This is a genomic window from Rhodoferax sp. WC2427, assembly GCF_040822085.1.
Taxonomy (GTDB): domain Bacteria; phylum Pseudomonadota; class Gammaproteobacteria; order Burkholderiales; family Burkholderiaceae_C; genus Rhodoferax_B.
On the sequence record NZ_CP162006.1, the window covers coordinates 1685518 to 1800860 of the forward strand.

Annotated in this window: 84 protein-coding genes, 1 tRNA gene and 1 riboswitch (2 of these 86 only partly in view); of the genes, 48 read left to right on the forward strand and 37 right to left on the reverse strand. The window is 64.4% G+C overall.

Translation table 11 applies throughout. The features are described 5' to 3' along the window. Window positions 1-389: the 5' portion of a sugar ABC transporter substrate-binding protein gene (locus tag AB3G31_RS08085; RefSeq protein WP_367849677.1), read on the reverse strand. Its footprint begins 610 nt before the window's first position; the window shows 389 of its 999 coding nt (coding positions 1-389); its start codon is at window positions 387-389; its stop codon lies beyond the left edge, outside the window. A 238-nt stretch (window positions 390-627) separates the two neighbouring features. Between AB3G31_RS08085 and pncB the strand changes: the two genes are divergently transcribed. The 4 genes from pncB to AB3G31_RS08105 are packed head-to-tail and all read left to right on the forward strand — an operon-like array spanning window position 628 to window position 5468. Further along, window positions 628-1824, forward strand: a complete 1197-nt coding sequence (pncB, locus tag AB3G31_RS08090) for a nicotinate phosphoribosyltransferase (RefSeq protein WP_367849678.1) — start codon at window positions 628-630, stop codon at window positions 1822-1824. Continuing rightward, entirely contained in the window at window positions 1821-3158 is a 1338-nt protein-coding gene (locus AB3G31_RS08095; RefSeq protein ID WP_367849679.1) for a sodium:proton antiporter, read from the forward strand. Before pncB ends, AB3G31_RS08095 begins: the two co-directional genes overlap by 4 nt. Further along, the gene (locus AB3G31_RS08100; protein WP_367849680.1) at window positions 3159-4145 is read left to right on the forward strand and encodes a 2-hydroxyacid dehydrogenase; all 987 of its coding nucleotides are present in this window, start codon (window positions 3159-3161) and stop codon (window positions 4143-4145) included. It abuts the gene before it with no gap. A 9-nt stretch (window positions 4146-4154) separates the two neighbouring features. Further along, the gene (locus AB3G31_RS08105) at window positions 4155-5468 is read left to right on the forward strand and encodes a DNA recombination protein RmuC (protein ID WP_367849681.1); all 1314 of its coding nucleotides are present in this window, start codon (window positions 4155-4157) and stop codon (window positions 5466-5468) included. 43 nt (window positions 5469-5511) lie between these two features. Here the strand turns inward: AB3G31_RS08105 and AB3G31_RS08110 are convergent, their stop codons facing one another. Continuing rightward, window positions 5512-6258 carry a potassium channel family protein gene (locus AB3G31_RS08110; RefSeq protein ID WP_367849682.1) on the reverse strand — a complete coding sequence of 249 codons (747 nt, stop codon included), beginning with the start codon at window positions 6256-6258 and terminating at the stop codon, window positions 5512-5514. Between the two features lie 273 nt (window positions 6259-6531). Continuing rightward, window positions 6532-7359: a hypothetical protein gene (locus AB3G31_RS08115; RefSeq protein WP_367849683.1), complete on the reverse strand. Its 828-nt coding sequence runs from the start codon at window positions 7357-7359 to the stop codon at window positions 6532-6534. Between the two features lie 1015 nt (window positions 7360-8374). Here AB3G31_RS08115 and AB3G31_RS08120 point away from each other — a divergent pair. Beyond that, window positions 8375-9550, forward strand: a complete 1176-nt coding sequence (locus AB3G31_RS08120) for an MFS transporter (RefSeq protein ID WP_367849684.1) — start codon at window positions 8375-8377, stop codon at window positions 9548-9550. Here the strand turns inward: AB3G31_RS08120 and AB3G31_RS08125 are convergent. Then, entirely contained in the window at window positions 9525-10388 is an 864-nt protein-coding gene (locus AB3G31_RS08125) for a TIGR00730 family Rossman fold protein (RefSeq protein ID WP_367849685.1), read from the reverse strand. The two genes, AB3G31_RS08120 and AB3G31_RS08125, sit on opposite strands and share 26 nt — an antisense overlap. 129 nt (window positions 10389-10517) lie before the next feature. Continuing rightward, window positions 10518-10835: a BON domain-containing protein gene (locus AB3G31_RS08130; RefSeq protein WP_367849686.1), complete on the reverse strand. Its 318-nt coding sequence runs from the start codon at window positions 10833-10835 to the stop codon at window positions 10518-10520. A gap of 233 nt (window positions 10836-11068) precedes the next feature. Between AB3G31_RS08130 and AB3G31_RS08135 the strand changes: the two genes are divergently transcribed. Both AB3G31_RS08135 and AB3G31_RS08140 read left to right on the forward strand, forming a co-directional pair. Beyond that, window positions 11069-12409, forward strand: coding sequence for a dicarboxylate/amino acid:cation symporter (locus AB3G31_RS08135; protein ID WP_367849687.1), 1341 nt, complete (start codon window positions 11069-11071; stop codon window positions 12407-12409). A gap of 347 nt (window positions 12410-12756) precedes the next feature. Next, the gene (locus AB3G31_RS08140; protein ID WP_367849688.1) at window positions 12757-15180 is read left to right on the forward strand and encodes a penicillin acylase family protein; all 2424 of its coding nucleotides are present in this window, start codon (window positions 12757-12759) and stop codon (window positions 15178-15180) included. Between the two features lie 40 nt (window positions 15181-15220). Here AB3G31_RS08140 and AB3G31_RS08145 read toward each other — a convergent pair whose 3' ends face one another. Beyond that, window positions 15221-16273, reverse strand: a complete 1053-nt coding sequence (locus tag AB3G31_RS08145; protein ID WP_367849689.1) for a quinone-dependent dihydroorotate dehydrogenase — start codon at window positions 16271-16273, stop codon at window positions 15221-15223. A gap of 49 nt (window positions 16274-16322) precedes the next feature. Here AB3G31_RS08145 and rpiA point away from each other — a divergent pair, with 49 nt between their 5' ends. Further along, the gene (gene rpiA / locus AB3G31_RS08150; protein WP_367849690.1) at window positions 16323-17015 is read left to right on the forward strand and encodes a ribose-5-phosphate isomerase RpiA; all 693 of its coding nucleotides are present in this window, start codon (window positions 16323-16325) and stop codon (window positions 17013-17015) included. Window positions 17016-17077: 62 nt separating this feature from the next. On the opposite strand, the gene AB3G31_RS08155 is transcribed toward rpiA, so the two are convergent. The 5 genes from AB3G31_RS08155 to AB3G31_RS08175 all read right to left on the reverse strand — a co-directional run bounded on the left by AB3G31_RS08155 (window position 17078) and on the right by AB3G31_RS08175 (window position 23906). Continuing rightward, window positions 17078-17704 (reverse strand): glutaredoxin domain-containing protein, encoded by a 627-nt coding sequence (locus AB3G31_RS08155; protein WP_367849691.1) that lies wholly within the window; start codon window positions 17702-17704, stop codon window positions 17078-17080. Between the two features lie 14 nt (window positions 17705-17718). Next, the gene (locus AB3G31_RS08160) at window positions 17719-19755 is read right to left on the reverse strand and encodes a M3 family metallopeptidase (RefSeq protein ID WP_367849692.1); all 2037 of its coding nucleotides are present in this window, start codon (window positions 19753-19755) and stop codon (window positions 17719-17721) included. Between the two features lie 30 nt (window positions 19756-19785). After that, a complete protein-coding gene (folD, locus tag AB3G31_RS08165) occupies window positions 19786-20640 on the reverse strand; it encodes a bifunctional methylenetetrahydrofolate dehydrogenase/methenyltetrahydrofolate cyclohydrolase FolD (RefSeq protein ID WP_367849693.1) in 855 nt (284 codons plus the stop codon). Window positions 20641-20714: 74 nt separating this feature from the next. Then, a complete protein-coding gene (locus AB3G31_RS08170) occupies window positions 20715-21341 on the reverse strand; it encodes a response regulator transcription factor (RefSeq protein ID WP_295950912.1) in 627 nt (208 codons plus the stop codon). A 15-nt stretch (window positions 21342-21356) separates the two neighbouring features. Further along, entirely contained in the window at window positions 21357-23906 is a 2550-nt protein-coding gene (locus tag AB3G31_RS08175; protein ID WP_367849694.1) for a PAS domain S-box protein, read from the reverse strand. A 208-nt stretch (window positions 23907-24114) separates the two neighbouring features. Between AB3G31_RS08175 and aceE the strand changes: the two genes are divergently transcribed. The 7 genes from aceE (at window position 24115) to AB3G31_RS08210 (ending at window position 36619) form a co-directional block, all read left to right on the forward strand. Continuing rightward, window positions 24115-26820 carry a pyruvate dehydrogenase (acetyl-transferring), homodimeric type gene (gene aceE, locus AB3G31_RS08180; RefSeq protein ID WP_367849695.1) on the forward strand — a complete coding sequence of 902 codons (2706 nt, stop codon included), beginning with the start codon at window positions 24115-24117 and terminating at the stop codon, window positions 26818-26820. Between the two features lie 61 nt (window positions 26821-26881). After that, window positions 26882-28561 (forward strand): dihydrolipoyllysine-residue acetyltransferase, encoded by a 1680-nt coding sequence (gene aceF, locus AB3G31_RS08185; RefSeq protein ID WP_367849696.1) that lies wholly within the window; start codon window positions 26882-26884, stop codon window positions 28559-28561. Beyond that, window positions 28561-29145, forward strand: a complete 585-nt coding sequence (locus tag AB3G31_RS08190; RefSeq protein ID WP_367849697.1) for an MFS transporter — start codon at window positions 28561-28563, stop codon at window positions 29143-29145. The genes aceF and AB3G31_RS08190 overlap by 1 nt, the downstream gene beginning before the upstream one ends. Window positions 29146-29160: 15 nt before the next feature. Next, window positions 29161-31005, forward strand: a complete 1845-nt coding sequence (gene lpdA, locus AB3G31_RS08195) for a dihydrolipoyl dehydrogenase (RefSeq protein WP_367849698.1) — start codon at window positions 29161-29163, stop codon at window positions 31003-31005. 136 nt (window positions 31006-31141) lie between these two features. Beyond that, window positions 31142-32200 (forward strand): 16S rRNA (cytosine(1402)-N(4))-methyltransferase RsmH, encoded by a 1059-nt coding sequence (gene rsmH / locus AB3G31_RS08200; protein ID WP_367849699.1) that lies wholly within the window; start codon window positions 31142-31144, stop codon window positions 32198-32200. A 113-nt stretch (window positions 32201-32313) separates the two neighbouring features. Next, window positions 32314-35388, forward strand: a complete 3075-nt coding sequence (locus AB3G31_RS08205; protein ID WP_367849700.1) for an EAL domain-containing protein — start codon at window positions 32314-32316, stop codon at window positions 35386-35388. A gap of 295 nt (window positions 35389-35683) precedes the next feature. Next, window positions 35684-36619: a class I SAM-dependent methyltransferase gene (locus AB3G31_RS08210; protein ID WP_367849701.1), complete on the forward strand. Its 936-nt coding sequence runs from the start codon at window positions 35684-35686 to the stop codon at window positions 36617-36619. A 53-nt stretch (window positions 36620-36672) separates the two neighbouring features. Here the strand turns inward: AB3G31_RS08210 and AB3G31_RS08215 are convergent, their stop codons facing one another. Then, window positions 36673-37593, reverse strand: coding sequence for a Tim44 domain-containing protein (locus AB3G31_RS08215; RefSeq protein ID WP_367849702.1), 921 nt, complete (start codon window positions 37591-37593; stop codon window positions 36673-36675). A 130-nt stretch (window positions 37594-37723) separates the two neighbouring features. On the opposite strand from AB3G31_RS08215, the gene AB3G31_RS08220 reads away from it, so the two are divergent. Beyond that, complete coding sequence (locus AB3G31_RS08220) at window positions 37724-38638, forward strand: helix-turn-helix transcriptional regulator (RefSeq protein WP_367849703.1); 915 nt, start codon at window positions 37724-37726, stop codon at window positions 38636-38638. Here AB3G31_RS08220 and AB3G31_RS08225 read toward each other — a convergent pair whose 3' ends face one another. Further along, entirely contained in the window at window positions 38639-39415 is a 777-nt protein-coding gene (locus AB3G31_RS08225; protein WP_367849704.1) for a transporter substrate-binding domain-containing protein, read from the reverse strand. 290 nt (window positions 39416-39705) lie between these two features. On the opposite strand from AB3G31_RS08225, the gene AB3G31_RS08230 reads away from it, so the two are divergent. The 8 genes from AB3G31_RS08230 (at window position 39706) to AB3G31_RS08265 (ending at window position 49360) form a co-directional block, all read left to right on the forward strand. Further along, window positions 39706-40713 carry a DUF1611 domain-containing protein gene (locus AB3G31_RS08230; protein ID WP_367849705.1) on the forward strand — a complete coding sequence of 336 codons (1008 nt, stop codon included), beginning with the start codon at window positions 39706-39708 and terminating at the stop codon, window positions 40711-40713. Next, entirely contained in the window at window positions 40710-41693 is a 984-nt protein-coding gene (dgcA, locus tag AB3G31_RS08235; RefSeq protein ID WP_367849706.1) for an N-acetyl-D-Glu racemase DgcA, read from the forward strand. The genes AB3G31_RS08230 and dgcA overlap by 4 nt, the downstream gene beginning before the upstream one ends. A gap of 117 nt (window positions 41694-41810) precedes the next feature. Continuing rightward, window positions 41811-44771 (forward strand): EAL domain-containing protein, encoded by a 2961-nt coding sequence (locus tag AB3G31_RS08240; RefSeq protein ID WP_367849707.1) that lies wholly within the window; start codon window positions 41811-41813, stop codon window positions 44769-44771. Between the two features lie 202 nt (window positions 44772-44973). Then, the gene (locus AB3G31_RS08245; protein WP_367849708.1) at window positions 44974-45528 is read left to right on the forward strand and encodes a DUF3455 domain-containing protein; all 555 of its coding nucleotides are present in this window, start codon (window positions 44974-44976) and stop codon (window positions 45526-45528) included. A gap of 37 nt (window positions 45529-45565) precedes the next feature. Further along, window positions 45566-46144, forward strand: a complete 579-nt coding sequence (locus AB3G31_RS08250) for a sigma-70 family RNA polymerase sigma factor (protein WP_367849709.1) — start codon at window positions 45566-45568, stop codon at window positions 46142-46144. Then, entirely contained in the window at window positions 46141-46863 is a 723-nt protein-coding gene (locus tag AB3G31_RS08255; RefSeq protein ID WP_367849710.1) for an anti-sigma factor, read from the forward strand. The genes AB3G31_RS08250 and AB3G31_RS08255 overlap by 4 nt, the downstream gene beginning before the upstream one ends. 17 nt (window positions 46864-46880) lie before the next feature. After that, a riboswitch (glycine riboswitch) is annotated at window positions 46881-46986 on the forward strand. Between the two features lie 169 nt (window positions 46987-47155). Beyond that, window positions 47156-48391, forward strand: a complete 1236-nt coding sequence (locus tag AB3G31_RS08260) for a D-amino acid dehydrogenase (RefSeq protein ID WP_367849711.1) — start codon at window positions 47156-47158, stop codon at window positions 48389-48391. 162 nt (window positions 48392-48553) lie between these two features. Beyond that, window positions 48554-49360 (forward strand): substrate-binding periplasmic protein, encoded by an 807-nt coding sequence (locus AB3G31_RS08265; protein WP_367849712.1) that lies wholly within the window; start codon window positions 48554-48556, stop codon window positions 49358-49360. Window positions 49361-49434: 74 nt separating this feature from the next. On the opposite strand, the gene AB3G31_RS08270 is transcribed toward AB3G31_RS08265, so the two are convergent. Then, window positions 49435-52161: a DEAD/DEAH box helicase gene (locus AB3G31_RS08270; protein ID WP_367849713.1), complete on the reverse strand. Its 2727-nt coding sequence runs from the start codon at window positions 52159-52161 to the stop codon at window positions 49435-49437. A 222-nt stretch (window positions 52162-52383) separates the two neighbouring features. On the opposite strand from AB3G31_RS08270, the gene AB3G31_RS08275 reads away from it, so the two are divergent. The 3 genes from AB3G31_RS08275 to AB3G31_RS08285 are packed head-to-tail and all read left to right on the forward strand — an operon-like array spanning window position 52384 to window position 56337. After that, a complete protein-coding gene (locus tag AB3G31_RS08275) occupies window positions 52384-53877 on the forward strand; it encodes an efflux transporter outer membrane subunit (protein WP_367849714.1) in 1494 nt (497 codons plus the stop codon). Window positions 53878-53930: 53 nt separating this feature from the next. After that, the gene (locus AB3G31_RS08280; protein WP_367849715.1) at window positions 53931-55820 is read left to right on the forward strand and encodes a tetratricopeptide repeat protein; all 1890 of its coding nucleotides are present in this window, start codon (window positions 53931-53933) and stop codon (window positions 55818-55820) included. A 22-nt stretch (window positions 55821-55842) separates the two neighbouring features. After that, window positions 55843-56337 (forward strand): class I SAM-dependent methyltransferase, encoded by a 495-nt coding sequence (locus AB3G31_RS08285; RefSeq protein WP_367849716.1) that lies wholly within the window; start codon window positions 55843-55845, stop codon window positions 56335-56337. A gap of 16 nt (window positions 56338-56353) precedes the next feature. Here AB3G31_RS08285 and AB3G31_RS08290 read toward each other — a convergent pair whose 3' ends face one another. From AB3G31_RS08290 to AB3G31_RS08315, 6 genes are all read right to left on the reverse strand, one after another. Beyond that, window positions 56354-57562, reverse strand: coding sequence for a hypothetical protein (locus tag AB3G31_RS08290; RefSeq protein WP_367849717.1), 1209 nt, complete (start codon window positions 57560-57562; stop codon window positions 56354-56356). A gap of 7 nt (window positions 57563-57569) precedes the next feature. Continuing rightward, window positions 57570-58352, reverse strand: coding sequence for a DUF5672 family protein (locus tag AB3G31_RS08295; RefSeq protein ID WP_367849718.1), 783 nt, complete (start codon window positions 58350-58352; stop codon window positions 57570-57572). A 199-nt stretch (window positions 58353-58551) separates the two neighbouring features. Further along, window positions 58552-66858: a heme utilization protein gene (locus AB3G31_RS08300; RefSeq protein WP_367849719.1), complete on the reverse strand. Its 8307-nt coding sequence runs from the start codon at window positions 66856-66858 to the stop codon at window positions 58552-58554. 435 nt (window positions 66859-67293) lie between these two features. After that, window positions 67294-69204: a tetratricopeptide repeat protein gene (locus AB3G31_RS08305; RefSeq protein WP_367849720.1), complete on the reverse strand. Its 1911-nt coding sequence runs from the start codon at window positions 69202-69204 to the stop codon at window positions 67294-67296. Window positions 69205-69367: 163 nt separating this feature from the next. Continuing rightward, a complete protein-coding gene (locus AB3G31_RS08310; protein WP_367849721.1) occupies window positions 69368-70741 on the reverse strand; it encodes an HlyD family type I secretion periplasmic adaptor subunit in 1374 nt (457 codons plus the stop codon). Continuing rightward, window positions 70738-72882: a peptidase domain-containing ABC transporter gene (locus AB3G31_RS08315; protein WP_367849722.1), complete on the reverse strand. Its 2145-nt coding sequence runs from the start codon at window positions 72880-72882 to the stop codon at window positions 70738-70740. Before AB3G31_RS08315 ends, AB3G31_RS08310 begins: the two co-directional genes overlap by 4 nt. 309 nt (window positions 72883-73191) lie before the next feature. On the opposite strand from AB3G31_RS08315, the gene AB3G31_RS08320 reads away from it, so the two are divergent. Continuing rightward, window positions 73192-73656, forward strand: coding sequence for a hypothetical protein (locus AB3G31_RS08320; RefSeq protein ID WP_367849723.1), 465 nt, complete (start codon window positions 73192-73194; stop codon window positions 73654-73656). 31 nt (window positions 73657-73687) lie between these two features. On the opposite strand, the gene AB3G31_RS08325 is transcribed toward AB3G31_RS08320, so the two are convergent. Then, window positions 73688-73763: transfer RNA gene (locus AB3G31_RS08325), tRNA-Lys, on the reverse strand. Between the two features lie 353 nt (window positions 73764-74116). On the opposite strand from AB3G31_RS08325, the gene AB3G31_RS08330 reads away from it, so the two are divergent. From AB3G31_RS08330 to AB3G31_RS08350, 5 genes are all read left to right on the forward strand, one after another. Continuing rightward, a complete protein-coding gene (locus AB3G31_RS08330) occupies window positions 74117-75016 on the forward strand; it encodes a PfkB family carbohydrate kinase (protein ID WP_367849724.1) in 900 nt (299 codons plus the stop codon). Beyond that, window positions 75013-75459 carry a dihydroneopterin triphosphate diphosphatase gene (gene nudB, locus AB3G31_RS08335; protein WP_367849725.1) on the forward strand — a complete coding sequence of 149 codons (447 nt, stop codon included), beginning with the start codon at window positions 75013-75015 and terminating at the stop codon, window positions 75457-75459. The genes AB3G31_RS08330 and nudB overlap by 4 nt, the downstream gene beginning before the upstream one ends. Continuing rightward, the gene (locus AB3G31_RS08340; RefSeq protein ID WP_367849726.1) at window positions 75456-76184 is read left to right on the forward strand and encodes an endonuclease/exonuclease/phosphatase family protein; all 729 of its coding nucleotides are present in this window, start codon (window positions 75456-75458) and stop codon (window positions 76182-76184) included. Before nudB ends, AB3G31_RS08340 begins: the two co-directional genes overlap by 4 nt. A 5-nt stretch (window positions 76185-76189) precedes the next feature. Further along, window positions 76190-77416: a cardiolipin synthase ClsB gene (clsB, locus tag AB3G31_RS08345; protein ID WP_367849727.1), complete on the forward strand. Its 1227-nt coding sequence runs from the start codon at window positions 76190-76192 to the stop codon at window positions 77414-77416. Between the two features lie 197 nt (window positions 77417-77613). After that, on the forward strand, window positions 77614-79206 hold the full coding sequence (locus AB3G31_RS08350; protein WP_367849728.1) for an alkaline phosphatase: 1593 nt from the start codon (window positions 77614-77616) through the stop codon (window positions 79204-79206). Here AB3G31_RS08350 and AB3G31_RS08355 read toward each other — a convergent pair. The 4 genes from AB3G31_RS08355 to xdhA form a co-directional block, all read right to left on the reverse strand. Next, window positions 79203-80093 carry a DMT family transporter gene (locus AB3G31_RS08355; protein ID WP_367849729.1) on the reverse strand — a complete coding sequence of 297 codons (891 nt, stop codon included), beginning with the start codon at window positions 80091-80093 and terminating at the stop codon, window positions 79203-79205. The two genes, AB3G31_RS08350 and AB3G31_RS08355, sit on opposite strands and share 4 nt — an antisense overlap. A 54-nt stretch (window positions 80094-80147) precedes the next feature. Beyond that, a complete protein-coding gene (locus AB3G31_RS08360; RefSeq protein ID WP_367849730.1) occupies window positions 80148-80798 on the reverse strand; it encodes an AraC family transcriptional regulator in 651 nt (216 codons plus the stop codon). A gap of 323 nt (window positions 80799-81121) precedes the next feature. Next, window positions 81122-83446, reverse strand: coding sequence for a xanthine dehydrogenase molybdopterin binding subunit (gene xdhB / locus AB3G31_RS08365; RefSeq protein ID WP_367849731.1), 2325 nt, complete (start codon window positions 83444-83446; stop codon window positions 81122-81124). Next, window positions 83443-84903 (reverse strand): xanthine dehydrogenase small subunit, encoded by a 1461-nt coding sequence (gene xdhA, locus AB3G31_RS08370; RefSeq protein ID WP_367849732.1) that lies wholly within the window; start codon window positions 84901-84903, stop codon window positions 83443-83445. Before xdhA ends, xdhB begins: the two co-directional genes overlap by 4 nt. Before the next feature lie 343 nt (window positions 84904-85246). On the opposite strand from xdhA, the gene AB3G31_RS08375 reads away from it, so the two are divergent. From AB3G31_RS08375 to acpA, 7 genes are all read left to right on the forward strand, one after another. Next, entirely contained in the window at window positions 85247-86791 is a 1545-nt protein-coding gene (locus AB3G31_RS08375) for an ABC transporter ATP-binding protein (RefSeq protein WP_367849734.1), read from the forward strand. Further along, on the forward strand, window positions 86778-87953 hold the full coding sequence (locus tag AB3G31_RS08380; RefSeq protein WP_367849735.1) for an ABC transporter permease: 1176 nt from the start codon (window positions 86778-86780) through the stop codon (window positions 87951-87953). The genes AB3G31_RS08375 and AB3G31_RS08380 overlap by 14 nt, the downstream gene beginning before the upstream one ends. After that, the gene (locus AB3G31_RS08385) at window positions 87954-88874 is read left to right on the forward strand and encodes an ABC transporter permease (protein ID WP_367849736.1); all 921 of its coding nucleotides are present in this window, start codon (window positions 87954-87956) and stop codon (window positions 88872-88874) included. A 58-nt stretch (window positions 88875-88932) separates the two neighbouring features. After that, window positions 88933-90096 (forward strand): BMP family ABC transporter substrate-binding protein, encoded by a 1164-nt coding sequence (locus tag AB3G31_RS08390; protein ID WP_367849737.1) that lies wholly within the window; start codon window positions 88933-88935, stop codon window positions 90094-90096. Between the two features lie 105 nt (window positions 90097-90201). Next, window positions 90202-91179, forward strand: a complete 978-nt coding sequence (locus AB3G31_RS08395) for a Rieske 2Fe-2S domain-containing protein (RefSeq protein ID WP_367849738.1) — start codon at window positions 90202-90204, stop codon at window positions 91177-91179. 74 nt (window positions 91180-91253) lie between these two features. Beyond that, window positions 91254-92240: an adenosine deaminase gene (locus AB3G31_RS08400; protein WP_367850312.1), complete on the forward strand. Its 987-nt coding sequence runs from the start codon at window positions 91254-91256 to the stop codon at window positions 92238-92240. Window positions 92241-92414: 174 nt separating this feature from the next. Next, the gene (acpA, locus tag AB3G31_RS08405; RefSeq protein WP_367849739.1) at window positions 92415-94151 is read left to right on the forward strand and encodes an acid phosphatase; all 1737 of its coding nucleotides are present in this window, start codon (window positions 92415-92417) and stop codon (window positions 94149-94151) included. Window positions 94152-94213: 62 nt separating this feature from the next. On the opposite strand, the gene AB3G31_RS08410 is transcribed toward acpA, so the two are convergent. From AB3G31_RS08410 to AB3G31_RS08430, 5 genes are read right to left on the reverse strand one after another with little or no spacing between them, the layout of a single operon-like run. Beyond that, window positions 94214-94855, reverse strand: coding sequence for a MurR/RpiR family transcriptional regulator (locus AB3G31_RS08410; RefSeq protein WP_367849740.1), 642 nt, complete (start codon window positions 94853-94855; stop codon window positions 94214-94216). Window positions 94856-94860: 5 nt separating this feature from the next. Then, window positions 94861-95871 (reverse strand): inositol 2-dehydrogenase, encoded by a 1011-nt coding sequence (gene iolG, locus AB3G31_RS08415; protein WP_367849741.1) that lies wholly within the window; start codon window positions 95869-95871, stop codon window positions 94861-94863. Window positions 95872-95920: 49 nt separating this feature from the next. Next, window positions 95921-96709: a TIM barrel protein gene (locus AB3G31_RS08420; RefSeq protein ID WP_367849742.1), complete on the reverse strand. Its 789-nt coding sequence runs from the start codon at window positions 96707-96709 to the stop codon at window positions 95921-95923. Window positions 96710-96714: 5 nt separating this feature from the next. Further along, on the reverse strand, window positions 96715-97026 hold the full coding sequence (locus AB3G31_RS08425) for a MocE family 2Fe-2S type ferredoxin (protein WP_367849743.1): 312 nt from the start codon (window positions 97024-97026) through the stop codon (window positions 96715-96717). 21 nt (window positions 97027-97047) lie between these two features. After that, entirely contained in the window at window positions 97048-98064 is a 1017-nt protein-coding gene (locus AB3G31_RS08430) for a sterol desaturase family protein (RefSeq protein WP_367849744.1), read from the reverse strand. 253 nt (window positions 98065-98317) lie between these two features. On the opposite strand from AB3G31_RS08430, the gene AB3G31_RS08435 reads away from it, so the two are divergent. The 4 genes from AB3G31_RS08435 (at window position 98318) to AB3G31_RS08450 (ending at window position 102529) form a co-directional block, all read left to right on the forward strand. Continuing rightward, window positions 98318-99334: a LacI family DNA-binding transcriptional regulator gene (locus tag AB3G31_RS08435; RefSeq protein ID WP_367849745.1), complete on the forward strand. Its 1017-nt coding sequence runs from the start codon at window positions 98318-98320 to the stop codon at window positions 99332-99334. Window positions 99335-99601: 267 nt separating this feature from the next. After that, window positions 99602-100582, forward strand: coding sequence for a sugar ABC transporter substrate-binding protein (locus AB3G31_RS08440; protein ID WP_367849746.1), 981 nt, complete (start codon window positions 99602-99604; stop codon window positions 100580-100582). 70 nt (window positions 100583-100652) lie between these two features. Next, window positions 100653-101732, forward strand: a complete 1080-nt coding sequence (locus AB3G31_RS08445) for an ABC transporter permease (RefSeq protein WP_367849747.1) — start codon at window positions 100653-100655, stop codon at window positions 101730-101732. After that, on the forward strand, window positions 101729-102529 hold the full coding sequence (locus AB3G31_RS08450) for an ATP-binding cassette domain-containing protein (protein ID WP_367849748.1): 801 nt from the start codon (window positions 101729-101731) through the stop codon (window positions 102527-102529). Before AB3G31_RS08445 ends, AB3G31_RS08450 begins: the two co-directional genes overlap by 4 nt. A gap of 84 nt (window positions 102530-102613) precedes the next feature. Here AB3G31_RS08450 and AB3G31_RS08455 read toward each other — a convergent pair whose 3' ends face one another. The 6 genes from AB3G31_RS08455 to AB3G31_RS08480 are packed head-to-tail and all read right to left on the reverse strand — an operon-like array spanning window position 102614 to window position 110765. Then, window positions 102614-103513, reverse strand: a complete 900-nt coding sequence (locus tag AB3G31_RS08455) for a hydroxymethylglutaryl-CoA lyase (RefSeq protein ID WP_367849749.1) — start codon at window positions 103511-103513, stop codon at window positions 102614-102616. Further along, the gene (locus AB3G31_RS08460) at window positions 103510-105498 is read right to left on the reverse strand and encodes an acetyl-CoA carboxylase biotin carboxylase subunit (RefSeq protein ID WP_367849750.1); all 1989 of its coding nucleotides are present in this window, start codon (window positions 105496-105498) and stop codon (window positions 103510-103512) included. Before AB3G31_RS08460 ends, AB3G31_RS08455 begins: the two co-directional genes overlap by 4 nt. Window positions 105499-105507: 9 nt before the next feature. Beyond that, on the reverse strand, window positions 105508-106290 hold the full coding sequence (locus tag AB3G31_RS08465) for an enoyl-CoA hydratase/isomerase family protein (protein WP_367849751.1): 783 nt from the start codon (window positions 106288-106290) through the stop codon (window positions 105508-105510). Window positions 106291-106297: 7 nt separating this feature from the next. After that, entirely contained in the window at window positions 106298-107905 is a 1608-nt protein-coding gene (locus AB3G31_RS08470; RefSeq protein WP_367849752.1) for a carboxyl transferase domain-containing protein, read from the reverse strand. Next, a complete protein-coding gene (locus AB3G31_RS08475) occupies window positions 107902-109566 on the reverse strand; it encodes an AMP-binding protein (protein ID WP_367849753.1) in 1665 nt (554 codons plus the stop codon). Before AB3G31_RS08475 ends, AB3G31_RS08470 begins: the two co-directional genes overlap by 4 nt. Before the next feature lie 11 nt (window positions 109567-109577). Then, window positions 109578-110765, reverse strand: coding sequence for an isovaleryl-CoA dehydrogenase (locus AB3G31_RS08480; protein WP_367849754.1), 1188 nt, complete (start codon window positions 110763-110765; stop codon window positions 109578-109580). A 101-nt stretch (window positions 110766-110866) separates the two neighbouring features. Here AB3G31_RS08480 and AB3G31_RS08485 point away from each other — a divergent pair, with 101 nt between their 5' ends. Further along, on the forward strand, window positions 110867-111889 hold the full coding sequence (locus tag AB3G31_RS08485; RefSeq protein ID WP_367849755.1) for an AraC family transcriptional regulator: 1023 nt from the start codon (window positions 110867-110869) through the stop codon (window positions 111887-111889). Window positions 111890-111892: 3 nt separating this feature from the next. Here the strand turns inward: AB3G31_RS08485 and AB3G31_RS08490 are convergent, their stop codons facing one another. Beyond that, entirely contained in the window at window positions 111893-112654 is a 762-nt protein-coding gene (locus AB3G31_RS08490) for a tetratricopeptide repeat protein (protein ID WP_367849756.1), read from the reverse strand. Between the two features lie 51 nt (window positions 112655-112705). Here AB3G31_RS08490 and guaD point away from each other — a divergent pair, with 51 nt between their 5' ends. From guaD to AB3G31_RS08505, 3 genes are all read left to right on the forward strand, one after another. Next, window positions 112706-113989 (forward strand): guanine deaminase, encoded by a 1284-nt coding sequence (gene guaD / locus AB3G31_RS08495; protein ID WP_367849757.1) that lies wholly within the window; start codon window positions 112706-112708, stop codon window positions 113987-113989. A 98-nt stretch (window positions 113990-114087) separates the two neighbouring features. After that, window positions 114088-114654: a dCTP deaminase gene (dcd, locus tag AB3G31_RS08500; protein ID WP_367849758.1), complete on the forward strand. Its 567-nt coding sequence runs from the start codon at window positions 114088-114090 to the stop codon at window positions 114652-114654. Between the two features lie 66 nt (window positions 114655-114720). Further along, window positions 114721-115343, forward strand: partial view of a class II glutamine amidotransferase gene (locus AB3G31_RS08505; protein WP_367849759.1) — the 5' portion only. The gene runs 259 nt beyond the window's last position; 623 of the gene's 882 nt are visible here — the first part of the coding sequence; the start codon lies at window positions 114721-114723; the stop codon falls past the right edge of the window.

The following is a 115343-nucleotide window of genomic DNA, read 5'->3' on the forward strand; positions in this document are numbered from 1 at the left end:
TCGGTGGCAAACAGGGCGTCGGTGCCTTCCACGGGGTCGGTCGGGCTGTCCAGGGCGATGAACATCACGCCTTGGGCCTGGGCCTTCTTGATGGCGGGGATGATGGCCTTGGAGTCATTGGGGGTGATCATGATGGTCTTGGCGCCCGCTGCAATCATGTTTTCAATAGCGGTGATCTGGCCGGCGTTGTCGCCGTCTTGCTTGCCAGCGGCGCTGAGCAGCTTGGCACCGAGTTTCTTGGCTTCGGCTTGCGCACCTTCCTTCATCTTCACGAAAAATGGGTTCGTTTCGGTCTTGGTGATCAGGCCGATCACGGGTTCTGCAGCACACGCCGTGGTGGCGGCAAAAGCCAGAGCGGACAGCACCAGGGTGGCGGTAGATTTTTTCATGTTGTCTCCTAGAGAGGGGTGAACGCAAGGGTTCGGTTGGGGAACAGGGTCCAGCGGGAGTGTGAGGTTTTTCACGCTGGTGCTGAACTATAAAACGATGGGACTAACTAAATCAAGTTGCTTTAGTTATCGGAAACCCTAGGTTTTTGAACTAATTGGTGGCGCCCGACCCATCCCCTACACTTTGCGCGGTTCGGCATTTATTCTTGTACGTAGTTGCCCTGTAGGGCCCACTTTTATGATCATCACCAGCCTGCTCGACACCGACCTCTACAAGTTCACGATGATGCAGGTGGTGTTACACCATTTCCCTGCGTCGCAGGTGCAGTACCGCTTCAAATGCCGCAACCCCGGCGTGCAGTTGGCACCGTTCGTGGCCGAGATCCAGGACGAGATACGCGGGCTGTGCCGCCTGGGTTTCAGCGAGGCCGAGCTGGGTTATCTGCGCTCCATGCGCTTCATCAAGAGTGATTTTGTGGACTTTCTGGGGCTGTTTCGGCTCAACGAGAAGTACATCACCGTGACCCCGCTGCCCAATGGCGAGATCGACATCTCCATCCAGGGCCCGTGGCTGCACGTGATCCTGTTCGAGATCCCGGTGCTGGCCATCGTCAACGAGGTGTACTTTCGCCACGCCAGCACCATGCCCAGCTTCACCCAGGCCCGCCAGCGGCTGCAGGACAAGATCGTGCAACTGCGCGGCGACGGCCTGGCCGAGCTCAAGATTGCCGACTACGGCACCCGCCGCCGCTATAGCAAGGCCTGGCACGAAGAGGTGTTGCGCACCCTGGTGGCGCAGCTAGGGTCTGGCTCCCAGGGGCAGTTTGCGGGCACCAGCAATGTCCTGTTTGCCATGCAACTGGGCCTGACCCCGCTGGGCACCATGGCCCACGAGTACCTGCAGGCCTGCCAGGCGCTGGGGCCGCGCCTGCGCGACAGCCAGGTGTTCGGTTTCGAGATGTGGGCCAAGGAGTACCGCGGCGATTTGGGCATCGCGCTGAGCGACGTGTACGGCATGGATGCCTTCTTGCGCGACTTCGACATGTACTTCTGCAAGCTCTTCGACGGCGCGCGCCACGACAGCGGCGACCCGTTCCAGTGGGGCGAACGCCTGCTGGCGCATTACAAGAAGAACCGTGTCGACCCGCTGACCAAGGTGCTGATCTTCAGCGATGGCCTCACCGTGCCGCGCACCATTGCGCTGTACCAGCAGTTCCGGGGCCGCTGCCTGCTGGCCTTTGGCATTGGCACCAACCTGACCAACGACATGGGCGACCCGCCGCTGCACGTGCCATTGCAGATCGTCATCAAGATGATCCGCTGCAACGGCCAGCCCGTGGCCAAGCTGTCGGATTCACCGGGCAAGAACATGTGCGAGGACGAGAAGTACGTGGGCTACCTGCGCCAGGTGTTCGAGATCGAGACCGCCCCATGAGCGGCGCTGGCATGTCCGCGGTCTGGGGCATCCCGTTCGCGGGCATTTTGCTGTCGATTGCGCTGTGCCCGCTATGGGCACCGGGCTTTTGGCACCACCATTTCGGCAAAGTGTCGGCAGCGTGGTCGCTGGCTTTTTTGCTGCCATTGGCTTGGGTGTTCGGGTGGGATGCTGCGGCCCATAGCCTGGTGCATGCGCTGCTGGCCGAATACCTGCCGTTCATCATTTTGCTGACCGCGCTCTACACCGTGGCCGGCGGCATTTTTATCCGCGGCAACCTGCACGGCAGCCCGCGCCTGAACGTGGCGCTGCTGGCCATTGGTGCGGCACTGGCCAGCGTGATGGGCACCACCGGCGCCTCTATGCTGATGCTGCGCCCGCTGCTGCGCGCCAACGACAACCGCATCCACAAGGTGCACGTGGTGGTGTTCTTCATCTTCATCGTCTCCAACGCCGGGGGGGCGCTGACCCCGCTGGGCGATCCGCCGCTGTTTTTGGGATTTTTGCAGGGCGTGGACTTCTTCTGGACCGTAGGCCACCTGTGGCAGCCCACGCTGTTTTTGGTCGGCGTGCTGCTGGCGTTGTGCTTCGCCATCGACCGCTACTACTACGCCAAAGAGGGCGTGCTGCCGGTGGACCCCACGCCCGACACCCCACGCATCGGCTTTGACGGCGGCGTGAACTTTGCGCTGCTGGGCGCGGTGGTGGGGCTGGTGCTGCTCAGCGGCTTCTGGAAGTCGCCCGTGGTGTTCCACGTGGCCGGGGCCGAGGTGGGCTTGCCGGGGCTGGTGCGCGACGCGGGCCTGGTGCTGGTGACCCTGCTGTCGCTGCGCTGGACCCCGGCCCAGGTGCATGCCGACAACCAATTCAGCTGGGGCCCGATGCTGGAAGTGGCCAAGCTGTTTGCAGGCATCTTCCTGACCATCATCCCGGTGATCGCCTTGCTGCGCGAGGGCCTGCACGGCCCGTTTGGCGCGGTGGTGGCCGCCGTCACCCGGCCCAATGGCACGCCCGACCCGGCCATGTACTTCTGGGCCAGCGGCTTGCTCAGCTCGTTTCTGGACAACGCGCCCACCTACCTGGTGTTTTTCAACACCGCCGGTGGCGACGCGCCTACGCTGATGACCACGCTGGCCCCCACGCTCATGGCGGTGTCTGCCGGTTCGGTCTTCATGGGGGCCAACAGCTACATCGGCAACGCGCCCAATATGATGGTCAAAGCCATTGCCGAGCAGCGCGGTGTGGCCATGCCCAGCTTTTTTGGCTACATGGCCTGGTCGTGTGCCATTCTGGTCCCCCTGTTTTTCGTGATCACCCTCATTTGGTTCAAATAAATGCCCAAACCCGCCATCCTGGTCGCCCGCAAAATCTTCCCCGCCACCCTTGCCGCGCTGGAGCAGCATTTCGAGGTGGAGTCCAACCAGGAAGATGCCTCCTGGAGCAAGGCCGAGCTGATTGCCCGGCTGCAGGGCAAGGTGGGGGCCTTCACCACCGGCAGCGAGCGCATCGACGCCGAGCTGCTGGCCGCCTGCCCTTTATTGCGCATCTGCGCCAACATGGCCGTGGGCTACAACAACTTTGACATCGACGCGATGAGCGCCGCGGGCGTGCTGGCCACCAACGCCCCCGACGTGCTCACCGAGACCACCGCCGACTTCGGCTTCGCCCTGCTGATGGCCACCGCCCGCCGCATCAGCGAGAGCGAGCATTTTCTGCGCGCCGGGCTGTGGAAGAAGTGGAGCTACGACATGTTTGCCGGGGCCGAGATCCACGGCAGCACCCTGGGCATCATTGGCATGGGCCGCATTGGCCAGGGCATTGCCAAGCGCGGGGCCCATGGCTTTGGCATGAAGGTGGTCTACCACAACCGCAGCCAGCTCGATGCCGCCACCGAGGCCGACTGCAAGGCCCGTTTTGTCTCCAAAGAAGAGCTGCTGAAGACCGCCGACCACGTGGTGCTGGTGGTGCCGTATTCCGCCGCCTCGCACCACACCATCGGCGCGGCCGAGCTGGCGTTAATAAAGCCCACCGCCACCCTGGTCAACATCGCGCGCGGCGGCATCGTGGACGACGCGGCCCTGGCCGTGGCCCTGCGTGAGGGCCGCATTGCCGCCGCCGGGCTGGACGTGTTCGAGGGCGAGCCCAGCGTGCACCCCGACCTGCTGACTGTGCCCAACGTGGTGCTGACCCCGCACATCGCCAGCGCCACCGTGGCCACCCGCATGGCCATGGCCCAGCTGGCCGCCGACAACCTGGTCGGATTTCTTATACAAAACAAGCCTCTCACGCCCATCAATGCGGCGCAAGTAGCTAGAAAATAGATAGCATTAATGAGTTTGATTGAATGGGGGCTGCTGGCGCTGGCCGTACTGAACTTTGCGCTCTTGCTGGCCCTGCTGCTGCGCAAGCCGCCCGAGGCGGATAACGCTGCCCTGGACCGGCTGGAGCGGGGGTTGCGTGAATCGTCGCGGGCCGACCGCCAAGAGCTGGGCACCAGCTTCGCCAACTTCCAGCGCACCCTGGTGCAGCAAAGTGCCGAGGCCACGCGCACCCAAAACACCCAGATCGACGCGCTGGCCCAGCAGCTTGCCTTGCTGCAACGCTCGGTCAGCGACACCCTGAGCACCCAACTCCTGGCCCTGGGCGAGTCCAACGCAAGGCGCATGGGCGAGGTGCGCGCCACGCTGGAGGCCCAGCTGCAGCAGCTGCAGCAAAGCAACGCCGCCAAGCTGGATGAAATGCGCCAGACCGTGGATGAAAAGCTGCAGACCACGCTGGAAACCCGCCTGGGCGAAAGCTTCAAGCAGGTGGCCGACCGGCTGGAGCAGGTGCACAAAGGCCTGGGCGAAATGCAGTCGCTGGCGCAGGGCGTGGGCGACCTGCAGCGCGTGCTGACCAACGTCAAAACCCGCGGCATGTTTGGCGAAGTGCAGCTAGAGAATTTGCTGGAACAGGTGCTGACGCCTGAGCAGTACGGCAAGCAGATCGAGACCAAGCCGCGCAGCAACCAGCGCGTGGACTTCGCGGTGCGTTTCCCCGGCCGCAGTGCCGACGGCGCGCCCGTCTGGCTGCCCATCGACGCCAAGTTCCCCCGCGACGACTACGAGCGCCTGCTCGATGCCCACGAGCGGGCCGACGTCGTCGCCGCCGAGGCATCCGCCAAAGCCCTGGAAGCCCGCATCCGCGCCGAGGCCAAGTCCATCGCCGAGAGCTACCTGGCCCCGCCCCACACCACCGATTTCGCCATCCTGTTTTTGCCCATCGAGAGCCTTTACGCCGAGGTGCTGCGCCGCCCCGGCCTGATGGACAGCCTGCAGCGCGACTACCGCGTCACCCTGGCAGGCCCCACCACCTTGCTGGCCATGCTCAACAGCCTGCACATGGGTTTCCGCACCCTGGCGCTGGAGCAGCAGGCCAGTGAAGTGTGGAAGGTGCTGGGCGCGGTGAAAACCGAGTTCGAACGCTACGGCGAATGGGTCGCCCGCATCCGCGAGCAAGTGCAGAAGGCCTCGGATACGCTGGATAAGGCCGATACCCGCACCCGGCAGATGCGGCGGGCGCTGAAGGTGGTGGAGGCGTTGCCGGATGCGGAGGCGCAGGCGCTGTTGCCTGTGGGGGGAGATTTGGAGGAGGGGAATGTGTAACGGTTGAGATGAGCAGCCGGTCGCGGTCCGCTCGATGAAAGGGTTAGGGCGCACTCCGCGGACTGCCCAGCAAACTGACAAGGTAACCTACCAACAAGACACTGAAGATCAACTGAGTTAAAACGAACACTCGAACCATTCGACTGTTGGGAACGATGTCGCCGAAGGTTGTCGTAGTGGAGACTCCAACACTAAAGTACAAGAAGTCGATCCACTGAAGTCTGGCTGTACGCTTTGAATACCAATCCTCAAGGCGATTGAAAGCCTTTCCGCGAAGGTCTGCCAATCTTCCCATGAGGGAGATCTGTTCCTTGCGTAGAGTGGCTAGCTTTGTCTCAGTTGCATCGAACTTTGCTGTTGTGTTCGGATCGGCCAATTCCCGTAGATGGTGAAGCACATAGTCGCCGGTGTCAGCTTGACGGACAGCCAATACATATTGAGCCTTTGCCACGTCAACTTTTGCGTTGGCAGCCGCGATTGCCGCGGCTGGTGAAGGTGATTTTTGTGCGGCGCTTGCTAGCGCATCGGCCACGGTTGTCGCACGTTCAACTGCTGCGGACTCAACAGCAACTGCCTTTTGCTTGTATTGTTCGACGTTTGACCAAAGCTTGGCGGAGTGCTCTTCATACACTGCCTTCGCCGCTAGCTCAATCGTTTTTTGTTCTCGTTCCAGTGCGCGTAACTGGTTCTGGGCCGCAGATGCCTCACGATCAATCTCGTCGACACTCTTGGAGAACTCGTCTAGTTCAATGGCTGATGTTGCAGACGAAGCTGCGGTGGAGTCCCACATAGCGCCAGGGCTTGGTGACCATAATTTGGCCAGGAGTTGGTCGTAGGGCGTTAGATTAAATTCCCTGTTCAAGATAAAGCTGTCAGGTCGAGTTACCCACGCCCCCCAGTACATAAGGGAAAACATCAGGACCGACAGCATCCAAACGACGGCAGTAGCGGCTTTACGGTTGCATAGAAGGTGACGGACTGGTGGCATTGGGTATGTAACGTTTGAGATGAGCGGCGTGACCTGGCTTGCCGGGGCACGTCGTCTCGATTGAAGGGTTGGATTTCACGCGCTGGCTTTCGGCAGGATGGAGACGCGCACTTCAATGCCGTGGTCTCCAGTATTGAGGTCGGATTCGATGCCTGCCGGATTGGCGACTCTGCCCTCCGGGTCATAGACGAAGCACACCAGGCGACGGCATTGCGGATGCTTCTTGTACTTTGCGATATCGATGATGAGTTGCTCGCCAACACTCTTCGCGTTAAGCCCTGACCGCGTTTTCTTGATTTCGATGACGGTGTCAATTTCGGGGAGTAGAAAGTCTGTGCGTGATGCACTTCCAGCGTAGCTTGGTACCCACTCTTCAGGTCTTACATCATTGAAGTGAAGCCGCAGAAGAGCATGCATCAAGTCTTGAACGTCATATTCGTCATTTACGTCAAGAGTAGGCCGCTCGGCATGACGACTACGTAGCTGTACAGCTACGGCATGAAAGCGAAGAACCAATTCATCGAGCGCATCGAGAAGCCTGCGTTGATCAGTGCCTGATTCAATCGAGCCCGTTGCTACCGTGAAGAGCGTTGGGTTTCGCTCAATTCGTGTGATCACTGCGCAAACGACACCTCGAATCTCTTCCACACTTGCGTATGAGGACGAGTTGTAGAAATTGCTAATTCCGTCGTTGTACGAGTTTGTAACCAAGCGAATGTGCTGTGCCGACCCAGGAACGTGATCACGTAGTAAGTCGACGAGTTCAGTTGTGATGGTTCGAAGTCGATAGTTGTCTTGGCTGTCGATTGATATGCGCTCTCGAGTTCGCGTAAAGCGACCAAGAATGGTCGCAAGTTCAACTTTGTATTTCTGTAACGCTTCGAGGACTTCGGCAGCTTGCATATGAAATCTAACGAGATGTGTGCCGTAAAACCTGAGGTTTAAATCGGCGACTGAGGTTTAAATCATCCATCGAAATCTCCTGGGATTGGTTTGCAAACTGGGTTTTCATGAGTTGAGTCAGTTTTTATACAGGTATAAAAATTTCGATAAACCCAGCATCTTCGATGTGTCGTCCACTATAGCCCGCCGAAGTCTTGCGGCACCCTTTGATCGGGTATTTGTCCTTCAAAAGAAGGGGCGTGAAATGTTCTTTTTTTCGTAGCTTTTTGTGCTGGCGGAATAAGCGTCGGAGCCGGTTTTCTCTTAAAAATTTTGATGTAGGTTTGTGGTGAATACAGCTCGGGGTGGGGGTACTCGCGCCCTAGGCGCGATGCCTGGCGTAGCCGGGCCGATCCCGCGCCCCGGGGTCCCCCTCTGCAATGCGCCGAGGAGCACAGCTTTGGGCGGATCAGGGCTGGCGTCTGTTTGAGCGCCAGCGAGTTTAGCCAGACCCCGCACAAAGCGCGCACCGCAGGTTCCCCGACGCGATAGCGGCGGGGCGCTGGCAGTGGGGGCGCCTTTCTTTTGGTGACTTTTCTTTTGCGCAAAAGAAAAGTTACTGCGCCGCCGGGCGCATCACCCGGCCGGGGATGCTGGCAGGCACCCAGAAAACGTCGGCATCAACCCGCCAATAGGGGTCGGAGCCCAAATGCGGGCCACGCCGTGCTCCAGCCGCAAGCAACCCCCGCGCAATTGGGATCCGACCCCTATTGGCTACTGCCCGTGCAATTGATGGAGTTTGCTTCCCAATTGATAGTAAAAAACAGGAGCACGTTGCGCCCATTCCATCAGCGCTAGAGGCCATTTTGGCATCTGAAAATGGGCTTAAATCCTAGAAATAGCGACCTAACCAGGCGGCCCCTATCCACCCACAGCGCTTGGGTTCGCAGAGCGGGTAAGCTCGGGAGCATTTGCCCGCACCATGGCTACGAACGCGGGCTTTCCCTGGCGCTTCTTTCCCTCTCGCAACACCTCTATGACCCCCGCATTGGCCCGCCTCATCGCCGCCCAGATCTGCCTGCACGCCTGCATGACCGGCATCCGCCTGGCGGCGCCGTTGCTGGCCTTGCGTGAAGGCTTCAGCGGGCTGGCGGTGGGTTTTTTGCTGGCCTTGTTTGCGCTGACCCAGGTGTTTCTGGCCCTGCCCGCCGGGCGCTATGCCGACCGCCACGGTCTGCGCAAGCCAGTCACCGGCAGCGTGGTGATGGCAGTGCTGGGGGCCGGCCTGGCGGCGGTGTGGCCTGTTTACCCGGTGCTGTGCCTCAGCGCGCTGCTGACCGGCGGGGCCACCGGCATTGCGGTGATTGCGCTGCAGCGCCACGTGGGCCGCGCAGCCGAAGGTGCGACGCAGCTGAAAACCGTGTTCAGCTGGCTGGCGCTGGGGCCTGCGCTGTCGAATTTCATCGGCCCGTTTGCGGCCGGGCTGCTGATTGACCACGCGGGCCGGGTGCCCGCCGACCTCACGGGTTTCCAGGCGGCGTTTGCGCTGATGGCGCTGTTGCCCCTGGCCACCTGGGCGCTGGTGCAGGGCGTGCAGGAGCTGCCCGCCATCCACGCGCCCACCGGGGCCGCCAAGCCGCGCGTACTCGACCTATTGCAAGACCCGATGCTGCGCCGCCTGCTGCTGGTGAACTGGTTTTTGTCGTCCTGCTGGGACGTGCACACCTTTGTGGTGCCCATCCTGGGCCACGAGCGCGGCCTGAGCGCGTCCACCATCGGCACCATCCTGGGCGGCTTTGCCATCGCGGCGGCGGTGGTGCGCATGGCCATGCCCCTGGTGGCGGCGCGGCTGCGCGAGTGGGCGGTGATGGTGGGTGCCATGTGGATGACGGCGGCGCTGTTTGCGCTTTACCCGCTGCTGCCCAGCGCGGCGGCCATGGGCGTGTGTTCGGTGTTTCTGGGCCTGGCGCTGGGGTCGGTGCAGCCCATGATCATGAGCACCTTGCACCAGATCACCCCCGAGCACCGCCACGGCGAAGCCCTGGGCCTGCGGCTGATGAGCATCAACGCGTCGAGCGTGGTGATGCCGCTGCTGTTTGGCGTGGCCACCGCCTATGTGGGCGTGGCCGGGCTGTTCTGGGTGGTGGGGGCGGTGGTGGGCGGTGGCTCGCGCACCGCCTGGGGGCTTAAATCTTATAAAACGCCTGGATAGCGGCCCAGGCAGCCTCGGGGGTGTCGACGAAGGTGAACAGCTCCACATCATTGGGGGAGATGGCGCCCTCTTCGATCAGCAGATCGAGGTTGAACAGCTTTTTCCAGTAGTCGACACCAAACAGGATGATGGGCACGGCCTTGGCTTTGCCGGTTTGCACCAGGGTCACCACTTCGAACAGTTCGTCCAGCGTGCCAAAGCCGCCGGGGAAGGCCACCAGGGCTTTGGCGCGCATCATGAAATGCATTTTGCGCAGCGCAAAGTAGTGGAACTTGAAGTTCAGGCTGGGCGACACATAGCGGTTGCCACCTTGCTCGTGGGGCAGGGCGATGCTCAGGCCCACGGTCAGGGCGCCTGCCTCAAAGGCGCCACGGTTGGCCGCCTCCATGATGCCGGGGCCGCCGCCGGTGCAGATATAGAGGCGGTCGGCGGCGGGAAGCTGGGCGCTGTGGGTGGCTACCAGCCCGGCGAACAGGCGGGCCTGGTCGTAGTAGTGGGCGTTGCGCATGCGGCGCTGGGCGACCTTCAGGGCCTCGGCATCGCCGTTGGCCTGGGCGGCCACCAGTGCGGGCAGGGCATCTTCGGGGGCCGGGAAGCGGGCGCTGCCAAACACCACCACCGTGCTCTCAATGCCCTGGGCTTGCTGGGCCAGGTCGGGTTTGAGCATCTCCAACTGGAAGCGGATGCCGCGGGTTTCGCGGCGCAGCAGAAATTCGGGGTCGGCGAAGGCCAGGCGGTAGGCGTCGGTGTCGAGCTTTTGGCCGTTGTTGGCGTGGGCTTGCAGCTCGGCCCAGGCGAGGGCGACGCTGCGGTCGTTCAGTGCATCGGTATTTTCCATACGCGGATTGTGGTCCTAAAACATGGCACTTTTGTGTGGCAAAGCGGTAAATTGCAGCCCGGGCGGGCCAAAAAAAAGCAGCTTGCGGCGTGTACCGCAAGCTGCCTGGCCGGGAGGTGAGGCGGCTTTTTACGGGCGAACCACCAGGTCGTTGCGCACCGCGGCCACGCCCTTGACGTTACGGGTGATGGATTCGGCTTGGGCCTTTTCGGCGGCCGACTTGGCAAAACCCGACAGAATGACCGTGCCCTTCAAGGTTTGCACGCTGATGGCTCCGGCGTCTACGGTCTTGTCGGACACAAAACGGGCCTTGACCGAGGAGGTGATGGCCGCGTCGTCCACGTAGGCACCCACGGTTTCCTGCTTGCGCACCACGGCACAACCGGTGGCAGCCAAGATGGTGGTACCTGCAATGGCAGCAAAAGCGATAGCACGGATGAATTGCATGGAGGGGCCTCGGAAAAGTTGTGGAGAGACAGCTAAAACGCCGCCCATCGGGTGTGGGCCGACAGCCGGGACAATGGATTTGTTACAAATTGCGCATGGCTCTGGGCTGTGCCTGTGGTGCACCAGGTTTCAACCGTAGTTCCCACAATGGTGTAACGGATTTTTGGGCATAAATTGCCTAGTGTTCTGCTGCCTATGTGGGTAGCGATTTACTCAACCAGAAAGGTATGCCCATGCAAGCTGCTACTTCGACGGCCAAAAAGCCGTTTTACAAATCTCTCTACGTGCAGGTGCTGTTCGCGGTGGCCATGGGCGTGGCGCTGGGGCATTTCCAACCCGAACTGGGCGCGCAGATGAAGCCGCTGGGCGATGGCTTCATCAAGCTGATCAAGATGCTGATCGCCCCGATCATTTTCTGTACCGTGGTGGTGGGTATCGCCGGTATGGAAGACATGAAAAAGGTGGGTAAAACCGGGGGCCTGGCGCTGCTGTACTTTGAAATCATGAGCACGCTGGCGCTGATTGTCGGCCTGGTCATGGTCAACCTGATCCAGCCTGGCTCGGGCATGCACATCGATGCCTCCACGCTGGACACCAAGGGCATTGCGGCCTACACCGGCCCCGGCAAGATGGCGACCACCACCGACTTTTTGCTCAATGTGATCCCCTCCACCGTGGTGGATGCGTTTGCCAAGGGCGAAATCCTGCAGGTGCTGCTGTTTGCGGTGATGTTCGGCTTTGCGCTGCACAAGTTTGGTGGCCGTGGCACCCAGGTGTTTGACTTCATCGAGAAGTTCTCGCACGTGATGTTCGACATCGTGGGCATGGTCATGAAGGTGGCTCCGATCGGTGCTTTCGGTGCCATGGCCTTCACCATCGGCAAGTACGGTGTGGACTCGCTGGTGTCGCTGGGCAAGCTGATGGGCACCTTCTACGGCACCTGCCTGATCTTCGTGTTTGTGATCCTGGGCATCGTGGCGCGGCTGCATGGTTTCAGCATCGTCAAGTTCGTCAAGTACATCAAGGAAGAACTGCTGATCGTGCTGGGCACCTCGTCCAGCGAATCGGTGCTGCCCCGCATGATGGAGAAGATGGAAAACGCCGGTGCCAAGAAGTCTGTGGTGGGCCTGGTCATCCCGACCGGCTATTCGTTCAACCTGGACGGCACCTCTATCTACCTGACCATGGCAGCGGTGTTCATTGCCCAGGCCACCGACACCCCGATGACCATCGGCCAGCAAATCACCTTGCTGCTGGTGTTGCTACTGACCTCCAAGGGCGCGGCCGGTGTGACGGGCAGCGGCTTCATCGTGCTGGCCGCCACCCTGTCTGCGGTAGGCCATGTGCCGGTGGCCGGTTTGGCGCTGATCCTGGGCATCGACCGCTTCATGTCCGAAGCCCGCGCCCTGACCAACCTGGTGGGCAATGGTGTGGCGACCCTGGTGGTCGCCAAATGGACCGGCGATCTGGACATGAAACGCCTGGATGCCGCCATGAACAACGAGACCTGGGAAGAGGCCAACACCCCCGAGGTGATTCTGGACCAAACCACCTCGCGCATGGCTGTAAAGTAAGGAAGAAAATGGCCTTTTGTGCCGATTCTTATTGCACAAGCAGCTACTAAATAGATAGTGAATCAAAGCGCCACCGCAGGCCTGCCTGCGGTGGCGCTTTTTTATTGGCGGGATCTTTTTTCAATGGATTCGTGCGGTCGGATTTGGCGCTGTTTTGGTGTGTTGTTGTGCTTACCATTTTTAATACCAATGCACCATGAAAGTGCGCAAATTCATCCACAAAAATAGGTACATTTGCGGGGGCCCAAGGCGGCGTTACAGGGCTTGCAAAGTACTATGGAATAAGTCCGTTATACGAAACAATCTGTACGTTCTATCGGTCTTAAATCCAAAATCAGGGAATGAGCATGCAACTAACGACATCCATGCGCGGCATTTATGCGGCGCGAATTGGGCTGATAACAGCCGCCGCTGCGGTACTGCTCACGGGCTGCTTGCCCACCGACTATGCGGCCTCGATCCGCACCACGTCCTATGGCGTGCCGCATATCGTGGCCGACACCTTCACGGGGGCCGGCTACGGGTACGGCTATGCCTTTGCCCAGGATAATTTTTGCCTGTTTGCCGAAGAACTGGTCACCCTGCACGGCGAGCGGGCCAAATACTTTGGCGCTGCCGGTGGCTACCTGGGCCAGTTGGGCACCGTGTTTGGCAATGTCGACTCCGACTTCTTCTACAAGCTGGTGCTGAGTTCCGACCAGGCGGCCCGTTTCAAGGCGGGCTCCAGCCGCGCCACCCGCGAGCTGGCCGACGGCTTTGCCACCGGCTACAACCGCTACCTGTCCGATACCGGCCTGGCCAAGCTGCCCGTGGCCTGCCGCGGCAAAGCCTGGGTCAAGCCCATGACCGAAGAAGATGCCTTCTTGCGCTTCTCGCAGGCCGCCATGACCGGCAGTTCGCTGGGCTTCATCGGTGCCATCGGCAGTGCCGTGGCACCCGCCGCCGCCGTGGCCAAGGCGGCTACCACCACCACCATGGCCAAAGCCAAGGTGCCGGCTGCGCCGTTCGAGTATGCCCAGTCGCCTGTGCTGATGGCCTTCCAGAGCCTGCGCGACCACACCATTGGCTCCAACGGCCTGGGCCTGGGCCGCAACGCCACCCAGAGCGGCAAGGGCCTGTTGATGGGCAACCCGCACTTTCCGTGGTGGGGCGCCCTGCGCTTGAACCAGGTGCACATCACGGTCGCCAAAGAAAACTACGACGTGATGGGTGCCACCCTGCTGGGCGTGCCGCTGCCCCTGATCGGATTCAACGACAAGGTCGCCTGGACGCATACCTTCTCCACCGATAACCGCTTCACCGTGCGCTACCTGGCCATCGACCCCAGCAACCCCACGCGCTACCTGAAGGACGGCAAATCCATTGCCATGAAGGCCGTGCCACTGACCGTGTCGGCTCTGGGGGCCGATGGCAACCAGGTGCAAATCAAGCGCACCCTGTACACCACCGAGTACGGCCCCATGCTGAAGGACACCAGCTTTGCCTGGACCACCGGCAGCGGCTATGCGCTGCAGGACGCCAATGCCACCAACTACCAGCTCATCGACCAGGTCATCTTGAACGGCAAGTCCACCAGCGTGGACAGCCTGCGCCTGGCACTGGCCACCTATAACGCCATGCCGTGGGTCAACACCATAGCCGCCGACCAGGCAGGCGATGCCTTGTATGCCAACTACTCGGTGGCAGCCAATGTGCCGGACGCACAACTGGCGGCCTGTGTGCCCCCGCCGTTCCAGCCTTTGATGGCCAGCACCGGAGTGGTGGTCATGGCGGGTACCACGGCAGCCTGTGACTGGTCGGGCAGCATCCCCGCGGCCGGACGTCCCTGGGTCAAGCGCGCAGATTACGCGATGAACTCCAACGACAGCCACTGGTGGCCCAGCCTGAACACCTACCTGAGCGGCTTCGCCAAGATCATCGCCACCGGCCCCAATGCCGAGGCGACCGCGCAAAACAACCGTACCCGCACCGGCCACGCCATGGTGCGCGACCGCCTGGCGGGTACCGACGGCCAGGGCGGCTACCGTTTCACCCTGGCCAACCTGCAACAGCTGTATTTGAAGAGCCGCTTCTTCAAGGCCGAGAAATGGCTGCCAGGTTTTGTATCGGGTTGCCTGGCCAGCCCGGGTGCCACCCCGGCGGCGCTGGACGCCTGCGCTGTGCTGCAAGCCTGGAGCACTGCCCACACCCCCTCCAGCCAGGGCGTGGTGCTGTTTGACGAGCTCTACGCTGCCCTGGGCGAATTGAACGACGCATCATGGTGGAGTGTGCCGTTCAATCCGGCCGACCCGCAGGAAACCCCGCGCGGTACCGCTAACCAGGCTGCAGCCATGGCGCAGCTGGAGACCTTGGTGGCCAGCTCGCAGTTCAATGACCCCCTCAAGCGCCGTGCCCGGACCCAGGACGTGCAGTTGCTGCAGCGCGCCGAGGGTGTGCTGGCAGTGCCGGGTGGCCGCTCGACCTACAACAACTGGGCGGGCGTGCGCACCCAGGTGGCACCCGGCCAGTTCATCTACACCGCCGACCCCGCCACCAACGCCGGTGCCTTCGGCAACAGCTACATCCAGTTTGTGACCTGGGACAGCGCCGGGCCGGTGGCCGAAGGCATCTTGACCTACAGCCAGTCGTCCGACCCGACCAGCAGCCACTTCAGCGACCAGACCCGCAAGTACGCAGCGGGCGAGTGGGTCAAACTGCCCTACACCGACAAGCAGATCAAGGCCGATCCCAACTACAGCGAACGCGTGCTGTACGAAACGCCCCTACCCTGAAACAGTAGCAGTAAAGCTATACGGAATAAGCGCTAGCCGCTTATTTCGCCAGGTTCTTGAGGGCCAGGGCTGACTGGTGCACCAGAGCTGGGCCCTGGTAGATCAGCCCGGTGTAGATCTGCACCACGTCGGCGCCAGCCTCGATCTTGGCGACCGCGTCGGCGGCGCTCAGGATGCCGCCTACGCCGATGATGGGGTAGGCCGGTCCCAGGGCGCTGCGCAGTTGGCGCACCACCCGGTTGCTCCCCTCGCGTACCGGCGCGCCACTCAGGCCGCCAGCCTCTTCACCATGGGCCATGCCCTGGACTGCATCGCGCGCCAGGGTGGTGTTGGTGGCAATGACCCCGTCCATGCCGTGGCGCAGCAGGGTGGCGGCGATCACCGCAACCTGGGCTTCGTCCAGATCCGGCGCAATCTTCACAAAAATCGGCACCCGCTTGCCGTGCTGCGCGGCCAGCGCGGCGCGGCGCTCGGCCACGGCCCCCAGCAGGCCGTCCAGCGCCTCGTCGCTCTGCAGGGCGCGCAGGTTCTTGGTGTTGGGGCTGGAGATGTTGACGGTGACGTAGTCCGCGTGCGGGTACACCCCGTCCAGCGCCAGCAGGTAGTCGTCGGTGGCGCGTTCAATCGGGGTGGCGGCGTTCTTGCCGATGTTCAGGCCCAGCAGCATCGGCTGGCCGCCCTTGCGGCGGAACTGTGCCTGCTGCACATTGGCCACAAAAGCCGCCAAACCACCGTTGTTGAAACCCAGCCGGTTGATCAGCGCCTGCGCCGCAGGCAGGCGGAACATGCGGGGTTGGGGGTTGCCGGGCTGGGCCAGCGGCGTGACCGTGCCCACCTCCACAAAGCCGAAGCCCATGGCGCCCAGGCCGTCGATGCAGCGGGCGTTCTTGTCCAGCCCCGCCGCCAGGCCCACGCGGTTGGGAAACTGCAGGCCCGCCAGGGTGACGGGGTCGCTAACCCGGGTTTGGCGGTACAGGCATTCCAGTGGCGTGCCCTGGGTGCGGGCAATGGCGTTCAAGGTCAGGTCGTGGGCGGCCTCGGGGTCCATGCCAAACAAAAAGGGGCGGGCCAGGGCGTAGGGGATCAGGGGCATTGGATAATTCCGGGGTTCTGCTTTTAGTTACAACCCCGGATTTTCCCAGATGACAAACCTCATTCCTGCTTTGACCCAAGACGAACTCAAAACCCTGGTCGGCCATGCCGCGCTGCGCTACGTGGTGCCCGGCGAAATTGTGGGCGTGGGCACCGGCTCCACCGTCAACAAGTTCATCGACGCACTGGCCACCATCAAGGACCAGGTCAAGGGCGCGGTGTCCAGCTCCGAGGCCAGCACGGCGCGGCTGCTGGCACTGGGCATTGCGGTGTTCGATGCCAACGACGTGGGCGAGCTGGCGGTGTACATCGACGGCGCGGACGAGATCGACCACCGGGGCCATATGGTCAAGGGGGGCGGCGCGGCACTGACCCGCGAGAAGATCGTGGCTGCCCAGTCGCGCCAGTTTGTCTGCATTGCCGACGAGAGCAAGCTGGTACAGGCGCTGGGCCAGTTTCCGCTGCCCGTGGAGGTGATTCCCATGGCTACGAACCGCGTGGCCCGCCAGTTCACTGCCATGGGCGGCACCGCCACCCTGCGCATGAAAGATGGCCAGCCCCTGGTGACCGACAACGGCCAGCACATCCTGGACGTGACCGGCCTGCAGATCACCGACCCGCTGGCCTTCGAGTCACAGGTCAACCAGTGGCCGGGTGTGGTGTGCGTGGGGGTGTTTGCGCACCAGAAGGCCAGCGTCTGCCTGCTCGGTACGGCCCAGGGCGTGAAGACGCTGGAGTTTTAAGGAAAAAAGGCCGCCCACGCCGATGGAATGGGCGTGAGTAGCTACTAAATAGCTAGCAAGCCTTAAAACTGGATGCCACGCGGGTTGTTGCTGGTGTCGATGGGCTGCTCTTGCGCCGGAGCAGCCACCGGTGCGGCGGGTGCCACGGCCGGTGTGGCCGCTTTGCTGGCGACCAAGGGGCGCGGTGCGGACGGCTTGTAGCTGGCAGGCAGCACCGAGGTCTTGGGGTAGGCCGCCGCATCCAGGTACTGGGTCCATTCCACGTCCGAAAACCCCTTGAGCTGCTGGCCGCCGATGGTGCCAAAGGGCAGGGTGGTGTCGCCGCTGATGCGTTTCAGGGCTTCGCCGTCTTCGTTGGTGTTGACGGTGCGCTCGGTGAAAGGCACGCCGCGCGAGGTCAGCAGGTTGCGCGCGCTGGCGCAGGGGCTGCAACTGGCGCTGGTGTACAGCGTGACCGGGTAGCGCTGCACCACTTCCTTGAGCTCGAACGGTAGCGACGCGTTCACCGCACTGCCGCCAGTGGGGGCCGCCGTGGTCACCCGGGCCTTGCTGGTGGTCGGGGGCGGCTGGTCGGAGAACGACACCTTGCCGTCCGGGCCGACGATGCGGTACACCGTTTGCGCGTGCGTGCTAGCGGCCAGGGCGATGGCGGCACAGGCCAGGGCGGTGGTGAACAGGGGTGTACGCATCGGGTCTCCTTTTTTCAAGCCTCGGCCATGCCTTGGTGGCGCAGCAGTGCGTCCAGTGTAGGTTCGCGGCCCCGGAAGGCCTTGAACGATTCCATCGCCGGGCGGCTGCCACCGGCTTCCAGAATCGTTTCGCGGTACTTGCGGCCTGTCTCGATGCTGGGCAGGCCGTCGGCCCCGGCGGTTTCTTCGAACGCGGCGTAGGCGTCGGCGCTCAGTACCTCGGCCCATTTGTAGCTGTAGTACCCGGCAGCGTAACCCCCGGCGAAGATGTGGCTGAAGGTGTGCACGGTGCGGCTGAAGGCCGGGGCCTGCAGTACCGCCACCTCGTCGCGCACCTGGCGCAGCAGGGGCATGAAGTCCTGGGCCGGGTCGTGTTCGGTGTGCAGCAGCATGTCGAACAGCGAGAACTCGATCTGGCGCAGGGTTTGCAGGCCGCTCTGGAAGTTCTTGGCCTCGGTCATTTTGTCGAACAGGGCGCGGGGCAGGGCCTCACCGGTCACCACGTGGGCGGTCATGTGCTTGAGCACATCCCACTCCCAGCAGAAGTTTTCCATGAACTGGCTGGGCAGCTCCACTGCGTCCCATTCCACGCCGCTGATGCCGGACACGTCACGCTCGTTCACCTGCGTGAGCATGTGGTGCAGGCCGTGGCCGAATTCGTGGAACAGGGTGGTCACGTCGTCGTGGGTAAGCAGCGGTGGTTGACCGTCCACGCCTTCGGCAAAGTTGCACACCAGGTGGGCGACCGGGGATTGCAGTTGGCCAGTATCAGGGCGCAGCCAGCGGGCGCGCACGTCGTCCATCCAGGCGCCACCGCGCTTGCCGGTGCGGGCGGGCTGGTCCAGGTAGAACTGGCCAACCAGTTGCCCGTTGCGTTCAATGCGGTAGAACTCCACCGAGGGGTGCCACACGGGCGCGCTGTCCTTGCGGATGGCCACCTCGAACAGGGTTTCGATGATCTTGAACAGGCCACCCAGCACCTTGGGGGCAGTGAAGTATTGCTTGACCTCTTGCTCGCTGAAGGCATAGCGCGCTTCCTTGAGCTTTTCGCCGATGAAGGACCAGTCCCAGGGCTGCGGGTCGGCCAGGGCCAGGTGCTCGGCCGCAAAGGCGCGCAGGTCGGCCACGTCTTTCAGGGCGTAGGGTTTGGCACGCACTGCCAGGTCGCGCAGGAAGCGGGTTACTTCGAGTGGCGACTTGGCCATCTTGGGCACCACGGATACCTCGCCAAAGTTGGCGTAACCCAGCAGCTGGGCTTCTTCCAGCCGCAGCGCCAGGATCTCGGCAATGATGGCCGAGTTGTCGAAGCGGGTGGCATCGCCCTCGGCCTGGTCGGAGGCGCGGGTCACGTAGGCACGGTACAGGCGCTCGCGCAGCGCGCTGCTGGTGGCGAACTGCATTACCGGCAGGTAGCAGGGCATCTTCAAAGTGAGCTTGTAGCCTTCTTTGCCTTCGGCCTTGGCCGCGGCCAGTGCGGTTTGCTGCACATCGGCGGGCACACCATCGAGCTCGTCCGCCGTGGCGTAGTAGGCAAAGGCATCGGTGGCATCCAGCGCGTTTTCGCTGAACTTCTGGCTGATCTCGGCCTGGCGCTCCTGGATGCGGGCGAATCGCTCTTTGGCGGCCCCCACCAGGTCGGCACCGCTGAGCACAAAGTTGCGCATGGCGTTGTGGTGGGCCTGGAGCTGCTCGGGGTTCAGGCTGGCGGTGTCCACGGCCTTGTACTTGGCGTACAGGCGCTCGTCGGCACCCAGGCGGGTCCAGAATTCGGTAACGCGGGGCAGGGCCTCGTTGTAGGCGGCGCGCAGGGCCGGGGTGTCGGCCACGCTGTTGAGGTGGCTTACCGCACCCCAGGCGCGACCCAACTGCTCGGCACTGACGTCCAGGGCTTTGGAGATGGCCGACCACTGCGCCGGGAAGTCGGGCTGGGTCACTGTTTCCAGCGCGGCATTGGCCTGGGCCAGCAGGGTGTCCATCGCGGGGCCTACGTGTTCCGGTTGGATCTGGTCAAACAGTGGCAGATCAGAAAAGTCGAGCAGTGGATTGGTCATGGTGAAGATATGGCGTTGGGCTCGTTGGATTCAAGGTGCAGCAGAACGTTCCGCCGCTTCCAGCGTATTGACCAGCAGCATGGTGATGGTCATGGGGCCTACCCCGCCGGGCACCGGGGTGATGAAGCTGGCCACCTCTTTGATGCCGTCAAAGTCTACGTCGCCGCACAGCTTGCCGTCAGGGGTGCGGTTCATGCCCACGTCGAGCACCACGGCACCGGGCTTGACCATGTCGGCGGTGAGCACGTTGCGCTTGCCCACGGCGGCGACGATCACGTCGGCCTGCAGGGTCATGGCTTTGAGATTGGCGGTGGCGCTGTGGCACACCGTGACGGTGGCGTTCTTTTGCAGCAGCAGCAAGGCCATGGGTTTGCCCACGATATTGCTGCGGCCAATCACCACGGCGTGCTTGCCGCGCAGGTCGTAGCCGATGCTCTCCAGCATCTTCATGCAGCCGTAGGGCGTGCAGGGCAGGAAGGCCGAGTTGCCGGTCATCAGGGCACCGGCGCTGGCGATGTGGAAGCCGTCCACGTCTTTCAGCGGGGCGATGGCCTCGATGACTTTTTGGGCGTCGATGTGCGCGGGCAGCGGCAGTTGCACCAGGATGCCGTGGATGGCCGGGTCGGAGTTGAGGAATTTGATGCGCTTGAGCAGCTCGGCTTCCGACAGGTCGGCCGGGTACTGCTCCAGTACCGAGTGCAGCCCCGCGTCGGCGCAGGCCTTGACCTTGTTGCGCACGTAGACCTGGCTGGCCGGGTTTTCACCCACCAGGATCACGGCCAGGCCAGGGGTGATGCCGTGGGCCTTCAGGTTGGCGGCGCGTGCAGCGACATCCAGGCGCAGGGTGCGGGAGAGGGCGATGCCATCGATCAGTTCAGCAGTCATGGGTTCAAAGTATCAAGTAAAAACGCCCGCTGATGCTTATCAAACGGGCGTAAGGAGCTATAAATTCAGTAGCGTCAGGTTTTTGGGGCAATCTGTCCCAGGGCAATCTTGAGCAGGTCGGCCACGGTGTTGGCGTTGAGCTTTTCCATGATGTTGGCGCGGTGCGCTTCTACCGTTTTGATGCTGATGCCCAGGTCGTCGGCGATTTGCTTGTTCAGGCGGCCGGCGACGATGCGCTCCAGCACCTGGCTTTCGCGCGAGGTCAACTTGGACAGCAGCGCGCCGCGGCTGGCGGCTTGCTGGTGGTCGGTGAAGGCTTCTTTGGCGTGCTCCAGCATGCGTTCGACCAGGCCTACCAGTTCGTCTTCCTTGAACGGCTTCTGGATGAAATCCATGGCGCCTTTTTTCATGGTGTCCACCGCCATGGGCACGTCGCCGTGGCCGGTGATGAAGACGATGGGCAGGGGCGACTTGCGTTCGATCAGGCGGTCTTGCAGCTCCAGGCCGGTCATCCCACCCATGCGGATATCGACAATCAGGCAGGCCACTTCGCGGGCATCGAAGCGGCTCAAAAAGGACTCGGCCGAATCGAAGCAGCGAACCCGGTAGTCCTTGCCTTCGAGCAGCCATTGCAGCGAATCGCGGACGGCTTCGTCGTCATCGACCACGTACACAGTACCTTTTTTGGGGATCAAACTCATGCAGTCACTCCGGGGTTAACGTAAAAGTTCGGGGGTGTTTGCTGGGCCGCTCTGCGCGGTAGCAGATTGCGCCAGCGGTATCCAGAATGAGAAACGGCACCCTGTGCCCTCGTTTCCATTGTAGAGGTTCTCGGCCTGCATCCGGCCCAGGTGGGACTCGACGATGGTGCGGCACAAATTGAGGCCAATGCCCATGCCTTCTGCCTTGGTGGAGAAGAAGGCTTCGAACAGCCGTTCCTTGACTTCGGGGGCCAGGCCGTTGCCGGTGTCGGCGACCGAAAACTCGATCCCGGCCTTGTCGTTCACCACCTTGGGCACCACCCGCAGCTCGATGTTGCGGTTGGCCGTGGGGCGCTGCGCCAGGTCGATGGCTTCGGCGGCGTTGCGCAGCAGATTCACCAGCACCTGCTCAATCAGGATCGGGTCCACCTGCAACTGGGGCAGGCGAGCGGCCACGTAATGGCTCAGGCGCACGTTGCGTCGGCGCAGCTCGATACCGGCCAGCTCCATGGCCTCGAACACCATGTGTTCCACGTCGGACAGGCTGCGGTTGGGCTCGCTGCGTTTCACAAACGACTGGATGCGCTGGATGATCTGGCCCGCGCGTTGGGCCTGGCGGGCGGTCTTGTCCAGCGCGGCCAGCAGGTCTTCCTGGGCAATGCCCGGGCCTTTGATGCGCGACACCATGCCGTTGCAGTAGTTGCTGATGGCGGCCAGCGGCTGGTTCAGTTCGTGGGCCACGCTGGAGGCCATTTCGCCCATGGTGATCAGGCGGCTGGAGCTTTGGGCGCGCTCGGCCTGGGCGGCAGACTGCTCTTCGGCGCGGCGGCGCGGCGTGATGTCGGTGGCAATCACCATCTGCACCAGGCGGGCATCGACCCAGCTCAGGTAGCGGGTGCGCACCTCCAGCCACTTGCCCAGCTCGGGCACAAACACTTCGGTGCTTTCAGACTGGGTGTCGGTCAGGCTGTCGGTGGGCAGGCCGACAAACGCGTCCACGTCGTCGTCCATGGCTTCGTCGCTGGCCACAATGCTGGGCACGCCCGCTTCGGCCACCAGTTTTTCATGGCCATCGGTCTGCACGCCAAACCAGAGCCGGTACAGCTTGTTGGCAAACAGCAGTTCGTGGCTGTTGATGGGGGCCACGGAAACCGAGGCATCCAGTGCTTCCAACACCTTGGTGAAGCGCTCATACGAGGCCGACAACTGCTCGCGCACCCGGTTGGGCTCGGTGATGTCGGTCATCGAGGTCATCCAGCCGGTTTGCTTGCCCACTGCGTCGATCAGCGGCGAGACATACATGCGCCCGTCAAAGACACTGCCGTCGCGGCGCTTGACCCGTACCTGGAAGCCGCCGGGCGGCGTGCGGCCATTGAGCTCGTCTTCCAGCCGCGCCACCAGAAAGTCGCGGTCTTCCTCGGGCCAGTGCACAAACGGCGCGGTGTGGCCCACCAGGGCGGATTCGCTCCAACCGGTCATGCGGCAAAACGCGGTGTTCACGTAGGTGATGCGGCCCTGCATGTCCAGGGCGCGCATGCCGGTGAGCATGGAGCTTTCCATGGCGCGGCGGAAGTTGGTTTCGGACACCAGGGCTTGCTGGGCCTGCAGGCGGCGGCGGGTGTGCTTCCAGTTGCCGATCAACATCCAGGCGGTCAGCACGCTCAGGGCCCCTACCAGCCAGAAGAGGCCGCTGCCAATCACACCTTGCGAGGTGCGGTAGGCCTGGGCCCGCAGCACCAGGCCATTGCCCACGGGCGACACGGGCACTTCATAAGGCTCGGACTGGCTGGACCAGGGCAGTAACCGTGCGCCCACCATGTGGATGGGCGCGGCATTGCCCGCCAGCACCTGGCCGTTGCCGCCGAGCAGCGCCACCGCGTATTTGGCCAGCACCTCGGCGGGTACTCCGTAGCGCAGCAGGCTCTCATTAGAGTATTCGGCCAGCAACACGCCAGCGAAGTGGCCCCGGTCGGACAGCGGGATGTGCAGTTGCAACAGCGGCACGCCGTCTTGCGTGCCTGCTGGCTGGGCGTACACCGGTTGCTGCAGGTCGCGCGCCAGGCTGAAGGTGCTTTCGGTGTCGCCGCCGGGCCGCAGCAGGGTGTCTGCCGCACGCACCTGGGGCGTGGGCAGGCTGGGCGCGGCGTAGCTGGCCTTGATGCGGCGGCGCTCGTCGATCCAGCTGACGGACTGCAAGTCAGGGTGCTGCGCCACCAGCGATTCCGCGCGGCTGATGAATTCCTCGGTGTCCACCTCTTCGTTGGAGATGTCGCGGCCAATGCGCATCAACTGCTCCTGGCGCTCCAGCAGGCGCAGGCGAATTTGCTGTTGTGTGTATTCCACATCGCGTTTGACGGCCTCTTGTTCGCGGTCGATTTCCTCCAACCGCAAATACATGAAGGACGAGCCGATGGCGGCCAGAAACATCAGCACCGCAATCAGCGGCGCCAACATGGCAAAACGGTCTTGCCGGTGCGGCGTTTGGCGACCCCACCAGCGCTTCCACCAGCGTGCGGGTGCCAGTGCTGCGGGCATTTGAGAGGGTGAGGGGGAGCGCTGTGGCATGGGTGAAGTGTAGGTGACAGCGCTCTTAGACCCCAAAGCCCAAAAAAACTATGCGTGTTTTTACGCAGTTTTAAGCGCTTTTAAACCACATTGTGAAACGTGAATCCATATATTGAAAATTACAAACTTTTGTGCAAAAATAGACTTGCCGCCTTAAAAAGCCGTGCCAAACCCGCAAAATACCGTTACCCAACCTAGGAGACAAAGCATGTCAGCTGTACCCGAAAGCCTGTCAGGAACTGCGCAAACCGATGCAGACAGCCAGGAAACCCGTGAGTGGATGGACGCGCTGTCCGCCGTCATCGAGAGTGAAGGCCCAGAGCGTGCCCACTTTCTTTTAGAGCAGTTGCTGGAACATGCGCGACAAAAAAGCATTGACATGCCTTTCTCGGCCAACACCGGCTACGTCAACACCATTGAAGCCAACCAGGAAGTGCGTTGCCCCGGCAACATCGAGATCGAAGAGCGCCTGCGCGCCTACATGCGCTGGAACGCCATGGCCATGGTCGTCAAGGCGAACCGCCACCACCCCGTAGACGGTGGTGACCTGGGTGGCCACATCGGTTCGTTCGCTTCGCTGGCCCATATGTTTGGTGCCGGCTTTAACCATTTCTGGCATGCCGAGAACGAAAGCCATGGTGGCGACTGCCTCTACATCCAGGGCCACGTGTCGCCCGGCGTGTACGCCCGCGCCTACCTGGAAGGCCGCCTGACCGAAGAGCAGTTGCTCAACTTCCGCCAAGAGGTGGACGGAAAGGGCTTGTCGAGCTACCCGCATCCCAAGCTGATGCCCAATTTCTGGCAGTTCCCCACCGTCTCCATGGGCCTGGGCCCGCTGATGGCCATCTACCAGGCCCGCTTCTTGAAATACCTGCACGCCCGCGGCATTGCCGATACCTCCAACCGCAAGGTCTGGGTGTTCTGCGGCGACGGCGAAATGGACGAAGTCGAATCCCTGGGCGCTATCGGCCTGGCCGCGCGTGAAAAGCTCGACAACCTGATCTTCGTGGTCAACTGCAACCTGCAGCGCCTGGACGGCCCGGTGCGCGGCAATGGCAAGATCATCCAGGAGCTCGAAGGCGAGTTCCGTGGCTCCGGCTGGAACGTCATCAAGCTGCTGTGGGGCAGCGAGTGGGACCCTCTGCTGGCCCGGGACAAGGACGGCGCGCTCAAGAAGCTGATGATGGACACCCTGGACGGCGACTACCAGGCCTTCAAGGCCAACGACGGTGCCTACGTGCGCAAGCATTTCTTCGGCCGCGACCCGCGCACCCTGGAAATGGTCGCCCACATGACCGACGACGAAATCTGGTCCCTCAAGCGGGGCGGCCACGACCCCAAGAAGGTCTACGCGGCCTACCACCAGGCCGTCAACCACAAGGACGAGCCCACCGTACTGCTGATCAAGACCGTCAAGGGCTTTGGCATGGGCAAGAGCGGCGAAGGCAAAAACAACGTCCACCAGACCAAGAAGCTCACCGACGAAGACATCAAGATCTTCCGCGACCGCTTCAATATCCCGATCCCTGACAGCCAGCTGGCCGAGATCCCGTTCTTCAAGCCGGCCGACGACACGCCCGAAATGCAGTACCTGCACGAGCGCCGCAAGGCCCTGGGCGGCTACCTGCCACACCGCCGCGTCAAGGCCGATGAGCAGTTCACCGTGCCGTCGCTGGAAACCTTCAAGACCGTGATGGAACCCACTCCCGAAGGCCGTGAGATCTCCACCACCCAAGCCTACGTGCGCTTTTTGACCACGCTCTTGCGCGACCAGGCCCTGGGCCCCCGCGTGGTGCCCATCCTGGTGGACGAAGCCCGTACCTTCGGTATGGAAGGCCTGTTCCGCCAGATCGGTATCTACAACCCCGCGGGCCAGAACTACACCCCGGTCGACAAAGACCAGGTGATGTACTACCGCGAAGACAAGGCCGGTCAGATCCTGCAAGAAGGTATCAACGAAGCCGGTGGCATGGCCAGCTGGATCGCTGCGGCCACCAGCTACAGCACCAGCAACCGCATCATGGTGCCGTTCTACGTGTACTACTCGATGTTTGGCTTCCAGCGCATCGGCGACCTGGCCTGGGCTGCTGGCGACATGCAAGCCCGCGGCTTCCTGCTGGGCGGCACCTCGGGCCGTACCACGCTCAACGGCGAAGGCCTGCAGCACGAAGATGGCCACAGCCACATTCTGGCCAATACCATCCCCAACTGCGTCAGCTACGACCCCACGTTTGCCCACGAAGTCGGCGTCATCCTGCACCATGGCTTGAAGCGCATGGTGGAAAAGCAGGACAACGTCTACTACTACCTGACCCTGCTGAACGAAAACTACCCCATGCCCGGCCTCACCGCGGGCACCGAGGAACAGATCATCAAGGGCATGTACATGTGCCAGCCTGCCGCCAACGGCAAGGGCACCGTGCAACTGTTGGGCTCCGGCACCATCCTGCGCGAGTCCCTGGCTGCACAAGAGCTGCTGGCTGCCGACTGGGGCATTGCCGCCAACGTCTGGAGCTGCCCGAGCTTCAACGAGTTGACCCGCGACGGCCAGGACGCCGAGCGTTTCAACCTGCTGCACCCGCTGGAAACGCCGCGTAGCTGCTTTGTGGCCGACCAACTGGCGGGTTCCACCGGCCCGGTCATCGCGTCCACCGACTACATGAAGGCCTACGCCGAGCAGATCCGCCCGTTCATCCCCAAGGGCCGCACCTACAAAGTGCTGGGCACCGACGGTTTTGGCCGCAGCGACTTCCGCAGCAAGCTGCGCGAGCACTTCGAGATCAACCGCCACTACATCGTGGTCGCCACCCTCAAGGCGCTGAGCGAAGACGGCACCGTGCCAGCGGCCAAGGTGGCCGAAGCGATTGCCAAGTACGGCATCCAGGCCGACAAGGTCAATCCGCTGTACGCATAACAAAACCCCACCTTGCAGGACCACCACGGGTGGTCCTGCGCGCAACTTTGGAGACACAAACATGGCATTGATTGAAATTCATGTCCCCGACATTGGGGACTTTGACGAGGTGACCGTCATTGAGCTGATGGTCAAACCTGGCGATACCGTCAAGGCCGACCAGTCGCTGATCACCGTTGAATCCGACAAAGCCTCGATGGAAATCCCGTCCAGCAGCGCGGGTGTGGTCAAAGAGATCAAGGTTGCCCTGGGCGACAAGGTCAAGCAGGGTTCGCTGGTGGTGATGCTGGAAGTCGCCGGTGACGCTGCCCCCGCCCCCGCTGAGGCGCCAAAAGCGGCTCCAGCGCCCGCCGCACCAGCACAAGCAGCTACAACTCCTGTAGCGGCAGCACCGGCCGCCGCACCGGCTGCCACCGGCCCGGTCGAGATCTTCATCCCCGATATTGGCGACTTCAAGGACGTGACCGTCATCGAAGTCATGGTCAAGGTCGGCGACACCATCAAGCAAGAGCAGTCGCTGATCACCGTCGAGTCCGACAAAGCCTCGATGGAAATCCCTTCCTCTACGGCCGGCGTGCTCAAGGAGCTCAAGGTCAAGATGGGCGACAAGGTCAACATCGGCGACCTGCTGGCGATTCTGGAAGGCGCGGCGGCCCCCGCTGCAGCCGCGGCTGCACCGGCTGCCGCTCCCGCTGCTCCAGCCGCAACTGCTGCCGTCGCTGCCAGCCCTGCACCTGCCGCCGCGGCGCCCGCTGCCGCTGCACCCGCCGCCCACAACCCCACCGTGGCCCCCACCGGCGCGCTGCCCCACGCTTCGCCCTCGGTACGCAAGTTCGCCCGCGAACTCGGCGTGCCGCTGGCAGAAGTCAAGGGTACGGGCCGCAAGGGCCGCATCACCGACTCCGACGTGCAAAGCTTCACCGCTTCGGTCATGTCCGGCGCGGTCAAGACGGCGGCCATGGCGGCAAGCCAAGCCAAGTCTGCCCCCGCAGGCGACGGCGGCGCTGGCCTGGGCTTGCTGGCCTGGCCCAAGGTCGACTTTGCCAAGTTCGGCCCGGTCGAGCGCAAGGACATGTCGCGCATCAAGAAGATCAGCGGCGCCAACCTGCACCGCAACTGGGTCATCATTCCGCACGTCACCAACCACGACGACTGCGACATTACCGAGCTGGAAGCCTTCCGCGTGCAGATGAACAAGGAAAACGAGAAGGCGGGCATCAAGCTCACCATGCTCGCGTTCATGATCAAAGCCAGCGTGGCCGCGCTCAAGAAGTTCCCCGAGTTCAACAGCTCGCTGGACGGCGACCAACTGGTGATGAAGCAGTACTTCAACATCGGCTTTGCGGCCGACACGCCCAACGGCCTGGTGGTTCCGGTTATCAAGGATGCCGACAAAAAGGGTGTGGTCCAGATTTCGCAAGAAATGGGCGACCTGGCCAAGAAGGCCCGCGACGGCAAGCTCGGCCCCGCCGACATGAGCGGCGCCTGCTTCACCATTTCCAGCCTGGGTGGCATTGGCGGGCGCTACTTCACGCCCATCATCAACGCCCCCGAGGTCGCCATCATGGGCGTGTGCAAGAGCGCGATCGAACCCAAGTGGGACGGCAAGGCGTTTGTGCCCAAGCTGATGCTGCCGTTGTCGCTGAGCTGGGATCACCGCGTGATTGACGGCGCGGCTGCTGCCCGCTTCAACGCGTATTTTGGCCAGGTCCTCACCGACTTCCGCCGGGTCTTGTTGTAATGACAACAGTCGTCGTGGTCAAAAAGGCGGGTCAGGTGGCGATTGCTGCCGACACGCTGGTGACCTTCGGCGACACCCGCCTGGGCCAACGTTTCGAAGACAACAGCAAAATCTTCAAGATCGACACCCCGGTGGGCCCCAGCTTTGTCGGCATGGCGGGCACCGTGGCGCACTTCCCCGCGCTGCGCCTGGCCATGGCCGGGCTGCCGCCCGAGCAGCTTTTGCTGGGCAGCAAAGACGAGGTGTTCACCACCTTCACCAAGCTGCACCCGGTGCTGAAAGAAGCCTTCTTTCTGCAAACCAAAGAAGACGACAACGACCCCTACGAGTCCAGCCAGTTCAGCGTGGTGGTGGCCAACGCCACCGGCATCTACGGCCTGTACAGCTACCGCGAAGTGTTCGAGTTCAAGGAATTCTGGGGCATTGGCTCTGGCCGCAGCTTCGCGCTGGGTGCCCTGCACGCCAGCTGGGGCAGTGCCAAGTCGGCCCGCGATCTGGCCGTGCTGGGCGTGCAAGCCGCCTGTGAATTCGACAAGAACTCTGCCGGACCCGTTGAGGTTTTTACCGTCAAATTGAAAAAATAAGTGGAGATCAAACAAATGGCATCCCTGGAAATCAAAGTCCCCGACATCGGCGATTTCGACGAAGTCACCGTCATCGAGCTGATGGTCAAAGTGGGCGACACCGTCAAACCCGACCAGTCCCTGATCACCGTGGAAAGCGACAAAGCCTCCATGGAAATCCCGTCCAGCGATGGCGGCGTGGTCACCGCGCTGAACGTCAAGCTGGGCGACAAGGTCAAGATGGGTTCCGTCGTTCTGACGCTGGAAGTCGCGGGTGCTGCAGCAGCCCCAGCTTCTGAACCAAAACCGGCCCCAGCGCCCGCCGCATCGGCGCAAGCAGCTCCTAATGTTGTAGCGCAGGCGCCCGCGCCTGTGGCCTCCAGCTTCGCCGGTACGGCCGACCTGGAATGCGACGTGCTGGTCCTTGGCGGTGGCCCTGGTGGCTATTCGGCTGCCTTCCGCGCAGCCGATCTGGGCCTCAAAGTCGTCATCGTTGAGCGCTACGCCACCCTGGGCGGCGTGTGCCTGAACGTGGGTTGCATCCCCTCCAAAGCCCTGCTGCACGTGGCCGCGGTGATGGACGAAGTCAGCCACCTGGGTGCGCTAGGTATCGAATTCGGCAAGCCCGAAGTCAGCATCGACAAGCTGCGCGGGCACAAGGAAAAGGTCATCGCCAAGCTGACCGGTGGCCTGGCCGCCATGGCCAAGATGCGCAAGGTCACCACCGTGCGCGGCGTGGGCTCGTTCGTCGGTGCCAACCACCTGCAGGTAGAAGAAACCACCGGCGCCCAAGGCCAGGAAAAGACCGGCAAAACCCAGACCATCGCGTTCAAGCGCGCCATCATTGCCGCAGGCAGCCAGGCCGTGCGCCTGCCCTTCATGCCCAACGACTCCCGCGTGGTGGACAGCACCGGCGCGCTGGCGCTGAAGGAAGTGCCCAAGCGCATGCTGATCCTGGGCGGCGGCATCATCGGTTTGGAGATGGGCACCGTCTACAGCACCCTGGGCGCACGCCTGGACGTGGTGGAAATGCTCGACGGCCTGATGCAGGGCGCCGACCGCGACCTGGTCAAGATCTGGCAAAAGATGAACGCGCCACGCTTTGACAACATCATGATCAAGACCAAGACCGTCTCCGCACGCGCCTTGCCCGAAGGCATCGAGGTTACCTTTGCAGCCGCAGAAGAGGGCGGCACCGCCCCCGCGCCCCAGGTCTACGACCTGGTGCTGCAAGCCGTGGGCCGCACCCCCAACGGCAAGAAGATCGCCGCTGACAAAGCCGGTGTGGCTGTGACCGACCGCGGCTTCATCAACGTCGACATCCAGATGCGTACCAACGTGCCGCACATCTTCGCCATCGGCGACATCGTCGGCCAGCCCATGCTGGCCCACAAGGCGGTGCACGAAGCGCACGTGGCCGCCGAAGTGATTGCCGGTGAACTGCAAGGCAACAAAGAGCTGGCCGCCGCCGCCTTCAACGCCCGCGTCATCCCCAGCGTGGCCTACACCGACCCCGAAGTCGCCTGGGTCGGCCTCACCGAAGACCAGGCCAAGGCCCAAGGCATCAAGGTCAAGAAGGGCCTGTTCCCCTGGACCGCCTCCGGCCGCGCCATCGCCAACGGCCGCGACGAAGGTGTCACCAAGCTCCTGTTCGACGACAGCCCGGAAGCCCACGGCCACGGCAAGATCCTCGGCGGCGGCATGGTCGGCACGCATGCAGGCGACATGATCGGCGAGATCGCGCTGGCGATCGAGATGGGCGCGGATGTGGTCGACATCGGCAAAACCATCCACCCGCATCCCACGCTGGGCGAAAGCATCGGCATGGCCGCGGAAGTGGCGCACGGCAGCTGCACGGACTTGCCGCCTGCGAAGAAGTAAGTTGTCGAATTGCTACTGATTCAGTAGCTGGCCGCGCTGGTTCCGAAAGGGCTGCGCGGCTTTTTTTATCTTCGACTTGAATAACGATCTGACCGCCTTCTGCCACCGCCCCAAGCCATGGGCCGCATAATGGCCGATGACAGACCCCACCCCTCCCCACAAGCGCCGCGTACGTTACGCGGGCACCCATCCCCGCCAGTTTGAAGAAAAGTACAAAGAGCTGGACCCCACGCGCCATGCGGCGGAGGTGGACAAGGTCATGCTGCGCGGGCAAACGCCTGCGGGCATGCACCGCTCTATTTGTGTGGATGAAATCCTCGCCATCCTCAAGCCCACGCCGGGCGAAACCGGCGTCGACCTGACCCTGGGTTTTGGCGGCCACACATTGGCCATGCTGCCGCTGGTGCAGCCGGGCGGGCGCATGTTTGGCATGGATGTGGACCCGATCGAGCTGCCCCGCACCACCGCGCGGCTGCGCGCCCTGGGCTTTGGCGATGAGGCACTGGTGGTGCACCGTGCCAACTTCAGCGAACTGGCCACCTTGCTGCCCCAGGCGGGCGGTGGCTTCGACTTTGCGCTGGCCGATCTGGGCGTGTCGTCCATGCAAATCGACAACCCGGCGCGGGGCTTCAGCTTCCGGGCCGATGGGCCGCTGGATTTGCGGCTGGACCCGACCAGCGGCCAGTCGGCCAGCGAACTGCTGCTGTGCGTGACGCGGCACCGGCTGCGCGACCTGCTCACCGACAACTCCGACGAGCCTTTCGCCCTGCCATTGGCCGCGGCCTTGCAAGGCCAGTACCTGGAAACCACGGTGCAGCTCGCCGACCTGGTGCGCTCCACCATGGAGCTGGCGTACAAGCGCAGCATGCCCGCGGAAGAGCGCCTGGCCGAAACCAAGAAGGTGCTGCAGCGCACCTTCCAGGCGCTGCGCATCGAGGTGAACGACGAGTTTGGCGTGCTCGACACGATGCTGCTGAACCTGCCTGCGTGCCTGAAGCCGGGTGGGCGCGTGGCCATTCTGAGCTTCCATTCCGGGGAAGACCGGCGCGTGAAAAAGTGCTTTCAAACCGGCGAGCGCAACGGCACCTTCAGCAGCGTGGCCCCGGACCCGATCCGCGCCTCGTATGACGAGCAACGCAGCAACCCGCGCTCCACGTCCGCCAAATTGCGCTGGGCGGTGCGGGCGTTGCATTAAACCGGGGCGAAAAGACGCAGTTTTATGTTCCAGATAGCGCGCAATACCGCGCCCGGTGCCCAGATGGTTGCCGAATTGGTGTACAAGGTCAGTAGCTTGTTTGTGTGAACAAAATGAATCTAGACAGTCCTCGCAACCGTTTCATTGCCACCGCCACCGCCGCCTATCTGGTTTTTGCACTCGTCTGGATTTTCCTGTCCGATCGGCTGCTGGGCGCTTTCACCGACATCTCGTCGATGATTTGGTTGTCCACCGCCAAGGGCCTGTTCTTCGTGGTCAGTACGGCGGGCATGTTTTTTGTCGCGCTGCAGGCGGTCCCGTCGGCAGAAAGCTCGGGCAAGACCAGTCTGGTCGGCAGCCTGGACCAGGGCTTGAGCGTATTCCAAGCCCCGCGCTGGATGGTGTACCTCTTCGCGCTGTTGGTGACTGTGCTCATGGTGGGGGTGCGGGTCGGCATGGCGCATGGCCCGCTGGACAGGCCGATGCTGATCTTGTTCATGATGCCGATCATTCTGAGCGCGCTCATGGGGGGCCTGGGGCCAGGCCTGCTGTCGACCCTGGTGGCGGCCTTCGGCGCATTTTGGGCGATTACGGCGTCTGGCATCTGGGTGTCCACCCAGGACCAGGTCCAGTTCGCCGCACTGGTGGTGAATGGTGTTGCGGTGAGCGTGCTCAGTGCGGTACTGCGGCATGCACTGCGCCGTGCCGACAGCCAGCGCCGCCTGCTCGACAGTGTGGTCTCCGGCACCTCGGATGCCGTGTTTGTGAAAGACCGCGCGGGCCGCTACCTGCTGGGCAACCAGGCCACTGCGCAATTTATCGGAAAACCGCTGTCCGAGATTCTGGGCAAGGACGACACCACGCTATTTGACAGCGCGTCGGCTGCGCAAGTCATGGCCACGGACCAGGCGATCATGGAGGCCAACAAGACACAAACCCATGAAGAATCCGTCAAGACGCTGGATGGGCAGGAAATGGTGTTCCTGGTCACCAAGGGCCCGGTGCGGGATGCCGACGGCAAAGTGTCTGGCATTTTTGGCGTTTCGCGCGACATGACGGAGCGTCTGAAGGCCAAAAAGCTGCTGCGTGCCCGCGAGCGGCAACTGGCGCGGGTGGTGGAAGGCTCCGACCAGGGGTTTTGGGACTGGAACCTGCAAACCAATGTCTTCCAGGTCAGTCCACGCTGGGAAACCATGTTGGGCTACGCGCCCGGCGAGGTGGACGTTCGCGTGGAGCGTTGGGGTGACCTGGTGCCGCCGGACGACCTGGCCGCCGCCATGCTGTCGATCCAGCGGCACTTGGCGGGCGAGACCAGTAACCACGAAATGGATGTGCGGTACCGGGCCAAAAATGGCGAATTGCGCTGGATCCACACCCGTGGACGGATTGTCGAATGGGATGGCGACGGCAAGCCCCTGGTCATGGCCGGGTCGCACACCGACGTCACCCAGCAGAAGGATTTTGAGCTGGCCCAGCGGGCGGCAAGTACCGTCTTTGAAAGCAGCTACGAAGGCTTGATGATGGTGCGGGCGGATGGTCTGATCACCAAGGTCAACCCGGCCTTTGTGCGGATCACCGGGTATGCCGCAGAAGAGGTGATCGGCAAGTCGCCCCGCATCCTGGCGTCTGGTCGGCAAGGGGTTGATTTTTACCGGGCCATGTGGGCGGCCATTGCCACACAAGACTATTGGCAGGGCGAAATATGGAACCGCCGCAAGGGCGGCGAGGTGTATGCCGAACTGTTGGCGATATCGGTGGTGCGCGATAGCGCCGGTGCGGTGGAGCACTATGTCGGCGTGTTTTCGGACATCAGCCGGCTCAAGTCGCACGAGGCCGAACTGGACCGCATTGCGCACTACGACCCGCTGACCGGTGTGCCGAACCGACGTTTGTTGGCCGACCGTTTGGCGCAGGCCATTGCCCGTACCTCCCGCAGCGAACTGTCGCTGGCCGTCTGCTACCTCGACCTGGACAGCTTCAAACAGGTCAATGACCGTTACGGCCACTCTGGCGGAGACCAACTGCTGGTGGGCGTGACAGAACATCTGAAAAAGATACTGCGTGCGGAAGACACCTTGGCGCGCCTGGGGGGCGATGAGTTTGTGCTGCTGCTGGCCGATATCGCTTCACCCGAAGAGTGTTCCATTGTTCTCGAGCGGGTATTGGCCGCAGTACGGACCCCGGTGCAGATCGATGGCCAGGCCGTGAGTGTGTCTGCCAGTATTGGCGTAAGTCTGTACCCGCAAGACCGCTCCGATGCCGACACCGTGCTGCGCCATGCCGACCAGGCCATGTATTTGGCCAAAAATGCCGGCAGGAACGGCTTTCATCTGTTTGACCCGGAGAGCGACCGCAAGGCCCAGCAACACCGGGTGTATGTGGACAGGGTCCGGTTGGCACTCAAGCAGGACGAGCTGGTGCTTTTCTACCAGCCCAAGGTGGACCTGCGCGATGGGCGCCTGATTGGCGTAGAGGCGCTGGTGCGCTGGCAACACCCGGAGCAGGGCTTGCTGCCACCTTCTGCCTTTTTGCCCCACATCCAGGGGAGCAACCTGGATGCGGTGTTGGGCGACTGGGTCATCCGGACTGCACTGGCCCAGGCGGCACGGTGGTGGGATGAAGGTCTGCAACTGGAGATGGGGGTCAATATCTCTGCGTCCCACCTGGTGCAGCCCGACTTTGGCGAAAAGCTGGCGGCCGCCCTGGCGGCGCAGCCACGACTGCCGCCCGGGACACTGGAGCTCGAGGTTTTGGAAACGGCGGCTTTCGAAGACATCAATGCGGCGGGTGCCATCTTGCGCCAATGCCAGACGCTGGGCGTGCGCGTCGCACTGGACGACTTTGGCACAGGCTATTCGTCGCTCACCTATCTGCGCAAGCTGCCGGTCGATACGCTGAAAATCGACCAGAGTTTTGTGCGCGACATGCTGACGGATGCCGATGACCGCGGCATTGTGGAGAGTGTCATTCGCCTGGCCAGTGCCTTCAACCGTGCAGTGATTGCGGAAGGGGTGGAGACCCTGGAAATTGGCGCGGCACTGCTGGGCATGGGCTGCCACCAGGTACAAGGCTACGGGGTGGCCCGGCCCATGCCGGCTTCGGCACTGGCCGACTGGGTGCGGCAGTGGCACCAAGAGGGCCGCTGGCGTGGTTTAGCCCCTTTCGACGCCCACAGCTATGCGATCTGAGGGCGCTTAGCGCGCGCCGAGCGCAGAAAGGGCTGTGCTACCGATGTCCGCTGCACGGGAGCCCCGTGCCAATCCAAACGGCACCCACAGCCCGCAGAATGGGCGTAGGCAGCTATTTTGTGGATAGCGTTTGAAAGGGTGGCTCGGTCCCATGGCCGTCAGCGGTGGCCATAGCCAGCCGGTGGGCACAGCGGCTTGACTTACAATTCAAGTGCTACAAATTCAATAGCTTGTCACGCCCATTCCTTGGGCGGTGGATGCCTATTTCGTTCATAACTATCCAAATACGCCCCTGATGCAAGCCCTACTCGATGCCATCGCCACGATGGATCTGCCCACCGATGCGCAGCGTATTTTCCATGGACGGGGCGGGCTGCATCCGGGCTGCGAACACTGGGCGCTGGATGCGTTCCCACCGGTGTGGGTGTTGACCAGTTTCCTGCCTGCAACCGACGAGGAACTGGCCGCCATCGGCGCAGCCCTGGCCGCGCGCTGGCAGCAGCTGGCGCCAGACCAGCCGCTGAACTGGGTCTACCAGTGCCGCTTCGATGGCCGCACCGAGACCCGGCTGGTGGCCGGTGCCGTGCCCGACCCGCATGTGGTCACAGAGCAGGGCGCGCGCTACAAGCTGCACGTGCTCAAGGGGCAGAACCACGGCCTGTTTCTGGACATGGCCGAAGGGCGGCGCTGGGTGCGCCAGCATGTGGAGTCGTTGGCCCAGGTGCCGGGCCGTGCCGAGTTCCGGGTGCTGAACCTGTTTGCCTACACCTGCGCGTTCTCGGTGGTGGCCTTGCAGGCCGGGGCCAAGCAGGTGGTCAATGTGGACATGGGCCAGGGGGCCATCACCACAGGCCAGCAAAACCACCGGCTCAATGGCCTTGTCACAGGTGCCAGTTTTCTGCCGCATGACATCTTTACCACCTGGGGCAAGATCAATCGCAGCGGCCCGTACGACCTGGTCATCGTCGACCCGCCCAGCTTCCAGCGGGGCAGCTTTGTGGCCACCAAGGACTACGCCCGCCTGATGCGCCGCCTGCCCGATCTGCTGATGCACGGTGGCCATGTGCTGCTGTGCCTGAATGCGCCCGAGCTGGGCACGGCGTTTTTGCAAGACCAGATGCGCGAACTGGCCCCCGGGCTGGTGTTTGTGGAGCGGCTGGCGAATCCGCCGTCGTTTGCCGATGTATCGGATGAGCGGTCGCTGAAAGTATTGGTGTACCGCGGCCCATAAAAAAAGCCCCGGCACCGAAGTGCCGAGGCTTTTGCGTCTACGGCAAGCGCAGATTACATCTGCTGGATACCCGACAGCACCCAACCACCCGCGCCTTGCAGCGGCTTGGTCAAATGCCACACCTCGTCAAACGGCTCCGACGGTGCCGTGGCTTCCTCGCGGATCAGCCCGGTAAAGCGCACGCTCACCACGTAGTGGCCGTTCTCTTCTGCCACTTCCAGCACGTCGCCGTCGATGTTGACTACATCGGTCTGCTGCGCAGCGGTACCGCGGTCGCTCAGGTCCATCTTCAGCTGGGCAAACATTTCCGGCGTGGTGAACTGGCGGATGTCGTCCAGGTTACCGGCATCGTTGGCCGCTTGCAGGCGGATGAAGTTGACCTTGGCGTTGCGCACAAAACCGGCCACATCGAAGTCAGCAGGGATGGCCGAGCGCACCGGAACGCTGCCACCGATGCCGGAGCCAATGCCCGAGCCGATGTGGGAGCCGGTCGCGCTGCCGGGCATTTCCACCTTGTAGGCAGGCGCAGCAGGCGAGATGCTGGTGGGTGCACCCGCTCCGGCGTACTGCATGCCACCCACCGCGCCCGCCTTGGCCGCGGCGCGTTTGCGCAGGAAGAAGCCCACCGCCACCATGATGCCCGCGGCCAGCAGGCCCATCATCAGCATGGAGGCGAGTTCGCCACCGAAGCCAAAGTGCGATGCCAGTGCGGCCAGGCCCAGGCCGGCGGCGAGTCCGGCCAGCGGGCCCATCCATGAACGCTTGGGCGCTGCAGCGGCGGGTGCGGCAGCCGCAGCCGGGTTGGCCGCAGCTGCTTGTGTGGGAGCTGCTGTCGGTGCCTTGTTCGGTGTGGTGTCGCGCTGCATGCCCAGGGATTTGCCTGCGCCCATGCGTTTTGCGGCTTCTGCGTCCATGGATACCGTGGACATGCCCAGGGCCATGACCACAGCCAGCAGGGAAAGTAATTTTTTCATGGTGTTCTCCAGCGAAAACGAGTTGATGTGCCCGCGATACTAGGGGCATCAACCATCCTGAAAAAGCAGCTAAATAGAGATATTCATTTCTGAAAAACCAGAGGTTTTGGGGTCTGCGACACTACAGACCATGGACAATGCCCACGCCACCCGCCTTTGTTTGCCACTGGATACCGACCTGGTCGCTGCGCTGGCCACCATGGTGGGGGCCATTGGCAGCCCCGACTGGTTCGATACCGTGCTCAATGTGCTGGGCACGGTGTGCGCCGTGGATTCGGGCGGCGCCATGCTGTTCCACCGCCACCAGCAGCCGCGCCGCATTCTGCACCGCTTCAACCCGCAGGAGCGCAGCCTGCCGGAAGATGCCTTTTTGTCCGGCCCGTACGTGCTGGACCCGAACTACCAGCTGTTTTTACAGGGCTGCCCCAGCGGCGTGTACTGGCTGCGCGACATCGCGCCGGATGATTTTTACGATTCCGAGTACTACCGGGTGTTTTATTCGCAGATCGGCCTGTCGGACTCGGTGGACCTGCTGTGGCGCATCAACGACGACACGGCTCTCAACATTTTCATCGAGCGCAGCATCCGCCACACCCCGTTCCAGGCGACCGACCTGCTGGCGATCCGCACGCTGGCCCCCATCGTCATTGCCGCCACCGCCAAGCACCACGCCCTGACAGCCGCTGCCGCCGAGCGCCACAGCGACCGGCTGACCCACCGCAAGGTGCAGAGCACGGTGGAAAACTTCGCCAGCTCGTTGCTCACCCAGCGCGAGCGCCAGGTGCTGTTCTACATGATCAGCGGCTATTCGTCGGCGCTGACGGCCCAGCGGCTCAAAACCACCGAGGGCACCATCAAGATCCACCGCAAGAACATCCACCGCAAGCTCGATATTGGCTCGCAGGCGGAGCTGTTCTCGCTGTTCATCCAGTGCATCCCGTTTGCCGAACCCGACGGGGCGGTAGACCCGCTGGCGGTCTACCAGAGCGCGCCTGCCGCCAGCCGTTGCAAGACGCTGCTGGAGGCCGGGCCCAGTACCGGCTGATTACTTGCCGTACACGTCGAAATCGAAGTATTTGTCGGCGATCTTTTTGTAAGTGCCGTTGGCGTGCACGGTTTTCAGCGCGGCGTTGAAATCGGCCTTGAGCTGGGTGTCTTTTTTGCGCATGGCCACCCCGGTGCCGTAGCCCAGCACCGCCGGGTCTTTCAGTTCATAGGTGGCAAACTCAAACGGCTTGCCCTCGGGCTTGGCCAGAAAGCCCATCTTCATCTCTACCAGGTTGCCGATGATGGCATCCAGCCGGCCCGAGGCAATGTCCAGGTACGAGTCCTGGGTGGACTCGTAGCGCTGCACGGTGGCCCCGGCCTTGGCGTAGTATTTTTCTGCGTAGTCGGCCTCGGTGGAGCCCTTGAGCACGCCGACCTTTTTGCCTTTGAGGGCGGCGGGCGAGCCGTCCAGGCCACTGCCGTGCTTGATGATCACGCGGTAGGGGATGTCGGTGATCTTGTCGCTGAAGGCCACGGTCTTGCGGCGGTCATCGGTCACCGTCATGCCCGACATGATCATCTCGAACTTGCGGGCCTGCAGCGACGGCACCAGCGCGTCCCACGGCGACTCCACAAACACGCAGCGGCGCTTCATTTCGGCGCAAATGGCATGGCCCAGGTCGATCTCGAAGCCCACCAGCTTGCCGTCCGGGGCTTTGTACTCGAAGGGCTCGTAGGTGGCATCGGTGCCGATGCGCAGGTCTTTGGTGTCTGCCGCGTGGGCCGACAGACCCAGCGCAAGGCAGACCAGAGAGAGAAGATGGTTCAGTTTCATCGGAGATTCCTGGAAGTGTGAACGCCATATCGGCGCAGATCGGTCGTGGGATGCAGGGAACGCGGCGCAAGAATACGGTGATTTTTTGGGCGGTGAACGGCCTCTACCCCCAAAGGGATAGCCCTATTTTTACGGGCTTGTCCGCAGGATCCGACGGCCTATCCCTGTGGGTGTAGGGCCCGCGCCGGGCCTGGTTTTGCCGGGCCAAACGGGCTTACGCTCCGGCTCGCCAAAGCCTTTGGCACGCGACCGGCTATGCGATGACAGGCCACTTGAACCGAATCAAAACCATGCACCAACTCCGTAAACCCTATTTGTTGTTTCTGGGCGATGTCACGCTGAAGTCCGATGCCAAAACCGCCTTTGGCCTGCGCGACTGGTGTGCCGATGCTGTGCTGGGCGAATGGAGCCTGCCCAGCGCCACCGTCAGCCTGGGCCTGCCCCGTCTGTCGCCGCAGCAGGCGGCGCAGCAGGGCGCGGGCTCGCTGGTGGTGGGCGTGGCCGCCGTGGGCGGGGCCCTGCCCGAACACTGGCTGGCCGAGCTGGAAGCCGCGCTGGACGCAGGCCTGGACATCGTCAGCGGCCAGCACTCGCGCCTTACCGCGTTCCCGCGCCTGGTGCAGGCGGCCCAGCGCAGCGGCGCGCGCCTGATCGACGTGCGGCATTCCGACCAGAGCTTTCCGGCGGGCACGGGCCGCAAGCGCAGCGGCCAGCGGGTGCTGACCGTGGGCACCGACTGCGCGCTGGGCAAGAAATACACCGCCCTGGCCCTGGCCCAGGCGTTGCAGCGCCGGGGCGTGGACGCCACCTTCCGCGCCACCGGCCAGACCGGCGTGATGATCGCGGGCGAGGGCGTGGCCATCGATGCAGTGATCTCCGACTTTGTGGCCGGCGCCGCCGAGCAACTCTCGCCCGACAACGCGCCCCAGCACTGGGATGTGATCGAAGGGCAGGGCGCATTGTTCCACCCGGCCTACGCGGGGGTGACGCTGGGCCTGCTGCACGGCTCGCAGCCCGATGCGCTGGTGCTGTGCCACGACCCGGCACGCGACTGCATCGAGGGCTACCCCGGCTTCCCCATTCCCGACCTGCAGGTCGCCATCGACCGCTATGTCGAGGCGGGCCGCTTAACCAACCCGGCGGTGCGTTGCGTGGGCATCAGTATCAACTCGTCCAGCCTGTCGGATGCCGCCTGGGATGCCTACGCCCACCGGGTTGCCCGGGAGCTCCAATTGCCGGTAGTGGACCCGATGCGCGGCGGCGTGGAGGCCCTCGCCACGGCGCTGTTGGCGGCATGATCCGCTGCCACACCCGCATCGAACAGTGGGCGATGCGCGAACCCTTCGAGATTGCCCGCGAGGTCATCACCGACCAGCCGGTGCTGCTGCTGACCCTGACCGACGGCGCAGGCCACACCGGCCAGGCCGAAGCCGCCGGGGTGGACTACGACGGCGAAACCCCCGCCAGCATGGCCGCACAGATCGCCGCCGTGCTGCCGCAGCTGCACGATGGCCTGACTGGCGCCGAGCTGCTGCAGATGCTGCCCGCAGGCGGTGCCCGCAATGCGCTGGACTGCGCACTGTGGGACCTGCGGGCCAAGCAGACCGGCGTGCCGGTCTGGCAGGCCGCCGGGCTGGCGCAGTGGCAGCCGGTCACCACCGCCTACACCATCGGCCTGGGCGACGAGGCCACCACCCGGCGCAAGGCCCGCGCGGCCCGGCACTATCCGCTGCTCAAGCTCAAGGTGGATGCGCAGCGGCACCTGGACGTGGTGCGCATGGTGCGCGAAGAGCACCCGGCGGCCCGCATCGTGGTGGATGCCAACCAGGCCTGGTCGCCCGGGCTGCTGCGCGCGCTGTTGCCGCAACTGGCCCAGGCCGGGGTCGAGCTGGTCGAGCAGCCGCTGGCGCGCGGCCAGGATGCCGCGTTGGACGGCCTGCAGTCGCCCATTCCTTTGGCAGCAGACGAGTCCTGCACCGACCGGGCCTCGCTGGTGGCCTTGGTGGGGCGCTACCAGTTCGCCAACATCAAGCTCGATAAATGCGGCGGGCTGACCGAGGCCCTGGCCCTGGCCGCCGAGGCCACCCGCCACGGCCTGGGCCTGATGGTGGGCAATATGTGCGGCACCTCGCTGGCCATGGCCCCGGCCTTTGTGCTGGCGCAGGGCTGCACCTATGTGGATCTGGACGGCCCCTTGCTGCAGCAGCACGACCGGGCGGCGGCCATGCAGTACGACCACGGTGTCATCCAGCCGCCGCGACCGGCTTTGTGGGGCTGAAGCGCTCCCTTTTTGGGGTGTTGCAGGGGGTGGGGGATGGTTTTATGTCGTGTGTACGCGGTTGTACGCACGGCGGTTTTTGACGGTAGTATCACCACACTACCGACCCTATCCATCTTGAACCAACGCCCTGATCCATTCCCCACGCCCACGCAGCAGGGTTGGACCCAGGCCCCGGAGCGTGGCGATGCCACCAACCCCTGGAAGCTCGCCTTGGAGGGCTCTGGCGTCGGCGTGTGGGACTGGGATCTGCGCACCAATACCCAAACCTATTCCCGGCACTGGGGCGACATGCTGGGTTTCGGCAGCGATGAGGTCAAGCCCGCCTTTGCAGACTTCGCCAGCCGCTTGCACCCTGACGACTTGGCCCCCATGCAGGCGGCGGTAGCGGCCTACCTGGACGGCTCGGCACCGGGTTACAGCATGGATTTGCGCATGCGCCACAAGGACGGGCACTGGGTCTGGATTGCGTCGGGCGGCATGGTGGTCAGCCGCTCGGCCGACGGCACCCCTCTGCGGATGATCGGTACCCACACGGACATCAGCGCGCGCAAGCAGTCCGAGGCCGAGTTGCAGGCATCGCACGCCCAGTTGCTGGAGCAAACACGCCTGCTGCAGACCACCATGGCCAGTATCAGCCAAGGTATTTTTGTGTTCAATGCCGGGATGCATTTGATCTCGTTCAACCGGCGTGTGTGCGAGTTACTGGACCTGCCCGAAAGTTTTCTGGCTGCCCACCCGACACTGGAGCAGATCAGCCGTTTTCAGCTTGAACGGGGCGACTTCGGCCCCCAGGCCGAGTGGGTGGACGTGGCCGCCCGCCACTACGTGCTGGCGGGCGGCCATGCCGAGGTGCCTGCCCACTTTCTGCGCGTTACCTTGGCCGGTCACACGTTGGAGGTCAAAACCCAGACGCTACCCGATGGCGGCATGGTGCGCACGTTTGCCGATGTGTCCGATTACGTGCAGGTGCAGGCGGCACGCAAGCGGCTGGACCAGTTGCTGGCCACCACCCAGGCGCTGGCCCAGGTGGGCGGATGGGAGGTAGACGGTGTGCGCGACCGGGTCTACTGGACCGAAGGGGTCTACCGCATCTTCCAGACCACGCCCGATGAATACACCCCGACCACCGCCTTGGAGACGCTGCGGCGGGTGCTTACACCGTCCGCCATGGCCAAGATACGCGCCTCATACCGCGAGTCGGAAAGGCTCTCCAGCACCCATGATTTCGAGGTGGAAGCCATCACCTTTCGGGGCGAGTCCATCTGGGTGCACGCCATGGGCACCTCCACCTGGGACCGCGGGCGGCTGCTGTCGCGCACTTCGGTGCTGCAAAACATCACCGAGCGCAAACAGGCCCAGATGGCGCTGCAAGAAACCGAAAACCGCTGGCGGCTGGCGCTGGAGAGCACCGGCGACGGCGTGTGGGACTGGCACATCCAGACCGGGGTGGAGCACCTGTCCAAGCGCCTGGTCGAAATGTACGGCTTTGCCGAAGGCGAAATCCCCGACCTGCCGACCGAACTGGACCAGCGCACCCACCCCGACGACCTGGCGCAGATGGACCGCGACCGCGATGCCCACTTTGCGGGCCTGACCCCCAGTTATTCCAACGAGCACCGGGTGCGCTGCAAAGACGGCCGCTGGAAGTGGGTGCTGAGCCGGGGCATGGTGATCAGCCGCGATGCGCAGGGGCAGCCCTTGCGGATGATCGGCACGCACACCGACATCACCGACCGCAAGGCCGCCGAGGTGCTGATCCGCCAGCAGGCATTTTTTGACACGCTCACGGGCCTGCCCAACCGGCGCATGCTGCGCGACCGGCTGGAGCAGGAGATCAAGCGCTGCAAACGCGATGGGCAGCAGCTCGCCATTTTGTTCATCGACCTCGACCACTTCAAGGAAGTCAACGACACCCTGGGCCACGGCAACGGCGATTTGCTGCTGATAGAGGCGGCCCGGCGCATCCAGGCCTGTGTGCGCGAGGCCGATACCGTGGCCCGCATGGGAGGCGACGAGTTCACTGTGGTGCTGACCGAAGTGACCGATGTCCTCCGCCTGGAGCCCACCCTGCAAAAGATCCTGCGGGCGGTGGAGCAGGTGTTTCAGCTGGGCAACGAACAGGTGTTCGTGTCCGCCAGCATCGGCATCACCCTGTACCCGCTGGATGCCCGGGACATCGAAGACCTGTTCAAGAACGCCGACCAGGCGCTGTATGTGGCCAAGGGCGCGGGACGCAACCGCTTCAGCTTTTTCACCCCGGCCCTGCAGGAAGCCGCGCAAACCCGGGTGCGTCTGGCCAACGATCTGCGCTCCGGCCTGCAGGAGCAGCAGTTCCGGCTGGTCTACCAGCCGATTGTTGAACTCGCCACCGGGGCCGTGCACAAGGCCGAGGCGCTGATCCGCTGGCAGCACCCGACGCGCGGGCTGATCAGCCCGGCCCAGTTCATCCCGATTGCCGAATCCAGCGGGCTGATCGTGGAGATCGGTGAATGGGTATTCCAGCAAGCGGCGCTGCAGGTGCAGGCCTGGCGCAAGCATTTGTGCCCCGGCTTCCAGATCAGCGTCAACAAGTCCCCGGTGCAGTTTCACCACGAAGGCGAGGGCAAGCAGCCTTGGGCCGAGCAGCTCCAGGCCCTGGGCCTGCCTGGCTCCAGCATGGTGGTGGAGATCACCGAAGGCCTGTTGCTCGACACCAGCAGCCGGGTGAGCGACCACCTGCTGGAACTGGCCGATGCGGGCATCCAGGTGTCGCTGGACGACTTTGGTACCGGCTATTCGGCGCTGTCGTACCTGCAGCGCTTTGATATTGACTTCATCAAGATCGACCAGTCGTTTGTGCGCCACCTGGTGCCCGACTCCACCGACCTGGCCCTGTGCAAGGCCATGGTGGTGATGGCCCACGCCCTGGGCATGAAGGTGGTGGCCGAAGGGGTGGAGACCGCCCAGCAGCGCGATCTGCTGGCCGCCATGGGCTGCGACTACGGCCAGGGCTACCTATTCTCGCGCCCGGTGCCGGCGGCCGACTTTGAGGCCCTCTGGGCCGCCCGTCCGCCACCGGCATGGCTGGCGGCTTGATTTTTATTTTTTAAGAAGAATCAAGGCCCTGTGCTGATGGAATGGGCGTGAGTAGCTACTTTTTCTGTAGCAAATCCTGGGTGGGCTAAAAAATAGTGTCCATCCGCTGCATCCAAAACCGGGTCTGGCGTGTAGTACCTGTAGCAGCGCACAAAAGCTGCCTGTTGTCCCTATCCGCCAAACCATTTTTTGGAGCACTTCCATGCCGATCAAATCCCTCTCCCTGCTGGCTGCCGTCTCTGCCGCCGCCTTGCTCAGCGCCTGCGGCTCCATGGCCCCCACAAAACCCATGTTCAGCCAGGACAGCCTGCCCGAGGCCGTCAAGGTGCCGATGGGCAACCAGGTCGCCATGGAAACCGTGGGCGTGGGCGAGATCACCTACGAATGCCGTGACAAGGCCAACGCCCCCGGTATGACCGAGTGGGTGTTCGTGGGCCCCAACGCCGCCCTGAACGACCGCAGCGGCAAGCAAGTGGGCAAGTACTACGGCCCGCCCGCCACCTGGGAAGCGATGGACGGCTCCAAAATCACCGCCACCCAGCTCGCCGTGGCCCCCGCAGGCGCAGGCAACATTCCCTACCAGCTGGTCAAGGCCAACCCTGCCATGGGCATGGGCGCGATGGCGGGCGTGACCCACATCCAGCGCGTGGCCACCCGCGGCGGCGTGGCCCCGGCCACGCTGTGCAGCCCGGCCAGCAAGGGTGCCAAGGAAGTGGTCAAGTACCAGGCCGACTACATCTTCTGGAAAGCGGCCTAAGTTTGGCGACTACCATCGAAGGACCTCAATCCCTTCGATGGAACCGCCCTTGACGACAGCCCCTGATGATTTCGACTACGAGCGCGCCCTGCAAGGCTGCGCCCGTGGCGAGCGCCAAGCCCTGCAAGACATCTACCGGCAAGACAGCCGCCACCTGCTGGGCGTGGCCCTGCGCATCGTGCGCCAGCGCCAGCAGGCCGAGGACGTGGTGCACGATGCCTTCATGGCCATCTGGACCCAGGCCGCCAGCTTCGATGCCCGGCGCGGGTCGGGGCGGGGCTGGATCTACAGCGTGGTGCGCAACCTGGCCCTCAACGCGGTGCGCAACGGCGCGCGCGAGGTATCTGTGGACGAAGAAACCGCCGAGGCCCTGGATGCCCAGCATTCGCTGGAAGCCCATGCGCAGATCGCCGATGCGTTTGACCTGCGCGTCAGCCTGGGCAAGCTCAACGACTGCCTGGCCCGGCTCGAGCCCGCCCGGCGCAACTGCATCCTGTACGCCTATGTGGACGGCTGCTCGCACGGCGAAATTGCCGAGCGCACCCAAACCCCCCTGGGCACCGTCAAGGCCTGGATCAAACGCAGCATGGGCAGCCTGCGGGAGTGCATGGCATGAACCCGCAACAAGACAATCTTTCGCCGGACGAGTTGGCCGCCGAGTACGTGCTGGGCACGCTCTCGGCCACCCGCCGCCGCATGGTGGAGCAGCGCCTGCCCACCGACGCCGCCCTGCAGGCCGCCGTGCAGCGCTGGCAAGAACAGTTGCTGCCGCTGGCAGCCCTGGCCGAGCCGGTGGAGCCGTCTGCCGAACTATGGCAGCGGATCGACCGCAGCGTGGCCCACGCCGTGGCCCCGCGCCGTACGGCCATCGCCCCAGCCCCCCCGCCGTGGTGGGACCGCCTGGGCCTGTGGCGCGGCTTGGCCGGTGCCGGTTTTGCCACCGCCGCCATCCTGGCTTCGGTGCTGGTGACCCGCCAGGGCGTACTACCCGCCGGGCCGCAGTACATGGTGGTGCTGGTCGCGCCGCAAGACAAGGCACCGGGTTGGGTCATCCAGGCCAGCGACACCCGGCAACTCAGCCTCACGGCGCTGGGCCCGGTGGCCGTGCCCGCCGAGAAATCCCTGCAGTTCTGGACCAAGGGCGAGGGCTGGAGCGGCCCGGTGTCTCTGGGCCTGGTCAAGCCGGGGCAGACCATCACCATCCCGCTGGACAAGCTGCCACCGCTGCAGCCCAACCAGTTGTTTGAGCTGACCCTGGAGCCGGTGAACGGCTCGCCCCTCAATAAACCCACCGGCCCGATCCAGTTCATTGGCCGTGCGGTGAAGGTGCTTTAGTTCCAATGCGATAATCCGCAGAGATACCGGGAGAGACTGCTCCCCTTGCATTCGTGCAGGAAATCAGCGCCGAAGGAGCAACCGCCCCCGGAAACTTTCAGGCAAAAGGACCGGTATCTACACCACACACATCTGAAGAGCGGTCGGGTTTCGTCACCCGGCTCACCGCAGGAGCAAGCGGCTGGCAGTTCCATAGAACGACCAGCCGCGAATCTCTCAGGTCCAAAACAGAGGGGGCGATGGCTGCGCACGCGTGCGGCTATCCCCCTGTTGACGTTTTGGAAATCTCATCATGAAAAAGTTCGCAGCGAACATGGCCGTCATTGGCGGCGGTATCACGGGCGTTACCACAGCCTACGCCTTGGCCAAACGCGGTTACACCGTCACCTTGTTCGAAAAACACCGCTACGCGGCCATGGAAACCTCGTTTGCCAACGGCGGGCAGTTTTCGGTGTCCAACGCCGAGGTGTGGAACCACTGGTCCACCGTGCTCAAGGGCGTGAAGTGGATGTTGCGCAGCGATGCGCCGCTGCTGGTCAACCCCAAGCCCAGCTGGCACAAGATGGCCTGGTTTGCCGAGTTCATCGCCGCCATCCCGCAGTACGAAAAAAACACCATCGAAACCACCCGCCTGGCGATGGCCGCGCGCCAGCACCTGGATGCCTGGGCGGCCGAAGAAGGCCTGGACTTTGACCACAAGCGCGAAGGCATCCTGCACATTTACCGCGACAAGGGCAACTTCGAGCACGCGGGCAAGGTCTCCAAGCTGCTGGCCCAGGGCGGGCTGGAGCGCCGCGCTGTCACCCCGCAAGAGATGCGCGCGATTGAGCCCACGCTGGCGGGCGACTACTACGGCGGCTACTTCACCGAGAGCGACACCACCGGCGACATCCACAAGTTCAGCACCGGCATCGCCGCCGCGGCCGAGCGCCTGGGCGTGCACACCCGCTACGGCCATGCCATCCAGACGGTTAAAAGCGACGGCAAATCCGTGACCATCACCGCGCACGACGGTGCAGACACCCACACCAGCGTGTTCGACGGCGTGGTGGTTTGCGCGGGCACGGCCAGCCGCGACATTGCCGCCCAGCTGGGGGATCGGGTCAACATCTACCCGGTCAAGGGCTATTCCATCACCGTCAACCTGGACGACGCGCACAGCCAGGCCTCGGCGCCCATGGTCAGCCTGCTGGACGACGAAACCAAGCTGGTCAGCAGCCGCCTGGGGCTGGGGCGCTTTCGGGTGGCGGGCACGGCCGAGTTCAACGGCTACAACCGCGACATCCGGGCCGACCGCATCCGCCCGCTGGTGGAATGGGTGCAGCAGTGCTTCCCCGGCGTGCGCACCGAAAGCGTGGTGCCCTGGGCCGGACTGCGCCCCATGATGCCCAACCTGATGCCGCGCGTGGGCCCCGGCAAGCGGCCCGGCGTGTTCTACAACACCGGCCACGGGCATTTGGGCTTGACCTTGTCTGCTGTCACCGCCGACATGGTGGCGGCGATGGTGGGCGGGGCCATGCCGCATTGAGCGTCCAGCCTGGGCCCTGCTGGGGGTTTTGGCATTTTTTTGGGTCTTAAGCAGCACCCAGATGGCCCGGAGCGGATACAGTCGGTTACACGGCGGGCCTGCGCGATGCAGCCGCCACTGTTTTGTCCGTTGGTCCATGTGCGGCGGGCTGAAAGGACGTTCATGCGTATCCCTGCTCCCTGGGGTTTTTTGTTACGCCAGCTGCTGCCTGCCGCCATCCTGGCGTGCCTGGCTCCCACGGCGTGGGCGGCCGATGGCTGCAAGCAATTGGTGGCCACCGGCAACCCCGAATACCCCCCGTACCTGTGGCGCGATGGGGCCGACGGCAGCCGCCTGGTGGGGGCCAATGCCGATCTGGTGCAAATGGTGGCCCAAGAGATCGGCATCCCCATCGAGGTGCGCTACGTGGGTTCCTGGGCCCGGGTGCAGGAAGAGGCCCGGCTGGGCCGCATCGACCTGATCGCCGGGGCGTTTTTCACGGTGGACCGGTTGGACTACATGGACTACGTGTACCCGGCGTTTCGCGACACCCGCTCGGTGGTCTGGGGGCGGCAGGTGGCTCCGCTGAAGTACCGGCAGTGGTCGGACCTGAAGAGCCTGTCGGGCATGACGGTGATCAACAACAGCTTTGGCGAGGATTTCGACCGCTACGCCAAAAAGAACCTCAAGATCAACACCGTGCCCAGCCTGGAGCAGGCCTTCAAGATCCTGCAACTGGGCCGGGTGGACTACCTGGTGTACGAGGAAGACCCGGGCCTGGCCTACATCGCCAAATTCGCCATGGCCGGGTTGGTGTCCGCGAGCGTGCCGGTGAGCAACGAAAGCCTGTACCTGACGCTCTCGCACAAGTCCCCCTGCAACACCACCGAAGTGCGCGCCGCCCTGGCCAAGGCCATGTACAGCCTGGCCAGGCAGGGCGTGATGAAGAAGATGGTCGATTCCAACATCCAACTCTGGCGCACCAAGTAAACCAGAATTTATAAAAAATATGGCTCCCGTGCTGATGGATAGGGCGAGAGTAGCTACTTTTTTGATAGCATTGCTTACATCCGGCTGCCGGTGCGCCCCCAGCGCCGGGCGGCTTCCTCGGGGGATGGGGCGGTGGTCGGGCTGCCCAACGGGGCCAGCAGCGCATCCAGGTCGGCCGCGTCAAACTTCAGCCCGCCCGCCGCATCAACGCCCAGCACGCTGTTGGCCAGCGCCAGTTTGCGGGCCTGCAGCTCCAGCATGCGCTCTTCGATGCTGCCTTCCACCACCAGCTTGTAGACGAACACGGGCTGGTCCTGGCCGATGCGGTGGGCGCGGGCGGTGGCCTGCTCTTCCACGGCGGGGTTCCACCAGGGGTCCATATGGATGACGGTGTCGGCGGCGGTAAGGTTCAGGCCCACGCCCCCGGCTTTCAAACTCAGCAGCAGCACGGGCACCTCTTGCGCCTGGAAGCGCTGCACCACGCTGCCGCGCTCTTTGGGCGGGGTCTTGCCGGTGAGGCTCAGAAACGGCAGTTCCAATATCTCCAACTGCTCGGCCACCAGCGCCAGCAGCTCGGTGAACTGCGAAAACACCAGCACCCGCCGCCCCTCGGCCACCATCTCGGGCAGCATGTCGGCCAGCAGCGCCAGCTTGGCACGCTCCATGGTTTTGGCGGGCTTCTTTCCCTTGAGAAGATGCGGGTCGCAGCAGACCTGGCGCAGCTTGAGCAAGGCATCGAGGATGGTGACCTGCGCGCCGTTGAAGCTTTGGCGCTCCAGCACGCGGCGCACCTGCAGATCGGCGGCGGCGCGCACGCCTTCGTACAGTTCGCGCTGTTGGCCTTGCAGCTGTACGCGTTGGATGACTTCGGTGCGCGGGGGCAGTTCGCTGGCCACGTCTTGCTTGCGGCGGCGCAGGATGAAGGGGCGCACCCGCTGGGCCAGCAGGGCGGCACGCAGGGTTTCGCCGTTTTCTTCGATGGGCTTGCGCCAGCGGGCAGCAAACTGGCGCGCATCGCCCAGAAAGCCGGGCATCAGCCAGTCGAACTGCGCCCACAGCTCGCCCAGGTGGTTCTCCAGCGGCGTGCCGGTCAGGCACAGGCTGTGGCGGGTTTGCAGGCGGCGCAGGGCGCGGGCGCTGCGGCTGCCTGCGTTTTTGACCATCTGGGCCTCGTCCAGAACCACCAGGTGGAAGTGCTGCGCCGCCAGCGCATCCATGTCGCGCCACAGCAGCGGGTAGGTGGTCAGCACCAGGTCGTGCGCCGCCATCTGGCCAAACAAGGTCGCGCGGTCCGGGCCCTGCAGCGTCAGCAGGCGCAGGCCGGGGGCCATGCGGCGGGCTTCGGCCTGCCAGTTGAAGATCAGCGAGGTGGGCAGCACCACCAGCGCGGGCAGGTCCAGCCGACCGGCCTGCTTTTCCACCAGCACATGGGCCAGTGCCTGCGCGGTTTTGCCCAGGCCCATGTCGTCGGCCAGAATGCCGCCCAGGCTGTGGGCGCACAGGTACTGCAGCCAGGCCAGGCCCTCCAACTGGTAGGGGCGCAACTGCACCTGCAGGCCGTCGGGTGCGGCTACCGGCCGGGGCGCGCCCAGGGCTTTGAGGCGCTTGGCCAGGCTGGCCAATCCCAGGTCGCCTTCGAGCTGCCAGGCGTTCTGCGGGCCCACGCGGTGCGCGTCCAGCAGCCCGGCGCGCAGGGCTTCCAGCCGCCGTGCCTCCCACGCGCCCAGGCGCAGCAGGCCGTTGTTTTGGTGGCGTAGCGGGTCGGTGAGCAGATCGACCATCGCGCCGACGATGGCCTTCAGCGGGGCCGCCGGTGCGTCGATGCGGCGGCCACCGGGTGCGCGCAGGCTGATCACCGCATGGTCGTCGATGGCGGCAATCTGGTCGGCATGCAGCCAGCGGCTGTCGCGCTGCAGCAGGTTGGCCAGCATGGGGGCCAGGTCCAGGGTTTCGCCGTCGATCTCGATGCCTAAGCTCAGCAGCCACGCGCCTTCGCGCTCGGGCAGGCGCAGCTTTTGTACGCCGCGCGCGGGGGGTACCAGCGGCTCGGCCAGTTCCTTGGACGCGATCTCGCCAGTGTCGGGGTGGACCACCAGCTTCCAGCGCTGCACCGGCACACTTTCATGCGCAAAGCCGGGTTGCACGGCCACCGCCCAGCCTTTTGCCTGCAGGCGCGGCACCTGGTCGGCCCAGAAGTCGCCAAAGAAGGCCTCTTGCGCCAGCGTCCACACGGGGCCCAGGTCGGGCCGGTCATCTCGGCTACGCCACTGGAAGCTGTGCGCGGCCACCGGCACCAGGCCCATCTCCCACACCAAATCGATGGCATCGGCCTCGGCCGCCAGGTCGCGCTGTATCTGCACCACCGGGCCGCCGGTGTCGAACAGCTCCTGCACCGCGGCGGGGCGGTTGTTCAGGATGGAGGTGGGGGCGGGCGTGCTCCAGCGATGGCCGCCGTCGGTGCGATAGGTCCAGTCGATGCGCGTCAGCGTTACGCTGTCGCCGCGCGGCCCCAGCTTGCCCTGGGGTTTGAGCCCCAGCAGCCCGTCGCCCCGGCCCAGGGTGAGCAAGGTGATGCGCGGGCGGAAGTGGGCGGGGAGGGTGCCGGGGTCGGTTTCTGGCGCTGCGGGTGCCGCCTCGGGTGGCCTATCTTGCCGCAGCAATGCCATCACCCGCGCGGCATCGGCATCTGCCAGGGTGGGCAGGCCCTTGAGAGTCGCCGCGTCGGCCTGGTTGCGCAGCGCATCGACCCAGGCGGCGACGGCGCGGCTAGTGGACGGCGTGGACGTATTCGAGCGGGGCATGGTGGGATTGTGCTGCCTGGCCGCAGGGCGTTTCTCAAGGCTGCGACGGGCGGGGTTACCGGCCAATCAGCGTACGCTGTCTATAGCGACAAATGAACCGCCGAAGTCGGTGCCAATTCGGACTTTCGACCAAATAGGTGCGGTCGATAATGTGAGCGTTGTCCAGAGACTATCGCGCCACAAGCGCTCTCGCAACCACAAGATTTCCCCCGCGCCGACCCTATGACCGTTCCCATCCGCAACGCCGTCCGATGGACCGCCACCCAGCCGACGCGGCCCAGCCGCTGGCGTGGTGTCTCGGCGACGCTGTTGATCCCCGTGCTGGCGCTGTTCGGTTGCGCGCAGAACACGCAATTCAATCGCCCCACGTTGCCGGTGCCCGCGGCCTGGCCTGGCGCGGTGGTTACGGCAGCAGCCTCGAACGGCATGGCGCCAGCCGAGCCGCGTGAAGCCGTTAAAACCCACTGGCGCTATTTCTTCAACGACCCCCGATTACAGGCACTGATCGCCACTGCACTGGTGCAGAACCGCGACCTGCGCGTGGCGGCCGCCCGCGTCGAGGAGGCGCGCGCCCAATGGGGCATCGTCAAGGCCGACCAGCTGCCCACGGTGAACCTGCTGGGCCAGGCCAGCTTCACCCGCGCACAGGACGACCTGAACACCAGCGCCAGCAACCAGCGCTTCGATCTGACCTTGTCCGCCGTGTCTTACGAGGTTGACTTCTGGGGCCGGCTGGCCGGTCTGTCGGATGCGGCCCGGCGCAGCTATTTGGCCACCGAGGAAGCGCGCCGCGCCGTGCACCTGTCGCTGGTGGCCGACGTGGCCACGGCCTACTACACCCAATTGCAGATGGTCGACCTGACCCGGCTAGCCCGAGCTACGGTGGCCTCGCGCGAGGAAACGCTGGCCCTCGTGACCCAGGGCCGGAACATCGGCGCCGCCTACGACTTTGAACTCGAACAGGCGCAAGGCTTGCTCGAAGGCTCGCGCGCCAACCTGGCTGCTCTTGACCACCAGCGGACCGTGGCGACCAACCTGCTTAACTACCTGGTGGGCGGCGACACGACCGAACTGCCAGTCGGCAAGCCTCTAGACCAGCAAGGCCTGGACACGGCGCTGGTGCCCGGCCTGCCCGGCGAGGTGCTCTTGCAGCGGCCCGACGTGATGGCCGCCGAGCAGCGTCTGCTCGCGGCCCATACCAACATCGACGCGGCCCGCGCCGCCTTCCTGCCCAAAATATTGCTGACCGCTGGCCTGGGTGCCGCCAGCTCCGGCCTGAGCAGCCTCTTCAAGGCGGGCGCCTGGGCTTTCCAGCCAGTCATCTCGCTGCCGCTGTTCGATGCCGGCCGCACCGAGGGCAACCTGGACGTGGCCAAGGCGCGCAAGGTAGTGGCCGTCGCAGATTACGAGAAGACCATCCAGCTGGCATTCCGCGAGGTGGCCGATCAATTGTCCGCACGCTCCTCGCTGGCTTCGCAGATGCGCTCGTCCACCGCCAACCTGAAGGCGCAGCAGCGTCGACTGCTGATTTCGCGCGCCCGCTACGATGGTGGCATGACCGGCTACCTGGAGGTGCTGGAAAGCGAACGCGAGTTGGTGGCCGCCCAGCAGATCGACGCCCAGGTGCGCCGCGCCCAGCTCGAATCGGCGGCGCTGCTGTACAAAGCGCTGGGCGGCGGCACGCAAGGCAACGAGACGACACTCTCGGCTCGCTGAACGCAAGCTCCAACTCGCCAAGCCTGCCCACATCTCCGGAATCACCCTAATCCATGTCCGTCACCGACACCCTCATCCGCGCCATCGGCCTGCAGAACGAGCGCCAGCCCGAGGCCGCCTCGGAGCTGTTCAATGAAGTTCTGGCGGTCGATGAGCACAACGCCGCCGCGCTGTATTCGCTGGCGGTGATCGTGATGCAGGCCGGCGACGCGGCGGGCGCGCTGGCACTGTCGGCGCGTGGCCTGCAACACAACCCGCAGTTCGCTCCGCTGCATTACGTACACGGAGCAGTGCTGCAAGCGCTGGACCGCAGAGACGAGGCACTGCAAAGCTTCGATGCGGCGCTGGCCCTGCAGCCCGACTATGTGGAGGCGCTGTTGAACAGCGGCGTGCTGCTGCGCAACATGTTCCGCCACCAGGAGGCGCTTGAGCGCTTCAACCGTGTGGTCACCATCGATCCTAACCATGTCACGGCGTTGGGTAACTTCGGCATTTTGCTGACTGAATTCAAGCAGAGCGAACAAGCTATCAAGGCCTTCGAGCGGCTGTTGGCCTTGGCGCCTGGCTACGACTATGCACCCGGCTTGCTGTTTTACGAACGCATGCATATCTGCGACTGGCGCGGCTTCGACGAGCTGACCCAGCGCCTGGTCGAGGGCGTGCGAGCCGGCCAGCGGGCCTGCAAGTCGCTGGCCTTCATGTCGGCATCGGACCAAGCCGCCGACCACCTCCTGGCCGCCAAGACCTTCGCCGCCCATTACTGCCCGCCGAAGCCGGTGGCGTTTTGGCGTGGCGAGCGCTACCGGCACAGCAAGATCCGCCTGGCCTATGTGTCGCCCGACTTCCGCGAACACCCGGTCGGCCACCTGATGGCAGGCGTGTTCGAGCAGCACGACAAGGGTCGCTTCGAGACCATCGCCATCTCGCTGGGCATCGACGACCAGAGTCGACTGAGGGCGCGCATGGTAGGCGCCTTCGACCACTTCATCGACGCACGTGGCATGGGCTCCGAAGAGGTGGCGCGCAAGATGCGCGAGATGGAAGTTGATATCGCCGTGGACTTGGGCGGGTACACGAGCGACACCCGTACCGATATCTTCGCCTACCGGCCTGCGCCGGTGCAGGTCAATTACCTTGGTTACCCGGGCACCATGGGCACGCCGTTCCACGACTACATCATTGCCGACCGATACACCATTCCGCCTGAGCATCAGACCCTGTACACCGAGCGCGTGGTCTACCTGCCCGACACCTACCTGCCCACTGACAACAGCGTGCAGATCGCCGACAACACACCGTCCCGGGCGGAGTGCGGCCTGCCCGAAGCCGGCTTCGTGTTCTGCTCGTTCAGTCATGACTACAAAATCTCGCCGCCGGTGTTCGGCGTGTGGATGCATCTGCTGGCCCAGGTGCCGGGCAGCGTGCTGTGGTTGGTGTCGCGTGGCGAAGTGGCCCAGCGCAACCTGCGCGCGGCGGCCGAAGCCCGCGGCATCGACCCTGCGCGCCTAGTGTTCGCGGGCCGCGTGCCGCGGGTAGAGGACCACCTTGCCCGCTATCGCCAAGCCGACCTGTTCCTCGACACGCATCCCTACAACGCGCACACCACCGCGGCCGATGCGCTGATGGCCGGCCTGCCGGTTGTTACCTGCATGGGCGGCTCGTTTCCCTCGCGGGTGGCGGGCAGCCTGCTGCATGCTCTGGGGGTGCCCGAACTGGTGACGCAGTCGCTTGAAGGCTACGAAGCACTGGCCCTGGGCCTGGCGCGCGACCCTCAGGGCCTGGCCGCGCTGAAAGCCAAAATTGCGGCTAATCAGAACACCCATTCGCTGTTTGATACGGCCCGCTTCTGCATTAACCTCGAAGCAGTCTACATCGCCATGTGGCGCACCCAGGAGCTGGGCAACGTGGCCGATGCCCTTGCACCAGCCCGCAACACCAATTGACCCCCTGAATGGAGAAAACGCCTTGACTAAAACCCTCGACCTCGGTTGTGGCCCCAACCCCAACAACCCGTTCCACGCCGAGGAAATATTCGGCGTCGACATCCGCGCGGACATCGGCGTAAACATTGCTGGCGCCGACCTGGCCATCGAACCTATACCGTACGCGGACGACATGTTTGAATACGTCACGGCCTTCCAGTTCATCGAGCATGTGCCGCGGGTGATTTACGCGCCGAGCCACCGCAACCCGTTCGTGTTGCTAATGAACGAAATCTACCGTGTACTGAAGGTGGGCGGCGTGTTCCTGTCGGTCACGCCGGCGTACCCGCACACGGCGGCATTCCAGGACCCGACGCACGTGAACATCATCACCGAGGAAACCTTCACCTGCTACTTCGATGACACCAACCGCTGGGCCAAGATCTACGGCTTTAACGGCCATTTCAAGATCTTGCGCCAGGAATGGATGGGCGCCAACCTGGTGACGCAAATGCAGAAGGTGCTGCCGACCGCCTGAAGGCATTCAGGTCGTCTTAAAAGGCGTCGATAGCCTTGGCGATGGTCTGTCCCAGCAACCCGTAGCCCGAGTTGGCCAAAATGTCGCGTTGCACGTGTTCGATCAAAGCGGCGCGTTCGTGGGCATGGGCCGGGTTCGAGAAATAGCTGGTCCGGTCAGCCAATTCGGCCAGCGTGCGAAATGAGATTTCCGCATGGGCTGAGGTCAGCGCTGCCAGGCCCTCCCGGGCATCGGTCAGGCACAGCCCACCGGCCATGAACACATCGTGCACCCGGTTCACCACCGCATGGTCGAACTGCAACGACGAGATGTTGATGTTCACCCGGCGGCGATGGAAGACCCGCTGCAACGCCGCAGGGTCGTAGACCGCCGGGTGGTAAGAAACACCGTGCCGGACAACCTGTAGGCTGCGGTTTACCTTGTGCAGGTAGGCGGGGTCGCCGCCAAAAATTTCCAGCGGCGCGATGCCACATTCCTCGAACACCCAGCCGCGAAAAGGCAGCGTCTGACCGGTGATCTCATTGCGCAGCCACTGCGCCTGCGCCACCCGCAGCAGAGTCTGGTCCGAAGCGTGGCCAATGCCGTCGATGGCCTGATCGGCATAGGCTTTGACTAACGGCTCCAGCGGGCTGGCGAAGTCGGCCCGCCGGGCTGCTATCACATCGTCGACCAGCTTCAGGAAACGCGGCGACGAACCGTCCGGCGGATACAGGCCGCTGGGCACGACATGGCCGACGAAGCTGGTTCCAAAATCGAAGCCATAGAGTTCGGGCGGAACGGGATAGGTGTCGCTGGCGTGCGAGACCAGTTGGACATTGGCAATGCCCACAGCGTGCAGGTCAGCCACGTTGTCTGCCTCGATGCAAAGGTGGGCTGACCGCTCTGCCACCCGCAGCCAGGCGTGCAATTTGGCCACGCCGTCCAGGAGGCTCATCCCACCGAGGATGGCGTCCTGGTGAAGAAAAATCAGCTGGCCAGGAAAGTGCTCGAAGAAAAAGGTGCCGCTGCCTGGTTGCCTGGACTGGATCACCTGGCTGGAAGCATTTGACACGTACACCGCGCCGTTCTGACCCTTCAGAAAATCGGCGAAGCTGTCGCTGTTGAAGCCGTCCGGTTTGATGATCATTACGTTGAAACCCAGGCGCTGCAGTTCGGCACCCAGAGCGTGAGCGATGCGCCGGTAGATCGGCGTGTGCGACTCTTCGATGTAGACGGTCCGGGCCATCGTGGTCTCAGGCCAAGGCCGACAAATGTGGCAATGCGGCGGCGCCCTGTGGCCCGAGCAAAGACAGCCAGAAGGCCGGGTCGTACTTCCACCAGGCGTGCCCGCCCATCGGGGGCGACTGCGGGTTGAGGCCGAGGTAGCGCTCGGCCTGTAGCTCCAGCGCAAAGGTGGCGGCGGTCAGCTCGTTGGGCAACACGAAGTCGAGAGACAACGAACCCATCACACCAAAGAACAGGTCTTCGCTCGAGCCGGCCTGCTCGAACACCGTCACCGCTTCGGGAAACTCATGCAGTAGCGCAACGCTTTTGCGGATGCGCCGCAGGCTCAGCCCGCCGTTGCCGACATGGGCTTGCACCTTGCGCCCACGCGGCCCATCGAACTTGCCCAGGTTGACGAACAGTTCGAACGCGTCGGGCCATGGCGCGCCAACGTAGTCATAAGGCCGCCCGCACCACAGGTCGAGATCGTCGCGCAGCAAGATAGCGTCGGTCTGCAGGATCAGCATGAATTCGAACTCGGCGAAACCCTGGTAGAAAGCCGGTGACAACAGCAATCGGCTGTAGCCCTGAACCGTGGCGAAGCTGGCATCGTCATAACGGCGTAGCGTGATGTCGGGGAACTCGGCAGCATAACGGGTGAAGTCGAGCGATGCGGGGCCGACGAAGAATACCTGCCGGCCCGGTGCCAGCTGCGCCAGCGAATGCCGCAGCGAGAAGCTTTCGAGCGCGCTGAGTCTGGCCTTGTAGGTAGGCACTACTATGGCGACGGATGCGGCGGTAGAAATAGTCATGGCACTGAAACGGCGGTTTTGCTGGGCATGGCATATGTTGCCTGATTCGGCTTGACAACGGTTCGCTAAAAGCCGGGCCCAGTCGCCTCGTTTCCGCCGTTCGGACCGTGGTTGAAGCCGAACCGAAGGCCGAAAGTAGTTGTGGCGGCCAGGGCCCCTTCTGGAGTCCGGGCCGTCACAGCCGACGTCCTCTTGTACTCTAGCCTTTGCCGTTGCCTGCCGCCAGGATACCTTGGTGGATTGGGTCCTGGCCCGGCAGGCTCAGGGATTTGCCCAGCGTTGCCGCCGACATCGTGGCATGGCTTACCGTCGACTGTCCGTTCGCGTCGAACTGCTTCATGGCGTCGACCATGCCGCCGATGGCCAGGGCCGCCGGGCCTTGCATAGCGCCGGCGATGCGGCTCGTGTCCAGCCCGCCGGTGCCCGTCGGGGTTTCGCCCGAGCCCGCCGCTCCGCCAAAGCTGCTGATGGCCTGCGCCAGGCTGCTGACCCGGCTGCGCAGATTGTCGGCGGGCGCCGGTGCGTCGACGGTCGGCTTGGCCACATCCACCGGTGCCAGCCAGCCGGTCGCCGCCAGTGCCGGGGTCGGCGCAGTGGTGGCGACGCTGGCGGCGGCCGTGGCCTCGGCCACCGAGACGGTTTGGGACTTGTCGGCCACAAACCAGACGTCGGCCGCCTGGTGCGAAACGCCGTCGGTGGTTTCGTAGGAAGAGGTCAGGCCGACCAGGTTGCCGTTGTCCTTGCTCAGGTCCTTCAAGGTCGACAGGCTCAGACTGGCGATGTTCAGCGAGGCCAGGGTCTTCAACTCGTCGGCCTGGCTCACGCCGTCCGAGTTGCTGTCGACCCAGACCCGCAGGTCGGAGAAGGCCGCGTCGGACGCGTTGACCACACCGTTGCCGTCTAGGTCGAGCTCGCGCAGCGCGGCGTAGCCGTCGGTCGCTTTCGCACCTGAGGCCATCGTGGTCGACGAGCCGAACAGCTCGGAACCGTCGTTGATCTGGCCGTCATGGTTGCGGTCGAGCACCAGCAAACCGTCGCCGCCGCTGACCCAGCCGGTGTTGACCGCATGCCCTTCGGCGAACAGGTCGAACTTCACGCCGTTCTGGATACTTTGCGTGTTGATGCCGTTGCCGTCCAGGTCCAGGATGATTGGCGTGCCGAGCTTGAGGAACGGTGCCTGCGTGGTGGTGAAAGCCTGTGTCTGCGTGGTGGTGAAGGCCTCGAACTGGATCGCGGTCAGGGCCGTAAGCTGCGACGTGGTCAGGGCCACGATGGCGCTGGTGGTCAGGGCGCGCAACTGCGTGCTTTGCAGCACCTGCACGTCGACCGTCTCGAAGGCTGCGACCTGGGTGGTCGTCAGTACGGCGATATCGGTAGTGGTCAGCACCCGCACCTGGCTGGTCGAAAGCGCGGCGATCTGGCTGGTGTTAAAGGCCTGCACCTGCGCCGTGGTCAGCGCGGCGATGCCGGCCGTGGTCAGGGCCTGCACTTGCGCCGTGGTCAATGCGGCCACGTCGGCCGTGGTTAGAGCCACCACCTGGGTGGTCCTGAGCGCGGCCACGTCGGTGGTCTCGATCGCTGCGACCTGGGTGGTGGTCAGCGCTGCGACTTGCACTGTCGTCAGAGCCTGCACCTGGCTGGTGGTAAAGGCGAGCACCTGGCTGGTGGTCAATGCCTGCACCTGCGTAGTGTTCAGCGTAGCCACGCCAGCCGTGGTCAGTGCCTGCACCTGGGCGGTGGAGAGCACCGCCACATCGGCGGTGTTCAGCGCGCCGACCTGGGTGGTCTTGAGCGCGGCGATGTCGGTTGTCTCGATGGCGGCGACCTGGGTCGTCGTTAGTGCGGCGATGGCGGCGGTGCTCAGCACCTCGACCTGGCTGGTTTTCAAAGCTACGATCTGCGCGGTGGTCAGCACCTGCACCTGAGCCGTGGTCAGCGCAGCGACACCACCAGTGGTCAGGGCCTGTACCTGGGCCGTGGTCAGGACTGCTACGTCTGTGGTCTCCAGTGCCTGGACCTGGGTGGTCTTGAGTGCGGCCACGTCGATAGTCTCGATGGCTGCGACCTGAGTGGTCGTTAGCGCGGCTATGGCGGCGGTGCTCAGCGAGGCAATGCCCGCCGTGGTGAAGCCGGCGATCTGCGCGGTGGTCAGCGCCTGCGTCTGGGCTGTGTTGAGCACGGCAACCTGGGTGGTTCGCAGCGCGGCGATATCCACGACTTCGATGGCGGCCACCTGGGTCGTAGTCAGGGCCGCGACCGCGGAGGCGCTCAGCACCTCGATCTGGGTGCTCTTCAGGGCCACGATTTGGGCTGTCGTCAGCGCCTGGGCCTGGGCCGTGTTCAGCGCCGCGATGCCAGCGGTGGTCAGGGCCTGGACTTGGGCGGTGTTCAGCACCGCCACGTCGGCGGTGTTCAGTGCCACTACCTGGGTGGTGCGTAGCGCGGCGATGTCGCTGGTTTCGATGGCGGCGACTTGCGTCGTGGTCAGCGCGGCGACCGCTGCCGTGGTCAGCGCCTGCACCTGGTCGGTCTTCAGCGCCACGATCTGGGCCGTGTTCAGGGCCTGGGCCTGGCTGGTGGTCAGTACAACAACGTTGGCGGTGGTCAACGCGGCGACCTGGGCGGTGGTGAGCACCGCCACGTCGGCGGTGTTCAGCGCGACGATTTGTGAGGTGCGCAGAGCCCCGATGTCGGTAGTCTCGATCGCCGCCACCTGGGTGGTGGTCATGGCGGCGATACCGGCCGTCGTCAGAGCGGCGATGCCGGCCGTGGTCAGGGCGACCACCTGCGCGGTGGTCAGCGACACCACCTGGGCCGTGGTCAGCACGCCGACCTGGCTGGTGGTCAGCGCGGCGATGTCGCTGGTCTCGATGGCCGCGACCTGGGCGGTGGTCAGCGCGGCGATGCCAGCGGTGGTCAGGGCCTGGATCTGGGTGGTCTTCAGCGCAGCGATCTGGCCTGTGGTCAGCGCCTGGGCTTGCGCAGTCGTGAGTGCGGCGATGCTGGCGGTGGTCAACGCGTCAACCTGGGCGGTGGTCAACGCGGCGATATCGGCCGTGTTCAAGGCCACCACTTGTGTCGTCCTCAATGCAGCGATGTCGGTAGCCTCGATGGCGGCTACCTGGGTGGTGGTCAGCGCGGCCACCGAGGCCGTGGTCAGCGCCTGCACCTGGTTGGTCGTGAGGCCGACGATCTGCGCCGTGGTCAGCGCCTGCACCTGCGCGGTGGTCAGAGCGGCGACGCCGGCGGTGGTGATAGCCCCGACCTGCGCGGTGGTCAGCACGGCCAGGTCGGTGGTTTCAAACGCCGCCACCTGGGTGGTGCGCAAAGCGCCGATGTCGACGGTCTCGATGGCTGTGACCTGCACGCTGGTCAGCGCCGCGATGCCGGCCGTTGTCAGCGAAGCGATGCCGTTCGTGGTCAGGGCCACGATCTGGGCAGTGGTCAGCGACGCCACCTGGGACGTGGTCAGCGCGGCGATCTGCGTGGTTCTGAGGGCAGCGATGTCGCTGGTTTCGATGGCGGCGACCTGCGCCGTGTTCAGCGCCGCCACGGCAGAGGTCGACAGCACTTCGACCTGGCTGGTCTTCAGCGCCACGATCTGCGCGGTTGTCAGCGCCTGGGCTTGGGCCGTGGTCAGCGCGGCGATGCCAGCGGTGGTCAGTGCCTGGACCTGGGCGGTGTTCAGTACGGCCACGTCGGCGGTGTTCAGTGCGCCGATCTGCGTAGTCCTGAGGGCCACGATGTCGCTGGTCTCGATGGCGGCGACCTGTGTCGTGGTCAACGCGGCGATAGCGGCGGTGGTCAGTACTTCGATTTGCGCGCTCTTCAGGGCCACGATCTGGGCCGTCGTCAGCGCCTGGGCCTGGGCTGTGTTCAGTGCGGCGATGCCGGCCGTGGTCAGGGCCTGGACCTGCGCGGTGTTCAGTACGGCCACGTCGGCGGTGTTCAGCGCGCCGACCTGGGTGGTCTTCAGCGCTGCGACGTCGTTGGTCTCGATGGCGGCCACCTGCGTGGTCGATAAGGCGGCGATTCCGGCCGTGGTTAGCGACGATATTCCGGCCGTGGTCAGCGCCACCACTTGCGCCGTGGTCAGGGCGGCGACCTGGGCGGTGGTCAATACAGCCACCTGGTTGGTCTCGAGCGCGGCGATGTCGCTGGTCTCGATAGCCGCAACCTGGGCGGTCGTCAAAGCGGCCACGGCGGCCGTGGTCAGGGCTTCTATCTGGCTGGTCTTAAGCGCCACAATCTGTGCGGTGGTCAGCGCCTGTGCCTGGGTGGTGTTTAGAGCACCGACACCGGCGGTGGTCAAGGCGGCGACCTGGGCCGTCGTCAACACCGCGATATCGGCTGTATTCAGGGCACCAACCTGGGTGGTCTTCAATGCAGCGATGTCGGTGGTCTCGATGGCGGCGACCTGGGCGGTGGTCAAGGCGGCAATACCGGCCGTGGTCAACGCGGCGATGCCAGCCGTGGTCAGCGCCACGACCTGGGCCGTGGTCAGCGCCTGAACCTGGGTTGTCGTTAGCGAGCTGATCTGGGCGGTGGTCAGCGCAGCCACGTCGGTGGTCTCGATGGCGGCGACCTGGGCCGTGGACAAGACCGTCATCTCGCTGGTTGTCAGCGCCTGGATCTGGTTGGTCTTCAGCGCCACGATCTGGTCGGTGCCCAGCGCGCGCACCTGTGCCGTCGTCAGCGCTGCAATGCCGGCGGTGGTTAGCGCCTGTACCTGTGTGCTGGTCAGTGCGGCCACATCCGTTGTGTTCAGCGCGGCGACCTGGGTGGTCTTCAGCGCGGCGATGTCGGTGGTCTCGATGGCCACGACCTGGGCCGTTGTCAGCGCGGCGATGGCAGCGGTGGACAAAGCCTGCACCTGGTCGGTCTTCAGCGCCACGATCTGCGCGGTGGTCAGCGCCTGGGCCTGGGCCGTGGTCAGCGTAGCCACGCCGGAGGTGGTCAGTGCCTGTACCTGTGTGCTGGTCAGCACGGCGACGTCGGCGGTGTTCAGTGCGGCGACCTGGGTGGTCTTGAGGGCCGCGATATCGACTGCCTCGATGGCTGCGATTTGGGTGGTGGTAAGCGCGCCGATGGCGGTGGTCGACAGCACTTCGATTTGGTTCGTCTTCAGCGCGACGATCTGGGAGGTGGTCAGCGCCTGAGCCTGTGTGGTCGTCAGCGAGGCCACGCCCGCCGTGGTCAGCGCCTGCAACTGGGCCGTCGTCAGCGCTGCGACATCGGCGGTGTTCAGCGCGGCGACCTGTGTGGTCTTGAGGGCCGCGATGTCGCTGGTCTCAATGGCGGCGACCTGGGTGGTCGTCAACGCGGCAATGCTGGCAGTGGTCAGCGCGGCGATGCCAGCGGTGGTCAGTGCAACGATCTGGGCGGTGGTCAGCGCCTGGGTCTGCGCGGTGTTCAGCACGCCCACCTGGGCCGTCGTCAACACGGCGATGTCGCTGGTCTCGATGGCCGCGACCTGGGTCGTTTTCAGGGCGCCGATGCCGGCCGTGGTCAGAGCCTGGAACTGGTTGGTCTTGAGGGCAACGATCTGCGTCGTGGTTATTGCTTCAACCTGCGCGGTTGTGAGCGCGGCCACGCTGGCCGTCGTCAGCGCGGTCACTTGCGCGGTGTTCAGTACGGCAATGTCGGCGGTGTTCAGCGCGCGGACCTGGGTGGTCTCCAGCGCGGCGATGTCGCTGGTCTCGATGGCGGCGACTTGCGTCGTGGTCAACGCGGCGATAGCGGCGGTGGTCAGCACCTCGATCTGGGTGCTCTTCAGGGCCACGATCTGGGCTGTCGTCAGCGCCTGGGCCTGGGCCGTGTTCAGCGCGGCGATGCCGGCCGTGGTCAGGGCCTGGACCTGCGCGGTGTTCAGTACGGCCACGTCGGCGGTGTTCAGCGCGCCGACCTGGGTGGTCTTCAGCGCTGCGACGTCGTTGGTCTCGATGGCGGCCACCTGGGTGGTGGTCATGGCGGCGATTCCGGCCGTCGTCAGAGCGGCGATGCCGGCCGTGGTCAGGGCGACCACCTGCGCGGTGGTCAGCGACACCACCTGGGCCGTGGTCAGCACGCCGACCTGGCTGGTGGTCAGCGCGGCGATGTCGCTGGTCTCGATGGCCGCGACCTGGGCGGTGGTCAGCGCGGCGATGCCAGCGGTGGTCAGGGCCTGGATCTGGGTGGTCTTCAGCGCAGCGATCTGGCCTGTGGTCAGCGCCTGGGCTTGCGCAGTCGTGAGTGCGGCGATGCTGGCGGTGGTCAACGCGTCAACCTGGGCGGTGGTCAACGCGGCGATATCGGCCGTGTTCAAGGCCACCACTTGTGTCGTCCTCAATGCAGCGATGTCGGTAGCCTCGATGGCGGCTACCTGGGTGGTGGTCAGCGCGGCCACCGAGGCCGTGGTCAGCGCCTGCACCTGGTTGGTCGTGAGGCCGACGATCTGCGCCGTGGTCAGCGCCTGCACCTGCGCGGTGGTCAGAGCGGCGACGCCGGCGGTGGTGATAGCCCCGACCTGCGCGGTGGTCAGCACGGCCAGGTCGGTGGTTTCAAACGCCGCCACCTGGGTGGTGCGCAAAGCGCCGATGTCGACGGTCTCGATGGCTGTGACCTGCACGCTGGTCAGCGCCGCGATGCCGGCGGTCGTCAACGCGGCGATGCCAGCGGTGGTCAGCCCGGCGACCTGGGCCGTGGTCAGGGCCTGGACCTGAGCGGTGTTCAGGGCGCCGACTTGGCTGGTCTTCAGGGCGGCGACATCGAGGGTCTCGATGGCCAGGACCTGGGTGGTGGTGAGCGCGCTAACGGCGGCGGTTGACAGCACCTCGACCTGGCTGGTCTTCAGCGCCACGATCTGGGCAGTGGTCAACGCTTGGGCCTGGGCGGTGGTCAAGGCGGCTACACCAGCGGTGGTGACGGCCTGCACCTGGGCGGTTGTCAGGGCGGCTACGCCGGCGGTGGTCAGGGCCGCGACCTGGGTGGTCTTCAACGCGGCGATGTCGCTGGTTTCGATGGCGGCGACCTGCGTCGTCGTCAAGGCGGCGATCGCATTGGTGGTAAGCGCAACGACCTGGTCGGTCTTTAGAGCAACGATCTGCGCCGTTGTCAGGGCCTGGGTCTGGGCGGTGTTCAGAGTAGCTACGCTACCGGTCGTCAGCGCCTGCACCTGGGCGGTGGTAAGCACAGCGACATCGGCGGTGTTCAGTACGGCGACCTGGGTTGTCTTCAGCGCGGCGATGTCGGTAGTCTCGATGGCGGCGACCTGGGCGGTGCTCAGCGCGGCGATGCCGGCCGTGGTGACCGCGGCGATACCGGCCGTGGTCAGCGCCACCACTTGCGCGGTGGTCAGCGACTGCACCTGGGAGGTGGTCAGCGCACCAACCTGGGTGGTCGTGAGTGCCGCGACATCGCGGGTCTCAATGGCCGCCACTTGGGCGGTGGTCAGCGCAGCCACGCCGGCGGTGGTGATGGCCTGGATTTGGCTGGTCAGCAATGCGCCGATCTGCGTAGTCGTCAGCGCCTGGGCCTGCGCGGTGGTCAGTGCTGCTACGCTGGCGGTGGTCAGCGCTCCGACCTGGGTGGTCGTCAACACGGCCACGTTGCTGGTGTTCAGCGCGGTGACCTGGCTGGTCCTGAGCGCGGCGATGTCGGTGGTTTCGATCGCGGCCACCTGGGCCGTGGTCAGGGCAGAGATGGCCGATGTCGTCAGCGACTGAACCTGACCGGTGGTGAGCGCGACAACCTGGGCGGTGGTCAGCGCTTGGGCCTGTGCCGTGCTCAGCGTGGCTACGCTGGCGGTGGTGAGTGCGGCCACCTGGGCCGTGCTCAGCACCGCCACGTCGGCCGTGTTCAGCACCGCCACCTGGGTGGTCTTGAGCGCGGATATGTCGACCGCTTCAATGGCAGCCACCTGGGTGGTGGTCAGCGCCGCGATGCTGGTGGTGGTCAATGAGGAAATACCGGACGTCGTCAAACCGACGATCTGCGCGGTGGTCAGCGCTTGGGCCTGTGCGGTGTTCAGCACGGCGACCTGGCTGGTGGTCAGCGCGGCCACGTCGGTGGTCTCGATGGCGGCCACCTGGGTGGTGGTCAGCGCGGCCACGCTGGCCGTGGTCAGCGCCTGGATCTGGCTGGTGCGCAAGGCCACGATCTGGCTGGTGTTCAACGCCTGCGCCTGGGCCGTGGTGAGCGCGGCGACTTCAGCCGTGGTCAGGGCGGAGACTTGCGACGTGGTCAGGGCGCCGATCTGCGCCGTGGTCAGTACCGCGGTCTGCGATGTCTTGAGCGCGGCGATGTCGTCGGTCGCGAAAGCGGCGACCTGCGTCGTCGTTAATGCGGCGATACCAGCGGTGGTAAATGCTGAGACTTGGTTCGTCTTGAACGCTGGAATCTGTGTGGTGGTTAAAGCCTGGATCTGCGCGGTGGTGAGGGACGCGATGTCATCGGTCGTGAATGCCTGGATCTGTGTGGTCGTCAGCGCCGCGATGACGTCTGTTGAAAAGCCGCTTACGTTACTCATGACGATCCCCTAAAGCTGACTCAATTGTAACAATTGTAAATAAATGGAACTGTATCAGACAATTTGACGTTTTCGGGCGGGCGCCGTTGGTGGGGGCTCCGGCCAGCAGCGCCGAAATTTTGTGTGTCATTGGTTGAACCTTTGTCTTGGCGCCTCCAGATCGGATCCCGCCCTACCTACTTTGACGGCAGAAAAATTGATAACTTGAATGCAAATTTCAAAAAATCTAACAAAAAAAATCAATTTGCAGTTTAATTTTTTCAATTTAGTGACAGGTCAAGCTTTAAATGCTCGAAAAACAATGGAATTGCAGCTTTTTCGATTTATTTTCAGAAATATGCTTTGTAGGCAATTACAAACTCGTTGTAAGTGATAGCCCGAAGGCAATAAAAAACCATTTTGTGTACAAATATTTAGCAGTAGAGATCGCTTCAGTTACAAAAGGTTTGAGCTGGTGCGGACCTGCTTCCATGCGGTCGCCCGGCGCGTTGCTTCTAGCAGCTGCGGTGGCGTGAGGCGCGCGGTTGATCGCTCACAGTTGGCGAGCGCAGCGTTGTCACCAGCCTGACTTGCCAGCACGAACCAGGTATGTGCCTCAATGGCATCGGCTGCCACACCTTCACCGGTGGCGTACATCAGCCCAAGCCTGGCCTGCGCCGCCGGAATACCCTGCGCAGCCGCCTTCAGAAGCCAGCCGAACGCCGTCTCAAGGCTGCGCTTTGTGCCCTGGCCAGTGGCATGGGCCACCGCCAGGTTGTACTGGGCCTCGGGGTCGCCATGCTCCGCAGCCTGCAACCAGCAGGCCAGCGCCCGTTCCGGGTTTTGGGAGCGGGCATACAACACGCCCAGTGTTGCCTGGGCTGGGACGAAGTCGAGATCGGCCGCCTTTTGGCACCACACGAAGGCCTGCCGCAGATCCTGCTTCAGTCCCTCGCCGCCGCTGGCATACATAGAACCCAGATTCCACAAGGCCTTGGCATCACCTTGTTGGGCGGCTTTCGAAAACCACACCAGTGCCTGCTGAAAGTCTTTGGGCAATCCGACACCGCTCAGGTACGCCGCACCCAGCGCCGACTGTGCCGGAGCATAGGCCTGGTCAGCCGCGCGGCGGTGCCAGTCGAATGCCGCAACGAGGTCGCGCCCGACACCCTTGCCCAAGGCGTACTGTTGGCCGAGCATGTACTGGCCTTCGGCCATGCCTAAGCCGGCGGCGCGCCGGAAGCATTCGACCGACATTACCTCCAGCCCGTTACTGAACAGATGGCCCAACGTAAGCAGCGCCCGGGCATCATTTTGCGCGGCTGCCCGCATGTACCAGGACATGCCTAGGAAATAGTCTGAGTGCTCCGCGCCTCCCGGCTGGGCTGACGAATACAGCCGGCCCAATGCGAACTGCGCGGCGCTGTCACCGTGCTCGGCGGCTTTACGGTACCAGTGCAAAGCTTCGTCTCGCTGACCAGCCTGTTCCAGCAGTTTGGCCAGCGCAGCCTGGGAGGGCGCATGATCCTGGCCCGCGGCGAGCGCATACCATTCTCGCGCCCGTTCCGGATCGCATCGCACGCCCAAGCCGAGTTCGTGGATCAATCCCAGGTGGTAGCGCCCGTCGGCCTCAAAGGGGTCGGCCACATTCAGCCAGCGCTCCTGGCCGTGATTGATGCCAGGGGCACCTGCGGGCTTACGGCCACGGCCTCGACTCTTCAAGCGGTTATCGTTGGCTTCCAGCATGGTAAGCGCCACATGGGCTGCCGGAAAATTCTGTTCCGCGGCACGTCCGTACCAGAATGCCGCCTTGTCCAGATCCCGCCCGATACCTCGGCCTTCCGCGTACAGTCCGCCCAGCGCATACTCGGCACCGGCCAGACCCTGGTCCGCCGCCTGGCGGTACCAGTGCTGCGCCTGCGAATATTGTTGCAGAACGCCGACGCCCGCAGCAAATGCTTCGCCTAACGCTAGTTGTGCCTGCGCCACGCCAAACTCGGCGGCCTTGGCAAAACATTGCGTAGACAGCACGTCGTGATGCGCGGCATGCAACCTGCCGAGCCGCCAGATAGCTTTCGAATGACCCTGGTCCGCTGCCTTCTGGAACCAGTGGAATGCCTGGAAATCGTCTTTCTCAACTGCGGAGCCGGCGGCGTAGCGTGTTCCCATTAAGTATTGGGCGGTGGCTAGCCCACGCTCGGCCGCCTTCCTGATCCACTGCAGCGCCTGCTCGATGTCCTGCTCCACGCCCACGCCGTTGGCGTACATCAGACCAAGCTCGTACTGTGACTCGATGATGCCGATGCGAGCCTCTTTGAGGGTCTCTTTGAAGCTACGCCTATCGCGTGCGCTACTCGATGTGGTCATTGCGGCGTTCTTAGCGTTGGGTTCTTCAGGATGTATTCAAGCGTGGAGGCGAGTAGATTTCGTAGGGAGCGGGCCGAGATCCCATCGAGAAACGGGGCTGTACCCCAGTACGGTGACGACCGCAGATACGAGATTGGTCCGCACAGTAGAAATACTATTGCCCTCAGGGTTCGCGAATGGCTTCGTTCATGCCCTTCGTTAGCGGCCAGGCCAAATAGGAGATGACCGAGCGCTCGCCGACCACGATCTCGGCGGCCATCGTCATGCCGGGCAAGAGTCGCGCGCTTTCCTTCATATTCTTCAGCGGTGTCGGCTCTAGCCTGATGCGGCTCACATAAAAAGCGTCGGCGCCCGATTTCACGGCCGCATCCCGGCGGAACGCATCCTCGCTGATGGTGCGTACGTGCGCCGACAGCGTGCCGTGGCGCTGGAACGGATAGGCGTCGAGCTTCACATGCACCGGGTCCCCGACCTTGATGTAACCCACATCGGCGGACTCGATCTGTACCTCGGCCTCGAGCACCACGTTGAGCGGCACCAGAGTAAAAAAAGTCTCAGCCTCCCGGACGATGGAGCCCGGCGATAGCTTGGCGATCTCCAACACCACTGCGTCCACCGGCGCTGACAAGGTGACCAGTTTCTGCCGGCGATCGGCCTTTTGCAGTTGTTCCTTCAGCGAGTCGCGCTCGCGCGAAACCTGCAGCATATCCTCCATGGTCTTCTGCCGCCAGCCCTTCTCGAAGGCCATTTTTTCGGCCTCGAAAGATGCTAGTTCGCGCCGTAGCTCCTGTTCGTGGTTCACTACCTGCTCCAAGTCCCGCTGGACTTCCTTGGTGCGCTGCTGCGCCTCCAGCAACTGCAGCGGTGCGCCGAACTTCTGGGCCACCATCTTTTCCTGCATGGCCTCTATTTCCTTCAATGAGCGCAGTCGCGAATCCACGAACTGTTGGTCGCGCCGGTTGGTCGACAGCGCAGCCCGCAGCTTGGCGACGTTTTCGGTCAGTTTCAATTGCTGCGCGCGGTAGTTGGCCTTGCGCTCGTTGAGCAGGCTAGCCTGCAGGAGGCCATCCACATCGGTGGCGACTTTTTGCTGGCTGTTGTCACCGGCCAGTTCTAGTGCCAGGCCGTCGATCTGGGTCTCCAGGCTGGCTAGACGCTGGCGCAACTGCGACTCGTCGGCTTGGACGAAGGTTGCGTCCAGCGAGGCCAGACGCTCGCCCCGCTTTACGATCTGGCCGATGCGCACGTCCACGCTCTGCACCACCGCTGTCTCCAGCGGCTGAACTACCACGTTGGGCAAAGGATTCACTAATCGACCCTGGGCGATGACCACTTGGTCAACCTTTGACACGCTGGCCCAAACAACGAAGGCGATGAATCCAAGAACCAGCACGTGCAGTGTGACCTGGGCGAACTTCGGCACCGGGCTGCGCTCGATCTCATCGGCATCTGGCAGGTATTCGACGATGGTGCGGCCGGGCGGGGAGACTCCCTTTCCCCAAGGCAGCCATCGTTTAGAACCCTTGGTCGGCTTCATAGGTGGCTTGTTTGCTGATTCCATAATTGTTGGTAGGTTTCGCAACGCGTGAGCAGTTCGGAATGGGTTCCGCTGTCGACCAGCCGACCCTGCTGCATTACCAGGATGGCATTGGCGTTAACCAGGGTCGAAAGGCGATGCGAGATCATCACCACCGTGCGGCCAACGGCGATCCGCGACAGGTTGCGAATGAAGATGGCCTCGCTCTCGGGGTCGAGCGCGCTGGCGGCCTCGTCCAGCACCAGGATGCGCGGCTTGGTCAGCAGCGAACGCGAGATCGACAGGCGCTGCTTCTGCCCGCCTGAAAGGTTGGATGCATTTTCCTCCAACATGGTGTTGTAGCCCTGCGGGAGGCGTTCGATGAATTCGGCCGCGCCGGCAGCCTCGGCCGCCGCGACGATCTCCTCGAAATTGGCCTCGGGTCGGGCTGCCGAAATGTTCTCTCGAACCGTTCCTCGAAATAAGAAGTTCTCTTGCAGCACCACGCCGATCTGCCGGCGTAGGTGGGCCAGCTCGATCTCGCGTGCATCGGTGCGGTCAAAGCGAACGATGCCCTCCTGGACGCCGTACAAACCCTGGATCAGCTTGGTCAGCGTGGTTTTGCCCGAGCCGCTACGGCCGACGATGCCTACCACGGTGCCCGCCTTGATGGTGAAGCTGGCGCGGTCCAACGCGGCATTGCTGGAGCCCGGATATCGGAAGGTTACCTCATCGAACGATATCTCGCCGGCAAGCTCAGGCCGCAGACCACCCGCGCCGACGCGGCCTTCGGAGGGCCGGTTCATTACCTCGCCGAGCATACGCACTGAAAGGGCCGTTTCCTGGTACTCGTTTACCAAGCCGACGATGGCAATCAGCGGCGCCACCACCCGCCCCGAAAGCATCTGGAATCCGATCAGCGCACCCACGGTCAAGGTCTGGTCAAACACGTCCTGCGCACCGACGACGATGATGACCACCGGCAGCAGCTTGCCAAGAAGGTCCGTGATGGCACCGCCTGTGATCGCGATCTTGCCTACCCTGAAGTGCATGTTGATGGACTGGGCTGAGCGCTGGTCCCACAGGCGGCGCTGCGCTGGCTCGATGGCCAGGGCCTTAACCGTGCGCATGCCGTGGATGGTCTCGACCATCATCGACTGGCGCTCGCCTTCGGCGTTGTACAGGTCACGCAGTCGGCGGTTGAAACTCGGCACCATGGCCGCCACCACACCACAGATCAGACAGGTGAACGCCAGAGTGATCAGTGCCAGCTTGGCCGAGTAAGCGAACAGGATCGGCAGAAACAGGAACAGCGAGGTCGCATCGAGCACAGAGAAAAACATGCGCCCTGTCAGGAAGGCGCGGATCTTCTCAACCTGCTGCATGTGGCGGGTGATGACACCGGCGGTAGTGGTCTCGAAATAGTCAATGGGCAATGACAGCAGGTGTGCAAATGTTCGTCGGGTCAACCGCATGTCAATCTTGTTACTGGCCGACAGCGTGAGTATCTGCCGCAGGAAGCCGAACAGTGCGTCGAGCACCAGCGCCATCACGATGCCGACACCCAGTACCCATAAAGTGGAAATGCTCTGGTGCACCAGCACCTTGTCGATCACCAACTGGAAAAAAATCGGTGAGGCCAGCGCCAGCACGTGCATAGCCAGCGCGGCGATGGCAATATCGCGAAGTGCCGCCTTCTGCTTCATTATTTCGGGGATGAACCAGCGAAAGCCAAATTTCCGGTCTGGTTCGGGCAGGTTGTTCTGTCGTTTCAGTAAGTAGACATCGCCCTTCCACATCAGACAGAACTTTTCTTGTTCGATTTGCAGCACGTCGGTGGGCCGGTCGGCAAGCGGATTCAGGATGGCCACCTGGCTGATGCCGTTCATGTGTGCGCTGACCACGATGACCGAGGTGTTGTCGGCCAGCCGCGCGATCAGCGGAAAAACCCCACCTTGGGCCTGCAGGTTGACCCATGAAAGTTTGTCGGCCTTGGCCTTAAGGCCAATGTCAGACGCGATGCGCAGCACCGTCGCTGGCGGCGGCTCAACAGCTGCCAACGCATAGTCCTCTATCAGTCGCTCAGGATTGATCGGCAGGCCATGATGCTGGGCTATCGCGGCTAAACATTGAATGGTGGAATGCGGGAATCGATCTGTCATGGTCAATTCCAAATGGAATAGCCTGCATTTCATCATGTGAGCGACGGCCTGATCGGTTGATGAAGACCGGATTACCGAGTCACTTCTCGGGCGATTTTCGCCAAGGGCCCTAAGGTGCAGCGCTTCGAGCGCGGTTTGCAAGGAATGCTTTGCAGATCCATCGAGATACGTAATATTGTCTAAGCGTGCGACCGCACCTTGCACCAGATGGGCGCTGCGGAGATGTACAGGGCGGACCCGAGTCCAGTCGATGGTGGAGCAGACCGGGTCGTCGAGACCGAAAGGTGGACCACCACGGTATCTCGAACAATGCAGGCCCGTACCCGTGACTGGGAAACCGAACGGCGTGCGAACGGGGCGGCTGGGTATTTCCGCACGCTATCGCTACCCGCATTCAAGGCATCGGCCGAACGCGACCAGGAAATCCTTGGCATCGCGCCTTTGCCAGGCACTGCCGTCACCGATTTCAACCGGCGACTCGCTGTTCTGCTGGCTGCCGACCCGCCAGACTTGGAGAGCGATGACCGCAAGTGGGTCTGCCTGGACGTTGCTCTCACCTTGTTCGCCGAGTTGGTCAAAGGTGCCGACACTCTTGGCGTGGTGCCGCTAGACAGATCGATTACATACGAAAGGTCAAGGGAGGGCGGTTTCGTTCAGGTCGGCCTTCGGGCCGCTGCGACAGAGCGGTGGAGTGCAGACGGGACCTTTGCGCTGTATTTGGGTAAGTTGCCTCCACGCTGCCACAAACAAAAAAGCCTGCTACGAATTAAGTAGCAGGCTTCTGTGTGCCCATAAGGCTTAAAAGTGGTGGGTCCTGACAGATTCGAACTGTCGACCTACGGATTAAGAGTCCGCTGCTCTACCAACTGAGCTAAGAACCCACTTTTAAACTGGTGCCGGTTCAGTAGATAAATCCACTGTGGCAAGCCCGCTATTATGCACTAAATCACGGCGTTTTAAGAGGCTCGATCTGGCTTTGGCGAATAAGTGGATAGAAATTTGGTTGCTACTCTCATTTTTATAGCTTGTTATGCTTTTGGAATAAGCGCTGGAGGCCATTTTCATTAAAATTTCTCTCAACCAAGGAAAGTCTGGCGCTTTGGGCCTGGGCGGTGCTTGCGCCACAATGCGTTGACAGTGTGGGCCCAGCGTGGGCGCACGGGGTCGTGGACCACAGAGGGGCGCTATGGGTGAGATTTGGGGAGTGCACAGTCGCGCGGATGCGCCGGGATGGGTGCCGCGGATCAGTACGGTCGGGCATGCGGCGCTGGACCATTGTTTTGACATTGCGGCGTTTCCGCACCAGCCGACTAAAACCCCGGCCCAGCAGTACCGCATGGTGTCGGGTGGCATGGCGGCCAATGCCGCCATTGCGGCGACCCGGTTGGGCGCGCGCGTGGGGCTGTTCGGGGCGGTGGGCGATGACGAGGCCGGGCAGTTTCTGGCGCGGCGGGTGCAGGGCCTGGGCGTGGACTGTGCCGGCTTGCAGCGGGTGCCGGGGGCGACCTCGTCGATCTCGGCGGTGGTGATCGATGCGCACGGCGAGCGGCAGATCTTCAACTGCCGGGGCGATGCGCTGCGCAAGGCGCTGCCCATGGACGTGTCGGGCCTGCAGGGGTCGGACGTGGTGATGGTCGACCCGCGCTGGATGGCCGGTGCCCTGGCGGCCCTGCACTGGACGCGCGCCGCGGGAGTGCTGAGCGTGCTCGACGGCGACCTGTCGCCCCAGGAAGATTTGCAAACCCTCAGCGCGCTGGCCGACTGGTCGGTATTTTCCGAGTCGGGCCTGGCGGCGTTCGCTCCGGGCGTGCCGATTGTGTCGGCACTGCAAGCCGGGCTGGATGCCGGAACCCAGGTGGCGGTGGTCACCCTGGGCCCGCGCGGCGTGCGCTGGATGCGGCGCGGTGGCCCACTGCACAGCATTGATGCCTTTGCGGTGAAGGCGGTGGACACCAATGGTGCGGGCGATGTCTTCCACGCGGCACTGGCCGTGGCCTTGGCGCAAGGGCAGGGCGACCGCGACGCGATCCGCTTTGCCGCCGCTGCCGCGGCACTGAAATGCCTGCGCACCGGCGGCGTGGGCAACGGGCCTGACCGCCAGGAGCTGGACCAGTTTCTGGCCGCAAACAGTTGAGCCAGTTCAAAATCCCCGAGTCGGTGCTGGTGGTGATTCACACCGCCGCGCTGGACGTGCTGCTGATCCGCCGCGCCGATGCCGAAGACTTTTGGCAGTCCGTCACCGGCAGCAAGGACACGCCCGACGAGGATTTGCGCGACACCGCCGTGCGCGAGGTGGCCGAAGAAACCGGCATCCAGTCCCTGCCCGGCCAGTTGCGCGACTGGCACCTGGACAATATCTACACCATCTACCCCCAGTGGCTGCACCGCTACGCACCCGGCGTGCGGCACAACCGTGAGCACTTGTTCAGCCTGCAGGTGCCCGACGGCACGCCGGTGGTGCTAAGCCCACGCGAGCATACGGCCTACCAATGGTTGCCGTACCATGCGGCTGCACGTGCCTGTTTTTCACCCTCTAACGCCGAGGCCATTCTGATGCTTCCTCGCTTTTGCCCATGACAATCCTTCGGGTGGCCACCTACAACATCCACAAAGGCGTGCAGGGCCTGGGGCCGACCCGGCGGCTGGAGATCCACAACCTGGGCCACGCCGTGGAGCAGCTGGATGCCGACATCATTTGTCTGCAAGAGGTGCGCAAGCTCAACCGCAGCGAACAAAAATACTTTACCCACTGGCCCGATCTGCCGCAGGCCGACTACCTGGCGCCCGAGGGCTTTGAAGCGGTGTACCAGACCAATGCCGTCACCCGCCACGGCGAGCATGGCAACGCCTTGCTGTCGCGCTGGCCGGTGGTGTGGCACAAGCACGAGGACATGTCGGACCACCGCTTCGAGCAGCGTGGCCTGCTGCACGTGCATGTGGAGGCGCACGGCGTGCCCATCCATGTGATCGTGGTGCACCTGGGGCTGATTCCGGCCAGCCGGGCACGCCAGGTGCAGCAGCTTGCCGCCTACATCGCCCGCGACGTGCCGCCCGATGCGCCCTTGATCGTGGCAGGCGACTTCAACGACTGGGGCAGCCAGATGCGCCATGCGTTGAACCGCATCCACATGTACGCGTTCGACAAGCCCGGCGTGCGCACCTACCCCTCGCGCCTGCCGCTGGCGCAGCTGGACTACGTGTACGCCCGGGGCATGAAACCGGTGGGGCTCGAGGTGCCACGCGGGCGCATCTGGTGGCGCATGTCGGACCACCTGCCGCTGCTGGCAGAGTTCGACATTTGAGCCGCATGCCGCGCCCCCGTCCACGCCTGCGCAGTGGCCATGGCATCGATCTGCTCGAAGGCAGCCGCGCCTTTTTCCCGGCCGTGGTGTCGGCCATGGACGCGGCCCAGCATGCGGTGCGGCTGGAAACCTATATTTTTGACTGCACCGGCGCCGGTGCCGACGTGGCCGAAGCGCTGCTGCGTGCCGCCCGGCGCGGCGTGCAGACCTGCGTGGTGGTGGACGGCCTGGGCACCGGCACGCTGCCCGAGGAATGGCGCAATCGCTTTGCCGCCGCCGGCGTGCAATGGCGGGTGTACTCGCCAGTGAGCCTATGGGCCCTGCTGCTGCCCACGCGCTGGCGGCGGCTGCACCGCAAGCTGTGTGTGGTCGATAGTGGGTGGGATGGCGCGGTGGCCTTCTGCGGGGGCATCAACATCCTGGACGACTTCCACGACCCCAACTTCGGTGCCCTGGACGCGCCGCGCTTTGACTTTGCAGTGCGCATCACCGGCCCCATCGTGGCCCATATCGACACCACCATGCAGGTGCTGTGGCGGCGGCTGCAGGCCGTGCGAGACCTGCGCCAGCACAAGCTGCAAGAGGCGGTGCAAGTGCTGTTGTCGGCCAGACCGCGCAGCGGTCCTGCTCCGGAAACCATCGCTGGTGATGCCCCATCCACCAGCGCCGCACTGGTTTTACGTGACAATTTGCGCAGCCGGACCCGGATCGAGCATGCCTACCTGCGGGCCATCGCCGGGGCCCGGCACGAGATCATCATTGCCAATGCCTACTTCGTGCCCGGCTTTCGCCTGCGCCAGGCCCTGGTGGCCGCAGCCGAGCGTGGCGTGCGGGTGCAGTTGCTGCTGCAGGGCAAGTACGAATACTTCATGCAGTTCTACGCCGCGCGGCCGGTGTACGGCGTGCTGCTGGGCGCGGGCGTGGAGATCCACGAATACGCGCCCAGCTTTCTGCATGCCAAGGTGGCGGTGGTGGACGGCCACTGGGCCACCGTGGGCTCAAGCAACCTCGACCCGCTGAGCCTGCTGCTGGCCCGCGAAGCCAATGTGGTGGTGGAAGATACGGCCTTTACCGCCGCACTGCGCGAACGCCTGCTGCAGGCCATGGCAGAAGGAGGCCAGATGATGGACCCCGCCACCTACGCCAGCCGCCCGCTGCGCCAGCGCGCCCTGGAATACCTGGCCATGCTGGTGATGCGCCTGGCCCTGCTGGTGACGGGCAAGCGGTACTGAGGGCTGCCGGGGTTGCCCCCTGGCAGCGCGATCACAGGGGAATCGAGTGCTACTTTTTTTGTAGCTGCTCGTGCTCTTGCCATCAGCGCAAGAGGCCAATTTCATTGGTAAATGCAGGCCCTGCGTCATACCGATGACATGTTGGGTTTCCAGAATGTGGCCCAGCCCTTCTTTGATCCACTACCTAAAGACCTGCCATGGACCGCCGCACATTTCTGAACGCCACCACCGCCCTCACGGGCGCCACCGTGGTGGCCCCGCTGAGCAGCTTTGCCCAGTCCGCCCCCGCCACCATCACCCGCGACAACATGCGCCCGCAAATGGCGCAGGGCGTGCAAAGTGGTGACCCCCGGGCGGATGCCGCCATGGTCTGGACCCGCAGTGACCGCCCGGCCCGCATGTGGGTCGATTGGTCGACCACCGCCAGCCTGGCCAACCCCACCCGGGTGCGCGGCCCCTACCTGATGGAGGGCAGCGACTTCACCGGCCGCCTGGACCTGGCCGGCCTGCCCGCCGGGCAAGAGATCTTTTACCGCGTGGTGCTGCAAGACCTGCACAACGAGCGCGTGCTGTCCGAGCCGGTGCGCGGCCACCTGCGCCTGCCTGCCGCAGCGGGCAGTAAAGCGGTGCGCGACGTGCGTTTCACCTGGAGCGGCGACACCGCGGGCCAGGGCTTTGGCATCAACGAGGCCTGGGGCGGCATGTCGATCTACGAGCAGATGCGCAAGGTCAACCCCGACTTCTTTTTGCACAGCGGCGACACCATCTACGCCGACGGCCCCATCAGCGCCCAGGTCAAACTGCCCGACGGCACGCTGTGGAACAACATCGTCACCGAAGAGGTCAGCAAGGTGGCTGAGACCCTGAACGACTACCGGGGCCGCCACCGCTACAACCTGCTGGATGCCAACATCCGCCGCATGGCCGCCGACGTGCCGCAAATCTGGCAATGGGACGACCACGAAGTCACCAACAACTGGTCGGACGCCAAAGACCTGCGCGGCGACGCCCGCTATACCCAGAAAAACATCCCCCTGCTCACCGCCTACGGTGCCCAGGCGTTCCACGAATACGCGCCCCTGCGCCGCACCGCCGATGTGGAGAGCCAGCGCGTCTACCGCTACCTGCCCCAGGGCCCGCTGCTGGACATGTTTGTGGTCGACATGCGCAGCTACCGCGGCCCCAACAGCGCCAACCTGCAAACCGCCGAGACCGCCGACAGCGCCTTCATGGGCCGCCCGCAGGTGGACTGGCTGCTGGACGGCCTGAAACAATCCAAAGCCGTGTGGAAAGTGATTGCCGCCGACATGCCCATCAGCCTGCATGTACCCGACGGCAAGGACGCCGAAGGCCGCGACAAATGGGAAGCCATTGCCAACGGTGACGACGGCCAGCCCCTGGGCCGCGAGATCGAAATCGCCCGCCTGCTGCGCGAGATCAAGCGCGCCGGCATCCAGAACGTGGTGTGGCTCACCGCCGACGTGCACTACACCGCCGCCCACTACTTCGACCCCAACAAGGCCCAGTTCAGCGACTTCGCGCCGTTCTGGGAATTCGTCTCGGGTCCGCTGAACGCAGGCAGCTTCGGCCCCTGCAAGGTGGACGGTACCTTTGGCATGCAGGTGGCCTACCAGAAGGCCCCGCCAGAGCAGAACACCGCCCCCAGCGGCGGCTTCCAGTTCTTTGGCCAGGTGGACATCGACGCCAAAACCCGCGCCATGACGGTCACTTTGAAAGACCTGACCGGGGCCTCGCTGTACGCCAAGGTGCTGGAGCCGCAGCCAGCCTAACGTTGCCGTACCTCGGCAGCCATGACGACTGCCAGTCCGGCCAGCACACCGCCCAGGCCGATCCATGCGCCCGGCGTGGTCTGCTCGTGCAGCACGGCCACCGCCAGGCCAAAGGCCACCAGCGGCTCGCCCAGGGCCAGCGTCACCGCGGTGGCGCTGGACACCCAGCGCAGCGCGAAGCTGAACAGCAAATACGCCATCCCGGTGGCCACCACGCCCAGATAGCCCACCACCAGCACGTCGGTGGCCGTGGCGCTGAACGGCCCGGACACCGCCAGCGCCACCGGCACCGCCACCAGCGCCGCCGCGCCAAACACGCACAGCGTCACCGTGGCGGGGGGGGCGGCGCGCACCAGCCCCTGGTTCAGCACCGCGTAGGCCGCGTAGCTCAAACCGGCAGCCAGGCACAGCAGCGTGCCGTGCAGGCTCACCGCATGGTCGGCCCCGCCGCCCAGCACCATCAGCGTGCCCCCGGCCACCGCCAGCAGCGTGCCCAGCCACCAGGCCGGGCGCGGGATGTGCCGGGTCCACAGCCATTGCAGCACGCCCGCCCAGACCGGCCCGCTGCCCAGCGCCACCGCCGTGCCGATCGCCACGCCATTGGCCCGGACCCCGGCAAAAAACGCCAGGTTGTAGCCCGCCACGCACAGGCCCGCCAGCAGCACCCGGCCCCAAGGCAGCGCCCGCAGATCGCCCGCCCAGCGGCTGCGCGGCACGGACAGAAGCCCGTAGACCGCAAAGAACCCCGAGGCCACCACCAGCCGCAGCGCGCCGATCCAGTAGGCCGATAAATGGGGGGGTGCCAGGCTTTGCGCGGTGCCGGTGGTGCCCCAGAGCACGGCGGCGGCCAGCACCATCAGGCTGCCGAGTAGGGTTTTGTTGTGCATGCCGCCATGGTGGGGCAGGGCGGCTGGGCAAATGTAGAGAAACTCTTGAGGTGGTCAGCGACGCAGCGCACGGGCGCCCACGCCATGGTCGCGCTTGAGGGCATAGGCCAGGGCGCTGGCGCTGCGGTAGCCCACCTGCAGCGCGGCGGTGTCCAGTGGCATGCCGCCCTGCACCAGGGCCATCGCCCGCTGCAGCCGCCGGGTACGCAGATAGCTTTGCGGCGGGCTGCCGGTCAGCTCCAGCAGGCGGGCGTGGAAGCGCTGCGGGCTCAGATGGAACAGCGCGGCCATGCGGGCCGTCGTCCAGGGTGCGTGCAGTTCGGCATCCAGGGCGGCATCCAGGGCGGCCAGCGTGATACCGCGGCGCTGCAAAACCTGCGGCGCCTGCAGCAGGTCGGCCAGCGCCAGGTCCGGGCGCAGTGGCGGCACGGCAAAGCGCTTGACCCGTTCCAGGCCGGGTTGCGCGGGCAGGTCCAGCACCCACATGCGGGTGTGGGCCGCGGCCTCAAAACCGTGCACCATCCCGGCCGGCACGATCACCCCGCAGGCTGTGTCCGCAAAACAGGCCCGCCCACCAATCTCCAGCTCCATGCGGCCCTGCAGGGCAAACATGATCTGCACATGGTCGTGCGCATGGGCCTGGTGCTCGCCGCTGTAGCGGCGCACATCCCAGTGGGGAGCAGGGGCGCTGGGCAAGGTTTGCATCACATTTAGGAGCTGCTTGTGCTGATGGAATGGGCGTTAGAACGTGTTCAAGGTCTTTTTAGGGCCGCGCAGGTGCCTGTTCGGGATGCGCAGTTAGGCGCAAAACCCAAGCCAAGGCTTCTGCCTTGGCTGGTTTTGTAACGACACTGAGCGCCCGAAAAGGCACCTGCCCTTCGGGTTGGGGTGAAATCGGGCGATTTGTTTGCCAGAGCCCTTGCATGGGCGGGGAGCCCATGCTGCGGTCTCCGACAACCAACTCATCCCGATTGCACCCCAACGCGGCCCTAAAAAGACCTTGAACACGTTCTTACTGGCCATTTTGGCTATAACTTTGCCTGCAGCGCCCACAGCACATTTTCTGCCGTGGCCGGAGCCGCCAGCTGCACCACGGCGCCGTCACCACGTGCCGAGGCAATCGCCTCTTTCAGCGCCTCGAACACGCTGATGGCCAGCATGAAGGGCGGCTCGCCCACGGCTTTGCTGCCGCCTACGTTGTCCTCGCGGTTGGGCTGCTCCCACAGGTCGACCTTGAAGTGGGCCGGGATGTCGCCGGTGGCGGGGATTTTGTAGGTGCTGGGGGCGTGGGTGCTCAAGTAGCCCTTGGCGTTCCACACCAGCTGCTCGGTGGTCAGCCAGCCCATGCCCTGGATGAAACCGCCTTCGACCTGGCCGATGTCGATGGCGGGGTTGATGCTGGTGCCTGCGTCATACAGGATGTCGATTTTCAGCACGCGGCTCTCACCCGTGAGGGTGTCGATGGCCACCTCGGTGCAGGCCGCGCCGTAGGCGAAGTAGTAGAACGGGCGGCCGGTCAGCGTGGCCTTGTCGTAATGGATCTTGGGCGTGCGGTAGAAGCCGTCGCTCCACAGCTGGATGCGGTTGGCATAGGCCTGCTGCACCAGGCTGGCAAACGGGCGGCTGGTGGTGGGGGTGATGACCTGGCCGCCCTTGAACTGCACGGCCCCGGCACCGCAATGGTCCAGCCCGGCGGCAAACGCGGCCAGGTTGTCGCGCACGTTGCGGGCGGCGTACTGGGCGGCGCGGCCATTGAGGTCGGTGCCGCTGCTGGCGGCGGTGGCCGAGGCGTTGGGCACCTTGCTGGTGTCGGCCGCGGTGGCCAGCACGCTGGCGAAGGGCACGCCCAGCTCGTCGGCCACGATCTGCGCCACCTTGGTGTTCAGGCCCTGGCCCATCTCGGTGCCGCCGTGGTTCACCTGCACGCTGCCGTCGGTGTAGACATGCACCAGCGCACCGGCCTGGTTGAACAGCGTGGCGGTGAACGAGATGCCGAACTTCACCGGCGTGATGCTGATGCCGCGCTGGATCACCGGGTTGGCCGCATTCCACGCCGCAATCGCCTGCCTGCGCTCTTGGTAGGCCGAAGTCTGCTCTATTTCTGAGAGCATCGGGTGCAGGATGTTGTCTTCCACCTGCATCTGGTAGTGGGTGGTGTTGCGGGTGGGGTTGGGCGTGTCGGCCGCGTCGTACAGGTTGTGGCGGCGCACGGCCAGCGGGTCCAGCCTGAGCTGCCGCGCGATCTCGCCCAAGATGGTTTCGATCACGATCACGCCCTGCGGCCCGCCAAAGCCGCGGAAGGCGGTGTGGCTCTGGGTGTGGGTTTTGACGCGGTAGGAGGCGATGTCTACATCGGCCAAAAAGTAGGCGTTGTCGGCGTGGAACACGGCGCGGTCGGCCACCGGGCCGCTGAGGTCGGCGCTGAAGCCGCAATTGGCCAGCATGGTGAGCTGCAGGCCGCAGACCAGGCCCGCGTCGTCATAGCCCACGGTGTAGTCGTAGGCAAACGGGTGGCGCTTGCCGGTGACCATGAAATCGTCGTCGCGGTCGAAACGCAGCTTGATGGGGCGGTGCAGCTTTTTCGCCGCCACGGCAGCCCACACGGCCAGGTGCCCGGCCTGGGTTTCCTTGCCGCCAAAGCCACCGCCCATGCGGCGGCATTCCACCCGCACGGCGTTGTTGCCAATCGCCAGCGCGTGCGACACCCAGTGCTGCACTTCACCGGGATGCTGGGTGCTGGAGTAGACCAGCCATTGGCCCTGCTCCTGTGGCAGCACGTAGGCGACCTGGCCCTCCAGGTAAAAGTGCTCTTGTCCGCCCACTTCCAGCTGGCCGCTGAGGGTGTGCGGGGCACGGGCCAAGGCCGCAGCCGCATCGCCCCGGCGCACGAAGACGGGCGGCAGCACATAACTTTGCGCGGCATGGGCTGAGCGCACGTCCAGCAGCGCGGGCAGGGCTTCGATGTCCAGCTGGACGGCTCGGGCGGCGGCGCGGGCCTGCATCACGGTGTCGGCCACCACCACGCCGATGACCTGGCCAATGTGCTGCACCCGGTCGCTGGCAAAAATGGGTTCGTCGTGCGAGAAAGCGGCCAGCACGGTGTCGCCGGGGATGTCGCTGCACAGCACCACCGCGTGCACGCCGGGCATCGCCAGCGCGGCGGCGGTGTCCACGTTTTTCAACAGGCCGTGGGCCACGGTAGACAAGATGGGCGCGGCCTGCAGTGTGCCGCGCACCTCGGGCATGTCGTCCACGTACTGGGCTGCGCCCGCCACCTGGGCGCGGGCGCTTTCGTGGGGCGGGCTGGTGCCCATGCTGGCCAGGGAGATGCTGAGTTTGTCGGGGGCGTTCATGCGCAGGCCTCCACGTCGAAAGTGGCAAGGTTGATCTGGGTCTGGCCCTGGCTTTCCAGCCAGAAGCGCTGCAGCAGGTTGCCCATCACCTCAGTGCGGTAGGCGGCGCTGGCCCGCATGTCGGAGATGGGCTGAAATTCGGCGCGCAGGGCCGCGGCGGCGGCATTGGCGGTGGCCAGGGTCCAGGGTTGGCCGACCAGCGCGGCCTGGGTCTGCACGGCGCGCACCGGGGTGGCGGCAACACCGCCGACGCCGATGGAGGCGGCAGTGACAACCCCGTTGTCTACCGTCAGGCTCAGCGCCAGGCAGATGGCCGAAATGTCGTCGTCAAACCGTTTGGAAATCTTGTACACCCGCATGAACTCGGCACCTGCATGCGGCACCTTGATCCAGGCCAGCACTTCGTCTGCCGCCATCACGTTTTGCCGATAGCCGGTGTAGAGGTTCTCCAGCGGCAACTCTCGCTCCCCGCGTTCGCTGGCCAGCACCACGCTGGCCCCCAGCGCAATCAGCAGCGGCATCGAATCGCCAATCGGCGAGCCGTTGGCCACGTTGCCGCCCAGCGTGCCCGAGTTGCGCACCGGCAGCCCGGCGAAGCGGCTGGCGAAGCTGTGCAGTTGCGGGCGGCCAGCGACCAGGGCGGAGTACGCGTCGTGCAAGGTCACGGCGGCACCGATCTGCAAACCGTCGGGTTGCGAAACGATTTGGCGCAGTTCCTCCACCTGGGTCACGTCGATCACGCGCTCGAAGTGTTTGTGCATCTTGGTGACCCACAGGCCCACGTCGGTGCACCCGGCGACGATCTGGGCCTGGGGGTGGGCGGCGCGCGCGGCCAGCAGGTCGGCCAGGGTGCGGGGGGACTTATAAGCCAAATCGGCCTCTACCGCCCTATTGGTGAGCGCAAGCAGCTCTAATTTTTGTAGCACATCGGCCTCGTCGATGCGCACGGCGGGCAGTTGCGCCATGGCCTGGGCGGCATCCAGAATGGGGCGGTAGCCGGTGCAGCGGCACAGGTTGCCCGACAAGGCTTCTTGCGCGTCCGCACGGCTGATAGATTGCCCCTGGCAGGTGCTGTTCTGGTACATGCCAAACAGGCTCATCACAAAGCCGGGCGTGCAAAAGCCGCACTGCGATCCATGGCACTGCACCATGGCTTCTTGCGCGGGGTGCAGGCTGCCGTCGGCCTGGGCGATGTCTTCCACGGTCCACAGCGCCATGCCGTCTATCGAATGGGCCAGGCGGATGCAGCTGTTGATGGCCTTGTAGCGCAGTGCGCCGTGTTCCGGTTCGGCGATCACCACGGTGCAGGCCCCGCAGTCGCCTTCGCCGCAGCCTTCCTTGGTGCCGGTGGCGCCCAGGTCTTCGCGCAGCACCTGCAGCAGGGTGCGGTCGGGCGGCACGTTGTGCAGCGTGATGGTCTGGCCGCGCCGCAGAAAGCGCAGGGGTTGGGTCGTCATGGTGGGGTCGTCCTTTTCACTTGAAGCAGCTTTTTTGGCTCGGCGTGCCCTGCAGCCGAGCCCATGCAAGCCGGGCCATTCGGGGTGAGCGCTGCATGCAATAGTTACACCACCCATTTTGGTGCATTGCAGCACTGTCAAAACGCTGTTGCCGGTTAGGATACGCGGGCTCTTCCGCCTGTGTACGGCCATTGTTCGCAATTTTGTGCGGTTGGCACTGAGCTTGCTGCGGTATCTGCATGGCTGTCGGGGTTTTGCGTTGATTTGCTATTTAAAATATAGCTTCTTGTGCCGATACCGTAAGCGATAGAACCATTATTTTTATAAAAATGAGTCTCACCGAATGGCACCACCCAGACTGCAACTGACAAACATCACCAAGCGCTATCCGGCGGTGGTAGCCAACAGCAACGTGTCGTTGACGGTGCAGCCCGGCGAGGCGCATGCGGTGCTGGGCGAAAACGGCGCGGGCAAGTCCACGCTGATGAAGATCATCTACGGATCGGTCAAGCCCGACGAAGGCACCGTGCTGTTCAACGGGCAGCCGGTGCACATCCGCAACCCGCAGGAGGCGCGGGCGCTGGGCATCAGCATGGTGTTCCAGCATTTCAGCCTGTTCGACACCCTGACGGTGGCCGAAAACGTGTGGCTGGGCCTGGACAAAAGCCTGAGCCTGGCCGAGGTGACGCAGCGCATCACCGCCAAGGCCAGCGCCTACGGCCTGGACATCGACCCCAGCCGCCCGGTGCACACCCTGGCCGTGGGCGAGATGCAGCGGGTGGAGATCATCCGCGCGCTGCTCACCAACCCCAAGCTGCTGATTCTGGACGAGCCCACCTCGGTGCTGACTCCGCAGGCAGTGGAAAAGCTGTTTGTGGTGCTCAAGCAATTGGTGTCCGAAGGCTGCAGCATCCTCTACATCAGCCACAAGCTGCACGAGATCCGCGAACTCTGCACCGCCTGCACGGTGTTGCGCGGCGGCACCGTCACCGGCGTGTGCAACCCGGCGCAGGAAACCAATGCCTCGCTGAGCCGCTTGATGATCGGCGCCGAGCCGCCCGCGCTGGAGCACCGGGTGGTCAAAACCGGGGCTACCGTGCTGCAGGTGCAGGGCCTGAACCTGCCGCGCGAAGACCAGTTTGGTGTGGAGCTGGAGGGCATTGCCCTGCAGGTGCGTGCGGGCGAGGTGGTGGGCATTGCCGGTGTGTCGGGCAACGGCCAGCGCGAGCTGCTGTACGCGCTGTCGGGCGAAGACACCCGCTGCGACGCCAACATGGTGCAGGTGGCGGGCCAGCCGGTGGGCAAGTTGGGGCCGCAGCGGCGGCGCGCCATGGGCCTGCATTTTGTGCCCGAAGAGCGGCTGGGCCGGGGTGCCGTGCCTACGCTGGGCCTGGCGCACAACCTGATGCTCACGCGCTCGGACGCCATCACCTCCAGCGGCTGGATCCGGCTGGGCGTGCTGCAGGCCCAGGCGCAAAGCATCATCGACCGCTTCAAGGTCAAAGCCGGTGGGCCGAACGCGGCGGCCAAGTCGCTGTCGGGCGGCAATTTGCAAAAGTTCATTGTGGGCCGCGAGATCGATGCCAAGCCCACGCTGCTGATCGTCTCGCAGCCCACCTGGGGGGTGGACGTGGGCGCGTCGGCGCAGATCCGCGGCGAGATTCTGGCCCTGCGCGATGCCGGCTGTGCGGTGCTGGTGGTCAGCGAAGAGCTGGACGAGTTGTTTGAAATATGCGATAGGCTGCACGTCATTGCCAAGGGGCGGCTGTCGCCCTCGGTGGCGCGCGCCCAGGCCACCGTGGCACAGATTGGAGAATGGATGAGCGGTTTGTGGACGACTTCAGTGGCATCGTCGGTACCTGGGGAGGCGGCCCATGCTCAAGCTTGAAGCCCGGCCCCAGCCGTCCAAGTTCTGGGGCTATGCCTCGCCCATCCTGGCGCTGCTGGTCACGGTGGTGATCGGCGTGGCCCTGTTTCTGGCGCTGGGCAAAGACCCGGCCAAGGGCCTGCAGGTGTTCTTTTGGGAGCCCATCAAGTCACCCTATGCCTTGGGCGAGCTGATGGTCAAGGCCACGCCGCTGCTGATCATTGCGCTGGGGTTGGCGGTGTGCTTTCGTTCCAACGTGTGGAACATCGGGGCCGAGGGCCAGTACCTGATCGGGGCCATTTTTGCCAGCGGCGTGGCGTTGCTGGCCGACAAGGACACCACCGGCTGGATCGTGCTGCCGATTCTGCTGGCCGGGGTGCTGGGCGGAATGCTGTGGGCGTCCATCACGGCGTTGCTGCGCGACAAGTTCAACGCCAGCGAAATTCTGGTCAGCCTGATGCTGGTCTACGTGGCCGTGCTGGTGCTGAGCTACATGGTGGACGGTCCCTGGAAAGACCCGCTGGGCCACAACTTTCCGCAAACCAAGAACTTCGAGGCCATCACCCGCATCCCCCGCCTGTTCAAGGGCTCGCGGGTCAGCATTGGCTTGCTGATTGCGCTGGTGGGCGTGGCGGGTCTGTGGGTGTTCCTGTTCCGCACCCGGGCGGGCTTTGCCCAGCAGGTGGGCGGGCTGGCACCAGCCGCGGCGCGCTATGCCGGGTTTTCCTCGCGCAAGGCTTTGTGGATTGCGTTGCTGACCTCGGGCGGTGCCGCCGGGCTGGCCGGGGCGCTGGAAGTGGCCGGGCCGCTGGGCCAGCTCACGCCCTACGTGCCTGCGGGTTACGGCTTTGCGGCCATCATCGTGGCCTTTGTGGGTCGGCTGCACCCGGTGGGCATGGTGTTTTCTGCGGTGCTGATGAGCATGTTCTACATCGGCGGCGAGCTGGCGCAGTCGCGCCTGGGCCTGCCGAAATCATTGACCGGGGTGTTCCAGGGGCTGCTGCTGTTTAGCCTGCTGGCCTGTGACACCTTGATCGCGTATCGGCTCACCCCCAGGCTGCGCGCACTGCGTGTCGCTGCGCCAACCCCCTTGCAGGGGGCAACACCAGTGGTCCGGCAAAGCCGGTCCCACGGTGTTTCACCGACAGACACTGTCGTCAAAAAAAGTGATGGGAGCTATTGAATGGAATCGCATTTCTTGCTCTTCGGGGCCATGCTGAATGCTGGCACGGTGCTGGCGCTGGCGGCCCTGGGCCTGCTGATCAACGAGAAGGCCGGTGTGGTGAACCTGGGGGCCGAGGGCATGATGCTGTGCGCCGCCATTGCCGGGTTTGCCACCGTGGTCAACACCGGTAGCGACTGGCTGGGCTTTGCCGCCGGGGCCGGTGCGGGCGCGGCGCTGGCGGCCATTTTTGGCGTGCTGGTGATCTGGCTCAACACCAACCAGTACGCCACCGGCCTGGCGCTGAGCCTGTTTGGCGCGGGCTTTTCGGCCTTTGCCGGGATCCAGTACGTGCAGGCCAAGCTGCCCGAGCGGGTGCAGTTCAAGGTGCCGGTGCTGGGCGATATTCCGCTGGTTGGCCCGGCGCTGTTCCACCAGCATCCGCTGGTCTACATCACCATGCTGCTGGTGGGCGGCTTGGTCTGGTTCTTGTACCGCACGCGGGCCGGGCTGGTGCTGCGCGCCGTGGGCGAGTCGCCCGAGTCGGCCCACGCGCTGGGCTACCCGGTGCGGCGTATCCGCTTCATGGCGGTGCTGACCGGTGGCGCGCTGTGTGGTCTGGCGGGGGCTTTCATTTCGCTGGCTTACACGCCGCTGTGGGTCGAGAACATGGTGGCCGGGCGGGGCTGGATCGCTCTGGCCCTGACCACCTTCGCCACCTGGCGGCCCGCCCGCGTGCTGATGGGGGCCTACCTGTTTGGCGGCGTGACCATGCTGGCGTTTGCCATGCAGGGCGCGGGGGTGGATATCCCCACCCAGTTCTTGAGCATGCTGCCGTATCTGGCGCCCATCGTGGTGCTGGCCATCATCTCGCGCAACCCGGGGTGGATCCGCATCAACATGCCTGCCTCGCTGGGAAAACCGTTCTACCCCGGCTCATAATCATTTTGTTACATAGTTTCACCCTGTCTCCTTTTTTCAACCCGTCGAAAGAGCTTTCATGACTGCAATGAAGAAACGTACCTTGATCCAACTCGCTGCCGCATCCGCGGTGGCTGCGGCCCTGGTGGGCTGTGGCAAGAAGGAAGAGCCCGCGCCTGCGCCCGCTGCGGCCCCTGCGTCGGCCCCGGTGGCCGAGGCACCTCCACCCAAGCCCGAGCCTCTCAAGATCGCGTTTGCCTACCTCGGCCCGGTGGGCGACGGCGGCTGGACCTATGCCCACGACCGCGGCCGCCTGGCGCTGGAAAAAGAGCTGGGCGACAAGATCGTCACCAGCTACGTGGAAAACGTGCCCGAGTCGGCCGACGCCGAACGCGTGTTCCGCGACATGGTGGGCCAGGGCAACAAGCTGGTCTTCGGCACCACCTTTGGCTACATGGAGCCCATGCTCAAGGTGGCCGCCGACTCCAAAGACATCAAGTTTGAAAACGCCACCAGCTACAAAACCGCTGAAAACGTGCGCACTTTTGATAGCCGCACGTATGAGGGCGCGTACATGGCCGGTGTGATTGCGGGCTCGATGACCAAGACCAACGTGCTGGGCATCGTTGGCTCGGTGCCGATCCCTGAAGTGATCCGCAACATCGACAGCTTCACCCTGGGCGCGCAAAGCGTGAACCCGAAGATCAAGACCAAGGTGGTCTGGGTCAACGAATGGTTCAGCCCCCCCAAGGAAACCGAAGCCGCCACCTCGCTGATCAACGGCGGTGCCGACATCCTGTTCCAGAACACCGACTCCTCGGCTGTGCTGAAGACCGCCGAGAGCAAGGGCAAGCGCGCCTTTGGCTGGGATTCCGACATGTCGGCCTACGGTCCTAAAGCCCATCTGGCCTCCAGCATCATCAACTGGGGCCCGTACTACATCAAGGCCACCAAGGACGCGCTTGACGGCAAGTGGGCCACCGGCCAAAGCTGGTACGGCGTGAAGGAAGGCGCCATCGACGTGGTCTCCATCGCCGAAGACGTGCCCGCCGCCACCAAGGCCAAGATCGACGAGATCAAAAAGGGCCTGGCCGACGGCAGCTTCTCCATCTGGAAGGGCCCCATCATGGGCCAGAACGGCAAGGAAGTGGTTGCCAAGGATGTGGTCGCTGACGATGCCTTCCTGCAAGGCATCAACTTCTACGTCAAGGGCGTAGAGGGCAAGGTTCCCGGCGGAAAGTAAGCCGGGCTGGAGGCACACCCTCCATCGCACCTTTACGCGCACCCAAAAGCCGCTCTTGGAGCGGCTTTTTCGTTTGGGCATGCTCTTTGCTGATACCTTCACACGATGATTGAAAACACCCTTTGGCACCCGGTCGCCGCCAGCGCGGATCTGGTGGCGGCCCCGTTGGCCGTGGTCTTGCTGGAGCAGGCGGTGGTGCTGTGGCGTGATGCCGCCGGGGTGGCGCATGCCTGGGCCGACCAGTGCCCGCACCGGGGCGCACGGCTGTCCCTGGGGCGGGTCTGCGGGGACCGGCTGGAATGCCCCTACCACGGCTGGCAGTTTGCAGCCTCGGGGCAGTGCGTGCATGTTCCGGCCTTGCCTGCGTTTACGCCACCCGCTACCCACACCGTGCGCAGCTTTGCGGCCTGTGAGCGCTACGGGCTGGTGTGGGTGCAGTTGCAGGCATCGGACACTCCGGTGGTGGACTTTGCGTTCGAGGATGACAGCCGCCTGCGCAAGCTGCTGTGCGGGCCGTATGACGTGGCCACCAGTGCGCCGCGCCTGGTGGAGAACTTTCTGGACATGGCGCACTTTGCCTTCGTACACGAGGGCTGGCTGGGCACACGCGGCGCCTCCAGCATCGACGACTACCGGGTCGAATCCACCGCCACCGGGCTGCTGGCCACGCAGTGCAAGGCCTGGCAGCCGCAGTCCAGCCTGCATGCCACCGGCCCGGCCCAGGTCGAATACACCTACGCGGTCGATGCGCCGTACACCGCGGTGCTGACCAAGCTGCCCGACCCGGCCAGCGTGGCCCTGGCCGATTTCCGCGAGGCGATAGGCCTGTTCATCTGCCCGATGGGGCCGGAGCGCAGCCGGGTCTGGTTTAGACTGGCTTGCAGCGATTGGGTGTCCACCGACGCCGCGCTGCAGGCCTTCCAGCACACCATCTTCGCGCAAGACCAGCCGGTGCTGGAATCGCAAACCCCCCAGCGCCTGCCGCTGGAGCCACGCGCCGAGCTGCACACCGTGGCCGACAAGGCTTCTGCCGCCTACCGCCGCTACCTCAAACATCTGGGCATTACCTTTGGAGTCTGCTAGTGACCACATTCTTGACCTCCCCGTTCACCGTACCCGCCATTGCGCCGGAGCGCCTGCCCGACCTGCTGCGCGGCATGCCCAAGGCCGAGCTGCACATCCACATCGAAGGCTCGCTGGAGCCCGAGCTGATCTTCGCCCTGGCCCAGCGCAACCAGATCGCCATTCCCTACGCCAGCGTTGAGGCGCTGCGCAGCGCCTACGCCTTTACCAACCTGCAAAGCTTTCTGGACATCTACTACGCCGGGGCCAGCGTACTTCTACAGGAGCAAGACTTCTACGACATGGCGCACGCCTACCTGGCCCGGGCCGCTGCCGACAACGTCGTCCACACCGAAATCTTCTTCGACCCGCAAACCCACACTGCGCGTGGCGTGGCCATGGAGACCGTGCTCCACGGCCTGCACCGCGCTTGCATGGACGCGCAAAAGATGTGGGGCCTGAGCGCGGTGCTGATCCTGTGCTTTCTGCGCCACCTCAGCGAAGAAGACGCTTTCGCCACCCTGGAGCAGGCCCTGCCGCTGCGCGACAAGTTCATCGGCATCGGCCTGGACTCCAGCGAGCTCGGCCACCCGCCCGAGAAATTCGCCCGGGTGTTTGCCCGCTGCCGTGCACTGGGTTTTCGCCTGGTCGCCCACGCAGGCGAAGAGGGGCCCCCGGCCTACATCTGGAGCGCGCTGGACGTGCTCAAAGTGGAGCGCATCGACCACGGCGTGCAGTCCACCCACGACCCGCTGTTGCTGCAGCGCCTGGCCCGCGACCGCATCCCGCTCACCGTGTGTCCGCTGTCCAACCAGAAGCTGCGCGTGTTCCCCGACCTGGCCCAGCACAACCTGGGTGCGCTGCTCGACGCCGGCCTGGTCGCCACCGTCAACTCCGACGACCCGGCCTACTTTGGCGGCTACCTGAACGAGAACTTCACCCAAACCTTCGCCGCCACCGGCCTCGGCGCCCCCCACGCCTACCAGCTCGCCGCCAACAGCTTCGAGGCCAGCTTCATCCCCGCCGAGCAGAAGCAGGCGCTGGTGGGCAGGCTGCAGGCGTATTTTTTGAAATTTGAATGAAATTGGCTGCTAGCGCTTATACGATGGGCGTGAGGAGCTACTGAAACTGTAGCATTCCGGAATCTTTTTTTTACCGATTCCGGCTACCTTCGTTTACACAATCCTGTGTGCCTGGACCCCTGAAGTGCCGCTACGATGTTGGGCCGCAACCCCCAACAAGCACAAAGGAACGCCATGACGGACCGCAAAGACCCGGCAGACAAGTCTTCTCTGGAACCCACCTCGGACCCCACCCCCACCACCTCCACCACCTCCACCACCCCTGCGCAGCCCGAGCTCAGCCGCCGGTTCTTTTTGGGCGGCATGGCGACCCTGGGCGTGGGGGCTTCGGCCTCGCTGGCGGCCTGCGCTACCCCGGGCCATGGACCGGTGGCCCCGCTGGACGCGGCGGCGCTGGACCGGGCGCTGCAGAAAAACGTGAAGACCGTGGTGGTGCTCTACGCCGAGAACCGCAGCTTCAACAACCTGTTTGCCAACTTTCCCGGCCTGGAAAAGCCGCTGTCGTCGCTCAAGCCCGCCGACTACCAGCAGCGCGACCGCGACGGCTCGCTGCTGGCCACACTGCCGCCCACCTGGGGCGGGGTGAACCAGACAGGCCCGCAGGCCGTGGAGGGCGTAACCTATGCCTCGGGCATCCAGTACCAAACCAACCTGCCCAACGCCCCGCATGTGCTCAAAGGGCCGCAGGGCGAAGCGCTGCCGCTGGGCCTGGTCACCCGCGATCTGGTGCACGCCTTCTTTCGCAACCAGATGCAGATCAACGGTGGCAAGAACGACGGCTTTGTGGCCTGGGGCGACGCGGGCGGGCTGACCATGGGCTACTACGGCGACACCGCCTACAACCTGCGGCTGTGGGACCTGGCGCGCGAGTTTGTGCTGTGCGACAACTTCTTCCAGGGCGTGTTTGGCGGCTCGTTCCTGAACCACCAGTACCTGGTGTGCGGCACCGTGCCGTTCTACCCGCATCTGGCCACGTCACCCGCCCGCCTGCAGGTGGCCCGGCTGGCCAGCGACGACCCCACCGACTTCCGCCTGCAGCCGCTGGAAACCAGCCCGGCCAGCGCCATGGCCGGCCCGCCCCAGTACGGCCCTTACCTGCTCACGCCGGACGGCTACGCCGTCAACACCATGGCCCCGCCGTACTGGCCCAGCTGGTCGCGCGACCCGGCCCGGCCCGACTACGCCGACGCCAGCCAGCCCAGCACCCTGGTGCCGCAGGTGCACGCCCACATTGGCGACATGCTGGACAAAAAGGGCGTGGACTGGGCCTGGTACGGCGGCGCCTGGCAGGCCACGCTGGACGCCTACAAGGACTCGCAGGGCATTCCCAAGATCCCCAACTTCCAGTACCACCACCAGCCGTTCAACTACTTCCAAAACCTCGGCCCCGAGCACCCGGTGGCCCGCAAAAAGCACCTGCGCGATGGCGGCCTGGGCGACGAAAGCCGTACCAACCACTTTCTGGCCGATGCCCAAGCCGGTCGCCTGCCTGCGGTGACCTTCTACAAACCCCAGGGCAACCTGAACATGCACGCAGGCTATGCCGACATCGCCGCGGGCGACCGGCATATCGCCCACGCCATCAAAGTGCTGCGCGCCAGCCCGCAATGGGACAACATGGTGCTGGTCGTCACCGTGGACGAAAACGGCGGCTGGTGGGACCACGTGGCCCCGCCCCAGGGCGACCGCTGGGGCCCCGGCACCCGGGTGCCCGCGCTGGTGGTGTCGCCGTTTGCCCGCAAAGGCACGGTGGACCACACCATCTACGACACCGGCTCCATCCTGCGCCTGGTCACCCGGGTGTTCGGCCTGGACAAGCTCGACGGCCTGCAGCAGCGCGACGCCGCCATGCGCGCCCGCGGCCAGCAGCCCATGGGCGACCTGACCAACGCCTTGCAGTTTCCCGCCTAGGAGCCTAGGCAAGATTTTTGGATAAAAAAGGCTGCTTGCGCTTATTCCGTAAGCGTAAGCAGCTATTGAATCCGTAGCGAGTGCCGGGCGCTCTGGACGGCTTGCGCCAGGGCCAGGCCCGCCGGAATGCCCTGCAGGCCCTGGCCCAAGGGGGGCGTACAGAGGTGGGCATGGTGCAGGGGGCTGGCATCGGGCGCATCGCTGATGCGCACCACCGGGATGCCCTGGGGCGCGGCCGCGCTCTCGGTGGCCAGCGCCACCCACAGCAGCACATCGCCCGGTTCCGGCTGCCACGGCAGAGGCGGCCGCCACTGCACCTGCAGCCCGGCCACGCGCAGCATGTCGGCATAGCACTGTGCGACCTGGGTGGTGGCCGCACTGGCCTGCAACCACACGGTGCGGGCCTGGGCCAACAGGTGGGCGGCCAGGCCGAACGCGTTGACGGTGTCGCCGTCGACCTGCGGTGGCACACCGGCCTCTGTCAAAAACGCCATCTTGAAATCCAGAAAGCCACGGAACCCGTAGCGCTTGGCCAGGCGCACCACGGTGACGGGTTGGGTCTCGCAGCGCAGCGCCACGTCCTGGATGCGGCACAGGTGCAGCTGCCGCGCATGCTGCAGGCAGTAGTGGGCCACCTGCTGCAGCTTGGGGCTCAGGCTGGGCAGGTTGCGGGTGATGCGCGCCTCCAGGGCGGTGGCCTGCATGGGGTTCAGGCCGTGACAGGTTGGCCGTTTTGCAATGCTACCGGCTTGCCCAGCTTGGCCGACAGCGTGGCGGCTTCGGCCACGGCCAGGGCATTGATGCCGTCTTTCAACGTGACGGGCAGGGCGCTGCCTGACTCCAGGGCGGCGATGAAGGCCGTCCATTCGGCCTTGTAGGCGCGCATGTAGCGCTCCAGAAAGAAGAACTCGGGCTTGGCGCTGACCGCGCCGCCGGTGGTGACCTTGGTGACGGTGTGCTCCAGCACATTGTTGGCGGTCAATAGGCCTTCGGAGCCCAGCAGTTCCACGCGCTGGTCGTAGCCGTACACGGCGCGGCGGCTGTTCTTGATGGCGGCGATGCGGCCATCGGCCCAACGCAGGGTGATGACGGCGGTATCCACATCGCCCGCTTCGCCGATGTCCGGGTCCACGATGCTGGAGGCAATGGCCGATACGGTTTCCGGCAGGCCGCCAAACAGCCAGCAGGCCATGTCGAAGTCGTGGATGGCCATGTCGCGAAACAGCCCGCCGGACACCTTGATGTACGACACCGGCGGTGGCGCGGGGTCGAACGAAGTGATGGACAGCAGCTCGCCCTTGCCGATTTCACCGGCATCCAGTGCGCGCTTCAAGGCCGCAAACTGGGGGTCGAAACGGCGGTTGAAGCCAATCATCACGGGCCGCCCGCAGTCTTTCACGGCTTCCTGGCAGGCCAGGGCACGGGTCAGGTCCAGGTCCACCGGCTTTTCGCACAGCACGGCCTTGCCCGCGGCGGTGGCGGCTTCGATCAGGTGGGAATGGGTGTCGGTGGAGGTGGCGATCAGCACCGCGTCGATGCTGGGGTCGTTCAGGATGTCTTGCGTGCTGCGGGCCACTGCCCCGCAGGTGGCGGCCAGTTTTTCGGCCGACGGCATGTGCACATCGGAGATGGCCACCAACTGGCACAAGGGGTGGCTGGTGATGCTTTGGGCGTGCACATTGCCGATGCGGCCTGCGCCGAGAAGACCAATTTTGAACATGGGGATTCCTTGAAAAAGTAAGGGAGGGGTGGGGTGAAAGAAAACGGTTTCAGGCGGGGAGGGTGAAGGCGGCGCGGAAGGCTTCCAAAGCCGCTTCGGGGTCGCCCGAGGCAAAGGCTTCCATGCCCACCGGGCCGCGGTAGCCCATGGCATGCAGCGCGCGGGCAATGCCGGGGTAGTTGATTTCGCCGGTGCCGGGCTCCATGCGGCCGGGCACGTCGGCCACCTGCACTTCGCCAATCCATGGCAGGCAGCGTTGGCACAACTCGACCAGGTTGCCTTCGCCAATCTGGGCGTGGTACAGGTCCAGATTCAGGCGCAGGCGCGGGTGGTTCACGGCGGACACCAGGGCCAGGGTGTCTTCGGCCCGGCCAAAGGGCACGCCGGGGTGGTCTACCGGCAGGTTCAGGTTCTCCAGGGTGAAGGTCACGCCCTCGGCATCGGCCAGGTCGGCGATGCGGGCCAGGGTGTCGCGGGCCTTGAGCCACATCGCACCGGTAACCACCTGCACCGGCGTGACGGGCAGGCCGCCATCGCCCAGGCCGGTGCCATGCAGGTTCAGCCGCGCCACGCCCAGGCGCTTGCCCACTTGGGCCGTCTCGCGTGCGGTGCGCAGCAGCTCGGCCGCGCCCTCGTCGTCGGTCAGGCGGCCGCGCAGGTAGCCGTTCATGATGGAGAAGCTGGCGCCGGATTTTTCCAGTTGGGCCAGGTCGTGCTCGGGCCAGTTCCACAGGCCGACCTGGAAGCCCATCTCGGTGAGGCGCTGCACGCGCCACTGCATGGGTTTGTCGCGCCACAGCATTTCGGCGCAGGCGGCGAGGGTGAATGCGTTTGTCATAGGTTTCAGATTTCGATGTGGATGCGGCCGTTTTCGACCTTGGTGGGGAAAGTTTTCAGGTTCACGCAGACCGGGGCGCGCCGGGCTTCGCCGGTGCGGTAGTCGAACGCGCCGCTGTGCTTGGGGCACTCGACCTCATGGTCCATGACCAGGCCGTCGGCCAGGTGCACGTTCTCGTGGGTGCAGAGCCCGGCGGTGCAGTAGTAGCTATCGTCCGGGCTGCGGAAGATGGCGAAGGTTTTGCTGGCGTGGTCGAAGCGGATGGCCTCTTCGGGCTCCACGGCGTCCGCAGCGCAGGCGTTGATCCATTCGGGCATGGTGTGTGTTCCTTGGTCGGTTTAAGTGGAAGGTGTTTCTGCGTTCATCCGGGCGCGCTTTTTGTCGAAGCGGGCCTGCATGCGGGCTTCGCCTGCCGGGGAGCCGTCGTGCCAGGTGCCGAACAGCATGTCCAGCGGCACCAGCTGGTCGCCGCCGTAGTTCACCTCGAAATACTTGTGGTGCAGGTAGTGCGCATAGGCCGAGCTGTCAAAGGCCACGCCGTCGGCCACCTCCACCTTGTCAAAACCGATGTGGCCATTGAGCGCGCCAAAGCCCGCAATGTGCAACTGGAACAGCGCGATGATGGGGTTGGACGGAATCACCAGGTGCCACAGCGCCACCGCGTGGTACAGGAAGGCCTCCACCGGGTGCATGGACAGCGAGGACCAGGGCGTGGGGTTCACCGAGTTGTGGTGGATGGCGTGCACCCACTTGTAGCCCAGGCGGGTGTGCATGGCCCAGTGGATGAAGAAGAAGTGCGTCTCGTGGATCACCGGGGCCAGTAGCACCAGCGCCGCCAGCCAATAAGGGTTGTCTGCCCACGCTAGCCAGGGCACGTAGCCATTGGCAAAGCACCACAGAAACAGCACTTCCACCACGGTCCACAGGGGGATAGCAACGCAAAAGCTGCGCAAGAAGTTGTCGATGTTCTGGCTCTTGAACCAGAACACGTCGGAGGGCTGGTCGGCCGGAAACTTGCCGTTGAACTTGAAGGCTGTGCCCTGGCGGCGGCGCACATAGAGCTGGACTTCAAAAGCACCGTACAGCACAAACACGGCGGCAGCGTTCACGGCGTACAGCCACAGCGCCCAGCCCCAGCCCAAGGTCTTCATCGTCTCCACATCCGGCACCACGGCGTACCAGTACAGCAGGGCGCTGGCCATGTGCAAGGCGTTCCAGGGCCAGACATACGAGACCAGCCAGCGCAGGACCTTGCCCAGGTTGAAGGGCCGCACCCATAGGGCGGCGGGTTCCAGCGCCTGGTACGGGGCCCAGTCGCCGCGCTTATTGCGTTTACCGAGTTGCGAGTCGTCCATGGAAGTTCCTGAGGGTCAAAGACTGGGGTTTCATGAAATGCAACCGGGTGCAAAACATGGCAAAATTTTTTAGAAATTAAGTGCGAAATTTAGATTTTTCGAATTAATTTTCCAATGCCGCCATCATTGCACAGCAGCAATCTGATTTTTATAAGGGTTTTCGATAGGATTTACCGGTTTTGCACTCGGGTGCACATCGATGGCAGGCGGATAGACTGACACTACACGCCTTGAACTACGTTTGCCCCACACCATGCACCCCGACCATCCGAATAAAAAAGTCACGGCCAGTGATGTGGCCGAGCGCGCCGGTGTCTCCAAATGGACCGTGTCGCGCGCCTTTACTGACGGGGCCTCCATCGCCCCCGAGGTGCGTGACCGCGTCCGGGTGCTGGCCACCGAGATGGGTTATTCGCCCAATCTGCTGGCCCGCAGCCTGTCGACCCGCAGCACCGGCCTGATCGCGCTGGTGGTGGACGAGTTGGGTAACCCCAATCAGCTGGTGTCCTTGAACGAGGCCACCCGCCAGCTCCAGGCGCGGGGTCTGAGCACCCTGCTGCTGAACACCAGCCCCGAGTACCGGCCTGCGATGGCGCTGCGCCTAGCAGACCAGTTCCAGGTGGACGGCATCATGTTCTTGGGCACCACGCTGACGCGGGATTTGATTGAATTGGCGCAGCGCATCAAGCACATCCCGCTGGTGGTCATCATGCGCAACAGTGGGCAGGCCGATATTCCCTTCGTCAGCACCGATGGCTATGCTGCGGGCGCGGAGATTGCCAATCTGTTTCTGGCGCAGGGCTACCGGCGCATTGGCTACATGGCGGGGCCGATGTCCGAGCGCACCGAGCTGCGGCGTCTGGAGGGCTTTCGGGACCGGCTCAGCGCATGTGGCATGTCTTTGACCACGGTGCTGGAAACCATGCACTACCGTCGCGAGGAGGGCATGCACGCGCTGCAACGCTACCTGGCATCTACGCCCCGTGATGTGCGCCTGGAAGCGCTGTTCTGTGAAAACGACATTCTGGCCATCGGTGCCATGGACGCGCTGGTGGCCGCCAACGCCCAGCGCAAGATCGCCATCGTCGGCTTTGACGACATCGAGATGGCCGCGTCTCCCAGCTACCAGCTCACCACCTTCCGCCAGCCGGTGGACTACCTGGTGGGCGAGGCCATTCGGCTGATCGTCGAGCCCGCCAGCGCTGCGTCCCGGGCGCTCATGGCCCCGGGTTCCTTGGTGCTGCGCGACTCGCACCGGCGGCAAGACTAGGGTTTTTTGCGTCCGGGTGCAAGCCCGCAGGACTGCCTGGGCTGAGGCTATTGCGACCATGGCAGGCTAAAACAGGCCTTTCGCCCCGTTATTTTTGAAAATATCCATTTTTTACAGTGGTGTATTGAAAGTTTATTTCCACGGGCAAACACCTAGATGGGTTTTGCGGGATGTTGGCTACAGTGGCTTGCACCCGGTTGCATTACGGCAGCCGGTGGGCTTCACACCCGTTTTCGCCATCCACACAAGACACACGAGGAGATCAACATGCACGCTGTACAACGTACCCTGAAACGGGTGGCCGCCGCCGCCATCATGGCCACCCTGGCCACCACGGCCATGGCGGCAGGGCCCAAAATTTTCGTGATCGGCGGCAAGGCCGACGATCCGTTCTGGTCGCGGGTCAAAAAGGGTGCCGACGACGCGGCCCTGGTGGTCAAGGCCGCGGGCGGCACGGTCACCTGGATGGGCCCACAGACCTACGACAACCTCGGCCCCGATGCGGCCAAGCTGATCCGCTCGGCCCTGAGCCAGAAGCCCGATGCCATCGTCGGCCCCGACTGGGTGCCCGAAGCCATGGATGCGGCCTTCAAGGAAGTGGTGGCGGCCGGTGTGCCGCTGATCATCTACAACTCCGGCGGCATGGAGGCCGCCAAGCGCCTGGGTGCCCAGAACTACGTGGGCAGTGAAGAGTACGTGGCGGGCACGGGTGGCGGCGAATACTTTGCCCGCAACGGTGCCAAGTTCGTGCTGTGCATCAACACCCAGCCCGGCTCCACCAACCAGGAGGCGCGCTGCAAAGGCGTGGCCGATGGCATGGCCAAGGGTGGCGGCAAGAGCGTGCAGTTGCCCCTGCCATCTTCGGCCTTCGGCAACCCCACGGCGGTGGCCCAGGCCATCAAGGCCGCGCTGCAAAAAGACCCCAGTGTCGATGGCGTGATCACCATCGGCGCCAACGATGCCAACAGCGCCGCCAACGGCATCAGCCAGGGCGGCTTCACCAAGCGGGTGAAGCTGGGCACCTTTGACATCGACCCCACCAACCTGCAGCGCATCAAAGCGGGCACCCAGCTCTTCTGCATCGACCAACAACCCTACCTGCAGGGCTACCTGGCGGTGTCTATGCTCAACGCCTATGTGCAGTACGGCCTGAAAGTGCCGACCGCGCCCATCCTGACCGGCCCCGGCATCGTCGACGCGTCCAACGTGGATGCCACCGTGGCGGGTGCCGCCGCCGGAGCCCGCTAACCGACGTATGGCGGGGCGCAGCCTGGATGGCTGGGCCCCGTCCCCCTCCCATGACCACTTCGAGCCCACCATGAACCCGCACACCTCCATGTCAGCGTCTGCCGCCAGCGCGCCAGATGCGCCCACGCGCCCAGGCCGCACGCCCTGGTCTTTTGGCGCACTGCTGCGCCGCCCCGAAACCGGCTCCTTCATCGGGCTGGTGGCGGTCTTTGTCTTTTTCTCCATCTTCGGTGGAGCCACCTTTTTGTCCGCCGGGGGTGCCGCCAGCTGGCTGAACATCGCCGCCGAGCTGGGCATCATCGCCTTGCCGGTGGGCCTGCTGATGATTGCAGGCCAGCTGGACCTGTCGATCGGCAGCGTGATCCCGGCCAGCTCCATGACCATTGCCATCGTCTCCGGCCACTTCGGCCTGCCCATGCCGGTGGGCATGGCTGCGGCACTGGGCCTGGGGCTGGCGGTAGGCTGGCTCAACGGCTACCTGGTGGTGCGTACCGATCTGCCGTCCTTCGTGGTCACTCTGGCCACCTTGTTTGCGGTGGCGGGTTTGACGCTGGGCCTGTCGGTGATCGTGGCCGGCAGCACCAGCGTGGCCCTGGTCAGCGCGCCTATCTACAAGATGCTGTTTGGCGATTTCATCGACGGCAAGTTCGAGGTCGTTTTGCTGTGGTGGCTGGCCGCCATCGGCCTGGTCAGCTATATCCTGAGCTACTCCAAATACGGCAACTGGATTCTGGCGCTGGGCGGCGACAAGGTCAGCGCGCGCAACGCGGGCATTCCTACCGACAAGCTCAACATCGCGTTGTACATGTCCAGCGGCTTTTGCGCGGCGTTTGTGGGCATGTGCCAGGCCATTCTGTACAACAGCGCGCAAGTGTCTGCCGGGCAGTCCTTCATCTTCAATTCCATCATCGCGGTGGTCATCGGTGGCGTATTCCTCACCGGGGGCTACGGCTCGGTGCTGGGCATCGTGCTAGGCACGGTCACCTTCGCCATCGTCAATCAGGGCATTTACTACACCGGCTTTGATGCCAACTGGGCCAGCCTGATCATTGGCGTGCTGCTCCTGGCCGCCGTGCTGCTCAACAACACCTTCCGCACCCTGGCGCTGGCCCACTCCAAGCCGCGCACCACGACAAAGGCTTTGAAATGACCGCCTCCACTTCCCAATCCACCCCTTTGCTCCAGCTCAAAGGTGTCCACAAATCCTTCGGCCCGGTTGATGTGCTGCACGACATTTCACTGGACGTGCATGCCGGTGAAGTGCTGTGCCTGCTGGGCGACAACGGGGCGGGCAAGTCCACCCTGATCCGCCTGCTGTCTGGTGTGCACAAGCCCACCTCGGGCCAGATGCTGATGAATGGCAAGCCGGTGCTGTTCGAGAACCCGCGCGAGGCCAGCAACCATGGCATTGCCACGGTGCACCAGTTTGGCGGCACTTTTCCGCTGATGAGCATTGGCCGCTCGTTCTTCGTGGGGGCCGAGCCCACCAAGCGCTGGGGCCCGTTCGAGGTGTTTGACCGCGAGTACGCCAACGGCGTGGCGGTGCGCGAGATGCGCGAACTGGGCATCACCCGCATCGACGACGGCGACCGGCTGGTAGGCGGGTTGTCGGGCGGCGAGCGCCAGGCCCTGGCCATTGCCCGCGCCGTGCACTTCGGTGCCCATGTCTTGATTCTGGACGAGCCCACCGCCGCGCTGGGCGTGAAAGAGGCCGCCCACGTGCTGCGCATCGTGCAGCAGGCGCGCAAAAAAGGTATCGCCGTCATCTTCATCACCCACCAGGTCATGCATGCCCTGACCGTGGGCGACCACTTCGCGGTGCTGATCCGGGGGGCCAAGGCCGCCGACTTCCGCAAAGGCGAAAAGACCCGCGAGGAAGTCACCGACCTCATGGCCGGTGGCGAAGCCATGGCGGACCTGGAAGCCGAGATCGAAAGCCAGATGTAGGCTGGAAAATGCGGTGGGCAGCTATGCTTCTAAAAGAATAGCTGCTCACGCCCATTGAATAAGCGCTAGAGGCCTAAAAGTCTCTTAAATAATGCGTTTGGCCAGCAGCGCCCGGCCCACGCGCGAGGCCGAGGCACGGCCCAGCTGGGCGTTGATCCAGTCGCCGCAGTCCACCAGCCGGTCCAGGTCGATGCCGGTGTCGGCGCCCAAGCGGTGCAGCAGATACACCACGTCCTCGGTGGCCACATTACCGGTGGCCCCCTTGGCATACGGGCAGCCGCCCAGGCCGCCCACCGAGCTGTCGAAGGCCCGCAGGCCAAACTGGTACGAGGCGTACACGTTGGCAATCGCCATGCCGTAGGTGTCGTGGTAGTGGCCTGCCAACTGGGCCACGGGCACCTGCTGCGCCACCGCCTCCAGCATGCGCAGCACCGCGTCGGGCGTGCCCACGCCGATGGTGTCGCCCAGCGAGACCTCGTAGCAGCCCATGGACAGCAGTTGCCCTGCGACATCGGCCACACGCTGGGGGGCTACATCGCCCTCGTACGGGCAGCCCAGCACGCAGGACACATAGCCGCGCACCCGCACGCCCCGGGCCTGGGCGGCGGCCATCAGCGGGGCGAAGCGGGCCAGGGATTCGGCGATGGAGCAGTTGATGTTCTTTTGCGAAAACGCCTCGGAGGCGGCTGCGAACACGGCTACGTGGTCGGCCCCGGCCGCCACCGCCGCCTCAAAGCCCTGCAGGTTGGGGGTCAGCACCGGGTAGGTCACACCAGGGCGGCGCACCAGGCCGCGCAGCACCTCGGCGGCATCGCCCATTTGCGGCACCCACTTGGGCGATACGAAGGATGTCGCCTCGATCTCGCGCAGCCCGGCATCGGCCAGGCGCTGGATCAGCTCCAGCTTGCTGGCGGTAGAGACGGGCTGCTTTTCGTTTTGCAGGCCGTCGCGCGGGCCCATCTCGATGATGCGGACGTAGGTCATTCAGTCGCCTCAAAATCCACCAAATCTACCCCATCGCCCACCTGTTCCCCGGCGCTGAAATAGAAAGCTTTGACGATGCCCTTGGCGGGGGCGTGGATGGTGTGCTCCATCTTCATGGCTTCCAGCACCAGCAGGGGCGTGCCTTTTTCTACCGAGGCACCTACGGTGGCCAGCAGGGCAATCACCTTGCCGGGCATGGGTGCGTGGATCCCGCCGTGGGCATCGTCGCCGCCTTCGCCGTGCAGCAGCTCCACCTTCGTCAGTGCCCAGCTTTGGCCGTGGCAGAACACGTGAAGGTGCGCGTCTTGGGCCACCACCGTGGCGGTGAGTCGGCGGTCGCCCAACTGCACTTGCTGCACTTGGAATGCGCTGGTGCGGCGGGCCAGCACGGGGTCACCGCCCAGGCCCAGCAGCACGCCATCGACCACCACCTCGGCGGTGACCCGCTGCTCGGTGTCGCCACAGCGCAGGGGAATGGTTTGCTGCGATGTGCCGTTGAGCCGCCAGCCGTCCAGCACGCGCCAGGGCGAGTCGGGTTCCATGGCGGGCAGGGCGGCGGCGTCCTTTTGGCTTTGCAGCACGCTTAAAGCGGCCAGCATCCATACGTCGGCGGGCACGGCCTCGGCCAGTGCGGGGAACAGGTGTTCCTGCTCGCGTTCGATCAGTGCCGTGTCCAATTTGGCCTGGGCAAACGACGGGGTGGTCACCAGGCGCTGCAGGAAGGCCACGTTGTTGGCCACGCCGACGACTTGGTAGTCGGCCAGCGCCTGGCGCATGCGGGCCAGGGCCTGGGTGCGGTCGGCATCCCAGACGATGAGCTTGGCGATCATCGGGTCGTAGTGGGGTGTGATGTTGTCGCCTTGCTCTACCCCGGTATCGACGCGCACATGGGCGGAAGCGGAGGGGGGCTGCAGATGGCTGAGGCGGCCGGTGGAGGGCAAGAAGCCCTTGTCCGGGTCTTCGGCGTAGATGCGCGCCTCGATGGCGTGGCCGGACAGCACCAGTTGCTCTTGCGCCAACGGCAGGGGTTCGCCCGAGGCCACACGCAGCTGCCACTCCACCAGGTCCAGCCCGGTAATCATCTCGGTCACCGGGTGCTCTACCTGCAGCCGGGTGTTCATCTCCATGAAGTAGAAGGCACCGTCCTGGTGGGCGATGAACTCCACCGTGCCTGCGCCCACGTAGCCCACGGCCAGGGCGGCGTTGACGGCGGCCGTGCCCATGGCGGCACGGCGCTCGGGCGTCATGCCGGGGGCGGGGGCTTCTTCCAGCACCTTCTGGTGGCGGCGCTGCACCGAGCAGTCGCGCTCAAACAAATACACGCAGTGGCCCAGGCTGTCGCCAAACACCTGGATTTCGATGTGGCGCGGCTGCAGCACGTACTTTTCGATCAGCACATGGTCGTTGCCAAAGGCGCTGAGGGCTTCGCGCTGGCACGACACGAGCGCTGCGGCAAAGTCTGCCGCCGCATCCACCCGGCGCATGCCCTTGCCACCGCCGCCCGCGCTGGCTTTGATCAGCACCGGGTAGCCGATTTTCTCGGCCTGCGCGGCCAGAAAGCCGGGCTCCTGGTGGTCGCCGTGGTAGCCGGGGGTCAGGGGTACACCGGCTTTTTCCATCAGGGTCTTGGCCGCAGACTTGCTGCCCATGGCGCGGATGGCCGCGGCGGGCGGGCCGATGAAGACCACCCCGGCCTGGGCGCAGGCATCGGCAAAGTCGGCGTTCTCGGACAAAAAGCCGTAGCCGGGGTGCACGGCCTGGGCACCGGTTTGTAGCGCGGCGGCCAGGATCTTGTCGGCCACCAGGTACGACTCGCGGGCCGCCGCCGGGCCGATGCACACGGCCTCGTCGGCCAGACGTACATGGCGGGCATTGGCATCGGCCTCGGAGTAGACCGCCACGGTGCGGATGCCCATGCGGCGGGCGGTTTGGATGACCCGGCAGGCGATCTCTCCGCGATTGGCAATGAGGATTTTGTTAAACATATTTTTTCCTTACGGCACCCAGGAGGGCGCGCGCTTTTCAAGAAAGGCCGCCAGGCCTTCGCGGGCCTCGGGCGTGGCGCGCAGGCGGGCGATGCGCTGGGCGGTGTCTTCCACCAAGGCATCGTCGATGGGGTGGTTGGCGACGGCACGGATCAGCGCGGTGGCGGCGGCTTGCGCACCGGAGCCACCGGCCTGCAAAGCCGCCAGCAGGGTGTGCACGGTGGCATCCAGCGCCTCGGGTGCGGCAATTTCGTGGGCCAGGCCCAGGGCCAGGGCGCGTTCGGCGCTGATGCGCTCTGCCGTCTGGAAGTAGCGGTAGGCCTGGCGTTCGCCGATGGCGCGCAGCACGTAGGGGCTGATGGCCGCGGGGATGATGCCAAAGCGCACTTCCGAGGTGGCGAACTGCGCCTTGCTGGAAGCCACGCAGATGTCGCACGCGGCAGCCAGGCCCATGCCGCCGCCCAATGCCGCACCGTGCACGCGGGCGATGGTGGGCGTAGCCATGCAGGACAGGGTGCGGAACAGATTCGCCAGCTGGCGCGCATCGTCCACGTTTTTCTCCAGCGTGGCCGCGCCCTGGCGCTGCATCCAGCCCAGGTCGGCCCCGGCCGAAAAGCTTTTGCCCCGGCCCGCCAGCACCACGGCGCGTACGGCGGGGTCGGCATCCAGCGCCCGCAGGGCCAGGGTCAGCTCGGTGATGAGGGTTTCGTCAAAGGCGTTGTGGACCTCGGGCTTGTTCATCCACAGCCAGGCGGCGCTGCCCTGGTGTTCGATTTCTAGGGTGGTGTACATAACAAGCTCACATGCGGAAGATGCCGAACTGGGTGGGCTGGATGGGCGCATTCAGCGCCGCCGCCAGCGACAGACCCAGCACGCGCCGGGTTTGCGCCGGGTCCACCACGCCGTCGTCCCACAGCCGGGCGGTGGCGTAGTAGGGGTGGCCCTGCAACTCGTATTGGGCGCGGATGGGGTCTTTGAAAGCGGCTTCGTCCTCGGCCGACCACTGGCCGCCCTTGGCTTCGATACCCTCGCGCTTCACCGTGGCCAGCACGCCCGCGGCCTGCTCGCCGCCCATCACGCTGATGCGTGCGTTGGGCCACATCCATAGGAAGCGGGGCGAATAGGCCCTGCCACACATGCCGTAGTTGCCCGCGCCAAAGCTGCCGCCCACCAGCATGGTGATCTTGGGCACATTGGCGGTGGCCACGGCGGTGACCATCTTGGCGCCGTCTTTGGCGATGCCGCCGTTTTCCACCTTGCGGCCAATCATGAAGCCGGTGATGTTCTGCAAAAACACCAGCGGAATGCCGCGCTGCGCGCACAGCTCGATGAAATGCGCGCCCTTCTGGGCCGACTCGGAAAACAGAATACCGTTGTTGGCGATGATGCCCACCGGCATGCCGTACAGCCGGGCAAAGCCGGTAACCAGGGTGCTGCCATAGCGGGCCTTGAACTCGTCAAAGCGCGAGCCGTCCACGGTGCGGGCGATGAGTTCGCGCACGTCGTAGGGCTTGCGCGCGTCCAGCGGCACCACGCCGTAGATTTCTGCAGGGTCGTACAGCGGCTCTTCGCTGGATTCCAGCTTCACCGTGAAGGGTTTTTGCCGGTTCAGGTTGGCGACGATGTTGCGGGCGATGAGCAGGGCGTGCGCGTCGTTGTCGGCCAGGTGGTCGGCCACGCCGGAGATGCGGGTGTGCACGTCGCCCCCGCCCAGGTCTTCGGCGGTAACGACTTCGCCGGTGGCGGCTTTCACCAGCGGCGGGCCGCCCAGGAAGATGGTGCCCTGGTTCTTGACGATGATGGTTTCGTCGCTCATGGCGGGCATGTAGGCCCCGCCTGCGGTGCACGAGCCCATCACCACGGCGATTTGCGCGATGCCCATGGCGCTCATCTGGGCCTGGTTGTAGAAGATGCGGCCAAAGTGGTCGCGGTCGGGGAAGACTTCGTCCTGGCGCGGTAAAAAGGCCCCGCCCGAATCCACCAGGTAGATACAGGGCAGGTGGTTTTGCATGGCGATTTCTTGCGCCCGCAGATGCTTCTTGACCGTGAGCGGGTAGTAGGTGCCGCCTTTCACGGTGGCGTCGTTGGCCACCACCATGCATTCCACGCCGTTTACCCGGCCCACGCCGGTGATCAGCCCGGCGGCGGGGGCCTCGCCGTCGTACAGGCCGTAGGCCGCGAGCTGCCCCACCTCCAAAAACGGCGTGCCGGGGTCGATCAGCTGGGCCACGCGGTCGCGCGGCAGCAGCTTGCCGCGCGCGGTGTGGCGCTGGCGGGCCACCTCGCCGCCGCCCAGGGCGGCCTCGGCGGCTTTGGCGCGCAGGTCTTGCACCAGGGTGCGCATGGCCGTGGCGTTGGCCTGGAAGTCGGCGGAGCGCACGTTGAGCTGGGATGCGAGTATGTTCATGCCGTCTTTTCCTCGTTCAGCCCGAGCTGCTCTTTCATGGCATCGCGGATCTTGTACTTCTGGATCTTGCCCGTCACCGTCATGGGGAACGCGTCGACGAAGCGGATGTATTTGGGCACCTTGTAGTGCGCGATCTGCGCTTTGCAGAAGTCGCGGATCTCGTCTTCGGTGGCGCTCTGCCCCGGCTTGGGGATGATCCACGCGCACAGCTCTTCACCGTAGCGCTTGTCGGGCAGGCCGACCACCTGCACGTCCTGTACCTTGGGGTGGCGGTACAGGAATTCTTCGATCTCGCGCGGGTAGATGTTCTCGCCGCCACGGATCACCAGGTCCTTGATGCGGCCCACAATATTGACATAGCCCTCGGCGTCCATGGTGGCCAGGTCGCCGGTGTGCATCCAGTGCCCGGTGTCGATGGCCTCGCGGGTCTTTGCTTCGTCTTCCCAGTAGCCGTGCATCACCGAATAGCCGCGCGTGCAGAGCTCGCCCGGCGTACCGCGCGGCACCATGGCACCGGTGTCGGGGTCGATGATCTTGATCTCCAGGTGCGGCTGCACCGTGCCCACCGTCGACACGCGCTGGGCCAGCGGCGTGTCGGTGCTGCTCTGGCAGCTCACCGGGCTGGTCTCGGTCATGCCATAGGCGATGGTGATCTGCGACAGGTGCATCTGCTCGACCACGCGCTTCATCACCTCGGTCGGGCAGGGCGAGCCCGCCATGATGCCGGTGCGCAGTGTAGAGAGGTCGAACGCGCCGAAGCGCGGGTGGTCGAGCTCGGCGATGAACATCGTCGGCACGCCGTGCAGCCCGGTGCACTTTTCGGCTTGCACTGCTTCCAGCACCGTGAGCGGGTCGAAGCCGTCGCTCGGGTAGACGATGGTGGCGCCGTGGGTGAGGCAGGCCAGGTTGCCCAGCACCATGCCGAAGCAGTGGTACAGCGGCACGGGGATGCACAGCCGGTCGGCGGGCGTAAGCTGCATGCATTCGCCGATGAAGAAGCCGTTGTTGAGGATGTTGCGGTGCGTTAGCGTGGCACCCTTGGGAAAGCCCGTGGTGCCGCTGGTGAACTGGATGTTGACCGGGTCGGTGGCCTGCAGGCTGCTGCCGATCTGCGCAATGCGCGGGTCGTCGGGCTGGCCGCTGGCCAGCAGGTCGGAGAAGCGCCGCATGCCTGGCTGGTCCGTTTCGCCGTCACGGTCGATCCACGCGGTATGGCGCAGCAACGGCAGGCGCTGGGGCCCCAGTTCGCGCAGCATGTCCAGGTAGTCGCTGGTCTTGAAGCGGGCCATCGTGACCAGCGCCTTGACGCCCACCTTGTTGAGCGCGTATTCGAGCTCCGAGGTGCGGTACGCCGGGTTGATGTTGACCAGGATGATGCCGACCTTGGCGGTGGCGATCTGCATCAGCACCCAGGCCACATTGTTGTGCGACCAGATGCCTACGCGGTCGCCGGGCACCAGGCCCAGGTTCAGCAGGGCGCTGGCGAGGCGGTTCGCGGCAACTTGCAGTTCGCGGTAGCTGAAGCGGCGGGCTTCGTGTCGGCTTACCAGGGCCTCGCGCTCGGGCTGCCGGGCGACCATGTCGTCAAAGAAAGCGCCGATCGTCTGCTCGATCAGCGGTACCGCGGTGGCGCCTTGGGCGTAGCTGGGGGTCGGTGCCATGGTTTTGGCCCTCACGCGGTTTCGTTAAACAGCTCGCGGCCGATCAGCATGCGGCGGATTTCGCTGGTGCCCGCGCCGATCTCGTACAGCTTGGCATCGCGCCAGAGGCGGGGCGTGGGGTATTCGTTGGTGTAGCCGTTGCCGCCCAGGATCTGGATCGCCTCCCCCGCCATCCAGGTGGCTTTTTCGGCCAGGTACAGGATGGCCCCGGCGGCATCCTTGCGCAGCGTGCGGGCGTGGTCGGTCCGGTCGCAGGCGGTGGCCACGGCATAGCCGTAAGCGCGGCAGGCCTGCCAGGTGGTGTACATGTCGGCCAGCTTGCCCTGCATCAGCTGGAATTCGCCGATGCTTTGGCCGAACTGCTTGCGGTCGTGCACATAGGGCAGCACCACGTCCATGCAGGCTGCCATGATGCCCAAAGGCCCGCCGCAGAGCACGGTGCGCTCGTAGTCCAGGCCTGACATCAGCACCTTGACGCCGTTACCCACCCCACCCAGCACGTTCTCGGCGGGGACTTCGCAGTCCTCGAAGAACACCGGGTAGGTGTTGGAGCCGCGCATGCCCAGTTTGTCCAGCTTGGCACCGAAGCCCAGGCCTTTGAAGCCTTTTTCGATGATGAAGGCGGTCATGCCCCGGGCACCGGCCTGCAGGTCGGTCTTGGCGTAGACCACCAGGGTGTCGGCGTCGCCGCCGTTGGTGATCCACATCTTGGAGCCGTTGAGCACATAGCGGTCGCCCCTTTCTCCATGAACCAAGTCGGCGCGCAGCTGCATGCTGACCACGTCGGAGCCCGCATTGGGCTCGCTCATGGCCAGGGCCCCCACGTGCTCGCCGTTGACCAGTCGGGGCAGGTAGCGGTCTTTTTGCGCCGGGGTGCCGTTGCGGTGGATCTGGTTGACGCACAGGTTGGAGTGCGCGCCGTAGCTCAGGCCGACCGAGGCCGAGGCACGCGACACCTCTTCCATGGCCACCATGTGGGCCAGGTAGCCCATTTCGGTGCCGCCGTACTGCTCCGACACCGTCATGCCATGCAGGCCCAGGCTGCCCAGCTTTTGCCACAGGTCGGCGGGGAACAGGTTGTCGCGGTCGATGGCGGCGGCGCGCGGGGCGATTTCGGCGGCGGCAAAGCTCTGCACGGTGTCGCGCAGCATCTCGATGGTGTCGCCAAGGTGGAACGCAAGGGAAGGCAGGTGGGCCATGGGGTGTCTCCTCAAATAGTTGCCGATAGTTTCATCCCTCGGCGCGGACAATGGTTGCCAATGTGGTTGCAAATCGTGCCAATGTTGGCTAGCCTCGGGGCATGCCACCTCGTTCGCCAGCGCCTGCAGCCGCACCCCCCCGCGCCGCCACCCCCGTCGCCTTTGTGAAGGCGGTGTTGCTGGCCTATGCGCGCTACGGCCAAGACCCCGGTCCGGCCTTGCAGGCCGCACAAATTGCGCCAGCCCTGTTGGCCGATCCACAGGCCTGCATCACGGCGGCGCAAATGGAGACGCTGTGCAATACCGCCATGCGGGCGCTGGACGACGAAGCCCTGGGCTGGTTCTCGCGCAAGCTGCCCTGGGGCAGTTACGGCCTGTTGTGCCGGGCCTCGCTGGGTGCCCCCAACCTGGGGGTGGCCATCAAGCGCTGGTGCCGCCACCACCGCCTGCTGACCGATGACCTGGAGCTGGCGCTGCGCGTCGAGGGCGACGAGGCGGTGCTGGCGCTGACCGAGCGGCGAGACTTTGGCCCGCTGCGCGAGTTTTGTCTGGTGACCAGCCTGCGCTACCTGCACGGCTATGCCTGCTGGGCCATCGACTCGCGCATCCCGCTGCGCGCAGTGGTGTTTCCGTTCCCGGAGCCCGCGCATGGGCAGGTGTATCCGCTGATCTTTCCGGGGCCTACGGTGTTTGGCGCGCCACAGGCGGGCTTTCGCTTCGACGCCCGTTACCTGGGCCTGGCCCTGCGGCGCGACGAACCGGCCCTGCAAACCATGCTGGAGCGGGCGCTGCCCTTGACCGTGCTGCAGTACCGGCACGACCGGTTGCTGCAGCAGAGCGTGCGGGCGCTGCTGCGTACCCGCTCCGGCGAGCTGCGCAATGCCGAGGCCCTGGCCATGGCGCTGGGCCTGTCAACCCGCAGCCTGCACCGGCAACTGCAGCTGGAAGGCGTGTCGCTGCAGGCGCTGCGCGACGAGGTGCGCCGCGAAGTGGCGGTGGACCTGCTGCGCCGTACCGACTGGCCGGTGAAGCAGGTGGCGCACACGGTGGGTTTTTTGAACGAAAAGAGCTTTTCGCGGGCTTTCAAGGCCTGGACCGGGCTTGCGCCCAGCGAGATGCGCTGAGACTCAGGCGGCAGCTTGGGCCACCATCCGGGCGCCTATAGCCGCAAATTCGGCCACGCCCGAATCCCGCAGCACCGCGCCCACCTTCTGTAGATAGGCCGGGGTGGCGGTCAGCGGTACTTTTTCCAGCCACTGCAGCGCTTCCGGCAGCCGCCCGCGAGCGGCCAGCATGCCCGCATAGTTGAACTGGCCGCGGAAGTCGCCACCCTGGGCGGCTTCCTGATAGCAAAAGAAAGCGGCTTCCATGTCTTTCTCCACCACCAGCCCATCTTCGTAGTAGCGGCCGATCTTGGTCATGGACTTGGCGTGGCCCAGGTCGGCGGCCTGGCGGTACAGCTGCAGCGCGGCGGCATGGTCTTGCGGCACGCTTTTGCCCTCGGCATGCTGGTTGGCCAGGTTGTACAGCCCGGCGTCCAGCCCCTGGCTGGCGGCTTTTTTGTACCAGGCCACGGCGGCAAACAGGTCGATGGGCGCGCCCCAGCCGTTTTCCAGGCAGCGCCCGGCCATGTTCATGCCGATGGCGTGGCCTTGTTCGGCAGCCTGTAAAAACCAGTGCAGGGCCTGGGCCGGGTTGCGTTCTACGCCGTGGCCGTCCAGCAGCCACTGGCCCAACACGGCCTGTGCGTTGGCGCGGCCCAGGGTGGCCGCGGCGGTGATCCAGGGGGCGGCCTGCTCGGCGGGGCCTGACAGCACTGCAGTCCATTCGGCAGGACTGACGCGGGACAGGGCCTCGGCGCTGGTGGGGATGGGGGGCAGGGCGGTCATGGGCGGTGCAGATGAGATAAATGGTCCGAATTATGCGTAAGCTATTGGCCTATGAAAGCTTACCGCGCCTCCATCCTCCGTTTTGCCCCCGACCACTCGGCCATTTTTGAAGAAGACGGCCTGCTGGTGGTCGGCCCGGATGCGTCGGGCACCCGGCGGGTGCAGGCCGTGGGGCCATACCGCACGCTCGGCCCCAAATACCCGGGTTTGCCGGTCGAACACCTGCCGGGGCGCATCCTGGCACCGGGCTTTGTGGACATGCACATCCACTACCCGCAAACCGACATCATCGGCTCGCCCGCCGACGGCCTGCTGCCGTGGCTGGAGAACTACACTTTTCCTGCAGAAAAACAGTTCTCTGCGCCAGCCCATGCTGAAGAAGTAGCTCGTTTTTTTGTAGCAGAGCTGCTGCGCAACGGTGTGACCACGGCGCTGGCCTTTGCCACTTCGCACCCGGCGTCGGTGAACGCCTTGTTTGCCGAGGCGCAGAAAAACCACATGCGCCTGATCACCGGCAAGGTGCTGCAAGACCGCAATTCCCCCGACGGCGTGCGCGACGATACCGAGCAAAGTCTGCTCGACACCGAGGCGTTGATCCAGCGCTGGCACGGCGTGGACCGCCTGGGCTACGCCATCACGCCGCGGTTTGCGCCCACCAGCACGCCCGCCCAGTTGCGCGGTGCGGGCGCGCTGGCGGCCCAGTACCCCGAGGTGTGGGTGCAGTCCCACGTGGCCGAAAACCTGGGCGAGATCGCCTGGGCCAAAGAGCTGTTTCCCGATGCGCGCAGCTACCTGGGCGTGTACGCGGATTTTGGCCTGCTGCGCCCGCGCGCCGTGTACGCCCACTGCATCCACTTTGACGATGCCGACCGCGCCCTGATGCGCGACACGGGTACCGTGGCGGCCATCAGCCCGACCAGCAACCTGTTTCTGGGCAGCGGCTTTTTCGACTACGAGGGCGCAGACCGCATCGGCTTTGGCTACGGCCTGGCCAGCGACGTGGGCGGCGGTACCAGCTTCAGCCCGTTTCACACCATGCGCGCGGCCTACTACGTGGGCCGCGAGGGGCAAACCAAGCCCGGCCTGTCGCTCAGTCCGCAAAACCTGTGGTGGCAGCACACGGCAGGGGCAGCCAAGGCGCTGGGCCTGGACGGCGTGGTGGGCAACCTGGCGGTGGGTTGCGAGGCCGATTTCCTGGTGCTGAACCCGCAGGCCACGCCCTTGCTGGCCCGCAAGGCGGCACGGGCGCAGAGCCTGGACGAACTGCTGTTCGGCCTCATCATCCTGGCCGATGACCGGGCGGTGGAGCGCACGGTGATCTCCCAGGCCAAATAGACCGTTAGTGCTTGTAACGTATGTGCATATAGCTATTACTTTGGTAGCGATGGGCGTGTCGGCGCGTTACAATCGTGGCCAACCTCAGAGACTGCCCAATGACTATCAAAAGCGACAAGTGGATTCGCCGCATGGCCGAGCAAACCGGGATGATCGAGCCGTTTGAACCCGGCCAGATTCGCGAACGCGACGGCCACAAGATCATCAGCTACGGGACCAGCAGCTACGGCTACGACATCCGCTGTGCGCCCGAATTCAAGGTGTTCACCAACATCCACAGCACCGTGGTCGATCCCAAGAACTTCGACGAAAAGAGTTTTGTCGATTTTTCGGGCGACAGCTGCATCATTCCGCCCAACAGCTTTGCGCTGGCCCGCACGGTCGAGTACTTCCGCATTCCACGCAATGTGCTCACCATTTGCCTGGGCAAAAGCACCTACGCGCGCTGCGGCATCATTGTCAACGTGACCCCGTTCGAGCCCGAGTGGGAGGGTTACGTGACCCTGGAGTTCAGCAACACCACACCGCTGCCCGCCAAGATCTACGCCGGCGAGGGCTGCGCCCAGGTGCTGTTCTTTGAAAGCGACGAGGTCTGCGAGGTCAGCTACAAAGACCGCGGCGGTAAATACCAGGGCCAGGTGGGCGTGACCTTGCCGCGCGCGTAACCCGGCAATTTGCAGTGCCAAGGGCCTGATTCTTGCAACTGCACAGGGCGACTTCAAGGAAATACCATGTGCCAAATGCTCGCCATGAATTGCAACAGCAGCGCCAGCATCAACTTCTCGTTTGCCGGGTTTTCTGCCCGCGGAGGGCAGACCGGCGAGCATGCCGACGGCTGGGGCATCGCCTTCCACGAGCGCACCGGCTGCCGGGTGTTTATTGACGACGGGCGGGCCAGCGACTCGGCCCTGGCCGACTTTGTGCGCAGCTACCCCATCAAGTCCAAGTCGGTACTGGCACACATCCGCAAGGCTACCCAGGGCGCGGTCACTTTATCCAACTGCCACCCGTTCCAGCGCGAATGGCTGGGCCAGCACTGGGTGTTCTGCCACAACGGCGACCTCAAAAACTACCACCCCAACCTGCGCGGCAACTACCTGCCGGTGGGCACTACCGACAGCGAAAAGGCCTTTTGCTGGATATTGCAGGAGCTGCGCAGCGCATTCAAAGGAGCCTGCCCGCCGAGCTGGAAGCAGTTGGCACCGGTGCTGGCCGGGCTGTCGCGCCGCATCGCCAGGCACGGCACGTTCAACTTCCTGCTGTCCAACGGCGAGGCCATGTATGCGCATTGCTCCACCAATCTCAGCTGGGTGTCGCGCCAGCACCCGTTCCAGACCGCCCGTCTGATCGACTG

Excerpts from the sequence above, each read along its gene's own strand:
- AB3G31_RS08350 (WP_367849728.1), top strand. The coding sequence starts at position 77,614 with ATGGACCGCCGCACATTTCTGAACGCCACCACCGCCCTCACGGGCGCC.
- AB3G31_RS08320 (WP_367849723.1), top strand. The coding sequence starts at position 73,192 with ATGCAGGCCCGTACCCGTGACTGGGAAACCGAACGGCGTGCGAACGGG.
- AB3G31_RS08155 (WP_367849691.1), bottom strand. The coding sequence starts at position 17,704 with ATGCGTACACCCCTGTTCACCACCGCCCTGGCCTGTGCCGCCATCGCC.
- AB3G31_RS08170 (WP_295950912.1), bottom strand. The coding sequence starts at position 21,341 with ATGAGTTTGATCCCCAAAAAAGGTACTGTGTACGTGGTCGATGACGAC.
- AB3G31_RS08440 (WP_367849746.1), top strand. The coding sequence starts at position 99,602 with ATGCACGCTGTACAACGTACCCTGAAACGGGTGGCCGCCGCCGCCATC.
- clsB (WP_367849727.1), top strand. The coding sequence starts at position 76,190 with ATGCCGCGCCCCCGTCCACGCCTGCGCAGTGGCCATGGCATCGATCTG.
- AB3G31_RS08190 (WP_367849697.1), top strand. The coding sequence starts at position 28,561 with ATGACAACAGTCGTCGTGGTCAAAAAGGCGGGTCAGGTGGCGATTGCT.
- AB3G31_RS08145 (WP_367849689.1), bottom strand. The coding sequence starts at position 16,273 with ATGCCCCTGATCCCCTACGCCCTGGCCCGCCCCTTTTTGTTTGGCATG.
- AB3G31_RS08380 (WP_367849735.1), top strand. The coding sequence starts at position 86,778 with ATGCTCAAGCTTGAAGCCCGGCCCCAGCCGTCCAAGTTCTGGGGCTAT.
- AB3G31_RS08435 (WP_367849745.1), top strand. The coding sequence starts at position 98,318 with ATGCACCCCGACCATCCGAATAAAAAAGTCACGGCCAGTGATGTGGCC.
- AB3G31_RS08220 (WP_367849703.1), top strand. The coding sequence starts at position 37,724 with ATGGACAATGCCCACGCCACCCGCCTTTGTTTGCCACTGGATACCGAC.
- AB3G31_RS08270 (WP_367849713.1), bottom strand. The coding sequence starts at position 52,161 with ATGCCCCGCTCGAATACGTCCACGCCGTCCACTAGCCGCGCCGTCGCC.
- AB3G31_RS08315 (WP_367849722.1), bottom strand. The coding sequence starts at position 72,882 with ATGACAGATCGATTCCCGCATTCCACCATTCAATGTTTAGCCGCGATA.
- AB3G31_RS08245 (WP_367849708.1), top strand. The coding sequence starts at position 44,974 with ATGCCGATCAAATCCCTCTCCCTGCTGGCTGCCGTCTCTGCCGCCGCC.
- AB3G31_RS08275 (WP_367849714.1), top strand. The coding sequence starts at position 52,384 with ATGACCGTTCCCATCCGCAACGCCGTCCGATGGACCGCCACCCAGCCG.
- AB3G31_RS08255 (WP_367849710.1), top strand. The coding sequence starts at position 46,141 with ATGAACCCGCAACAAGACAATCTTTCGCCGGACGAGTTGGCCGCCGAG.
- xdhB (WP_367849731.1), bottom strand. The coding sequence starts at position 83,446 with ATGAACGCCCCCGACAAACTCAGCATCTCCCTGGCCAGCATGGGCACC.
- AB3G31_RS08470 (WP_367849752.1), bottom strand. The coding sequence starts at position 107,905 with ATGAACATACTCGCATCCCAGCTCAACGTGCGCTCCGCCGACTTCCAG.
- AB3G31_RS08445 (WP_367849747.1), top strand. The coding sequence starts at position 100,653 with ATGAACCCGCACACCTCCATGTCAGCGTCTGCCGCCAGCGCGCCAGAT.
- AB3G31_RS08110 (WP_367849682.1), bottom strand. The coding sequence starts at position 6,258 with ATGTGGGACTCCACCGCAGCTTCGTCTGCAACATCAGCCATTGAACTA.
- AB3G31_RS08460 (WP_367849750.1), bottom strand. The coding sequence starts at position 105,498 with ATGTTTAACAAAATCCTCATTGCCAATCGCGGAGAGATCGCCTGCCGG.
- AB3G31_RS08230 (WP_367849705.1), top strand. The coding sequence starts at position 39,706 with ATGCACCAACTCCGTAAACCCTATTTGTTGTTTCTGGGCGATGTCACG.
- AB3G31_RS08340 (WP_367849726.1), top strand. The coding sequence starts at position 75,456 with ATGACAATCCTTCGGGTGGCCACCTACAACATCCACAAAGGCGTGCAG.
- AB3G31_RS08140 (WP_367849688.1), top strand. The coding sequence starts at position 12,757 with ATGCAACTAACGACATCCATGCGCGGCATTTATGCGGCGCGAATTGGG.
- dcd (WP_367849758.1), top strand. The coding sequence starts at position 114,088 with ATGACTATCAAAAGCGACAAGTGGATTCGCCGCATGGCCGAGCAAACC.
- dgcA (WP_367849706.1), top strand. The coding sequence starts at position 40,710 with ATGATCCGCTGCCACACCCGCATCGAACAGTGGGCGATGCGCGAACCC.
- AB3G31_RS08295 (WP_367849718.1), bottom strand. The coding sequence starts at position 58,352 with ATGACTATTTCTACCGCCGCATCCGTCGCCATAGTAGTGCCTACCTAC.
- AB3G31_RS08130 (WP_367849686.1), bottom strand. The coding sequence starts at position 10,835 with ATGCAATTCATCCGTGCTATCGCTTTTGCTGCCATTGCAGGTACCACC.
- acpA (WP_367849739.1), top strand. The coding sequence starts at position 92,415 with ATGACGGACCGCAAAGACCCGGCAGACAAGTCTTCTCTGGAACCCACC.
- lpdA (WP_367849698.1), top strand. The coding sequence starts at position 29,161 with ATGGCATCCCTGGAAATCAAAGTCCCCGACATCGGCGATTTCGACGAA.
- AB3G31_RS08355 (WP_367849729.1), bottom strand. The coding sequence starts at position 80,093 with ATGCACAACAAAACCCTACTCGGCAGCCTGATGGTGCTGGCCGCCGCC.
- AB3G31_RS08475 (WP_367849753.1), bottom strand. The coding sequence starts at position 109,566 with ATGGCACCGACCCCCAGCTACGCCCAAGGCGCCACCGCGGTACCGCTG.
- AB3G31_RS08385 (WP_367849736.1), top strand. The coding sequence starts at position 87,954 with ATGGAATCGCATTTCTTGCTCTTCGGGGCCATGCTGAATGCTGGCACG.
- aceF (WP_367849696.1), top strand. The coding sequence starts at position 26,882 with ATGGCATTGATTGAAATTCATGTCCCCGACATTGGGGACTTTGACGAG.
- AB3G31_RS08115 (WP_367849683.1), bottom strand. The coding sequence starts at position 7,359 with ATGCAAGCTGCCGAAGTCCTCGAAGCGTTACAGAAATACAAAGTTGAA.
- AB3G31_RS08120 (WP_367849684.1), top strand. The coding sequence starts at position 8,375 with ATGACCCCCGCATTGGCCCGCCTCATCGCCGCCCAGATCTGCCTGCAC.
- AB3G31_RS08260 (WP_367849711.1), top strand. The coding sequence starts at position 47,156 with ATGAAAAAGTTCGCAGCGAACATGGCCGTCATTGGCGGCGGTATCACG.
- AB3G31_RS08205 (WP_367849700.1), top strand. The coding sequence starts at position 32,314 with ATGAATCTAGACAGTCCTCGCAACCGTTTCATTGCCACCGCCACCGCC.
- AB3G31_RS08215 (WP_367849702.1), bottom strand. The coding sequence starts at position 37,593 with ATGAAAAAATTACTTTCCCTGCTGGCTGTGGTCATGGCCCTGGGCATG.
- AB3G31_RS08430 (WP_367849744.1), bottom strand. The coding sequence starts at position 98,064 with ATGGACGACTCGCAACTCGGTAAACGCAATAAGCGCGGCGACTGGGCC.
- AB3G31_RS08100 (WP_367849680.1), top strand. The coding sequence starts at position 3,159 with ATGCCCAAACCCGCCATCCTGGTCGCCCGCAAAATCTTCCCCGCCACC.
- AB3G31_RS08420 (WP_367849742.1), bottom strand. The coding sequence starts at position 96,709 with ATGACAAACGCATTCACCCTCGCCGCCTGCGCCGAAATGCTGTGGCGC.
- AB3G31_RS08300 (WP_367849719.1), bottom strand. The coding sequence starts at position 66,858 with ATGAGTAACGTAAGCGGCTTTTCAACAGACGTCATCGCGGCGCTGACG.
- aceE (WP_367849695.1), top strand. The coding sequence starts at position 24,115 with ATGTCAGCTGTACCCGAAAGCCTGTCAGGAACTGCGCAAACCGATGCA.
- AB3G31_RS08305 (WP_367849720.1), bottom strand. The coding sequence starts at position 69,204 with ATGACCACATCGAGTAGCGCACGCGATAGGCGTAGCTTCAAAGAGACC.
- AB3G31_RS08225 (WP_367849704.1), bottom strand. The coding sequence starts at position 39,415 with ATGAAACTGAACCATCTTCTCTCTCTGGTCTGCCTTGCGCTGGGTCTG.
- AB3G31_RS08310 (WP_367849721.1), bottom strand. The coding sequence starts at position 70,741 with ATGAAGCCGACCAAGGGTTCTAAACGATGGCTGCCTTGGGGAAAGGGA.
- rpiA (WP_367849690.1), top strand. The coding sequence starts at position 16,323 with ATGACAAACCTCATTCCTGCTTTGACCCAAGACGAACTCAAAACCCTG.
- AB3G31_RS08280 (WP_367849715.1), top strand. The coding sequence starts at position 53,931 with ATGTCCGTCACCGACACCCTCATCCGCGCCATCGGCCTGCAGAACGAG.
- AB3G31_RS08410 (WP_367849740.1), bottom strand. The coding sequence starts at position 94,855 with ATGCAGGCCACCGCCCTGGAGGCGCGCATCACCCGCAACCTGCCCAGC.
- AB3G31_RS08480 (WP_367849754.1), bottom strand. The coding sequence starts at position 110,765 with ATGGCCCACCTGCCTTCCCTTGCGTTCCACCTTGGCGACACCATCGAG.
- AB3G31_RS08375 (WP_367849734.1), top strand. The coding sequence starts at position 85,247 with ATGGCACCACCCAGACTGCAACTGACAAACATCACCAAGCGCTATCCG.
- folD (WP_367849693.1), bottom strand. The coding sequence starts at position 20,640 with ATGACTGCTGAACTGATCGATGGCATCGCCCTCTCCCGCACCCTGCGC.
- pncB (WP_367849678.1), top strand. The coding sequence starts at position 628 with ATGATCATCACCAGCCTGCTCGACACCGACCTCTACAAGTTCACGATG.
- AB3G31_RS08175 (WP_367849694.1), bottom strand. The coding sequence starts at position 23,906 with ATGCCACAGCGCTCCCCCTCACCCTCTCAAATGCCCGCAGCACTGGCA.
- AB3G31_RS08290 (WP_367849717.1), bottom strand. The coding sequence starts at position 57,562 with ATGGCCCGGACCGTCTACATCGAAGAGTCGCACACGCCGATCTACCGG.
- AB3G31_RS08265 (WP_367849712.1), top strand. The coding sequence starts at position 48,554 with ATGCGTATCCCTGCTCCCTGGGGTTTTTTGTTACGCCAGCTGCTGCCT.
- AB3G31_RS08160 (WP_367849692.1), bottom strand. The coding sequence starts at position 19,755 with ATGACCAATCCACTGCTCGACTTTTCTGATCTGCCACTGTTTGACCAG.
- rsmH (WP_367849699.1), top strand. The coding sequence starts at position 31,142 with ATGACAGACCCCACCCCTCCCCACAAGCGCCGCGTACGTTACGCGGGC.
- iolG (WP_367849741.1), bottom strand. The coding sequence starts at position 95,871 with ATGTTCAAAATTGGTCTTCTCGGCGCAGGCCGCATCGGCAATGTGCAC.
- AB3G31_RS08465 (WP_367849751.1), bottom strand. The coding sequence starts at position 106,290 with ATGTACACCACCCTAGAAATCGAACACCAGGGCAGCGCCGCCTGGCTG.
- AB3G31_RS08105 (WP_367849681.1), top strand. The coding sequence starts at position 4,155 with ATGAGTTTGATTGAATGGGGGCTGCTGGCGCTGGCCGTACTGAACTTT.
- AB3G31_RS08095 (WP_367849679.1), top strand. The coding sequence starts at position 1,821 with ATGAGCGGCGCTGGCATGTCCGCGGTCTGGGGCATCCCGTTCGCGGGC.
- AB3G31_RS08210 (WP_367849701.1), top strand. The coding sequence starts at position 35,684 with ATGCAAGCCCTACTCGATGCCATCGCCACGATGGATCTGCCCACCGAT.
- xdhA (WP_367849732.1), bottom strand. The coding sequence starts at position 84,903 with ATGACGACCCAACCCCTGCGCTTTCTGCGGCGCGGCCAGACCATCACG.
- AB3G31_RS08485 (WP_367849755.1), top strand. The coding sequence starts at position 110,867 with ATGCCACCTCGTTCGCCAGCGCCTGCAGCCGCACCCCCCCGCGCCGCC.
- AB3G31_RS08490 (WP_367849756.1), bottom strand. The coding sequence starts at position 112,654 with ATGACCGCCCTGCCCCCCATCCCCACCAGCGCCGAGGCCCTGTCCCGC.
- AB3G31_RS08455 (WP_367849749.1), bottom strand. The coding sequence starts at position 103,513 with ATGACCTACGTCCGCATCATCGAGATGGGCCCGCGCGACGGCCTGCAA.
- AB3G31_RS08390 (WP_367849737.1), top strand. The coding sequence starts at position 88,933 with ATGACTGCAATGAAGAAACGTACCTTGATCCAACTCGCTGCCGCATCC.
- AB3G31_RS08125 (WP_367849685.1), bottom strand. The coding sequence starts at position 10,388 with ATGGAAAATACCGATGCACTGAACGACCGCAGCGTCGCCCTCGCCTGG.
- AB3G31_RS08395 (WP_367849738.1), top strand. The coding sequence starts at position 90,202 with ATGATTGAAAACACCCTTTGGCACCCGGTCGCCGCCAGCGCGGATCTG.
- AB3G31_RS08135 (WP_367849687.1), top strand. The coding sequence starts at position 11,069 with ATGCAAGCTGCTACTTCGACGGCCAAAAAGCCGTTTTACAAATCTCTC.
- AB3G31_RS08425 (WP_367849743.1), bottom strand. The coding sequence starts at position 97,026 with ATGCCCGAATGGATCAACGCCTGCGCTGCGGACGCCGTGGAGCCCGAA.
- AB3G31_RS08400 (WP_367850312.1), top strand. The coding sequence starts at position 91,254 with ATGCCCAAGGCCGAGCTGCACATCCACATCGAAGGCTCGCTGGAGCCC.
- AB3G31_RS08450 (WP_367849748.1), top strand. The coding sequence starts at position 101,729 with ATGACCGCCTCCACTTCCCAATCCACCCCTTTGCTCCAGCTCAAAGGT.
- AB3G31_RS08360 (WP_367849730.1), bottom strand. The coding sequence starts at position 80,798 with ATGCAAACCTTGCCCAGCGCCCCTGCTCCCCACTGGGATGTGCGCCGC.
- guaD (WP_367849757.1), top strand. The coding sequence starts at position 112,706 with ATGAAAGCTTACCGCGCCTCCATCCTCCGTTTTGCCCCCGACCACTCG.
- AB3G31_RS08250 (WP_367849709.1), top strand. The coding sequence starts at position 45,566 with ATGGAACCGCCCTTGACGACAGCCCCTGATGATTTCGACTACGAGCGC.